Genomic DNA, 88,825 nt, shown 5'->3' with positions numbered 1-88,825 from the left:
GTTTGTTCGACGCATTCCCGCAGGGGCGTTGAGCGAATTTGCCGGCGGTGAGCTTCGCACGGACAACTATCCAGATGGCAACAAGAACTGGCTGTTGAAGCACCTGTACAGCAACGGTGATCTCGAAGGAGAACTCTCCAGATTGGTTGAGAGTTTATTCTCGACCCCGGTCTTCTTGGATCGCCAGAACTTCCCACCGCGCATCCGGGCTGGTGAAGTTGGTGTTGCTGCGCCTCCCGCGAACGCCATTACGGCTGAGTATTCGAAGGCATCAGCTATGGTGCCCGCGTTAGATGATCAGGGTGATGGAATCCGCAGCTTCACTGGCCTTGCCTTGGTGGTTCTAGCACTGTCCCCTGAGGTTCTCCTGCTCGATGAGCCGGAATCCTTCTTGCACCCCGGTCAAGCGCGGGCAGTCGGGCGCTGGCTGGCGGAGGTCGCGCACGAACGGAACATTCAAGTACTTGCTTCGACGCACGACAAGGACTTTCTGATCGGGCTGCTGAGTGCTGGGAGAAACGAGTCCCTGCAGGTCCTGCGAATCGACCGCCACTCCGGCGGTTCGAGCTTACGCGCGACGACCTCCGACCAGCTCAATGGGTACTGGAACGATCCCGTGCTGCGATTCTCGAACATCCTGCAGGGGCTCTTTCATGAGCGTGTGATTGTGTGCGAGGGTGATGTCGATTGCCGTTTCTATGCCGCGGTAGGCGAGGAACTAGCGATACAGGGAAATCGGCGGCAGATTACCGACAACACACTCTTCGTCCCTAGCAGTGGGAAGAATGGGATGCCAAAGCTTCTGGGTGTACTGGCCGACCTCGGTGTGGACGCATCCGTGATCGCCGACTTCGATGTCCTGAACTCTGTCGATACGCTGAAGGCAATAGTCTGCGGCCTCGGTTCGGAGTGGGACGCTGAGCTCGACGCCGCGTACGCCGCTGCTGTGAAGCACATTTCGGTGCGAGCTGCCGAGTTCTGGAAAGACGCCAAGAACGCCGGGTTAAACAGTGTCCCTCGAGGTGAGGCAACTCGCGCATTCAGTGATCTCGTTGAACAGTTGCGCGCTCGCCGACTCCACGTTGTACCGGTGGGGGAGCTCGAGGACTTCCATCGACCGGTTGGAAAGGGCCCCGAGTGGCTGCCCGCCGCCCTCACCGCCGGAGCCCATAAGGGAGACGATGTCCGGAAATTACTCGCTCAGGTCATCCCCGGACTTGAGGATTGACATGCCTACCTTTGCCTGAAGTGAAACCGGGACGGGGCGAGACCAGCCTGCGTTGCAGCGGTGAGCGCCTGAGTTGGCGGATCAGGCGCCCGCCAGATACACCTTCCGAAGGATCTCGGTGACGGTCCAGGTGGTGCGCATGCCTTCGGTCAGTCGCACGATCGATCCGGGCCCCAGCTCGATCGACGGCAGCGCGGGCACGGTGAAGTCGATACGGGCGCGGCCTGACAGCACGATGAACACCTCATCGGTCTCGATGTCGGTCGTCACCCCCCCCGGCGTCATCTCCCACACGCCCAGCTCGACGCCCGAGAACGTCCCCAGCTCGTGTGCGCCGGCGGTCGGGGTGCCCTCGAGCACCTCGGCGGCGGGGAGCGGCTCGTGCACAACGACCAGCTCACCGGCATCCGACTCCGCTCAAGCGGTCTCGAGCGGCAACCGGCTCATGAGTCGAAACCCATCCCGATCGCGTCGAGCGTCTTCAGCAGCAGGTCGCGTTTGCCCTCGTTGTGGTCAGCGCGGTCCATCGATCGACGCACGAGATTCACGCCGATGGCGGCCGCGGGCTCCGGCGGGAACGGGATCGGCTTCGTGCGCACCATCTCGAGCTGCGTGCGCTCGGTCTCGTCGCCCGCGAGTCTGTCGAGCATGACGTCGGCGGCGAAGCGGGTCGCCCCGACGCCGAGCCCCGTGAACCCGGTGGCGTAGGCGACGCGCCCACCGCGGGCGAGGCCGAAGAACGCGCAGAACCGGCTGCTGGAGTCGATCGCGCCGGCCCAGCGGTGCGTGAACTTCAGCCCCTCCAGCTGCGGGAAGGTGGTGAAGAAGTGCGAGGCGAGTCGGCGGTACGACTCCGGGCGGTTCTCGTACTCGGGGCGCACCTTGCCTCCGAAGTGATAGATCGCGTCGTATCCGCCGAACAGGATGCGGTCGTCGGCGCTCATCCGGTAGTAGTGGAACTGGTTCGCCGAGTCGCTGAGGCCCTGCCGGTTCTTCCAGCCGATCGCCGCGAGCTGCTCGGAGGTCAGTGGCTCGCTCATAAGCACGTAGTCGTACACCGGCACCGTCATCAGCCGGTTGCGTTTGAGCAGCGACGGGAACACGTTGGTCGCCAGTGCGACGTGGTCGGCGGTCACGACACCGCCGCCGCTCACGGTGATCGTCTGCGTGCCACTGCCGCTGACGTCGGTCACCCGGCTGCGCTCATGGATCTCGACGCCGAGCTCGGTGGCGACCCGGGCGAGTTCGATCGCCAGCTTCGCCGGGTGGATCATCGCGCACCCCCGGCGATCCCAGTTGCCGGCGAGGTAGGTGGGAGAGTGCACCTCGGCGCGCACGGCATCCTGGTCGAGGAATCCCTCGCCGTGCATCCACTCGATCTGGTGCGGTTCGGTGGCGATCGCGAGCTGGCCGGTGCGCTCCCAGTCGACGTGCATGCCGTAGCGGCGCACACTCTCTTCGATGCCGTCGAGGTTCTCGAGCCCCAGACGCTCGAGCTGCTCCATCTCGTCGGGCCAGCGGCTCATCCCGTTCTCATACCCGTGCGTCAGGCTCGCCTCGCAGAAGCCGCCGTTCCGGCCGGACGCCGCCCAGCCGACCCGGGCTGCCTCGAGCAGCATGACCCGGCGCTGCGGGTCGCGCTCCTTGGCGCGCACTGCCGTCCACAGGCCTGCGTAGCCGCCGCCGACGATGACGAGATCGGTGCGCACCCGGCCGCGCAGCGGTGGATAGGCGGGCCGATCGATGTCATCGAGCCAGAAGGTTGCGTGCTGTGTGTCGCGCAGTGCGTCGTCGATCAGACCTTCGGCGGGCCGGAATCGCTCGAAGACGGTGGTTCCCATGATGCTCCGTTGCAGATGAGGGGGAGGAGTGCTGTGGGTCGCGTCAGCGCGTGCCCCAGTTGTAGAAGTCCTTGTGCAGACCCGCGTAGAGGAAACTCTCGGTGTGCGTGACGCCGGGGATCGTGCGCACGCGGGTCGAGAGCAGCTCGAGCAGGTCTTCATCGGTCTCGCAGATCGCCTCGGCGAGCACGTCGAAAGACCCGAGCGTCACGACGACGTAGGCGAACTCGTCGATGGCCTTGATCGCCTCGGCGAGCTCTCGCGGGTCGCCGGTCGTGCGAATGCCGACCATCGCCATCCGCGAGAAGCCGAGCTGACGCGGGTCGGTCACCGCGACGATCTGCACGATTCCCGCGTCGGTCAGACGCTGCACGCGCTGGCGCACCGCGGCCTCGCTGAGCCCGACAGCGCGGCCGATCTCGGCGTACGGTCGCCTGCCGTCCTGCTGCAGAAGCTCGATGATCTGCTTGGAGACGTCATCAAGGACGGGGGCTTTCGACTTGTCGCTCACGTGTCGATTCTGTCAGCGTGAGTGCCCTCCTGCAACTGATTTCGTAGATTCGGCTGTCGATCGCTTCCGATTTCGTCGTGAGTCTGGCTAGAGTGGCGGGCATGGCAACGACGTTGCAGAACCACATCGCCGGCGAGTACCGAAGCACCAGCGCCGCCGGGCGGCTCGACCTGGTCGACCCCGCCACCGAAGAGGTGTACGGCAGCATCCCGCTCTCCGATCAGCACGACATCGACGCGGCCTACGCTGCCGCGAGCGCCGCGTTCCCGCGCTGGCGCGATGCGACGCCCGCCGAGCGGCAGCTCGCCCTCTTCCGGATCGCGGATGCCATGGCCGCACGCGTCGAGGAGTTCGCCGACCTCGAATCCCAGGACACCGGCAAGCCGCGCGCGACCCTCGTGGCAGACGAGATCGAGCAGTCGATCGATCAGCTGCGCTTCTTCGCCGGGGCCGCCCGCAGCCTCGAGGGGCGCGCGGCGGGGGAATATCTTGCCGGGCACACGTCGTACGTGCGCCGCGAGCCGATCGGCGTGATCGGCCAGGTCACCCCGTGGAACTACCCGCTGAACATGGCCGTCTGGAAGATCGCTCCCGCGCTCGCCGCCGGCAACACGGTCGTGCTCAAGCCCGCGGAATCCACGCCGCAGTCGACCCTGCTGCTCGCCGAGATCGTCGCCGAGCACACCCCCGCAGGCACGCTGAACGTCGTGCTCGGCGCCCGAGAAACCGGTGCCGCGCTGATCGCGCACCCGGCGGCGCAGATGGTCGCCATCACCGGATCGGTGCGGGCCGGCATGGCGGTCGCCGAGTCCGCAGCATCCGATCTCAAGCGCGTGCACCTCGAACTCGGCGGCAAGGCGCCCGCCGTCGTCTTCGACGACGCGCAGATCGAGAAGGCAGCGGATGCCATCGTGGCCGCCGCGTTCTTCAACGCCGGTCAGGACTGCACCGCCGCGACCCGGGTGATCGCGCACGCCTCGGTGCACGACGAGCTGGTGCGCGCGCTGGTGGCCAGGGCGAGCGAGACCCGCACCGGCGGGCCCCGCGAGGAGGGCGTGTTCTACGGGCCGCTGTCGAGCGTCGCGCAGCTCGCGCAGGTGCAGGGGTTCATCGACCGGCTGCCCGCGCACGCCAGAATCGAGACGGGCGGTGCGCGCGTCGGAGACAAGGGCTTCTTCTTCGCGCCGACCATCGTCTCGGGCATGCGGCAGGACGACGAGGCCGTGCAGAACGAGGTGTTCGGCCCGGTGCTGACCGTGCAGTCCTTCTCAGACGACGACGAGGCGCTGGGACTCGCGAACGGCGTGCGCTACGCACTCGCGGCATCGGTCTTCACCCGCGATCACGGCAGAGCGATGCGCTTCACGCGCGATCTCGACTTCGGCTGCGTGTGGGTCAACACGCACATCCCGTTCGTGTCCGACATGCCGCACGGCGGATTCAAGCACTCCGGCTACGGCAAAGACCTCTCGCAGTACGGCTTCGACGACTACACCCGCATCAAGCACGTCATGACAGCCTGGGACTGAGGCGCAGCCGACCTCCCGGGTCGTCGGGGTCGGATGCTGTCAGACCAGACGCTTCACGTGCCGGCGTTCATGCAGCGTGAGGCCGGGGCGTTCGTCGATCTTCGTGCCGCCGTCGGATGCCCATCCGTGCCGCTCGTAGAACGCGGCGGCCCGGTCGTTGCCCGCCAGCACCCACAGATACGCCACCTCGTGACCCTCGGCGCGCAGCGCCGCCTCGACCGCCGTCACCAGGGCATGACCTACTCCGGTCGACCAGGCAGCCGGGTGGGCGTAGATCCCCCACAGCTCGCCGGTACCGGGAGCATCGTCATCGCGGGCGGCGCCGTAACCCGCCCAGCCGACGATCTCGTTGTCGCGCTCGACCACGAGGGTGCGCGAACTCCGTTCGGAGTCGGCCATGAAGCGCGCCCAGTTCGCCTCGCGCTCGGCGATCGACAGAGCGTCGAGCACCTCCTGCGGCATCAGCCCGCGGTACGCCGCCTGCCAGCTGCGCACGTGCACCACGGCGAGACCGTGCGCGTCGGCGACGGTGGCGTTGCGGACGGGCATCCGATCAGCGGGCATCCGACTTCCTTCCGTCGCGCGGGTGCGCAGAGTTCATTGTGTCAGCCGGGATACCTGCCGGGCCGCCGCATCGCCGCCCCCTCTCAGCGACGCGGCCCCGGTTCATTTACGTGAATGAGTAGGGGCGGCGTCGCTCAGAGGGGGCGAGGATGCTGCGGAGCCAGACGCGCCTCAGACGTCGCGGCGCGGGCCCTCCGACGGGCGGACCGTGAAGATGTGCGGGGCGGCGAAGCCGGCATCCGAGAAGGCGCGGGTGACAGCATCCGACACGGCCTCGACGGCATCGTGCTCGATCAGGGCGATCGCCGCTCCGCCGAACCCGCCGCCGGTCATACGCGCGCCCACCGCGCCGTTGGCGAGGGCGGTCTCGACGGCGAGGTCGAGCTCGGGCACCGAGATCTCGAAATCATCGCGCATCGACGCGTGCGAGGCGACCAGCAGGTCGCCGATCGCGCGCGGTCCGCGCTCGGCGAGGGCGGCGACCGTGTCGAGCACGCGCTGGTTCTCGGTGACCACGTGACGCACCCGGCGGAACGTCACGTCATCCATCAGCTCGGCCGCGCGGGGCAGGTCGCTGACATCGGCATCGCGCAGCGATCGGATGCCGAGCAGCTCGGCGCCCTGCTCGCACGCCGCCCGGCGTTCGCGGTATCCGCCGGTGGAGTGTGAGTGCTTGACCTGCGTGTCGATGACGAGTACCTCGAGGCCCTCGGCGGTGAAGCCGGTCGGGACCGAACGGGTCTCGAGCGTGCGGCAGTCGAGGAAGGTCGCGGCATCGGGCCGGCCCAGCATCGATGCCATCTGGTCCATGATCCCCGTGGGTGCGCCCACAGCCTCGTTCTCGGCGCGTCGGCCGACCTGCGCGAGCGTGACGGAGTCGAGGTCGAGTCCCCAGAGCTGGTTGAGGGCGGATGCCACTGCTCCCTCGATCGCGGCGGAGGACGACAGCCCCGCGCCGACCGGCACGTCGGACGCGATCGCGATGTCGACGCCGCGGAACCGGGTCCCTGAGCCCGTCGAAGGGTCAGCGCGCAGCGCCCACGCGACACCGAGCACGTACGCCGACCACTCCGGAACACGCGAGTCGCCGTTGCTCGGGAACAGCCGGTCGAGCTCGCTCAGTGCGACCTCGACCGGCTCGTCGGCGAAGGTCGACGCGACGCGGATGCGGTCATCGTCGCGCAGGGCGGCAGAGGCGTAGGTGCGCTGCTGGATCGCGAACGGCAGCACGTACCCCTCGTTGTAGTCGGTGTGCTCGCCGATCAGGTTCACACGGCCGGGGGCCGACCAGGTGCCCTCGGACTCGTGTCCGGTCAGGTCGGTGAACAGGTCGCGAGCCGCAGAGAGAGCGGTCATGGGGGACTCCTGGGGATGATGTGTGCGGCAGATCTTCGGAATTCTGCACATCTTCGGAGCTGCTCGGGGGTTTGTCTCCGAGAATGTGCAGATCTCCAAAGCTGTGCGATGAGAGCGGGGCAGGGATGCGGGTCAGACCTCGGGAATCGAGGCGACGGCGGCGCGCAGACGCTCGGCGGCGACCTCGGGCAGGATCTCGGCGGTCCAGGCGCCCATCGCGGCCTCGGAACCGGCGAGGAACTTCAGCTTGTCCTCCGCGCGGCGCGGGCTGGTCAGTTCAAGGCGCATGCGCACGGTGTCGCGGCCTGCGTTCACAGGCGCCTGGTGCCAGGCGGCGATGTAGGCGGTGGGGGTCGAGTACAGGGCATCCACTCCCCGCAGCAGCCGCAGGTAGAGCGGCGCGAGCTCGTCGCGCTCGGCGTCGTTCAACGCGGCGAAGTCGGGCACATGACGGTGCGGCATCAGCTGCACCTCGAGGGGCCAGCGTGCGGCGAAGGGCACGAAGGCCGTCCAATGCTCGCCCTGCAGCACCACTCGGTCGGAGGTCTGCTCGAAGTCGAGTACGCGGGTCATCAGGTCGGGGACGGTGCGGTGGATGTTGTCGAGCAGCCGCTGCGTGCGCGGGGTGACGTACGGGTAGGAGTAGATCTGCCCGTGCGGGTGGGGCAGCGTGACGCCGATGGCCTCGCCGCGGTTCTCGAAGGGAAACACCTGCTCGATCCCGGGCAGCGCCGACAGCGCGGCCGTGCGGTCGGCCCAGGCCTCGATGATCGTTCGCGCGCGGGTGACGGACTGGCTGCCGAATGACCCCTCGTGATCGGGACTGAAGCAGACGACCTCGCAGCGACCGACGCTGGTGCGGGTGCGGCCGATGCCGAGCTCTGCCATGTCGTCGAGTCCGCGGGTCGGGTTCGCGGCCTGGGGAACGCCGCCGGTGGCCCGGTTGAGGGCGGGGCCGAACGCGGGGGAACGGTTCTCGAACACGGCGACGTCGTAGCGGGAGGGGACCTCGGACGGGTTGGTCGGGGTCTGCGGCGCCAGCGGGTCGGCATCGGCGCCGGGCATCATGACGCGGTTCTGGCGCTTGGTGGCGAAGGTGATCCAGTCGCCGGTCAGGATGTCCTGGCGCATGGTCGCCGTCTCGGGGCGCTCGTCGAGCGTGCGGGCATCGACGTTGCGCTCCGGCCCGAGCGCCGTGCCGGGGTCGTCGAAGTAGAACAGTTCGCGCCCGTCGGCCAGGCGCGTGCTGCGCTTGACCACGCCGGCGCCGAGCTCGTCTGCGCGAAACTCCGGAGAAATCTGCGTGTTCACGTGAACATCGTACGGGCAGGCGCATGGTAACGTCAACACGCCGGAGTTGTGAACGCAGGAGCGGTGCGCGAGAGGGGATCGGGATGCCGGAAGCAGGGCGGGCAGACAGGGCGGCCGGACGCGTCTCGATGGCGCAGGTCGCCGCTCGCGCCGGCGTCTCGAACCAGACCGTCTCCCGGGTCGCGAACGACAGTCCCCGGGTCGATCCCGCCACCCGTCTGCGCGTCGAGCAGGCGATGGCCGAGCTCGGCTACCGGCCCAATCGCGCGGCCCGGGCGCTGCGCACCGGACGCACCCAGACGCTCGGGCTGGTCGCCCAGACCCTGGCGACCGTCGGAAACTCCCGCATGCTGCAGGCTGTCGCCGAGTCGGCCTCGGCCCGCGGCTACGCGCTGACTGTGGTCACGCTGGGCGACGACGGCGACATCGTCCGGGCCTTCGATCGCCTGCACGATCAGGGTGTCGACGGCGCGATCGTGCTGAACGAGGCCACGGCGCTTGCGCGCGGCGCGGCCCCCGCCGGCATCGAGCTCGTCGTGATCGACTCGCCACCCGATGATCGCTTCACCGTGATCGGCATCGATCACGCCGCCGGTGCGCGCCTGGCCGTCGCTCACCTGAAGGCTCGGGGCCACGCCACGGTGCACCACCTGGCGGGTCCGGCCGGATCGTTCGCGGCCTCCGAGCGTGAACGGGGCTGGCGCGAGGTAGCGGGGTCTGAGGCGCCCGAGCCGCTGCGCGGCGATTGGACTGCCGCTTCGGGGTACACGCAGGGGCGGGTGCTGGCGGCATCCGATGCGGTCACGGCCGTGTTCGCGGCCAACGACCAGATGGCGCTCGGTCTGCTGCGTGCGCTGGCCGACGCCGGGCGCCGCGTGCCCGACGACGTCGCGGTGATCGGGTTCGACGACATCGCGGATGCCGCCGACTATCGCCCTCCGCTCACCACGGTCCGCCAGGATTTCGACGCTCTCGGCGAGCAGGCCGTGCAGGCGCTCGTCGCCCGGATCGAGGCGGTGGCAGCATCCGACTCCGTGCCGCCGGCGCTCACGCCGCCGACGCTGGTCCGGCGCGCCACCACCTGACACGTCGGCCACCTGACACGTCGGCCACCTGACACGCCGGCCGCCTGACGCGGCCCGATTCAGAACTCGAGCATCGCCTTGATCGCGCGGCGCTCGTCCATCGCGCGGTAGCCCTCGGCGGCGTCGTCAACCGGGAGCGTCAGGTCGAACACGGCGCCGGGGTCGATCTGATCGGTCATGATCAGGTCGATCAGCTCGGGCAGGAACCGCCGCACCGGGGCCGGCCCGCCGTGCAGGTGCACCGTCGAGTAGAACAGGTCGCTGCCGTCGATGGTCACCCCGTGCGAGACGCCGACGAACCCGACGTGTCCACCCGGCCGTGTCGAGCGGATCGCCTGCTGCATCGCCTCCTGCGTGCCGACCGCCTCGATCGTGGAGTGCGCGCCGTAGCCGCCGGTGAGCGCCTTGACGCGCTCGACGCCGGCATCCCCGCGCTCCTCGACGATGTCGGTGGCGCCGAAGCGGCGGGCGAGCGCCTGCCGGTCGGCGTGCCGCGACATCGCGACGATCCGCTCCGCGCCCAGCCGGGAAGCGGCGAGGATACCCAGCAGCCCGACGGCCCCGTCGCCGACGACGGCGACGGTCTTGCCAGGGGCGGCCTCCGCGGCGACGGCCGCGAACCATCCCGTGCCGAGCACGTCGGACGCCGCGAGCAGCCCACGCCGCCGCTGCGGCGTGATCTCGCCGGTCACCTTCACGAGGGTGCCGTCGGCCCAGGGGATGCGCGCGTACTCGGCCTGCGTGCCGACCGATCCCATCGGCACGACGTGCGCGCAGCGCGATTGATATCCCGCCGCGCAGATCTCGCAGGTGCCATCGGATGCCATGAACGAGCCGACCACGAAGTCGCCGACAGCGATCTCGCGCACCTCGGAGCCGATCTGCTCGACAGTGCCGATGTACTCGTGACCCATCCTGCGGGGCTTGGTCTGCGCCGCGATGCCGCGGTACGGCCACAGGTCTGAGCCGCACACGCAGGCCGCGTCGACGCGGATGATCGCATCGGTCGGTTCGAGGAGCTCGGGGGAGGGGACGTCTTCGACCCGGACATCGCCGGGTCCGTGCATGATGACTGCGCGCATGCTCCTACTTCACCACTGCGAGACCGCGCGCGCGACCCGTGGGCGGCACATCGATCATGCGGTCGAGGTCATGTCGGCGGCGGTGATCGGATGCCGGGGCGCGGCGCCCTGTGCCAACGCGGTGAGCTCGTCGAGGACGGAATCCGCGAGGCGGCGCAGCTCGGTTCCCAGCGAGCCGGCGATGTGCGGGGTGACGGCGACATTGGGCAGCCGCAGCAGCTCGGAGTCGGCCGGCAGTGGCTCGGGGTCGGTGACGTCGAGTACGGCATCGAGTCGACCGGTGCGGCATTCCGCGAGCAGCGCATCGTGATCGAGCAGCGCACCGCGCGCGGTGTTGATCACGGTCGCGCCATCGGGCAATTCGGCCAGTTCCGCGGCCCCGATCATGTGGTGCGTCGACGGCAGGTCGGGGGCGTGCAGCGAGAGCACCTGCACCTGCGGGAGCAGCGCCTCGAGCGGCAGCAGCTCGGCGCCGGCGGCAGCCACGGCCTCGGCGTCCGCGAACGGGTCGGCGACCAGGACGCGCACATCGAGCATCCGCAGCATCTCCACCACGCGTCTGCCGATCCGCGAGAATCCGACGACGCCGATCGTGCGGTCGACATTGCCGACCTCTGTGTAGTCGAGCAGACCGCGCTGTGCGCGCTGGTCGGCCGCGGTGCGCAGGTGCGTGAACGCGCGCTTGCCGGCGAAGACGATCGCCGCGAACGTGAACTCCGCGACCGGCACTGCATTGGCATCGGCGGCGGAGGTGACGCGGATGCCGCGCTGCCAGAGCGCATCCGAGACGATCTGGCGCACGCTGCCGGCGGCGTGGAGCACGGCGCGCAGTCTCGGCAACCGCGCCAGCCGTGCGGCGTCGAGGTGCGGGGCGCCCCACGAGGTGATGAGCACCTCGATGTCGGCGAGGACCTCGTCGGGCAGGGTGTCGATGTCGACGGGCGCGGTCGAATGCAGCCGGGTGAGGTCCTGCAGGCGGGCCAGCCGGGACTCGTCGAAGACCGCGTGGGCGGCGTCGGCCGACATGGCGAGGAGGGCGCGAGCGGGCGGGGTGGTCATGGATCCTCCGTCGGTCGGATGCTGCGGTGTCCACGATAGAGCCACCGCCATCGTTGACGTTCCGCAATAGTTGCGAAAGTGCAACTACAGGAGTATGGTTGACGTCGATCAACTTTCAACGCAGGAGCAACCCCTCTTTTGACTTCATCCGCCATCACCACACCGCCCGCGCAAGAGCAGCAGCGCTCGGCCCGTGAGGTCTTCACCGCGATCTCGGGTCTCATCGTCGGCATGTTCGTCGCGGTGCTCTCGGGCACCGTCGTGTCGACCTCGCTGCCGGTCATCATCGCCGACCTCGGCGGCACCCAGTCGCAGTACACCTGGGTCATCACCGCCAGCCTGCTGGCCACCGCCGTCTCGACCCCCATCTGGGGCAAGCTCGCCGACCTCGTCGACCGCAAGATCCTCGTCCAGCTGTCGCTGATCCTCTTCACCGCCGGCACCGTCATCGCCGGCTTCTCGACCGACACCAACATGCTCATCGCCGTGCGAGTGATCCAGGGCGTCGGCGTCGGCGGCCTGATGTCGCTGGTCATGGTCGCGGTCGCCCTCATCATCTCGCCGCGCGAGCGCGGCAAGTACATGGGTGTCGTCGGCGGCATCATGGCCCTCGGCACGATCGGTGGTCCGCTGCTCGGTGGCTTCCTCACCGACACCTGGGGCTGGCGGTCCAACTTCTTCGTCGGCGTGCCCTTCGCCGTCGTCGCTCTGATCCTGCTGCAGGTCACCCTGCACCTGCCCAAGCCCGCGAAGGCGAAGGTCTCGATCGACTACTTCGGCATCGTGCTGCTGGCCGTCGGCGTCTCGACGCTGCTGATCTGGGTGTCGATGGGCGGCAGCCAGTTCGACTGGGATTCGGTCACCAGCTGGACCCTGGCGATCATCGCCGCGGTCATGATCGTCGCGTTCGTCGTGGTGGAGTTCTTCGTGAAGGAGCCCATCGTGCCGATGTCGCTCTTCCGCAACCGCACCTTCACGCTGTCGGTGATCGCGTCGATCGCGATCGGCGTCTCGATGTTCGCGACCTCGGTCTTCCTCGCCCAGTACTTCCAGCTTGCCCGCGGCGCCACGCCGACCGAGTCGGGCCTGATGACCATTCCGATGATCGTCGGCCAGATGGGCGCGTCGATCATCATCGGCCAGCTCGTCAGCCGCTTCGGCAAGTGGAAGGGCTGGATGGTGACCGGCTCCATCCTCGCGCTGGTCGGCGTCACCCTCATGTCGACGCTGCGCTACGACACCCCGTTCGTGTTCGTCGCGATCTACATGTTCGTGCTCGGGGCCGGCCTCGGAATGGTCATGCAGAACCTCACGCTGATCGTGCAGAACGACACGCCGCCGCAGCAGCTGGGTGCGGCCTCGTCGAACGTCAACTTCTTCCGCACGATCGCCGGCACGATCGGCGTCACGATCATGGGATCGCTGATGGCGAGCAGCGTCGCGACGCACGTCACCGACGGGCTGAAGAGCTTCACACCCACCTCGCCCGAAGAGGTGGAGGCGCTGAAGCATCTCGCCAGCGGCAACGTGCCGAACGTGGGTGAGCTGCCCCACAGCATCCGGACTGTCGTGGAGTCGGCCTACGGACTCGGCATCGCCGACGCGTTCATCGTCGCGATCCCGCTGGCTGTGATCGGCATCATCGCCATCGCGTTCATCCGCAACAAGCCGCTGTCGACCAAGACCTCCGCAGAGCTGCTGCGCGAGAACGCCGAGGAGGCGACCATCGAGGTCGCCGAGGCGGAGGTCGGCGCCTCGATGAACGCCACCGGCAGCATCCGCGTCGTCGACGTCCCCTCCCCGGGGCGCTGAGATGACACTCCGCGCCGTGGCATCCGCCGACGCCGTCGCCGATGACGCCCTGGCCGAGTTCCAGGGGCATCTGCACCTGGCATTCGCGAGGATGACCGCGGCGTGGAGGGATGCTGCGGCGCGGATCCACCCCGATCTGTCGCCGGCCGCGTACAAGCTGCTGAGCTTCATCGCCCGCACCGGCAGTGCGAACGCGCACCAGCTCGTCGAGACGTTCGGGATGGACAAATCGTTCGTGAGCAGGCAGGTGCGGATGCTGGAGGATCTCGACCTGGTGCAGTCGCGTCCCGATGAGAGCGATGGCCGCCAGCGCGTGCTGACAGCCACCCCCGAGGCGTGCGCGGCGCTGGCCGAGGTGCGCACGCATCATGCGGTCTGGCTGCGGTCGGCGCTCGCCCGACTGAGCCCGGATGAGATGCGTGCGGCATCCAAGGCCTTCCAGGTGCTGTCGGAGGTCTGAGCACCGTGTCCGCTCGCCGTACACTGACGATCATGACTGCCGCTGCCGACGCCGCTCCTCCTGCGCACCTCGGTGCTGCCGGAGACGATGCCGAGCTCGATCGCGCCGTCGCAAGGGTGGAGCACGAGCTCGGCCGGCTCTTCGCCCGCATCCGGGTGGGGTGGCGCGAGGCTGCGGCGACCGTGCATCCCGATCTGCAGCCCCTCGGCTATCAGGTGCTCACCTCGATCGTGAGCGGCACGGCGACCACGGCCGGTGAGATCATCGAGCGCCTGCAGACCGACAAGTCGGCGGTGAGCCGGCATGTGCGCCAGCTCGAGCAGCTCGGCCTCGTCGAGAGTGTGCGCGACCCCGAGGATCGGCGAGCCCGGCGGCTGGTCGCCACCGACCTTGCGCAGGAGCGTGTGGCCGCGGCCCGCATGGCGTACAAGGGGCGCATCGGCGATCGGCTGCGCGCCTGGTCGGCCGACGACCTCGACCACTTCTCGGAGCTGCTCGACGCGCTGGGGCGCTGAGGCCGGGAATCCCGGCTACTGCGTGACATCCCCGCCCCTGCTCGGCTACCCCGCCCCTGCTCATTTACGTGAATGAGCAGGGGCGGGGTAGCTCAGCAGGGGCGGCGGCGTGTCGTCGCCGGCTCGCATGGCTCGCACGGCTCGCACGGGTCGCCGGCTCGCACGGCCGCCACCTCGCGCGGGTTGCGCTCGCGACCGTAACCTGATTGGATGCTGGAAAGCGCTTACCGAGAATCGAAGGCGCGCCAGAGACCCGAGACAGAACGGACCACCATGACCGACGTGCGCGAGATCGGCATCATCATGAACGGCGTCTCCGGACGCATGGGCTACCGACAGCACCTGGTGCGATCGATCCTCGCGATCCGCGACCAGGGCGGCATCGAGCTGCCCGACGGCTCGAAGGTGACCGTCAAGCCCCTCCTGGTCGGCCGCAGCGAGGCGAAGCTCGCTGAGATCGCCGCCGAGCACGGCATCGCCGACTACACCACCGATCTCGACGCCGCGCTGGCCGGCCCGCAGTGGGAGATCTATGCAGACTTCCTCGTCACCAAGGCGCGCGCCGTCGCGATCCGCAAGGCCATCGCCGCCGGCAAGGCGATCTACACCGAGAAGCCCACCGCCGAGTCGCTCGGCGAGGCCCTCGAGCTCGCCCGCCTCGCCAAGGACGCCGGTGTCAAGACTGGGGTCGTGCACGACAAGCTCTACCTGCCCGGTCTGCAGAAGCTCAAGCGCCTCATCGACTCGGGCTTCTTCGGTCGCATCCTCTCGGTGCGCGGCGAGTTCGGCTACTGGGTGTTCGAGGGCGACTGGCAGCCGGCGCAGCGGCCCAGCTGGAACTACCGCACCGAAGACGGCGGCGGCATCATCAGCGACATGTTCCCGCACTGGAACTACGTGCTCGAGAACCTCTTCGGCGAGGTGAAGAGCGTCTACGCCCAGGCCGCCGTGCACATCGCCGACCGCTGGGACGAGAAGGGCGAGCACTACGACGCCACCGCCGAGGACGCCGCCTACGGCATCTTCGAGCTCGACGGCGACATCACCGCGACCATCAACTCATCGTGGACCGTGCGCGTCAACCGCGACGAGCTGGTCGAGTTCCAGGTCGACGGCACGCATGGGTCGGCGGTCGTCGGCCTGTTCGGCTGCAAGATCCAGCCCCGCAACGCCACCCCGAAGCCGGTGTGGAACCCCGACCTCGAAGACACCCACGACTACGACGCCGACTGGCAGGATGTGCCGACCAACGACGTCTTCCTGAACGGCTTCCGCCAGCAGTGGGAGGAGTACCTGCGCTCGTACGTCGAAGGCACCGACTATGCCTTCGACCTGCTCGCCGGCGCCAAGGGCGTGCAGTTCGCCGAGGCCGGGCTGCGCTCCAGCGCCGAGGGTCGCAAGATCGTGCTCGAGGAGCTCTCGCTGTGACCACGCTTCGCCTGCTGGCGCCCGATGGCACGCTGTCGGATGCTGCGCTGAACGACTCCGGGGTGTACACGCGTCCGCCCACGCCGCTCACAAGCCGCGTCGCCTACGCGGCCGCGCACGTCGTGCCGAAGGTCTCCGCCGACAACACTCCCGGACAGCCGGCCGACATCGACTGGGACTCCACGCTCGCCTTCCGCCGCAACGTGTACTCGTGGGGGCTGGGAGTGGCGGATGCCATGGACACCGCGCAGCGCAACATGGGGCTCGATGCCGTCGCCACCCGCGAGCTGATCGCGCGAAGCGCCGAGGTCGCCCGCGAGGAGGGCGGCTCGGTCGTGGTCGGCGTCAACACCGACCACGTTCTTGAGGACGTCGTCTCGATCGACCAGATCATCGACGCCTACGTCTCGCAGCTCGAGTTCACCGAGGCGCAGGGCGCAGGGCCGGTGCTGATGGCATCCCGTCATCTTGCGCGGGTCGCGACCGGCGCCGACGACTACCGCCGCGTCTACCGTGCGGTGCTGTCGCGCGCCACGACTCCGGTGGTGCTGCACTGGCTGGGCACGGCGTTCGACCCCGAGCTCGAGGGGTATTTCGGTGCGGTTGATTGGCCCGCGGCATCCGATGTCCTTCTCGACATCATCGACGAGCACCCGGGCAAGGTGGCCGGCGTCAAGATGAGTCTGCTCAACGCCGAGAGCGAGATCTCGGTGCGCGAACGGCTTCCCGAGGGCATCCGCATGTTCACCGGAGACGACTTCAACTACGTCTCCCTGATCGCGGACTCCGACCGTGGGCACTCCGACGCGCTTCTCGGCGCGTTCGCGGCGATCACGCCCGTCGCCTCGGCGGCGATCCAGGCGCTGGATGCCGGCGATCAGGCGGCCTACGAGCGCATCCTCGGCCCCACCGAAGAGCTCAGCCGCCAGGTGTTCGCCGCGCCGACGTTCTACTACAAGACGGGCGTCGCCTTCCTGTCGTGGCTGAACGGGCACCAGCCCGCCTTCCAGATGGTCGGTGGCCTGCACTCCGCCCGCAGCCTGCCCCACCTGAGCCGCATCGTCGAGCTGGCGAACGCCTCGCTCGCACTCGAGAACCCCGATCTCGCTCGTGAGCGCTGGCACGGGATGCTGAGACTGAACGGAGTGGACGCATGATCCCCGCACCCGCCCCCACCCGCAGCTCCCCGGAACGGATGCAGGCCAAAAAGACGGATGCAGGGCGACACGCCGGTGATTCGACCTGCATCCGTTCAAACTCCCTGCATCCGTTCCCGGAATTTGAGGAGGGTACCGCCTGATGAGCACCGTCGACCCCCGCCTGTCGATCAACCAGGCCACCATCAAGTACGCCGACCTTGCGACCGCACTGCGGGTGACGGCGGATGCCGGTGTGCAGTCGATCGGACTCTGGCGCGAGCCGGTGAACGAGGTCGGCCTCGACACCGCGACGAAGATGCTCGCCGATTCGGGGCTCCGCTTCTCGAGCCACTGCCGCGGCGGCTTCTTCACACTGCCTGCGGGCCTCGAGCGCGATGCCGCACTCGGCGATAACCGCCGCGCGATCGACGAGACGGCGGCGCTCGCCGATGCCGGCGCTGACGGGTCGACCGCCGTTCTCGTGCTCGTCGCGGGTGGTCTGCCCGAGGGGTCGCGCGACCTGATCGGCGCCCGCGAGAGGGTGCGGGATGCCCTCGGCGAGCTCGTCCCGTATGCACAGGGCGCCGGCGTGACGTTGGCGATCGAACCCCTGCATCCGATGTTCGGGTCCGACCGGTGTGTGGTCTCCACGCTCGGGCAGGCGCTCGACCTGGCATCCGACTTCGATGCCGCTACGGTCGGCGCGGCGGTGGACACGTTCCACATCTGGTGGGATCCGCAGGTCTACGAGCAGATCGCTCGCGCCGGGCGCGAGGGACGCATCGCGACGTACCAGGTGTGCGACTGGGCGACGCCGCTGCCCGCCGACGTGCTGCTCAGCCGGCACTACATGGGCGACGGCGTGATCGACTTCGCCTCGCTGACCCGCGCCGTCATCGAGACGGGATACGACCGCGACATCGAGGTCGAGATCTTCAACCAGCAGATCTGGGACACCGACCCGGCCGACGTGGTCGCCCGCACGGCGGCGGCGTTCGCCGAGACCGTCGCGCCCCACCTGCCCTGACTACCGCTCCGGTCGCGCTTCTGGCTAGTGTGGGCGCGCTTGTACTCGCCAAGAGTGCGACCGGAACCATTGAGAGGTGCCCATGCGACCCGGACTCTGCTCGGTGACCTTCCGGCAGCTGACGCCCGAGCATCTCGCGCCGCTCGCGGCCGAGGCCGGACTCGAGGTGATCGAGTGGGGTGGCGACGTGCACGTGCCGCCCGGTGACCCCGAGCGGGCGGCGGAGGTCGCCCGGGCGACGTCGGATGCCGGGCTCGAGACCTGCTCGTACGGCTCGTACTTCCGCTCCGGCGCGGACGAGCAGCTCACCCCGATCCTCGACAGCGCGGAGGCGCTCGGCACCGACCGGGTGCGCATCTGGGCTGGTCGCGTCGACTCGGCCGACGCGTCGCCGGACGAGTACTCGCAGGTCATCGCGCGGCTGCGGGATGCCACGTCCGAGGCATCCGAACGCGGCATCGCCCTCGCGCTGGAGTTCCACCGCGGCACACTCGCAGACAACCCCGGCGCTGTGCTGCGACTGCTCGCCGACGTCGGCAGCCCCGCGCTGACGACGTACTGGCAGCCGTCGGTCGGCGCCGCCGACGACCTTGCCCTCGCCGAGTACGACGCGGTCGCCGCCCACACCAGCGCGGTGCACGTGTTCTCGTGGTGGCCGGCGGCCGAGCGGCTGCGACTTCACGAGCGCGCGGAGCTGTGGCGCGGCGTGATCGCCGCGGCCGCCGCGCAGCCGTCACCTCCGCGCGACGCCCTGCTCGAGTTCGTGCCCGACGATGATCCCGCGCTGCTGGCATCGGAGGCGGCGACTCTGCGCGAGTGGCTGGCCGCGGCGCGATGAGCGCGAACGGCCATGACCCGGGCGCCCAGGTCGCAATGGATGCCGGTATCCGGCCGTCGAAGCGGCATCCATTGCGACCTGGACATCGTCGTGTCGAGCGCCGAGCCCCGCGACGCCGCACGCCCGCGGGCGGGACGGCGCCCTCGATAGGCTCTGTTCATGACCGCTGACGCGCGACGCTCACCCACCCTGCACGATGTCGCTCGCGAGGCCGGGGTCTCGCTGGCGACAGCCTCGCGAGTGCTGAACGGCTCGGAGCGCAAGGTCGCCGACTCGTACCGCGTTCGCGTCGAGAAGGCGGCGGATGATCTCGGCTACACCGCCAACGCCTCGGCGCAGGCGACAGCTCGCGGCACATCTGCGGCGATCGCGCTGCTGGTCGCCGACATCGCCGACCCCTACTTCGGCCTGATCGCGTCGGGCGTCGCCCGGGGTGCCGACGGGGAGAACCTCATCGTCACGATCGCCATCACCGAACGCGACCCCGATCGCGAGGTGAAGATCCTGCGCGCGCTGCGCGGGCAGCGTCCGCGGGGCGCGATCCTCGCCGCCTCCCGAACTGACGACGGCGAGGGCCGCACCGTCGCCGAACTCGCCGCGTTCCGCGACCTCGGCGGGCGGACGGTCACGTTCGGGCCGGGTGGCGATCGCAGCATCCGCATCGACAACCACGACGGCGCCGAGCGTCTCGGACGCGAGATGGCGCGACTCGGATACCGCCGCGCCATTGCGATCGCGGCGGCCGAGGGCGTGCGCACCTCCGACGATCGCCTCGGCGGGTTCGCAGAGGGCTTCGAAGCGGGCGGCGGCGAGATCTCGCGGGTGTACCGGGGGACGTTCGAGCGCGAGTCGGGTGCCGCTTCGATGCGCAGAGCACTTGAAGACGGGGTGGATGCCGGAACGCTGGTGTTCACGCTGAGTGACGTTGTGGCGATCGGCGCCATGACGGCGATCCGCGAGTCCGGGCGCACCGTCGGCGCCGACATCGCTGTGACCGGGTTCGACGATGTGCCCGTGAGCCGGGATGTCACGCCGCAGCTGACGACGGTTCGCGTGCCGCTGAGCGACCTGGGCTATCAGGCGTTCCGCGCCACGGTGGATGACGAGTGGGCGCAGTCGCCGATGCAGCTCGAGGTCCTCGTGCGCGACAGCACACCGGGGGTGGGGGCGCTGTGACGCGGATCGTGTTCGCCCCGGACAGCTTCAAAGGCTCGATCACCGCCGCGGATGCCGCTGCCGCGCTCGCCGCGGGCTGGCGCGACGTCGACCCCGGAGCAGAGATCGTGCTGCGCCCGATGGCCGACGGGGGAGAGGGCACCGTCGCCGCCTTCGCGGTCGCCGTGCCCTCGGCAGAGCGGATGCCGGTGAGCGTCGACGGCCCGGCCGGCAGGCCCGTGCAGACGTCGTGGCTGCTGTTGCCGGCATCCGATGACGCGCCGCGCGGCACGGCCGTGATCGACCTGGCGTCAACGTCAGGAATCGAGATGCTCGACGAGCTGCGGCCGTGGGATGCCGACTCGCGCGGCTTCGGTCAGGCGATCGCCGCGGCGCTCGACCACGGAGTCTCGCGGTTGGTGCTCGGCATCGGCTCAAGCGCGTCGACAGACGGCGGCACGGGGATGATGCGGGCGCTCGGCGCCCGGTTCCTCGACGAATCGGGTGACGAGGTCGCGCCAGGGGCTCGCGGTCTGCCCGATATCGCGCACGCAGACTTCAGTGGCATGCGCAGGGCGTCTGATGTGCGAGTGCTCACAGACGTCACCAATCCGCTCACCGGGCCGCGTGGCGCAGCTGCCGTGTTCGGACCGCAGAAGGGCCTGACCGACCGCGGTGATCAGCAACGCACGGATTCTGCTCTCGCGCGGCTGGCGACGCTGCTCGATCTTGACGCACTGACTCCCGGCGCGGGGGCGGCCGGCGGTGTCGGCGGCGCGCTCGTCGCGTGGGGTGCGCGACTGCTTCCCGGTGCGGCGGAGGTCGCGGGCCTCATCGGCCTGGCTGCAGCTCTCGCAGGCGCCGACGCGGTCGTGACCGGCGAAGGCGCGTACGACGGCCAGTCGGGCGACGGCAAGGTGCCCTCGCACGTCGCGTCGTCGGCCTCGGATGCCGGTGTGCCGGCCCTCCTCGCCGCGGGCCGCATCGACGAGCATGCCGACACCGGCATATTCACCTCAATGGTGTCGCTCACCGAGCTGGCCGGGTCATCGGCATCCGCCCTGTCCGATCCGGAGCGCTGGCTGAACGCCGCCGGCGCGGAACTGGCATGGGGGTTCGCGGGGACACGATCCTGAGGCGCCGCGACCCCTCGACCGGGCGGTCGCACCTCGAGGTTTGACACGTCTGGTGCATCGACATACACTCGCATAGAGCACGTCGGAATACGCTTTCCCGAACAGCCAGCCACCCGGACATCGTCGTCAAGGAAACCCATGTCGTCAACGCAGAACGCCACCATGGCGCTGGCGGTCGCGCAGCGCAACCGCGAGCCGAGCCCCCTCATCCGCTTGTGGACGCGCTACTGGCACCCCGTCGTCTTCGTCCTCGTGCTGGTCGTCGTCTGGTGGCTCGTCACCGCGATGAAGTGGGTGCAGCCCTACATCATCCCGTCGCCCGGCGACACGTGGGCCGCGTTCACCGACAACGCCGCCTACCTCGCGCAGAACACGTGGGTGACGACCTACGAGACTCTCATCGGATTCGCGATCGCCGTGGTCGTCGGCGTGTTCGTCGCCGTCATCATGGTCTACTCACAGGGCCTGGAGAAGACCCTCTATCCGATCATCCTGTTCGCTCAGGTCATCCCGAAGATCGCAATCGCGCCGCTTTTCATCGTCTGGCTCGGTTTCGGGGCTGCGCCGAAGATCCTCGTGGCCGTCCTGATGGCGTTCTTCCCCGTCGTCATCTCCGGCCTCGCCGGCTTGCGGTCGGTAGACCCCGAGATCCTCCAGCTCACATCGACGATGGGCGCCAGCCGGCTGCGAACCTTCCTCAAGGTCCGCCTGCCCGCCGCGCTTCCCGAGCTCCTCTCCGGCCTGAAGGTCGCCGCGACCCTGGCGGTCACCGGTGCGGTGGTCGGTGAATTCGTCGGCGCGAACGAGGGCCTGGGGTACGTGATCCTGCAGGCGAACGGCAATCTCGACACGGCCATGCTCTTCGCAGCGCTCATCATCATGTCGCTGCTCGGGGTGCTGCTGTTCGCCGTGATCCAGGTCGCCGAGAAGTTCCTGATCCCCTGGCACGCGTCCAAGCGCGACGTCGGCGCCGCCACGGTTCGGCTCTGACCGGCGCCGATCCTCCAGCATCCACAAGCCACACCAAGACACACACACCATTCACTGCAAGGAGACCTGATGAAGAAGTCAGCATCCGTCCTCGGCGCCGTCGCCGTCGTCGCCGCATCCGCACTCGCGCTCGTGGGCTGTTCCGGAGCATCCCCTGACAGCGGTGAGAGCCCGGGAGCCGGCGGTGGCGGACTCACCGACGTCACTCTGATGCTCAACTGGTACCCGTACGGCGAGCACGCCCCGTTCTACTACGGCGTCGAGCAGGGCATCTTCGAAGAACACGGCATCAACCTCGAGATCCAGGCGGGTCAGGGCTCGACCAAGACCGCGCAGGCCGTGGGTCAGCAGCAGGTCGACTTCGGCTGGGCCGACACACCGGCAGTCCTCGCGAACATCGACAAGGGCGTTGCGATCAAGAGCGTCGGCGTCTTCCTGCAGACCACGCCGTCGGCGGTGCAGGTGTTCGCCGATTCCGGAATCGAAGAGCCCGAGGACCTCAAGGGCAAGACCATCGCCGTCTCGGCCGGAGATGCCCCGACCACGACGTTCCCGATGTACCTCGAGGCCGTCGGCCTGCAGGAGTCGGACGTGAAGCAGCAGAACCTTGACCCCGCCGGCAAGATCGCGGCCGTGCTGTCCGGTCAGGTGGACGGCCTCATCGGCTTCGCGCACGACCAGGGCCCGACGATCGCTGCGAAGAGCGGCAAGGAGATGCGCTACCTGCGCTATGCGGATGCCGGCCTGAACTTCTTCAGCAACGGCCTCATCGCCCACAACGACACCATCAAGAACGATCCCGACCTCGTCAAGGCGCTCGTCGCCGCGACGTCGGAGGCGTTCAGCGCAGCCGCCGACGACCCCGAGGCGGCCGTTGAGGCCATGGACGGCAAGGATCCGCAGATGCCTGAGGCAGAGGTGCTGCTGAACCAGTGGCAGGAGACCATCAAGCTGCTCAGCACGCCGGCGACCGAGGGCAGTGCCCCGGGTGCCAACGCGACTGAGGACTGGCAGGCCACCCTCGACGTCCTGGCCGAGGCCGGGCTGATCTCCGGCGAGGGCGAGGTCGACACGTACTTCGACGCCTCGTTCGCGCCGGGTGAGTGACATCGCTGCCACCGTGGCCGTGCAGCACGAACAGGAGACGACGCACATGACGCATGCGCAGCCGACGGCGCTCGAGATCGCCGACGTCGCCATCACCTTCGCTTCGAAGCGAGGCCGGGTGAACGCGCTGGAGGGTGTCGACCTCGATGTCCAGCAGGGCGAGTTCATCACCATCGCGGGGCCGTCGGGCTGCGGCAAGTCGACGCTGCTCAAGGCTGTCGCCGGTCTGACACTGCCGAGCGCAGGACGGATCCGCCTGAACGGTGAGGACGTCACCGCCCCGCGGCAGGACATCGGCTTCGTGTTCCAGCGCGCGGCGCTGCTCGAGTGGCGCAGCGTGCGCGGGAACATCCTGCTCCAGGCCGAGATGCGCGGGATGGACATGAAGAAGGCACAGGTCCGCGCTGACGAGCTGATCGAGATGACCGGACTCGGCGGCTTCGAGAAGGCGCTTCCGCACGAGCTCTCCGGTGGGATGCAGCAGCGGGTGTCGCTGTGTCGTGCTCTTCTTCACGAGCCGCGGGTGCTGCTGATGGACGAGCCCTTCGGCGCTCTCGACGCTCTGACTCGCGAGAAGATGAACGTCGAGCTCAACCGCATCTGGGCGCGCACCGGCACCACCGTGCTGCTGGTCACCCACTCCGTCGCAGAGGCGGTGTACCTGGCAAGCCGGGTCGTGGTGATGAGCCCGCGGCCCGGCCGGATCCTCGAAGAGCACCGCGTCGACCTTCCCGCCGAACGCGGCTACGCCGAGGTGCTCGAGACACCGGAGTTCCACCGGATCTCCAGCCGGGTGCGCGAACTGCTCGGATCCCCCGGGGGCGACTGAATCGAGTCGGGTCCCGTCGAGTTCGCGCACGAACCGAAGGGGATCGCGCAGAACGCAGGGTGTTGCCGCGTACCAGCCCCTGCGTTTCGCGCGATCTCCTGCAGATAGAGCGGGCGGGGGTCAGCCCCCCAGCGCCGCAGCCACGACCGCGCGGGCCTCTTCCTGCACCTCGGCGAGGTGCTCCGGGCCGCGCAGACTCTCGGCGTACAGCTTGTAGACGTCCTCGGTGCCGGAGGGGCGCGCGGCGAACCAGGCGTGCTCGGTCTGCACCTTCACTCCGCCGATGGCCGCGCCGTTGCCCGGTGCATGGGAGAGCTTCGCGGTGATCGGCTCGCCGGCCAGATCGGTCGCACTGACAGCATCCGGACTCAGCTTGCCGAGCGTCGCCTTCTGCTCGGGCGTCGCCGGGGCATCCACCCGCTGGTATGCCGAGGAGCCGAAGGCCTCCTCGAGCTCGCGGTAGCGCTCGGAGGGCGTCTTGCCGGTGACGGCGATGATCTCGGCCGCGAGCAGGCACAACAGGATGCCGTCCTTGTCGGTTGACCACACCGTGCCGTCCTTGCGCAGGAACGACGCGCCCGCCGACTCCTCGCCGCCGAACGCCACCGAGCCGTCGAGCAGACCGGGAACGAACCACTTGAAACCCACGGGCACCTCGAGCAGGCGGCGTCCGAGCGATTCGGCGACCCGGTCGATGATCATCGACGACACCAGCGTCTTGCCGATGGCGGCGTCGCGCGGCCAATCGGCGCGGTGCGAGAACAGGTAGTCGATCGCGACGGCGAGGTAGTGGTTGGGGTTCATCAGGCCGGCATCCGGGGTGACGATGCCGTGCCGGTCTGCGTCGGCGTCGTTGCCGGTGAGCACGTCGAAGTCGCCCCGCTTGGCGACGAGGGATGCCATGGCGCTGGGTGACGACGGATCCATGCGGATCTTCTCGTCCCAGTCCAGTGTCATGAAGCGCCAGGTCGGGTCGACCTCGGGGTTGACGACGGTCAGATCGATGCCGTGCATCTCGGCGATCAGCGCCCAGTACTCCACCGAGGCGCCGCCCATCGGGTCGGCGCCGACGCGCACACCCGCGCGCTTGATCGCGTCGATATCGATGATGGTCGGCAAGTCTCGCACGTACGCGTCGCGGAAGTCATAGGTGCCGATGGTCGATTCGTCGATGTCGGCGTGCCGGATGCGCTTGACGCCCTCGAGGCCCGCGGCCATCAGGTCGTTGGCGCGGTCGGCGATCCAGCTCGTGGCGTCGGTGTCGGCGGGGCCGCCGTGCGGCGGGTTGTACTTGAAGCCGCCGTCGCGAGGCGGGTTGTGCGACGGCGTGACGACGATGCCGTCGGCGCGTGCCTGGTCGTCGGAGGCGAGCGAGCGGTTGTGGGTCAGGATGGCGTGGCTGAGCGCGGGGGTCGGCACCCAGGACTCGCGGGAATCGATGCGCACGTCGACGCCGTTGCCGACGAGCACCTCGATGGCGGTGCGCTCGGCCGGCAGGGAGAGGGCGTGGGTGTCGCGCCCGAGGAAGAGCGGACCGCGGATGCCCTGACTGCTGCGGTAGTCGACGATGGCCTGGGTGGTGGCGAGGATGTGGTCCTCGTTGAAGCTCGAGGTCAGCGCGGAGCCGCGATGACCGCTGGTGCCGAAGACGACGCGCTGCGCCGTGATCGCGGGGTCCGGATGCCTGTCGTAGTACGCGGCGATCAGTTCGTCGACGTCGATCAGGTCTTGTTCCTCGGCGGGGAGGCCGGCACGGCTGGTCATGCTCCCATCTTGCAACGTCGGCGACCGGGGCGCGAGATGTCACTAGGCTGGCCGGGTGACCGAACGCCGCACGTACAGCTATCTGGGCCCTGCAGGAACGTTCACCGAGGCGGCGCTCGACCAGGTGCCCGAGGCCCGGGGCCAGGACTGGAAGCCCGTGCACAACGTGGGCGAGGCGCTCGCGGACGTACTCGAGGGACGCAGCCATGCTGCCATGATCGCGATCGAGAACTCGGTCGAGGGCGGTGTCTCCACCACGCTGGATGCCCTGGCGACGCTGCCGGGGCTGCGGATCATCGGCGAGTACCTGGTCAAGGTCAACTTCGTGCTCGTCGCGAAGCCGGGAACGACGCTCGACGACGTGGAGGTCGTCGCCGCTCATCCCGTCGCGTACGCGCAGTGCCACACCTGGCTCGGCGAGAACCTGCCGAAGCACGCTCACGTTCCGGCCGCCAGCAATGTGGCATCCGCCATCGGTATCCTCGACGGAACCCTTCCCGCGCAGGCCGCCATCGCGGCTCCCGGCATCGTCGCGCACCACGACGTCGAGGTCCTCGCCGAGCAGATCGGCAACAACGACAACGCGGTGACGCGGTTCGTGCTGGTGTCGAAGGCCGCCGTCCCCGCCGACCCGACCGGCGCTGACAAGACCTCGCTGATCATCGAGCTGCCCGTCGACCGTCCCGGTGCGCTGCTCGAGATGCTCGAGCAGTTCTCGACCCGCGGCATCAACCTGTCGCTGCTGCAGTCGCGGCCGATCGGCGATGCGCTCGGCCGGTACCGCTTCGTGGTGGATGCCGACGGGCACGCATACGACGAGCGGATGGCCGACGCGCTGCTCGGCATCCGGCGGTTCAGCCCCCGCGTCGTCTTCCTCGGCTCATACCCACGCGCAGACCGCAAGATCGTGCACTATCCCGAGCGCTACGCCGACGGCGTCTTCATCGAGGCTCGCGACTGGCTGCGGGGCCTGATCCACGGCGAGCCCGAGGCGTAGCCCGGCTTCCTCTGGCCTTGCGGGGTCAAAAGCGCATCGGAAATCGGGCGTGCGCGTGCGTTATTGACCCCGCACAGGGAATCAGCGTCGTTGGCGAGTGGCGATGGCATTGCGGATGCGGGCGATGACAGCATCCGCCTCCGTGAGATCCTGCTGCGTCAGCCGGATGACGATCCAGCCGCGGTCCTCCAGATCGCGTTGGCGCTGGATGTCACGTCGCCATTGCTTCTTGCTCGTGCGGTGCCCGTCGCCCTCGTACTCGATCGCGATTTTCAGATCCGGGTACGCGAGGTCCACACGTGCGATCTGTCGCCAGCCGTCGTAGACCTGGTACTGCACGACGGGCTCAGGCAGGCCGCGTTCGACGAGAAGCATGCGCGTCTCGGTCTCCTTCGGAGATTCGGCGCCATCGCGAGCGAGCGCGAGCGCCGCGCGGATCGTGCCGCAGCCGGGGAAGCGCCCCCAGACGACCAGCCGATCGGCGATGTCCTCGCGGGTGACGAAGGGGCGATCACATCGCAGGCGGGGGTAGTTGTCGGCGGTGGTGACGATCGCGTCGATGAGGATCACGGCCTGTGCGACGCTGAGTCGGGCGGCACACGTGAAGAGTGTGGCGACCGGATCCAGCACCATTGCTCCGTCCAGGTCGTGCGTCGTCAGACGTTCGCGGGCGAGTCGCAGACCCTTGACGCCCCGCGTGCGAGGACGCACGCTGCCTGTCGGCGCGTAGACCACGAGGTCTTCGTCGGCCAGCAGCTCTGCCGGCACGGGGAGCCGCCACAACTGCGCCGCCGTGCTGCCGCCGATGCGGTGATGCGCACTCAGTCGTGGAACAAGACTGGCCACTCGTGCCTCGATCGCCTCGGGTGCGGCCAGCGACCTGACGCCGTGGAACGGGCGGGCGAGATCCGCGGCATCCGATCTGCCTCGTCCAATGCCGGCATCGCGCGCCCGTCCGACGGTGAAGTGACTGCCGAGAGAAGCGGGAAGAGCAATCCTGTGACGCATCGCCCCATGGTTCCCGCCGGTGCGCATGCGAGATGCCCGCGGTCCCAGCGCCTGTGGAAAGCTCGCCGCGTCTTGCCACCTGTGGACAACAACGACATCGAGATGCGGGGTCAGAAATGCATGCGCCGACGCCCGGGAAGCTGCACTATTGACCCGCCACGGGGTGCGTCGCCAGTCAGCAGGCCAGCAGCTCGAGGGTCTGCACGCGGCCGCGGGTCTCGTCGAGGGGCTCGGCGTCGTATGCGCCGGCGACCGGTGAGAGCATGATCTCGTCGACGTCGTGGCGCGCGGCGAAGGACGTGAGGTCGGATGCCACGGACTCGGCATCCCCGACGAACCAGCGCTCGCGCATCGCGTCGACGAGCGCGACCTCATCGGCGGGCGCTGCGGCGAGTCCCGCGGTCGCCTCTTCGACGGTCTCGAGCGCGGTCAGCGGCTTGCCCTGACGCAGCCGCACCATCATTCGCAACTGTGGCAGCGCGCGCTCGGCCGCCTCGGATGCCGTCGGAGCCGCCACCACGTTCGCGGTCAGGAACGTCAGCGGAGCCGAAAGCGACTCGCTCGGCTGGAATCCGGTGCGATACAGGTCGAGAGCGCGCTCGAGACCGACGCCCGAGAAGTGGTTCGCGAACACGTACGGCAGACCAAGAGACGCGGCGAGCTGTGCCGAGTAGTCGCTCGAGCCGAGCAGCCAGATCTGCGGCGTGCCGACGGCGGCGGGAGTCGACGTCACCCGGTACTCGCCGCCGCTGGTGAACTGCAGCGTCGCGCCGTCCGGCTGCAGCATGAGCGCGATGTCCTGCACGTGCGAGGGGAAGCGCTCGACGTCGCCCGCCGTGCCGGACTGCCGCAGCAGCTGTGTGATGACGGGGTCGCTGCCGGGGGCGCGGCCGATGCCCAGATCGACGCGGCCGGGCGCCAGAGCCTCGAGTGCGGCGAACTGCTCGGCGACGATGAGCGGCGCATGGTTCGGCAGCATGACGCCACCCGAGCCGACTCGGATCCGCGACGTGCACGCGGCCGCGGCGGCGATCAGCACCGGGGGAGAGGTGGATGCCACAGCCGGCATGTTGTGGTGCTCGGCGAACCAGTAGCGGCGGAAGCCGAGTTCGTCGGCGCGCTGCGCGAGAGCCATCGACGAGGCCACGGCCTGGGCGCTGGTCTGGCCGGTGCCGTCGGAGAGCCGGCGGACGGGGACGAGATCGAGGACGGAGAGCGCGGGAGTAGTCATCATCCCCTCCAACCTCACACATCCCGTCGGCATTCCGCGCCACGGGGTTGACCCGGTGCGGCAGGGGGCGTAGTCCGATGGCATGCGCAGTTTCGAGAACAGAGTGGATGCCGGACGCCGTCTCGCCGAGCGGCTCGCCGGACGGGAGTGGTCGGATGCCGTCGTGCTGGGCCTCCCGCGCGGTGGTGTGCCCGTCGCGGCGGAGGTCGCCGCCGCGCTCGGCGCCCCGCTGGACGTGCTCATCGTGCGGAAGGTCGGGGTTCCCTGGCATCCCGAGCTCGCGATGGCCGCCGTCGGCGAGGAGGGGGCCGTCGTTCGCAATGATGAGGTGATCCGGGCATCCGGAGTCTCCCGCGCCGACCTCGCGATGCGGGAGGACGGACAGCGCGCCGAGGTGCAGCGCTGCGCCACGCTGTTCCGGGGCGACCGTGTGCCGGTCCCGCTCGCCGGGCGCACGGCGATCATCGTCGACGACGGCATCGCCACCGGCGCCACGGTGCGCGCGGCGTGCGCGATCGCCCGCGCGCGTGACGCGGCGCGGGTCGTCGTGGCGGTGCCGGTCGCGGCGCCGGAGGTGATCGCACAGCTGCCGGATGCTGACGAGGTGGTCTGCCTGAGCGCGCCGGACGAGTTCATGGCCGTCGGGATGCACTACGTCGACTTCCGGCAGACGAGCGATGACGAGGTGATCGCGCTGATGTCACAGGAGCGATGAGACGACGCAGCCGTTACGCTTTCGAGATGGATGCTGGCATCTTCTTCGTCCTGGTCGGAGCGGTCGCCGTCGCGGCCATCGCACGCTGGAGGGGATGGCCGGCGCCGCTGCTGGTCACGGTCGTCGCGCTCGCAGCATCCTTCCTTCCGTTCGTGCCGACCATCTCGATCGACGGACATGTGCTGCTGAACATCGTGCTGCCGCCGCTGCTGTACTCGGCGGCGCTCGACGTGTCGTTCGTGAGCTTCACGCGCAGCCTGCCGCAGATCCGTCGGCTGGGAATCGGACTGGTCGTCGTCACGGCCGTCGTTGTGGGGCTGATCGCGTGGTGGCTGATGCCCTCGCTCACCCTGCCGGGAGCACTGCTGCTGGGGGCGATAGTCGCACCGCCGGACGCCGTTTCGGCGGCGGCGATCGGTCGCAGGCTCGGGCTGCCGCGGCGCGTGATGACGGTGCTGTCGGGTGAGAGCCTGATCAACGACGCCACGTCACTGACGATGTTCCGCGTGTTCGCCGCGATCGTCGCCGGGGCGGCGGCGTTCAACCTGGGCGAGACGATCTGGCAGTTCGTGGTGGCGGTGGTCGTGGGTGTCCTCGTCGGAGTCGTGTTCGGGGTCGGGCTGCACCAGTTGCGCATGCGGGTCAGCGATCCCGTGGTGAACGGCACGTTCGGTCTGCTCGCGCCGTTCGGCGCGTACGGCATCGCCGAGCAGCTGCTGGGTTCGGGCGTGCTGGCTGTGGTGGCCATGGGGCTGTTCGTGGGGTTCAACGCTCCGCGCACCAGCTACACGACGCGTCAGCAGGAGGCTCCGCTGTGGCTATCGGCCGATTTCCTGCTCGAGTCGTTCGTATTCGCCTACATCGGGCTGCAGCTGCCGCGCGTGATCGGCGACCTGCAGGACGGCGATGTCGGGCCGGTAATCGGGCTCGCGCTCGTGGTGCTGCTCGTCGTGTTGGTGGTGCGTCCGCTGTTCGTGTATCCGGCGCATGCGTGGGGGCAATGGTGGCAGCGTCGCCGCGTGCACAAGTGGGAGCAGCTCGACGAACGGGTCAGTCATCTTTCGGACGATCGGCGCCGTCGACACGTGATGAGGGTCGAGCAGGTGCGCGCGCAGCTCGCCGACACGAAGCTGTCGTGGCGTGACAACGCCGTGGTGTCGTGGGCGGGGATGCGGGGTGTGGTGACGCTGGCGACCGCGCTCGCCGCCGCCGACCTGGCGGGATTGGATGAGTCGGCCGAGCATGCGATCGTCGTGGTGGCGTTCATCGTGACCGTGGGCACGCTGCTGCTGCAGGGTCTGACCCTGCCCTGGCTGATCCGTGCGCTCGGGGTGGTCGACGACGCCGAGGCGCAGCGGGATGCCCGCGAGCTCGCCGCGGTGCGGCAGCGCAGCCGCGAGGTGGGCAAGTCGTATCTGCGCGACATGCGTCGCGAGTGGGCGGACAGGCACGGTGAGGAGCGTCTTCCCGCGTTCGATGCGTTCGCGAAGCGGCTGGTTCGGGTGGAGTCGGACGCTGACAGCGCGCAGCTGGACGACCGGCCCACGCATGACGAGCTCGCGGAGATGTCGCGCGGGTGGTTGGCCGTGCGCCGGCAGGTGCTGCTGGACGAGCGGGATGCCGGCAACCTCAGCGAAGAGGTGATGCACGAGCTGATCACGGCGATGGACGCTGAGGAGCTGGCCCTCGACACGAGGATCGCGCACGGCTGAGAGGCTCGCCTCGCCTGCAGGCGGAGGCCCTTGGCATCCGACTCCGGGCCAGTCCTGCACTGGCTGGTTCGGGCGGCAGGCTCAGGCGGCGACGAGGTCTTCGGCGCGGCGGAGTGCCGCGAGCACTTCGCGGCGGGCGCTGTAGCTGCCGTCGCGCAGCGCGCGGAGGATCTCGACGTCGCGCGGATTCAGCCCGTCGCGCGTGGCTTCGCGCAGCAGGTCGTCCTTGGCGGCGGGGTACTCCATCTGTGCCAGGAAGCGCTCGATTGAAGGTGAGAGTGACATGTCTTCTCCCGTGATGATCGTGTGGATTGTTGTTATGCGGATCTTGAGCGCGGGGAGCGCCCTGGACCGGGCGCTCCCCGCGACAGTCAGGCCCCGATCGCCTCGCGTCGGTCGACCGATTCAACGGCGATCTTGCGCGGCTTGGCGCGTTCACTGACCGGAATGATCACCGAGAGCACGCCGCTGTCATACGACGCGCTGATGCCGTCGCGGTCGACGCCGTCTCCCAGCGTGAACTGACGGAAGTAGCTGCCCGTGCCGCGTTCGCGGGCGATCCAGCGGAGCCCGTCGCCCTGGCCGCCGGTGCGCTGAGCGCGGATCGACAGCTGTGTTCCGTCGATGTCGACATCGATCGAACCGGGGTCGGCCCCGGGGATGTCGGCGTGCAGAACGTAGCGGTCACCGTCTCGGTACAGATCGACCGGCATCACGCGCGGTGCCGGCGCGGAGTCCAGCACGCTCGCGACGAGGCGATCCAACTGGCTGATCGGGTCGAGGGTCATTGTCATGGTGTTCTCCTTTCGCTGTCAGCGTCGAGGCTCGACGCCTCGACGTCTATTGGCGGATGCAGGTTATCTGCATCCGGTGATGTATATTTATAGCTCCTGACGATTCAGATCTCAACCCCTGGAACGGAGATCAGATGGCAGAGCGCGACGGCTCCACTCCGCTGTACGGCATCGCGATCGCCGCCGAGCTGGCGGAGGTTCCCGAGCCGACACTGCGGCTGTATGAGCGGCGGGGACTGCTCGCCCCGTTCCGCAGCGACGGAGGCACTCGTCGGTACAGCGAGGATGACATTCAGCGGCTGCGCCGAGTCGCCGCGCTGCGTGATGCCGGGGTGAATCTGATGGGCATCGGCAAGGTGCTGGATCTTGAGGACGAGAACAGTGAGCTGAAGGACGAGAACAGGCAGCTGCGCCGCACGCTCGATGACGAGCGGTGACGCTCGCTCTGCGCGGAAGCCCAGCGCGGCGCATCCCCGCCCCGGTTCAACGACGCCGCCCCTGCTGATTCGCGTGAATCAGCAGGGGCGGCGTCGGCCAGCAGGGGCTGGGATGAGAGGGGACGGGCTCAGCCCGCCGTCACGGGCTCCTTCTTGGTGTCCGGCTCACCGGCATCCGATCCCGTCTCGTCGTCGTCGAGATCCTCGGCGAACGGGAGGCCGTTGCGGGGAGCGTTGTAGAGCTCCTCGTCGAGGATGCCCTCGCGCTTGGCGACGATGGTGGGCACCAGCGCCTGGCCGGCGACGTTGGTCGCGGTGCGGCCCATGTCGAGGATCGGGTCGATGGCCAGCAGCAGGCCGACGCCCTCGAGCGGCAGACCGAGCGTCGACAGGGTGAGTGTGAGCATCACGGTCGCGCCGGTGGTGCCGGCCGTGGCGGCCGAGCCGAACACCGAGACGACGGCGATCAGGATGTACTGCACCAGGGTCAGTTCGATGCCGAAGAACTGCGCGACGAAGATCGCGGCGATGGCGGGGTAGATGGCGGCGCAGCCGTCCATCTTGGTCGTCGCGCCGAGCGGCACGGCGAACGAGGCGTAGCTGCGGGGCACGCCCAGGTTGCGCTCGGTGACGCGCTCGGTCAGGGGCAGCGTGCCGATCGACGAACGGCTGACGAAGCCGAGCTGCACGGCGGGCCACACACCGGAGAAGTACTGCTTGATCGAGAGGCCGTTCGCGCGGACGATCACCGGGTAGACGACGAAGACGACCAGTGCGAGGCCGATGTAGACGGCGCCGGCGAACCACGCGAGTGAGGTGAGCTTGTCCCAGCCGTACTTGACGACGGCGGCGCCGATGAGGCCGAACGTGCCGATCGGTGCGATGCGGATGATCCACCACAGCACCCGCTGGATGACCTTCAGCAGCGACTCGGTGAACACCAGGAACGGCTCGGCCTTCTTGCCGGCCTTGAGCGCCGCGATGCCGACGACGGCGGCGACCACGATGACCTGCAGGATGTTGAAGCCGACGGTGGATGCCACGGCGCCGGTCTCTGCGTCGAGGCCGCTGCTGACGGTGAGGCCGAGGAAGTTCTGCGGAACCAGGCCGAGCAGGAAGTTCCACCAGGTGCCGACGGTGTACGGGTCGCCGGTCTCGAGGCCTTCGCCGGCGCGGGCGCCCGGCTGGATGACCAGGCCGAGCACGATGCCGATGACGACCGAGATGAAGGCGGTGATCGCGAACCAGAGCAGCGTCTGGCCAGCCAGGCGTGCGGCGTTCTGCACGCGGCGCAGGTTCGAGATGCTCGCGACGATCGCGGTGAAGATCAGCGGCACGACAGCGGCCTTCAGCAGGGTGACGTACGTGCTGCCGATGGTGTCGAGCGTCGCGAACAGCGGCGTCTCGTTGTCGGCACTCGCTCCGCCGGCGACGGCGAGGAGTCCGACGCCGATGCCGAGGATCAGCGCGGCGATGATCTGGAACCCGAACGATGTCAGAAGCTTGCGGGCCGGGCTTCGGGTATCGGGCGCTTTCTGGGCGCGTGTCGTGCTGCTCACTGGGATCTCCATGTCTTCGCGCGCACCGTGCGCGCCATGGGAGACAACGTTAGGACCGGATCAGTATTCCGTGGGCGGAAATGACGAAGGATGACGGCACCCGTCTGGAATGAACGGAACGATGTTGGCTTGGAAAGGCAAGTTGTGTAATGTCTGTTTCAGAATCCGCGCGAATCGAGACCTCCCGCGCGATCCGGTTCGCCACCCTGAGCGTCAGAGCTGACGTCGGATGAAAGGCCCGAAATGACTTCGACGACGAAGACCCCGGACGACGGCGCAACGCGTGCCGCATCCTCTCCGCGAAAGACCCTGCGCCTGTGGGAGGTGGTGGCGATATCGGTGGGCTTCATGGGCCCGGTGATGGCGATGTCGCTCAACGGCATCGGCGTAGCGGGCCTCGTCGGCTCCGGCGTGCCGTTCACCTTCCTGGTGTCGTTTGCGGGCACCATGCTCGTGGCGTACGCCTTCATCCGCCTCACCCGCTACATCACCCATGCCGGTTCGGTGTACGCGCTCGCCGGCTCCACGCTCGGCCCGCGTGCCGGGTTCTTCGGCGGGTTCGCTCTGCTGGGCACCTACCTCTTCTTCGCCGTGTGCATCGCCGGGGCCTGCGCGGTCTTCTTCGAGGCCATGATGGCCGAGCTCGGCATCACGCTGCCCGCTTGGGCGTGGGTGCTCGTTCCGATCGTCGTCTCGGTGTTCGTGCTCGTCCTGAACCTGCGTGAATCGACCGTCACGGCCCGCACGTTGCTCGGCATCGGCTTCGTCGGCATCGCCGCGATGGTCGTGCTGTCGGTCGTGATCATCGCCCGCGTCGCCTCGGGCACCGCGCCGGTGTCGACGGGCGTCGACTTCTCGGTGCTCCTGCCCGGCGAAGCGCCGATCAGTGCGGTGATGACCGCCGCGGTGTTCGGATTCCTCTCGTGGGCCGGCTTCGAGTCGGGTACCTCGCTCGGTGAGGAGACCCGCAACCCGAAGAGGGTGGTCCCGAAGGCGCTGCTGCTGGCCGTGGTCGTGGCCGGAGCGATCTACGTGCTCGTCATGTTCGCGCAGACCATCGGGTTCGGTACGGATGCCGAGGGCATCGCGGCGTTCGCCGGGGCGTCGTCGACGCTGACCACGCTCGCCTCGACCTACATCGGGCAATGGTTCGCCGTGCTCATCGCCATCTTCGCCTTCCTTGTCGCCTTCGCGTCGTTGCTCAGCTCGACCGCCGCCGCAGCACGACTGCTGTTCGCCCTCGCCCGCGACGGCTTCGGTCCGCGGCCGTTCGCCGCGACGAACCCGAAGACCGGTGTGCCCGTGCACGCGACGGTGTCCGTGATCGCGTTCACCGTGGTGCTCGCGGTCGGCTTCGGCCTGTTCGGTGCGAGCTCGGTGGACGTCTACTACTGGTTCGCGACCATCGCCACGCTCTGCATGGTCGTCGCCTACGGCATGACCTCGGTCGGCGTCATCAAGCACACCTTCTCGCGGGGGTCGAAGATCCCGAAGTGGGAGGTCGTCATCCCCGTGCTCGGAATCGGCTTCCTCGCCTACGTGTACTTCATCCAGATCTCGGGTCAGGTGGCGCCGTACTCGTACTTCCCGTGGATCGCGGGAGCATGGTGCGTGATCGGTCTCATCATCGTGCTGGTGCGCCCGTCGCTCGCGGCCCGCATCGGCTCGCGCATCAGCACCGAGGATCTGGACTGATGGCCGCACCCCCTCGCAGCCCTGCCGACGTCCCCAGCCGAACGGAAGACATGCACACCACACCCCAGAGCGATGAACTCATCTTCATCGCGACCACCGATATCGCCGCCCGTACCAAGGGCCGTTCCATGCGGCTCGCGGACTTCGACGAGCGCACGTCTCTGGGCTGGGTCCCCGCGAACCTGGGCATCGGATCGCTCGGGCACATCGTCGATGACATCCCGTACGGATCCAGCGGCGACTTGAGGCTGAAGCCCGATCAGTCATCGCACGCGCGCGTCGATGGCATCCCGGGGCGTCCGGCGCTGAACGTCGTCTTCGCCGATCTGGTGAACACCGACGGCTCGCCGTGGGAGAGCTGCCCTCGGACGTTCCTACGCGACACGGTCGACGAGCTGCGCGAGGTTTTCGGCATCACGACCCGGTGCTCGTTCGAGCACGAGTTCATGGACGTCAGTGCGTCCGGCGACCACCATCCGTTCTCGTTGCAGGCCTTCCGCCGTGCAGAGCCACTCGGATCCGAGCTCATGTCAGTGCTGCACCGCGCCGGACTGGAGCCCGAGACCTGGCTTCCCGAGTACGGTCGCCACCAGTACGAGATCACGGTCGCGCCGACCGACCCTGTGGGTGCGGCCGATCGCGCGATCCTCGTGCGCGACATCGTGTACGACCTGTTCGAGGCGCACGGGCGCGAAGCATCGTTCGCCCCGGTCGTCGCCCCCGGCGAGAGCGGCAACGGCGTACACGTGCACTTCGGCCTGGACGACGCCGACGGCAACACGCTCGTCTACGACCCGTCGCGCCCGGGCCGGCTCTCGGAGCTCGCCGGCAGCTTCGCCGCCGGGATCATCAAGTACGGCCCCGCGATGGCAGCGCTGTTCGCGCCGCTCGCGACCAGCTACTTGCGACTTGCACCGCACCACTGGTCGACGGCACGCGCGTTCCTGGGCCTGCAGAACCGCGAGGCGCTGCTGCGCATCTGCCCGACCAACGAGATCGACGGCAAGGACCCCAGCCGTCAGCTGCACTTCGAGTTCCGGGGCGGCGACATCGGGGCGAACCCGTGGATCCTGCTCGGCATGATCCTGCGCGCCGGCATGCAGGGACTGCGCGAAGGACTTGAAGCGCCCGAGGTCGTCGAGGGCGAGCTGGATCTCGACGGACGTCACGCGCACCTCGCGAAACTGCCCCGCGACCTTGAACAGGCGCTCGAGATGTTGCGGGCCGACGAGGTCGTGTCCGGATGGTTCTCGCCGGCGTTCCTCGCCACCTTCGATGCGATCAAACGCGATGAGTTCGCCTCGGTGCAGGCACGCTCGCTCGCCGAACAGTGCGAGGTGTACACCCGTGTCTACTGAGAACACGCCCGCCACCGTGCCGCTCCTGGACCACCACTGCCACGGCGTCACCCTGCACAATCTCGACGACTCCGCATTCGAGTCGTTGATCACCGAGTCGGATTGGGGCGCCCCGGAGGGGACGACCCACTTCGACACGCAGGTGGGCTTCGCCATCCGTCGCCACTGCGCACCCGTGCTCGGGCTGGACCCGTTCGTGTCGGCCGAGGCGTACCTGGCGCGGCGACGCGAGCTCGGCGGCGATGAGGTGAGCCGCCGGTTGCTGCGGGCCACCGGCATCAGCGACTACTTCATCGAGATCGGGCATCGTGCCGACGAGATCCTCGATCCGACGGAGATGGCGGATGCTGCGGGCGCACGCGCCTTCGAGGTTGTGCGTCTGGAGCGTCTCGCGGAGGAGCTGGTGATCGCCGGCTGTGACGCCGCCGGCTTCCGAGAGGCCTATGACGGCGTTCTCGATGAACGGCTGCGGTCGGCGATCGGTGTGAAGTCGATCGCCGCGTACCGCATTGGTCTCGACTTCGCCCCGGAGCGTCCGTCCTCCGAGGAGGTGGATGAGGCGCTGGCCCGCTGGATCGACACGACGGGTGACGTCGTCCGCCTGGATGACCCGGTGATCATCCGGCACCTGCTGTGGGCCGCGGTCGACAGGGCATGCGCGATTCAGTTCCACATCGGCTACGGCGATGCCGACGTCGACTTGCACCGCTGCGATCCGCTGCTGCTGACCGAGTTCCTCCGCCTCACCCGCCCGACCGGTGCGCGGGTGATGCTGCTGCACTGCTACCCGTTCCACCGTGAGGCCGGGTACCTGGCCCAGGTGTTCCCGCATGTCTACTTCGACGTCGGGTTGGCGATCAACTACACCGGATCCCGGTCCGACGAGATCATCGCCGAGACGCTCGAGCTCGCGCCGTTCCACAAGATCCTGTTCTCATCCGACGCCTTCGGTGTCGCCGAGCTGTACTACCTCGGGGCTCTGCTGTTCCGTCGGGGCCTGCAGCGCGCGCTCGACGTGTTCGTCGAGCGCGACCAGTGGCCGGCCGGTGAGTGCGCGCGGATCACCGAGCTCGTCGCCTGGCGAAACGCTCGGCGCGCTTACCGGCTCGATGATCGCCTGTTCGCGGTCGAGACCGGTCTGGTCGGGGCGGAGGGTCCGTGAGCCCGAACCGTACGCCCCTGAGCGAGTTGGCGACGCGCTGGGGCGACGCTCTCGATGAGGAACTCCCGGCCGCGCGGGAATTGCGCCGAGAACTGCATGCGGCACCGTGCGTCTCAGGACAGGAGCACCCCGCGCGGGCACGTCTGCTCGCGGCACTCGACACCAGCATCCCGTTCGAGGAGATCGCGGATGCCGGCGCGGTGGGCCGCGTCGGGCCTGTCGATGGCCCGAGCATCGCGGTGCGGGCGGAACTCGACGCGCTGCCGGTGACCGAGCAGACCGGGGCGCCGTTCGCAGCATCCGATGGTGCCATGCACGCCTGCGGTCACGACGTCCACCAGGCGGCGGTCGTGGCGCTGCTGCGCGCCGCCGCGCGGGTCGAGCTGCCCCTGGGGCTGGTCGGTCTGCTTCAGCCCCGTGAGGAGAGCTACCCCTCGGGTGCGTTGGAGATGGTCGAGGCGGGTGTCATCGACCGGTTCGGGATCGCGCACGTCATCGGTGCGCATGTGCACCCCGGGGTCCGTCGCGGCGCGGTCGCCTCGGGAGGCGGCTTCATCAACGCCGCAGCCGACGAGATCGAGATCCTCGTCAGCGGACGTGGCGGACACGGGGCATACCCGCACGACGCCAACGACGTGGTCGCCGCCGTCGCCCACATCGCGATTGGCATCCCCGAAGTGGTGCGGCGCAGCGTCAGCCCGCTGCGCCCGGCGCTGATCAGCATCGGAACACTCACCGCGGGAGAGGGAGCGGCGAACGTGCTGCCCGCAGAGGCGCGCATCTTCGCGACGATGCGCACGACCGACCCGGAGGACCGCGTCACGCTGTTCGAAGCCGTCCGCGAGATGGCGGAGCGTACGGCGCAGGCCTACGGGACCACCGCGCAGGTGACTCGGATCGATGGCGAGCCCGCCCTGATCAACGACGTCTCGCTCGCGTCGGGCACAGATGACTGGCTGGCGCTGCTTGGCGTCGACGGAGCCGAGCCGTTGCGTTCCCTCGGCGCGGACGACTTCTCGTACTTCTGTGACGCGGTGCCGTCGCTCATGCTGTTCGTCGGTGTCGAGACAGCCGGGCGCGACCCGCAGCCCGCGCTTCACCACCCCCGCTTCCTGCCCGACGACGACGCGGTCGACCTGGTCGCGCGCGCTCTGATGGCCGGCTATCTCGCCGCAGCCGAGCGCGTGCTCGGCATCGAGCACCACCGCGGCGACCAGGGGGTGCTGGGGTGAGCACAACGGATGCTGCGCGGCTGGCCGCCCGCGATGAATCGGTGATCGCAGGAGTCCAGCGCCTGCGGTTCTTCCCGCTGGTGGCTGAGGCGGGCCGTGGATCGGTGCTCGTCGAGCCGGGAGGGCGGGAGCTGATCGACCTCAGCGCGAGCTGGACGGCATCCGGTTTCGGTCATGGCGAGGCGAGCATCGCCGCCGCCATTGCCCACGCCGCGATCGCCCCACCCGGTTCCTCGGTTCTCTCCGGCTCACATCCCGACGCCGTCGCGCTCGCCGAGGAGCTGCTGGACCTCATACCGAGCAGGCTCGGTGCGGCCGACCGGCGGGTCTATCTCGGGCACGCGGGCACGGATGCGAACGACGTCGCCATCCGCGGATGCCGAGCAGCCACGGGGCGGCCGCGCATCCTCGCGTTCGAGAACGGGTATCACGGCGGGCTCGGGACCGCTCAGCGCGTCTCGGGGGTGCACGTATCGGCGGGGGTCGCCGCGGATGCGGCGGTGACGTTCCTGCCCTACCCGGATCCGCATCGACCGCACACGGGGGATCCGTCTACCGTTCTCGGCGACGTGCTCGACCGCTCGGATCGGGAGCTCGCGCGCGGGGAGACGGCCGCCGTCATCGTCGAGCCGCTGCAGTCCGACGGGGGTCTCATCGTGCCGCCGAAGGGATTTCTCGCCGGCCTCCGGGCGCTGTGCGATCGCCATGGCACGCTGCTGGTCGTCGACGAGGTGAAGGTGGGGCTCGGGCGCACCGGCCGTACGCACGCGTTCGAGCACGATGGGGTCGTTCCCGACGTGGTCACCCTCGGAAAGGCACTGGGCGGCGGCCTGCCCCTTTCGGCGACGATCGGCCCCGCTGACGTCCTCGATCATCCGGTCGCCTCGGCGTTGATGACGACGACCGGCAATCCGATCTCGTGCGCCGCCGGGCGAGCCGTGCTGCGGCTTGTGCGCGAAGGTGAGGCGACGGCGAATGCAGCCCAGCGCGGGGCTCAGCTGGCCGCTCTCCTCTCGGACTACGCGCGCAGTCGTCGCCCGGGTGCGGGGCTCATCGATAACGTGCGCGGATGGGGACTCTCGGTGGGGGTCGAGCTCGTGAGCGGCGACCGTGCCGACAGCGATGCTTTCACTGCCAAGACCGTCTACCGTGCCTGGCAACTGGGCGTGGTCGCCTACCCGGTGCGTGGCAACGTGATCGAACTGACACCGCCGCTCAGCATCTCTGCCGACTCGATCGAGAGGGCCGTCGCGATCCTCACGACGGCGATCGACGATGCAGCGCAGGGCGTCGTCTCCGACGACGAGATCGCGCCCTATCAGGGCTGGTGACCGTCGTCACACGGGGTGATCCGTGGTGCCACTCCGCAGGTCTTCCATCGTCTCCAGCCGTCGCCGGCCGTCTTCCCCGAGGCGGTCGGTGACACCCGCGATCACGGTCTCGACTACCGCCAATGCCGGCACGAGTGAGTCAAAAGGCGAGGGGGCCTCGACACCGGCTGGAAGCACAGCGCACGCGACGTCGGCGGCCGGAGAGAGCCAGCGGTCCGTGAACAGCACCACGTCGGCGCCGCGCTCGGCGCAACGACGGGCGAACCGCACGATCTCGGGATCGTAGCGCCGGTAGTCGAACACGACGAGCACATCATCGCGGCGCGTGTCGGTGACGGCGGTGAGACGGGTGAACCCGTCGGCTCCGATCGTCTGCGCTCCAGGACGCAACAGGGTCAGGTGCGCGCCCAGATAGTCGGCGAGCAGATGGCTGAAGCGCCCGCCGATGAGGCGCACCCGACGCCGCGGGTCGGAGAGCAGCGCGACGACGCGGTCGAACTCGCTCTCGGGCAGATCGGCGATCGTCGCGGCGATGCTCCCCGAGAACACCCGCGAGGCTCGGGCGAGCTCACCGTCGTCGGAGTTGAGGTCGGCGCGATCATATTGTTCTAGGGGTGAGCCGAGGCGCTCCTGCACTTCCCGGACCAGCCGCTTCTGGAAAGCTGGGAAGCCGCTGAACCCCAGCCGTGTGACGAAGCGCACCACTGTGGGCGGGCTCACGCTGGCGCGCTGAGCGAGCTCGGCCACCGTGCCAAGGCCAGCGATCGGATAGTTGGCGAGGATGGCCCTTCCGACCTTGCGCTCGCCGGAACTGAGCGCATCGAGAGAGTGTCTGATCAGTGTGCTGACCGGATCGACACCAGTGTCCTGTACAGCATCCGCCATGACTGGGCCCCCTTGTGAAACACACGTTACACAACGCGTGGGGCTCCTTCACCGAGTCGGCGGTACCGACGCGTCCCGAGTGCGCTGCGATCGGCGGGCGAAACCCGCTGGACCTCGACACCACGCTGTTTCACAAGATTCAGATGATGTCGCTCCTTAGCGCCGTCACTAGCGTGACGATCGTCGGCACAGTGGCTGGCATCAACTGAGAATGGGGACTCTCATGGGCTTCGTCGACTTCTTGCTTTGGATGCTGTGGATCTACTTCGTGATGATCTGCATCTGGATCTTCGTCTGGGTCTTCATCGACATCTTCCGCGACCACACCCTCAACGGGTGGGCCAAGGCGCTATGGGTCATCCTGCTCATCGTGCTGCCGTTCCTCGGGGCGATCATCTACCTCATCGCCCGCGGACGGTCGATGGCGGGGCGTCAAGCGCGCGACGTGGAGGAGACCGCGCAGGCGAACGCCGACTACATCCGCAGCGTCGCCGGCACATCGACCTCGTCACCCGCTGCCGAGATCGAGCGTGCGCACGGACTGCTGGCAGCCGGTGCGATCACGCAGGACGAGTTCGTGGCGCTCAAAGCCAAGGCCCTCGCCGCCTGAAAGCCAGAGCCCTCGCCACCTGAAAGCCACAGCCCTCGCCGCCTGACAGCGGACGCGAGCCGCACCGAAAGGGAACACGCATGAGCAACAACGACACCGCGGTAACCGGCTGGGTCGGTTGGGGCGTCTTCGCCGCGACCATCCTGCTGATCGCCGGATTCCTCGACGCGCTGCACGGACTTCAAGCCCTGATCGGGCCCGACACCGCGTACTTCCTCGCAGATTCCGGCCTGTTCGCGATCGACGTGCAGGGCTGGGGGTGGTGGCACCTGATCTCCGGGCTGTTACTGATCCTCGCCGGTTTCGCGCTGCTGGCCGGCGCCACGTGGGCGCGGGTGGTCGCGATCATCCTCGTGAGCCTCAACGCGATCGGGCAACTCACACTGATGGCCGCGCAACCGTGGCTGTCGATCACCGTGCTGATCCTCGACGTCTTCGTGATCTACGCACTCACCGTCCACGGTCGCGAACTGCGCGCACGAACCACGTGACGCCCGAGGCACCCGAGACACCCGATACCTGAACGGAGCAGACATGACAGACATCGACAACCGGCCCGACGACGAACTCGGTCCGATCGACTACCTCGTGGTGGAGTTCCCAGCCGGGCAGACCCGCCTGACCGGCGACGCCGCCGCCGAGCTGGTGGCCCTGGCCGAGAGCAACACCATCCGCGTGCTCGACCTGATGGTCGTCCACAAGGACGAAGACGGTTCCATCGACGTCGATGAGTTCGACGACATCGACGACGTCGGCGAGCTGGCGCAGATCGAGGCGACGCTCGCCGAGGTGCTCGCCGAGCAGGATCTGATCGACATCGCCGCGGCGATGGAGCCCGGCAGTGCCGCCGCCGTCCTGGTGTGGGAGAACACCTGGGCCGCGCCGTTCGCCCTCGCGGTGCGCCGCGCCGGCGCACAGCTGGTCGCGTCGGGACGCATCCCGACGCAGGCGCTCATTGCATCCATGACCAACGCATCCATGACCAACGAAGGAGCCTGACGATGCCTATCGGAATCGGACGAGTGGGCCGCATCGGAATGATCGGTCGGCCGGTGGCGCGCACCGCCGCGGTCGTCGGGACGGCGAAAGTCGTCTCGAACGGCGTGGATCGCCGTCAGGACCGTCGCCAGAACCGGCGCAATCGCCGCTGAACCACCGCCTATGCCTCGGCGGGCGGATCGAGAGAACAGGGATCGAGAGAACAGGGATCGAGAGAACAGGGATCGAGCGAGAACCATGAGCGACACCATCAGGACCGGGTACAACACACCCATTCCGGCTCAGATCGCCACGGCCGACCGCGTCTCGACCCGCATCGGCGACCTCGACTTCGCCGACGGGGTGCCGACACCCGAGACAACAGCAAGACTCTTCGACCACCTCGACTTCCTGCGGGGCGTGGAGGTGTTCCTGAACTGCATACCCGCGGCGTCCCTCGAAGCACTGCGTCGCGGTGTGACCTCAGTGGCGGGCGAAGGCTGCCACCGCGGCGCGATCACCGATCGGATGCTGGATTCCCACCCTCTGTTCCTCACCGGCAACACCGACACGGTGTACGCGCTGGTGATGCTTGACATCGAGCGTGACGGACCGACCGTGATCGAGGTGCCACCGGGGTGCGGTCCCGGCACGGTGGACGACGCCTGGTTCCGCTTCGTCGTCGACCTCGGCGCGCCCGGCCCCGACCGTGGGGCGGGAGGAACGTACCTGATCGTTCCCCCGGGCTATGACGGTGAACGACCCGAGGGGTGGTTCGTCGCCGAGTCTCCGAGCGCGGTCAATCTGGTGATCTTGCGCGGATTCCTCGTTGACGGCAAGCCGGATGCGGCTGTGCAGCTGTTCGAGGCCGGCGTGAAGGTGTATCCGTTCTCCACGCGTGCGGATCCGCCGCGGATGGAGTGGACGTCGATCTCGGGTGAGGTCGTGAACACGGTGCATGCCAATGACGTGACGTTCTTCGACGAGGTCGCTGACGTCATCGCGAAAGAGCCCGTCGAGCTCATCGATCCCGAGACGCGCGGGCTGTTGGCCGCGGTCGGCATCACCAAGGGGCGCTCCTTCGCGCCCGATGAGCGGATGCGGCGGATTCTGACCGATGCCGCCGCCGTCGGCAACGGCACGGCCAGGGCGATGGGGTTCCGCTCGCGGGAGTCGGACTTCTACATCTACGACGACCGCCGATGGGTCAATCCGTTCCCCGGCGGCGACTACCGGTTCCTCCGCAACGGTGGCGAGGACGGTCGATTCCTCGACGCGCGGACGACATTCTTCTACCTTGCCACCGTGAACACCCCCGCGATGGCGTTGAAGATGGTGGGGAAGGGGTCTCAGTACGCGCTCGCCACTGTCGACACGAACGACGATCCGTTCGACGGAGCCAAGACGTACCGGCTGCGCATTCCCGCCGACGCACCGGCCGCGGACTTCTGGTCGGTCGTTGTGTACGACCCGCAGACGCGCTCCGAGCTGCAGACGGGCCAGCGCCTGCCGAGCCGCAACAGCAAGCGTGACCGCCACGCCAGCAACGTGCGCTCAGGCTGAAGGCCAGCGTCGAAGGGGCTTTCCGAGAGTGTGGTCACAAGAAGACCCCAAGTACGATGAACCCGACCCCCAGCAGCACACCCAAGCTGATCCCGAGACCGGTGCTCAGCCCGGGGAGGGCCTCGTTCCGGCGCATCGCCTGCTCCGTCCGCCACCAACCTGCCCACGCCTGGATGGCTGCCACTACCCCCAGCGCCACAAAGACGAGGGCCGAGGTCAGCCTAAATTCCGGTGAGATCGGCACCTGAAGCGCCTCAAGAGCCACCCCTGCCGCAATCAACGCGAGGGACGTGCGCACCCACGCCAGGAAAGTGCGCTCGTTGGCGAGACTGAAGCGAGGGTCGGGCTCGGATCCCTCGGAGTACAGGGATCTCGGGAAGCGGCTCTTCATCGTCTCAAATCCGGAGATTGGCTGGTGTGGGCGCCCGAGATCACGCGCATGAAGTGGGGATGAACGAACTGCTGACGCGGTCCTCGCGACACCCTTGACCCCGCATGCATCTTCCTCAAGCTCTATTTCCGACGCGCTGGTCGCCCGAAGCGGAGAACGCGACAGTTGCGACAGCAGCTGCATCGGCGAAAAGGGTCACCGAGGGATGATTCAAGAGAGCCGACGCAGGAAGGTCGGGGGTCGCAGGGTCGGTCAGCAGGCGAGCCACAGCGTGACTCTTCGAGTGCCCAGTGGCGATGAGCACGATTCGACGCGCCTCGCCGATTGTCCCGAGTCCCTGAGTGACGCAGTGTGTGGGGACCGCAGCGATGTCGTCTCCGAAGAAGCGCGCGTTATCGGCTCGCGTCTGGTCTGTGAGACGCGAAACGCGTGTGCGCGAGGCAAAGTCCGATCCCGGCTCGTTGAACCCGATGTGTCCGTTTGACCCAATGCCGAGAATCTGAAGGTCGATCCCCCCCGCGGTCGCGATTTGCTCTTCGTATCGCTCGCAAGCGTCCGCGAGGTCAGGAGCCCAGACGTCTGGCCCGGCGATCGCGTTGACGCCGAAACCAACGCGATTCCCAAGCTCACGCTCTATTACCGCGCGATACGTTTCTCGGTGGCCTCGCGGAAGCCCGACGTACTCGTCGAGGAGAAAACCCCGAGCCCTCTCCAGTGACACCGTGCCGTCCGTGAACCGCCGCCGCAACTCGCGATAGGTGGCAAGGGGGCTTGAGCCAGTAGCAAGGCCCAGCACCACATTGTCCCGCACTTGAATCAGTTCTTGAATCTCGTCCGCGACAGCGCTTCCAACCCCGTCGATCGTCGGAAAGATTCGCAGGTCGATGCTGTGACGCAACCCCACCCCATCGCGGGGGCCAACGCTCAACCTTTCACCGCCCCGGCCGTAAGTCCGGCAACGATCCTTCTTTGGAGCAGCAAGGCAAAGATGACCATGGGGATCGTGACGATCACTGACGCGGCCGTGATCGTCCCAATTGGACGTTGGAACTCAATAGCACCGGTGAAAGCGGCGATTGCGACCGGCACGGTCTGCGCGACTTCGGGGTTTCGTGGAGCGAACGTGCTCGCAAGAAGGAACTCGTTCCAAGACGTGACGAATGTGATGATCGCGGCGGAGACAATCCCCGGCGTCGCCAACGGAAGCACGACGTGCCAGAACGCCTGAAGGGGTGTCGCACCGTCAGTCTTCGCGGCTTCTTCGAGCTCAGTCGGTATCGCCGCGAAGAAGGTCAAAAGGAGAAAGATGGTGAGCGGGAGGGAGAACGAGATGTACGAAATGTACAAGCCTTCCCACGTATTAAGGAGGCCGATCGCTCGCCACACTTCGTACAGCGGCGGCACCAACGCAACGGGCGGAAACAAGGAAGCCGCGAGAACCGCAGACATCAGTCCCACCTTGTGCTTTACAGGCAGGCGGGCCAACGCATAGGCCGCCAAGACCCCTATCACGGTCGAAATCAGGGTCGTCATGGAGGCGACGACGAATGAGTTCCGCAGGTTATAGGTGAACCCCTGCGAGAACACGGCGATGTAGTTGTCGAACCCGAACGGTCCTTGGAACAAGTTTGGGTCGTTGAGCGCGGGATCACCCTCCTTGAGACTAGTCATCGCCAACCAGAAGAACGGGGCAAGGCACCAGATCAGCACCAATAGAAGCAATGCCGAACGAAGGGCTTCCCTCGCGCCGTTCGAGCGACCCGATCGCGAAAGACTCACTGTCGTCATTTCGATTTCTCCCCCCCGGGGACCAGTGATCGCCCGATCTGCGTAACGAATACCACGCCGATCGCGAGAACCAACATGAAGGTGAGCGTGGATAGCGCCGAGCCGACACCTGGGTCCGGCGTTTGGACGATGTACTGTCGCACGAGCATCGACAGAGACTCTGTTCCGAAGGCACCACCAGTCATGACCTGCGGCAGGTCGTACACGCGTACTGCGTCAACGGTGCGGAAGAGCAGAGCGACAAGAATCGCAGGCTTCAGAAGAGGAAGCGTGACGTACCGGAAGCGAAGTGCAGCTCCGGCGCCGTCCATCTTGGCGCTTTCGTATAGCTCCTCCGGGATCGTCTGCAGGCCTGCGAGTAGGAGTAGAGCGACGAACGGTGCGGTCTTCCATACGTCGGCGGCCACGATGGTGGCCGCGGCCCACCCACTCGTCCCCAGCCAGTTGAAGTCACCGAGACCGAAGAGGCTGTTGATGAATCCGGGGGTGATGTTGAACATGAAGGTCCACATCTGGCCGGCAATGACCGTGGGGATGACCCACGGGACCAGGATGATCGCCCGGGTAAGGCCTCGTCCCCGTCGAGCGTGGTTCATCAGCAGGGCGAATCCGAGTCCGATCAGCAACTCGAGGCTCACGGAAGTCAGGGTGAAGACCGCCGTGAATCCCAAGGCCGCCCATGTCGCGTTGTCAGACAGGACCTCCAGGTAATTGTCAAAGCCGGCGAAGCCCTCGAACTGACGTCTCGTGAACGCGCCGAAGCTCGTGAGGAGGGCAAACAAGATTGGGAAGGCGACCACGCCCGCCATGACAACGACGGATGGGGCAATGAACATCCGTGCCAGCCAGGTCTCGGAGATTCCCGTGCGCCTGATGGGGGTCTCTTCCGAGGCGGACGACTTGATTCGTCGACGCGTTGGCGTATGTATCGCGGGCATGATCGCCTTCTCTCGAGGCCGTCTACTCGGCGACAGTGGTGTCGAGGTAGGCGCTGAGCTGTTCGGCAGCTTCGCGGGATTCCATCTCGCCATTCACAGCCCGGAAGATCGTGTCTTGAATTTCGAGGCTGATCGCGCTCCAGGCCGGAACTGCTGGACGCGCGCGGGCGGTGGTAAGCACCTCACCGAGCTGACCCAGGATCGTGTCGGACGTTTCCTCCTCGTAGATGCTGGCCAGCACGGGGAGTGTTGCCGCCTCAACGAGGATGTTTTGCGCTTCCGGACTCGTTGCTGCCCACACCACGAAGTCTTTGGCAGCCTCTGCGTTCTCTGAGAACGCGCTCACTGCGTTGTTGAAGCCGCCAATGGCCGAGACCCCCGCGTTTCCGTCGAATCCAGGCAGACCGGAGATCGCCGTCACGCCGTTTGCAGGACTTTCCGGGTCGTTCTCGATAAGTGAGTACGGCCCAGGCCAGTTACGCATGAAGGAGGCGTCGCCGGACTGGAAAGCAATCCTGGACTCCTCTTCCATCGACGTGTTGTATCCGGCGGTGAAGCACCCGTCCGCGACTGAACCGCGCATGAAATCGGTGACCTCGGTGGCAACATCCACGTCGAAGACAGATTCGGTCTGGTCCTCGTTGTAAAGGTCGCCGCCTGCGCTCCAGTACATCTCGAGCCAGTTGACAACAAAGCCCTCGTAACGGGCACCCTGCCCCGCGAATCCGCCGATGCCCTGTGCGGATAGTCCGGCGGCGGCACTGCACAGCTCCTCCCAGGTCTCGGGCGCGGCGTCCACGAGGTCCGTCCGGTAGTACAGGACGCCAGTGTTGGTGTTCAGCGGCACTGCCCAAAGGTCACCTGCCCAAGATGATGATTCCATCGGGCCCGGAAGGATTGCCCCATCCAAGTCCGTTCGCAGATCGCTTAGGTCTTGGATCCATCCGTTCTCCACGTACTCGCCTGTCCAGACGACGTCGAGTCCGAGGACATCGAATTCCGCCCCCTCAGCTTGCAGAACGAGCGCCTGCTGCTCACGTGCAGCATCCGCGGCCTCGGGCAGCACTTCGATCCGCACGGGAGAGTCGGGGTTGTTCTCGTTCCAGAGCTCTGCGATGAGTTGGTTAGCACCCCCGGGCTGCGATCGCGCACCCCCAATCGCCCACACGATTTCCCCGCCGCCCGAGGATTCCTCGGCCGAGGGAGTACAACCTGCAACCGCGATCGCCGTCATAGCGACAACTCCTGATACCGCGATACGACCTAGCTTTCGCATAGTCCTCTTCTCCTCTTGATGGGTATTCATTTCCAGGTCAGGGACGACGGTTGTCGACCCAAATCGGCGAACTCCAGGCGTGCTGGTCGTTTGCCTGCTTAACCCGCACGTAGTACGAGTCCGACGCGGCGTCGGTGCCCTCGTCGATCAGTTCCCAGGTCAGTGTCGATGCCGACCTCGGCGTGGCGCGGTCGATGACGAGCGCACCGCTCAGGAACCCGCCGATGTATTCGACAGCTGGTCCCCCGAGCTGGTCAGCGATCGTGCGCCGAAGCTCGTGACCGTTCGCACGCACGACAAGGACCGCACCCAACGACGCCCTGACATGCAGCGCCATGCCCTGGGTCGCGTCCGTGGCTACCGTCGGGTTGCCGTAGGTGCGGGTCCGCAAAGATACCGAGCTGGGGCCGGTTTGCTCCCACGCCGAAAACGCGTAGCTCTCCGTCTCCCCGGCCTGGTCCGCGAGCGTGTCGTAGCCGCGCAAACGTGGCTCGACATTGTCAATACGACCGCCGATCAGTTCGATCTCGATATCCCAGTCGACGAAGACGCCGACCTCTCCCCACCCGAATCCCACGGACAGAATCCCGTCGAAATCCTCGCCCAAAGACGGGGGTGGCGTTGCTCTTCGAGCAATGACTTCACCATTGCGGATCACCTCTACGGCATCGAGGACACCTCCGCCCCGCACGTCGACCGCGATCTCCCTCGGTCGATCGGTTGCAGCGATGACCTGCCCCATAGGAGCGCCATTGATGGATGTTGCCAGCATGATGCGGTTTCCCGTGATCGCGTACGTGCGGCGCGCCTGGATGGCTTCCCAAATCGACTCGCGAGTGAGATCCTCCGCCCACACCATCGCCAGCCCATGGCCGTGACTTCCGGGATGCGCGCTATGGTGATCGGTCGAACCGATGAACCCAAACCGCTGGCCCTGGGAGAGCCCGGCGAGGGCGGTACTGCCGGCATCCCGGGGCCCCATCGTGTGCAGATATGGCCGGGGAGAGTTGTCAGTCTCTCCACTGCCGTGCATCGAAACGAGTTCGATCACGGGCGAGAGTTCATCGGAGTAGGTCTCCCAGTTGATCCCTCTCCGTCCCGCGCTGTAACCGATGTGGTGAGGCAACACCATCGCCGGCAGACCTCGCGCCTTCATTTCGCGAAGACTGCGACGGAGCTCGTCCAGCGACGAAGCCCGAGCCGGGCCGAGCGGTCCGCGAGGGGCACGGTAATACACGCAGTGGTCGCCGTATGCCAGAGAGTGCCATTCGTACGAGAGAAACGACACGAACTCACCGTCTGAATGGACGGCTTCAGTCACGTCTTGCACATGATCCCAAGAGGCTTGCAGCCGCTCGAAGCCTTTTCGGTGGTACTCCGCGATGTGGCGCGGCTCGGCTGGCATGTCATGCCAGTTCGCGTGACCGGTCACGGACGCGAAATCGAGTTGCAGACGCGCATTCTGGTAGGCGTCCTCAATTGTTCCGTGACCATAGCTGATCCCGCAGTGGTTGTGGATATCGCCGGCGAAAGCGGTGAGTCCGTTGTATGTCGGAAGTCCGGACACGGGGCGTAACGCGCTCACCTTAGGCACTCCGATTCTGTTCATCTGCTCGGTGGTGATCGCGCCTCGCGGTCCTGGACTGGAGTTCGGGCAGGTAGTCGTCCAGGAACGCGTATCTGTCGAGGACCGCGATATCCGGCTGGTGCGTACTGGAATCTGAGGACAGGCTGGCCCACCATTCGCCGATCTCAGGAATGTCCGGTGCGCCAAAAGATCCGGAAGGTCGAGTGGTCGATAGTCCTGAACAGAGCGCGGCGAACGCGAGCCGGTGGTCGAGAGGCAGCCCGTCCAGGTCAGCCACCGCGAAAGCAGCCAAGAACACGTCGCCCGCGCCTGTCGTGTCAACCGCGGACACGTCAAGCGCCGGAGCCCAAGCCCTTTCGCCCGTGACGGAGTCGATTGCGTGCGCGCCGTCGGCGCCGCAGGTGACGACGGCGATCGGAACCTTCGGGGCAAGACGATCCAGCGCCTCCCCCACTGAACCGGACTTGGTCAACGCCAGAGCCTCCGCGGCGTTCGGCAGAAAAGCGTGGCACCAGTGCAGATCTATCAGGCCGCGCTCAGGCCAGTCCTCCCCGTCGTCCCACCGAGTGTCGGCATAGACCCTCGATCCACTTGCCGCCGCCTCACGCCACCACGGCCCGGAAGCCTCTGGGCTACCTAGATCAATCACTATGGCGTCCGGCCGCCTCTTCGGGGGCCGCCTTTCTAGGGAAGGCTTCGAAGGACTGTATGTCACCATCGATCGTTCCCCGCCATAGGCGAGCGATGCCGTTACAGAGGTCGCAGTCTCGTCACGGACGCTCGACAGGTCGACGTCCTCACGTCGCAAGGCGAGCATCAGCCACTGACCAAACCAATCCTCGCCGACGCCACTCATGAGGGACGTCTGGGCTCCGAGCCGCGCCATCGCGACCGCACTGTTCGCGATTCCGCCCGGCGCAACGGTCATCGATCCCGCGAAAGACTCCCTGCCGGGGGCAGGAGTGGAACCCAGGTCCGCGAAGACAATGTCGACGAACAGTTCGCCTACAAGAGCAATATTTGGCTTTGCCACAGACATCTGCGGGCCGGTCTCCATGGCACCTCCGTGTGATCAGGGACATCGCCATCCGATACGGGATGACTGATCGTGCACGCTATCAGAGCTCAAAACTGCTCGCAACTGCTCACAGTTGCTCATTCATGAACGAGGGTCCTACTATGAGTGCATGCTCACACGCAGCCGACGCGCCTCGATCGAAGCAGAGATCAAGAGTTCCGGAGAAGTGACGGTTCAGAAGCTCGCTGAGGAGTTCGGCGTGAGCGCCTCAACAATCAGGCGCGACCTGAACGAGCTCAGTCGCCAGGGCCGCCTTCAACGGGTGCGCGGAGGCGGCTCCATCGATCCGGACCCTGCCCCGTACCACCAGATCGAGTCGTCTCACGCTGAGTCCAAGTGTCAGATCGGTCGAGCAACGGCTGCGATGGTCCAAGACGGCGAGGTGATCATTCTGGACATCGGGACAACGGTTGCGCAGGTGGCGATTCACCTCCGAAACCGCAGGGTGACGGTTATCACCGCCTCTCTAGCCGTGGTGGATGCGCTTCGAGACTCTCAGGAGACGGAGTTGATCGTTCTTGGCGGCGTCCTGCGAAGCTCCTACCTCTCGCTTGTCGGAGCGCTGACAGAAAGCGCGCTGAGTCAGATTGCTGCCGACGTGGCAATTCTCGGTGCCAGTGGCATCGCAGACAACGGCAATGTCCTCGACTCCACCGGTATCGAGGTGCCGGTGAAGCGGGCGATCATGCGCGCAGCTGACCGAAACATACTCGTGCTCGCTGAGGACAAGTTCCCTGGTACGGGCCTTCTCGCGGTATGCGGTGCTGACTCTATCGACACGGTTGTCACATCCCGCCGCGATCCGGCGCCGGGACTGGACGCGCTCCAGAGGAGTGCAGGAAGGATCATCACCACGTGAAGCTAACGATCATTGGTGGAGGCGGCTTCCGCGTCCCACAGATCTATCAGGCGCTGTCTAGCGCAGACGCGCCGATCAGAGTCGATGAAGTATGCCTCTATGACATCGACGCGACTCGAATCGACAAAGTCCGCTCGGTGATCGCGCATCTCGAACAGCACGCTTCCCAACCCGTCCGTGTGACGGCGACGACTAGCCTCGACGAGGCGCTGCGAGGTGCTGATTTTGTGTTCTCCGCAATGCGGGTCGGCGGCGCGGAAAGCCGAGTTCTTGACGAGCGAGTAGCTCTCGGCCTCGGAGTCCTGGGGCAGGAAACGGTCGGACCCGGTGGGCTCGCATATGCTCTGCGCACGCTGCCCCATGCCCGCAATCTCGCCCGAGAGATCCAGAGAATCGCGCCAGACGCCTGGGTCATCAATTTCACGAACCCGGCCGGCGTCATCACCGAGGCCATGCGCGCAGTGCTGGGATCGCGAGTCGTTGGGATCTGCGACACACCGATCGGTCTGATGCGTCGCGTCGCACGCACGGTGGGATCGGATCCCTCGAAGGTCGAGTTCGACTACGTCGGCTTGAACCATCTGGGATGGCTCCGGTCTCTCAATCTGAACGGTCGGGACATCATGCAGGAGATCCTCGCCGACGACGCTCAGCTCGGTAGCATCGAAGAGGCACGCGTGATTGGCATGGATTGGGTCCGTGCTCTCGGTGCCATCCCGAATGAGTATCTTTTCTACTACTACTACCCTCGTGAAGCGCTCGAACGCATTACGACGAGCCCCCGCACCCGAGGCCAGTACCTCGTGCAGCGCCAAGGCGAGTTCTACAGCTCAGCCGCGGGGTCTGCCTACGAACAGTGGTCGGCGGTCCTGCACGAGCGCGAATCGAGCTACATGCAGGAGTCGCGCACGAACGTGGGTCAACGCAGTCGGCTGGAAGAGGACGTCGAAGGCGGCGGCTATCAGAAGGTCGCGTTGGACCTCATGACGGGCCTGTCCGGCGGGCCGGCGGCGGTGATGATCCTCAACGTGTCGAACGACGCCGCGGGCGGTGACCGCCTTGTCCCGGAGCTCGGAGACCAAGCAGTGATCGAGGTTCCATGCCGCGTCGACGTGACGGGGATTCACCCGCAGCGAGTCAAACCCGTCCGCGGCGACATGCTGGGGTTGATGACTCAGGTTAAGGCGTCGGAGCAGCTGATCCTCAGCGCCTCAGAGGAGCGTTCACCCGAGCTTGCCTGGCGCGCCTTCGCGAACCACCCCCTCGTGGACTCAGTGGCGGTCGCCAAGCGGCTCCTCGACGAATACAGCTCACAGATCCCCGGCGTCGCCAGCTCACTCGGTCGCTGACAACCGTCTGAAGACCGGTCTGAAGTCGGCGTCGATATCATCCTTCATCACCGAACTCGACTGCGCAGCGGCCGATAAGGCCAGCTTGACCGGGGTCCGTTTGGCCCGCCCCTGAAGCGCGAGGATGTCCGCCCCCGGTCATCGATGTTGGCTTGTGGCGCGAGGCCATTGGTTTTCAATCGTCGAGGGGGCGCGCGTATTCGGCGCCAGCCGGGTGATCGACAGCCGGATCGCAGCCGAACGTCGCGGACGGTGGACACTGGCGATGCGCCATGTGCGGGGGACACGGGGCAGTCGTACCTGGCGAAGTCCAGAGACAGCACGAGATCGTCGCCTTGATCCTCGCAGTGGTCCGCAACCTGCCCGCTACAGGCTGATCCCGCCCGCGGAGGGCTGGTGGGCGGGATCAGCTGGACGGAGCTACACGCTCCCCTCGCACCTGGTCCTCGGCCAAACGGAATCGATCAGCCAGACCAGCCCGCATGCTCCGCTTCGCTTCGAAAGCCTCTGTCGCACGTGCCAGGACCCCATACTCCTTGACGAATTGCGCGTACTCTTCCACTCGGGCGGCGTGCCGCTGCGCGTCCTCCGAGTGCGCTGGCGTGAGTGTCGCCGGGCTTCGGTCGTGGCCGACTGCGACCAGGGTAGCGATGCGGGGCGAGAACCCCCGGAATCGGGGAACTTGGCGGGCAGGTCCGTCGAGAGCCGCAGGATGATCTTCGCGCCCCAATGGACATCCGCGGTGCGCTCTGCGAGGACTTGCCCGATGTGCCAGTTCAGCGCGACCAACTCGGTATTCACGTGGCGCTGGGCGCGGTAGCGCGACTCGCGAACGCGCTCCTTTAGCCCGACGAGCACACCCGAGAGCGCCAGCTCATGCAAGGAAGAAGCCGGCGGACTGAGGTCCGTCCGCCGTGCCTTGTGGGCTGATGACACGCTTTAATTGGAGGCTGACCCGAGTTTTGTCGCCCTCGAAGCCGCATCTGCACCCTTGCCTATGGAATCCACGATCTGATTCAGCTGCTCGTTGGTGGGGCTGGCATGTTTCGCGGCATCGCGATTGCTGAAGCGAGACAGCGTGTTCTTGATAAACACTGTGTCTCCGAGAGCGCGGCGGACTCCGCTGCGTTCAGCATCGTCTGCGCCGGCATAGAACGGCTCGAGCGCCGCCAGTGCCAGCTTCACGTCCTCAGCGCTGTCGGCCTCCCGGAAGTGTCGGCGTGCCTCGAGCGTGAGGAACGATCCGACGCCGGCGAGGGCGAGGACTAGTGCGCCGCGGAGGACGCCGTCTCCCACAGTCAGCGTCAGATCTTTATCGATGGCGATCCAGAGAATCCAGCCGCCGGCTAGGACGGCGAGAGTGAAGAAGGCGAATGACGCCCAGCGCAGGCTGTGTGCGTTCCATCGCTCTCGCTTTGCGCGCCCTGCCCAGTCGGCGGCGGTGAGGTTACCGGCTGCCTGCTCTACTAAACGTCACCTACAACGACGACGGCTCGGTCGACATCGTGTTCGCACCGGTCGAACCTGCCGGTGCCGGTGACAACTGGGTGCAGACGGTCGCTGGCAAGGGGTGGTTCGTGCTGCTGCGCCTGTACGGTCCGCTCGAGCCGTGGTTCGACGGCAGCTGGAAGCCGGGCGACATCGAGCTAGTCAGCTGACGTACGCTGGGCCGTGCGGATCGGATGCCCGAGTCACGGCGATCTCGGAGTGCTTCAACCATCCGTCGAAGCCATAGAGGAGGCCCTCGTCGTCGGGGTCGCGCCCGGCAGAGCCGTGCGGCCACCGAGAGTAGAACAGGTAGTACCCGTCATCGCCGGCGATGGGGGAGCCGCACCACACGTAGTGTCCGTCGACGATGCTCCTATGTCAAGCCGCGGCCGTGAGAATGCTCTTCAGGGTCGTGTTCAGAGTGATCGGGATGCGGTGCACGGTCTCGGCTCGCGCGGCTTCGTCCTGACGGAGAGCAGCGAACACGCGGTCCGAGATCCGCCGTCGCAGCAGCCGGAGTGCCTCGACTCGTGTCTTGCCGGCGCTGACCTGCTTTGCGAAGTAGACAGCGCCTTCGCCGCCGAGGCGTTGCTGGGTCACCGCAGCCATATGGAGGGATGTGTTGATGCGTCGGTTGCCTCCTCGCGAGAGTCGGACCTTCACGTTGTTGCCGGACCAGACGGGGATGGGTGCGGTGCCGTTGAACCGCGCGAAGGCGTCCTTACTGGTGAAGCGGTTGACACCGGCGGTCTCGCCGATGATCGCTGCCGCGCCGAGAGCGCCCATTCCCGGGACGGCGAGGAGCATCGGATACTCGACTTTCACGATCGCTGTCAGCTGTCGTTCGATGGCGGTGATCCGCTGAGTGAGAGCGACGATATCGGCGAGCAGGTCACGAGCGATCTCGGCGACTGCCCCGTCGACTCCGGCGATCGCACGGGTGATCTGCTCGAACACGGCGGGACGTCGAATCCCGCGGGACGGAACCTCGAGGTCGGGCACCAGCTCGTGCAAGAACCAGCGCAGTTTCGCCTGCAATCCAGTGCGGTGCTCGACGAGCCTCTTGCGGTGATCGGAGAAGAGCTTCAAGTCGCGATCCGGTCCGGCGAGATGAGCCGTGGGGAGGTGGTCTTCCCGCAGGGCGACACGAGCGACGGCCTCAGCATCGATCGGGTCGGACTTGCCCGGTTCACGGGATGACCTCCGCATCCCGGCCATCAACCGGGTATGCACCCGCAGGACCTGATGACCGGCGAGCAGAAGGCTCGCCTCCAGGGCGCGGGTGAGGTGACGGCAGTCCTCGACCGCAACCTTCACCATCCCGAACCCGTCGAGCCACTCGAGCATGCGGGTGTGACCCGCCTTCCGGGCGGGGACCGTGAGCGCGGCGACCCGCTTACCTACTTCGTCGATCGCGACGAGCGTGTAGCTGTCCTTGTGCGCGTCGATACCAACCGTGATCATGCCGACTCCTTCGTCGTTCCACCAATGACGGCCCGACACCCAGCGGCCGACGGGCACGCCTCAATCGAGCACGACGACAGTCGCGCAGGCTCCCTATCAGGCCACATCGGTCACCGAGCGTCGGCGTCGACGGGGCGGCACATCGCGGAGTAGCCACCATCCAAGATGGAGCAGCGAAGAAAAGAGCCAACCCCGCCGACCGCTCTATCGTGACATTGAGGCGAAGAAACCGTGGTCGCGGTTCACGGGGGAGAGGGCTGTGGACAGGTCGAGGGCGTCGTTGCTCACAGGCTGAGCGTAGCCGTCACGCCAGCACCAACAGGTCGCCCACCTCGCACTCCAGCGCATCGCAGATCGCCCGCAGTGTCGAGTACCGGATCGCCCGCGCGCGGTCGTTCTTCAGCACCGACAGATTCACGATGCTGACACCCACCCGCGCGCTCAACTCGGTCAGCGTCATGTTCCGCTCGGCGAGCAGCTCGTCGAGGCGACAGTGGATGCCCGTGAACTCGTCGTCGGCATCGGCGGGAGTCATATCAGACCGTCCGTGTCACGCTGCAGGCGCACGCCGTCCGCGACGAGCAGTCCGAGGATCGCGATGATGACGCCGAGAAGCAGCAGGGTCACATCCACGCGATCGAGGATCCACAGCACATCCCACTGTGGCAGCACGATCAGCTCGGGGCCGTCGGCCGTCAGCGTGCCGTCGGTGCCTTCCGACACCGCATATCCGAGCTCGCGCACGGCGGCATCCACTGCCCAGGCGCGCAGCTGCGGGGCGACCGCGCCGGCGAGCACGGTCAGTACGCCGACCACGCCGAGGCCCCACGCCAGCATCCGCACGAACGGTCTGCCGCGCAGCATCCGCACCGCGAGCATCACTGCCAGCGCACCGCCGGCGACGATCACCAGGATCCCGAGCCCCTCTGCGATCGCCTGCAGCACGCGCGGCAGCATCAGCGATTGGTCGCTGACGATCACGATCCCGCTGTAGTCGATCCGGTCGGCCTCGGTCGTCGGGCCAGCGACGCCGATCGACGGCTCGCGCCCGGTCAGCAGATCGCCGTGACCGTTCCAGTATCCCGTGAAGTAGCCGGCGACCCTCGGGATGGCGCTGATCGCTGAGCCGATCAGCAGCAGCCCTCCGAGCACCAGCGCCGCGATCAGCGCGCCGCTGCGCTCCGGCCCAGACGAATTCGCGTCCATCAGATCAGTCCTTCCGTGTCGCGCTGCATCCGAGTCCCGGCTGCGAACGCCATGGCGATCAGCGCGAGCGCGAAGCCCCAGCCGATCGGCGCCAGGTCGAGATCGAGCCGGAACGCCGCGAACGTGTCATAGATAGCGGGATCGTCGGATGCCAGCGAATCGGTGATCATCGCGCGACCCACCGCGCCGGCCAACTGCCCGAAGAGGCCGCCGGCTGCGACGAGGCACGCCGCGACGCCGATCGTCGTCGACATCGTCTTGCGGAACGGCCGTCCGCGGATCAGGGAAAAACCCAGCCACCACGCCACCGCGCAGACCCCGACGGTCGCGAGTGCCGGCAGGGCACCCTCCAGCAGCAGCATCCACCGCGCACCCGCCGAGAGAGACGAGAAGGTGACGTCGGCGTGCGAGTAGTCGGCCGAGCGGATGCCGTCGACGCCGGCCAACGCCGACACCGGCGCCCCGGCGACGGGCATCCGCACCACCACGTCGCTGCCGAACACCTCGAACGCACCCTTGATCACCGCCACGAGGGCGGCCATGGCGATGCTCACCGCTCCGGTCGCGATGAGCCCGAGACCGAAGCCGTCGGCCCGCGACACCGGCCGCCCTGTGTTGCTCTGCATCATCCTCACCTTCCATATCGATATTCGTTGTTATCGATCTTCGTTAAGGTAACGACAATCGATAAGGGTGTCAAGCAGTTTTGAGGATCTGGTGCTTCGACTCGCGCTGCTCGCTCAGCCCGTTTCGTCACTTCGTCTCGCTGTGCTCGCTCAGTACACCGCTCGCTTCGCTCGCTCAACGACCGGGGAGGGGGCGAGCTCACCAGAACGCGAGGGCGCAGGGATGCCGCGGAGCGAGCATCGGGAGGGGCCCGCGCAGCGGGAGGGAACCCGCTCTGCGAGCGAAGCGGCGTCCCGGAGCCCGTCACCCAGAGTCCTCCGATATGCCGACGGCGAACACGGCCGAACGGGCACCCCGCGCTCGTTACTCTCGATGTACAAGGCATCACAGCCGCTTCGCCGACGTGCGAAAAGGAGTCACAGCATGTTCGAGAGATTCACCGACCGAGCCCGTCGGGTCGTCGTCCTCGCCCAAGAAGAGGCGAAGATGCTCAACCACAACTACATCGGCACCGAGCACATCCTGCTCGGCCTCATCCACGAGGGTGAGGGCGTCGCAGCGAAGGCGCTCGAAAGCCTCGGCATCTCTCTCGACGCCGTGCGCGAGCAGGTGCAGGACATCATCGGCCAGGGGCAGCAGCAGCCGTCCGGCCACATCCCCTTCACGCCGCGCGCCAAGAAGGTGCTCGAGCTGAGCCTGCGCGAGGCACTGCAGCTCGGCCACAACTACATCGGCACCGAGCACATCCTGCTCGGCCTCATCCGCGAGGGCGAGGGTGTCGCAGCGCAGGTGCTCGTCAAGCTCGGCGCCGACCTGAACAAGGTCCGCCAGCAGGTCATCCAGCTGCTCTCCGGTGCCCCAGGACGCGAGACCGCCGCTGTCGGCGCGCAGGCGAACGACGGCCCGGCATCCGCTCAGGGCGGCTCGCAGGTGCTCGACCAGTTCGGCCGCAACCTCACGCAGGCGGCGCGCGACGGCAAGCTCGACCCCGTCATCGGCCGTGAGAAGGAGGCGGAGCGGGTCATGCAGATCCTCTCCCGCCGCTCCAAGAACAACCCCGTCCTGATCGGCGAGCCCGGCGTCGGCAAGACCGCCGTCGTCGAGGGCCTTGCGCAGGCGATCGTCAAGGGCAACGTCCCCGAGACTCTCAAGGACAAGCAGCTCTACTCCCTCGACCTCGGCTCGCTCATCGCCGGCTCCCGCTACCGCGGAGACTTCGAGGAGCGCCTGAAGAAGGTCACCAAGGAGATCCGCACCCGCGGCGACATCATCGTCTTCATCGACGAGATCCACACCCTCGTCGGCGCGGGCGCCGCCGAGGGCGCGATCGACGCCGCCAGCATCCTCAAGCCGCTGCTCGCACGCGGCGAGCTGCAGACCATCGGCGCGACCACGCTCGACGAGTACCGCAAGTACTTCGAGAAGGATGCTGCGCTCGAGCGCCGATTCCAGCCGGTTCAGGTGAACGAGCCGACGCTGCCGCACGCGATCAACATCCTCAAGGGACTGCGCGACCGCTACGAGGCGCACCACAAGGTGCAGATCACCGACGGCGCCATCGTCGCCGCGGCGAACCTCGCCGACCGTTACGTCTCGGACAGGTTCCTGCCCGACAAGGCCATCGACCTGATCGATGAGGCGGGTGCGCGTCTGCGCCTCAGCATCCTCTCCTCTCCGCCCGAGCTGCGCGAGTTCGACGAGCGCATCGCGAAGGTGCGGCAGGACAAGGAGGCAGCTTCCGAGGAGCAGGACTTCGAGAAGGCCGCCGCTCTGCGCGACCAGGAGAAGGAGCTGCTCGGCGAGCGTCTGCGTCTCGAGAAGCAGTGGCGCGCCGGCGACGTCGCCACCCAGGCGGTCGTCGACGAGGGCCTGATCGCCGAAGTGCTGGCCCAGGCCACCGGCATCCCGGTCTTCAAGCTCACCGAGGAGGAGTCCAGCCGACTCGTCTTCATGGAGAAGGCCCTGCACCAGCGCGTCATCGGCCAGGAAGAGGCGATCGCCGCGCTCAGCCGCACGATCCGCCGCCAGCGTGCGGGCCTCAAGGACCCCAAGCGCCCCTCGGGCTCGTTCATCTTCGCCGGCCCCACCGGTGTCGGAAAGACCGAGCTCGCCAAGGCTCTCGCCGAGTTCCTGTTCGACGACGAGGCTGCGCTCATCTCGCTCGACATGTCGGAATTCGGTGAGAAGCACACCGTCTCGCGACTGTTCGGTGCCCCTCCCGGGTTCGTCGGCTTCGAAGAGGGCGGCCAGCTGACGGAGAAGGTGCGCCGCAAGCCGTTCTCGGTGGTGCTGTTCGATGAGATCGAGAAGGCACACCCGGACATCTTCAACTCGCTGCTGCAGATCCTCGAAGAGGGTCGCCTGACCGACGGTCAGGGACGCATCGTCGACTTCAAGAACACCGTGATCATCATGACGACCAACCTCGGCTCGTCGGCGATCGCCGGTGGCCCGGTCGGCTTCCAGATCGAGGGCAACTCGCAGACGACGTACGAGCGGATGAAGGGCAAGGTCGACGAAGAGCTCAAGCGCCACTTCAAGCCCGAGTTCCTCAACCGTCTCGACGACATCATCGTCTTCCCGCAGCTGAACAAGGACGAGCTGCGCCAGATCGTCGGCCTGTTCACCAAGCAGCTGGGCGAGCGCCTGCTCGACCGCGACATGACCGTCGAGCTGTCGGATGCTGCGAAGGACAAGCTCATCGAGATCGGCTTCGACCCGGCGCTGGGCGCCCGGCCGCTGCGCCGCGCCATGCAGCGCGAGATCGAGGATCAGCTGTCGGAGCGCATCCTGCACGGCCAGCTGAACACCGGCGACCACGTGAAGGTCGACGTCGTCGACGGCAAGTTCGACTTCGAGCACGCGCCGCGCGGTGAGAAGGTCTCCGTGGGAGTGAACACCGGGGGCGGCGGCATCTCGGCCACCCCGGATCTGGCTGCCACCGGCAACGACTGACCCGTGACACGAACAGCCCCGTCCCTTCGGCGGGGCTGTTCGGCATTTCAGCGGGGTTCGCGTTCTAGGCTTGATCCCGTGACCGAGTACACCGTCCGCGCAGCGCGCAGCACCGATATCACCGGCATCCATGCACTGCTGGAGCCGCTGGTCGAGCGACGCATCCTCCTGGGCAAAGATCTCGCGGTGCTGTACGGCGCGGTGCAGGAGTTCGTCGTCGCCGAGAGCGAGGGCCAGCTGATCGCCTGCGGTGCGCTGCACGTCATGTGGGAGGACCTCGGTGAGGTGCGCACGCTGCTCGTGCGCAACGACTATCTGCGCCACGGTGTGGGGCGGGCGATCGTCGACGACCTCGAGCGGCGTGCCCGCGACCTTGGACTGTCGCGGCTGTTCTGCCTGACCTTCGAGACCGAGTTCTTCACCCGCCGCGGCTATGCTCCCATCGGCGAGCAGATCGTCGATGCCGACGTGTACTCGCAGCTGCTGCGCAGCGGCGACGCGGGTGTCGAGGAGTTCCTCGATCTGGCTCATGTGAAGCCCAACACGCTCGGCAACACCAGGATGATCAAGCACCTGAATTAGCCTGGAGGCATGCCCCGTCAGTCCGCCGCCGTCTACCGCCGACGGCGACTCCTGGTGATCCTCCTCGCACTGGTCATCGTCGCCGCGGCCGGCGCCGGCGTCTGGCTGGCGATCGCCCAGCCGTGGGCGACAGCATCCGACTCCGCCCCGAAAGCGACGTCATCCACTTCTCCGGCCCCCGAAGACACCACGTCGCCGAGCACCACGCCGAGCCCTGACACATCGGAGACACCCAGCCCCGCCGCCTCGGAGACGCCAGCGATCGTCGCCTGCACCGCCGCCGACGTCACGGTCGCCGCACACACGGATGCTGACACGTACGCGGCCGGCGATGACCCGCAGCTGTCGATCACGCTCACCAACACCGGCGAGCAGGACTGCACGATGAACGTGGGCTCAAGCACCCAGAAGTTCACCGTGACCAGCGGATCCGACGTATGGTGGCGGTCCACCGACTGCCAGACCGAACCGAGCGACATGATCGTCACGCTGCAGGCGGGCAAGAGCGTCACGAGTGCGACGCCGGTCGTCTGGGACCGCACCCGATCGTCAGTGGACACCTGTGATGATGAGAGCCGCCCGCGTGCTCCGGGTGGCGGGGCGTCGTACCACGTGAAAGTCGCGATCGGCGGTTTCGAGAGCGCGACCTCGAAGCAGATCATCCTGCGCTGAAGCGAAGAATCCGTTCGCATTTTGGTCGCACCCTCCAAGGATTCACGGCTGACACGACCGATATTTTGGGATACCATGGATAACGGTTCCTCGACCTGATGCGACGCAAACCATCCCCAGTGGTGTCGAGCTCAGCGTCCCCAGCGCTTCGACAGTGTCGCGTCGAGAACCAGGAGGGCCCTCTCGAATACGCCAGTCCCCAATGGAGGATTCGAGAGGGCCCCGCTCTCTTAAGCTGGACTCATGGCGAAGAAGAGGTCAGGGGAGAAGAAGCGCCCCGCACCGGAGGAGTTCCGTTCCGAGGCGCTGGCGCAGGCGCTCGAGAAGCAGGACATGGCCGCTGTCGCCCTCGCCCTGCGCAATGGCAACACCGTCGTGCCGCTGATCAAGCCCGGTGCCCGCGACAATCCCCTCGACGGGGGAGAGGTGTGGACCTACCGCGACCAGAACACCGGCGAGGTCGCGCTGCTGCTGTTCAGTGACGCCACGCACAAGCCCGCCAATCTGCCGCCGGGCGTCGGGATCTACTCGCCGGCCTGGCTCAAGGCGTTCCTCACCACGCATCGTGACACCATCACGACCGTGTTCCTCGACATCGCAGGTCCCCACCCGATGCAGGCTCCTCCGGCCGAGCTGCTGAAGGCCCTCGAGGCCTGACAGTCAGAACGGGGGCACTTCGTCTGATCGCTGCGCTCGCCGCTCGATGGCCGGGCCGGAGGTCGGCGCGCTCTTCGCCCGCGCCCGGATGTCGCCCAGCGCCATCTTCAGGCTCGCCGAGCGATCGTCGATCACCTGCGCATAGCCGAGCCGTGCCGCCTCGCTGCGTCGCTGCGCGGCCTGCGTCACCGGCCGGATCTCGCCCGCAAGGGACAGCTCGCCCACTACCGCGAGCGTGCGCGGCACCGAGGTGTGCCGGATCGAGCCCGCGACGGCGACGGCGATCGCCAGATCGGCCGCGGGTTCGGTGAAGCGCACCCCGCCGACCGTTGACACATACACGTCGAGCTTCGAGGTCTCGATCCCCGCTCGCCGTTCGAGGATCGCCAGCACCATCGCCACCCGCGACGAGTCCAGTCCGTGCACCACACGACGCGGGTTCGGGGCGTTCGAGGTGATCGTCAGCGCCTGCACCTCGACCGGCAGCGCCCGCCGGCCCTCCATCGCGATGGCCACGCAGGTGCCGGGCTCAGCCGCCCCCTGCGAGAGGAACAGCCCGCTCGGATCGGGCACCTCGGCGATGCCGACGCCGGTCATCTCGAAGCAGCCGACCTCGTCGGTGGGGCCGAACCGGTTCTTCAGCGCGCGGATGAAGCGCAGCGCGGTCTGTCGATCGCCCTCGAAGTGGCACACGACGTCGACGAGATGCTCGAGCACCCGGGGACCTGCCACCTGGCCGTCTTTGGTGACGTGCCCGACGATGATCACCGGCAGGCCGCGATCCTTGGCCACGCGGATCAGCGTCGCGGCCACCTCGCGCACCTGACTCGGCTGTCCCGGTGCACCGTCGATCAGACCGGACGACACCGTCTGCACCGAGTCGACGATCACCAGATCCGGCTTCACCTCGTCGATGTGGCCGAGGATCGTGGCGAGATCGGTCTCGCTCGCCAGGTACAGCTGATCGTGCAGCGCGCCGGTGCGCTCGGCGCGCAGGCGCACCTGCGCGGGAGACTCCTCGGCGCTGGCATAGAGCACGCGGCGTCCGGCGCGGGCGGTGGATGCTGCCACCTCGAGCAGCAGCGTGGACTTGCCGACTCCCGGCTCGCCGCTGAGCAGAATCGCCGCGCCGGGCACGATGCCGCCGCCGAGCACCCGGTCGAACTCGCCGACTCCGCTGGTGCGCCGGGGCGAGTCGGTCGTCGTGATCTGCGTAATTGGGCGCGCGGCGCGCTCGGCGGCCGGCGCGACGGCATCCGTCTGCCGGGTGAGGCCCGAACTCACGTGCTCCTGCACCGTTCCCCACTGCTGGCACTCACCGCAGCGCCCCACCCATTTCGCCGTCGTCCACCCGCATTCGGTGCAGGCGAAAGCGGGCGGTGCGGGTCTGCGGGTGGCCATGAGCCAAGGCTACCGGCGGCCACCGACGGCACCATCGCAGCGAACCGACGACGCCCCCGCGACGGTCGCCGACCACGCCGTCGCGCCGGTTATTCACGGGACCGCCCGAGCCGCGCCGCGGATACGCTGGGTGCGACCAGACCCCGGGAGGTGCGATGTCCGACACTGTCCGACTGACCAGGCATGCCGACGTGGTCGCCGCGGCGAAGGATGCCGAGGCCTTCTCGAGCCGCACCTCACGCCACCTGCACGTGCCCAACGGCATGGACGGCGACGAGCACCGCGCCTACCGGGCCGTGGTCGACCGGCAGATGACCCCGCAGATCGTCGCCGAGCTCGAGCCGATGCTCGACAAGGCCGCCCGCGAGGTCGTCGCGGCGCTGCCGGTCGGTGAGGTCTTCGACGCCGTCACCGATCTCGGCGAGGCGTTCGCCGTGCGCGCGCAGTGCCGCTGGCTGGGATGGCCGGTCGAGATCGAGCGCGAACTGCGGCAGTGGATGGCGCGCAACTACGCTGCCGCCCAGCGCCCGGACCCCGCCGTGAACGCTCAGATCGCGGCGGACTTCGATGCCCTCGTCACCCGGCAGGTCGACGCGCACCGCGCCGCGCGCGAGAACGGCACCAGCACCGCCGATGCGACCGACCGGCTGCTCGACGAGCGCGTGCACGGCCGTCCGCTCACCGATGAGGAGATCGTGTCGATCCTGCGCAACTGGACGGCCGGCGACCTCGGATCATTGGCGCGGTGCGTCGGCGTGGTGGTGCACCGGCTCGCGGAGAATCCGCGATGGCAGCAGCGGGTGCGGCGGCTCGCGCACGGCATCCGAGGGGGAGGGGCGGATGCTGACGCGCAGCGGCACGAGTTCGACGCGATCCTCGGGGAGTGCCTGCGCGAGGACGACCCGTTCGTGGCCAACAAGCGGATCACGACGTGCCCGGTGACCACGCCCTCGGGTGAGCGGATCGCCGAGGAGACGCCCGTGCTGCTGGATTGGACGGCGGCGAATCGCGACCCCGCCGTGTTCTCGGACGCCTTCGACCCGCAGGCGCACGCCGCCGAGAACCTCGTGTTCGGAATCGGACCGCACGTATGCCCCGGCCGTGACCTGTCCTACGCGGAGCTGCGGGCCGTGACCATGGCGCTGCTGGAGGGGGCGGCGCTCATCGAGTCGGCCGGCGACCGGCATCCGATTCGTCACGAGCCGCCGCTCGGCGGCTGGGCGAGCGTCCCCGTCATCCGGCACTGACCTGACGCGGCACTGACCCGGCGCGATCACCCGCGTTCATCGGCTCAGCTCTTCCTGCCGACGTCCTTCAGCATGCCGGCGACGACCAGCGCGAACGCCCCCACCAGCACCAGCAGCCAGAGGCCCAGCCAGTACGAGTTGGTCTCCGGGTGGTACGTCGCGCCCATCACCAGCGGCGGGAAGTACCCGCCGAGGCCGCCGGCCGCGGCGACCACGCCGCTCACCGCACCGACCTTGTCCTTCGGGGTCGACGGGCCGATCCAGGCGAACACGGCGCCCATGCCCAGGCCCATCGCGCCCGCCATCAGGATGAACACCGCACCCGTGACCACGCCCTCGGGCGGCTGCTGTCCGACGATGTACGCGAGTGTGACGATGCCGCCCAGCGAGATCAGCGAGATCACCTTGGGGCCGAACCGGTCGGCGAGCACACCGCCGATCGGGCGGGCGACCACGGCCGCCGCGGCGAACAGCGCCGTGCGCGCACCGGCGCCGAGCACGTCGACCTCGGGGTAGATGGTGGTCAGGTACTTCGGCAGGAAGGTCGAGAACGCCACGAACCCGCCGAACACGATGCCGTACAGGAACGACATCTCCCACGTGACGCGCAGCTTCAGCGCGCCGGTCACCTTCGGGATGAGCTTGTCTCTGCTGGGCTCCCAGACCGGAGACTCCTTCATGAAGAACCACACCAGGGCGGCCATCACGACCAGTGCCCCGGCGATGACCAGGTGCGTGGGCAGGTAGCCGATGCTGTCGGCCATCCGCGGGGTCAGCATCGCCGACACAGCCGTGCCGATCATGCCCATGCCGAACACACCGTTCGCGAAGCCGCGTCGCTCGGGTGGGAACCAGGCGCTCGAGAACGGCACGCCAACGGCGAAGATCGTGCCCGCTACACCCAGGTAGAACCCCGCCACGAGCAGCAGCGGGAAGCTGCCGATGCTGCCGGCCAGCGCCACGAGCAGCACGGCGGGTGCCGACAGCAGCAGCACGGCGGCGAACATCCTGCGGCCGCCGAACCTGTCGGTGAGTGCGCCGACGACGATGCGGCCGAGGGCGCCGACGAGCACGGGTGTGGCGAGCATGAGCGAGATCTGCCCCTCGTCCAGACCCATCTCGGTGGCGTAGGTCTGCTGCAGCGGCGAGATCGACATCCACGCCCAGAAGCCGAAGGTCGAGGCGATCATCGCCAGCACAACCTGGGCGAAGCCGCCCTTGAGCTCGGTGGTGGCCTGTGCAGGGGTCGGTGCAGTCATCGGTCATCCCTTCGATAACGGCGACAGTAGCGTGCGACGTGCGGGCCCGCCAGGTCTTCCGCCGGGAAAAACGCAGGTGAAGCGATCACCCGAACACGATGATTAAAACCGGCCGTCCCTTGTTTACACGCCGGGGTGGGGGCAGGATGCTGGGGTACACCCCGTGTACTCCGGGAAGGAGCAGAGATGACCCCTGGCCCCCGCACCGAAAGCGCACCTGCGACGGATGGCGCCCTCGCCGATGCCCTGCTGAACATGGGCCGCTTCGTGCGGCCGGGGCAGACCTCTGAGGATCTCCGATCCGTCTTCCTGCAGGGCGGGCGCTCGGGCGATTCGTTCTACCGCGACCGCTGGTCGCACGACAAGGTCGTCCGCTCCACGCACGGCGTCAACTGCACAGGATCGTGCTCCTGGAAGGTGTACGTCAAAGACGGCATCATCACGTGGGAGGCGCAGCAGACCGACTATCCGTCGGTCGGCCCCGACTCCCCGGAGTACGAGCCCCGCGGATGCCCGCGCGGCGCGGCGTTCAGCTGGTACACGTACTCGCCCACCCGCGTGCGCTTCCCGTACATCCGCGAGACGCTCGCGCGGCTCTACCGCGAGGCCAAGGCGCAGCATCCCGACCCGGTCGACGCCTGGGAATCGATCGTCGAGAACCCCGAGAAGGCCCGGGCGTACAAGAAGGTGCGCGGCAAGGGCGGACTGGTGCGCACGAGCTGGGACGAGGTCATGGAGATCGCCGCGGCCGCCCACGTGCACACGGTGAAGAACTACGGTCCCGACCGGATCGCGGGCTTCTCGCCCATCCCGGCCATGTCGATGGTCTCGCACGGTGCGGGCGCCCGCTTCATGAACCTGATCGGCGGCACCATGCTGTCGTTCTACGACTGGTACGCCGACCTGCCGGTCGCGAGCCCACAGGTGTTCGGCGACCAGACCGACGTGCCGGAGTCGGCCGACTGGTGGAACGCCGGCTACCTGATCATGTGGGGCTCGAACGTGCCGGTCACCCGCACCCCCGACGCGCACTTCATGACCGAGGCCCGCTACCGCGGACAGAAGGTCATCACCGTCTCACCCGACTACACCGACAACACCAAGTTCGCCGACGAGTGGGTCGCGCCGCACCCCGGCACCGACGCCGCCCTGGCGATCTCGATGGGGCATGTGATCCTGCGCGAGCACTTCGTAGACAAGCGCACCCCGCGCTTCGAGGATTACATGCGGCGCTACACCGACGCGCCCTTCCTCGTCGAGGTCGAGGAGCGCGACGGTGGATTCGTGCCGGGCAAGTTCGTGACGGCATCCGATCTCGACGGTGCGGACGCACAGCAGGCGCGCGCCGACTTCAAGCCGGTGCTGATGGATCAGGGCGGCAACGCCGTCGTGCCCAACGGCTCGCTCGGACACCGCTTCAGCCCCGAGGACGAGGGCAAGTGGAACCTCGACCTGGGCGACGTCGTGCCGCCGCTGTCGGTCGCCGACCTCGCCGACTGGGACGGTGCGGCCACCGAGATCCGCCTGCCGCGGTTCGACCTCGACCCGGAGCCGGGGCAGGAGCACGCCGGCGGATCGGGCGTCGTGGCCCGCGGCGTGCCGGTGCGCACGGTCGCCGGCAAGCGGGTCACCACGGTGTTCGACCTGATGCTCGCCCGCTACGGCGTCGGTCGCGACGGTCTGCCCGGCGAGTGGCCGGCCGGCTACGACGACGCGTCGACCCCCGGCACGCCCGCCTGGCAGCAGGAGCACACCTCGGTGCCGGCCGAGCAGGCCACGCGCATCGCGCGGGAGTTCGCCGACAACGCCGAGCGCTCCGGCGGTCGCTCGATGATCCTGATGGGGGCGGGCACCAACCACTGGTTCCACTCCGACACGATCTACCGTGCGTTCCTCGCGCTGACGACGATGACCGGTTGCCAGGGCGTGAACGGCGGCGGCTGGGCGCACTACGTCGGTCAGGAGAAGGTGCGACCGATCACCGGCTACCAGCAGTACGCCGGCGCCTCCGACTGGAACCGGCCGCCGCGGTATACGATCGGCACGGCGTTCTTCTACCTCGCCACCGACCAGTGGCGCTACGACGGGCTGCCCGCCGATCAGCTGGCCTCACCGCTCGGCGTCGGCAGGTTCGAGGGTCGCACCACCGCCGACTGTCTGGTGGAGTCGGTGCAGCGCGGCTGGATGCCCAGCTATCCGACGTTCGACCGCAACCCGCTCGAGCTCGCCGATGAGGCCGAGGCCCTGGGCAAGGAGCCCGCGCAGCACATCGTCGACAGCCTCGACGAGGGATCGCTGCGGTTCTCGGTCGAAGACCCGGATGCCCCCGAGAACTTCCCGCGCATCATGACCATCTGGCGTGCGAACGTGCTCGGGTCGTCCGGCAAGGGCAACGAGTACTTCCTGAAGCACCTGCTGGGAACGGATGCCGCGGTGCGCGCGCACGAGGCGAGGCCGGATTCGCGGCCGACTTCGATGACCTGGCACGACAAGGCTCCCGAGGGCAAGCTCGACCTGCTGATGACGGCCGACTTCCGCATGACCAGCACCACGCTGTTCAGCGACATCGTGCTGCCGGCGGCGACCTGGTACGAGAAGTACGACCTGTCATCGACCGACATGCATCCCTTCATCCACGCCTTCAACCCGGCGATCGCCCCGCCGTGGCAGACGAAGACCGACTTCGACACCTTCCGCATCCTCGCCGAGCGGTTCAGCGAGATGGCGCGCACGCACCTCGGCGTGCGGCGCGACGTCGTCGCCACGCCGCTGCAGCACGACACCCCCGATGTGATGGCCACCCCGCACGGACGCGTGCAGGACCTGCCGCGGGTGCCGGGCGTGACCATGCCGAAGCTCGCCGTGGTCGAGCGCGACTACCCGAACCTCGCCGAGAAGTGGAAGACGCTCGGGCCCCTCACCGAGAAGCTCGGCATGACCACCAAAGGCATCGTCTACCGCCCCGAACCCGAGATCGAGCGGCTGGCGAGCGTGAACGGCACGGTCGGCGCCGGTCCCTACGCGGGCTCGGTGCGACTCGACAGCGATCGCCGCGCCTGCGAGATGATCCTCGCGTTCTCGGGCACCAGCAACGGCCGCCTGGCCGTGCAGGGCTTCCAGCAGCTCGAGAAGCACACCGGGCAGAAGATGGTGTTCCTCGCCGAGGAGCACGAGGGCACGCACCTGTCGTTCCAGGACGTCTCGGTGCAGCCGCGCAGCGTGATCACCTCGCCGGAATGGTCGGGATCAGAGCACGGCGGACGCCGTTACACCGCGTTCGCGATCAACGTCGAGCACCTCAAACCGTGGCATACCCTCACCGGTCGTCAGCACTTCTACCTCGACCACGACTGGATGGACGAGCTCGGCGAGGCGCTTCCCGTGTACCGCCCGCCGCTGGACATGCACCGGCTGTTCGGTGACGTCGTGCCGGGCAAGAGCACCCACACCGAGGTGCACGTGCGCTACCTCACCCCGCACTCCAAGTGGTCGATCCACTCGGAGTACCAGGACAACCTCTTCATGCTGTCGCTCTCGCGCGGCGGCCCCACGATCTGGATGAGTCCGAAGGACGCCGAGAAGATCGGCGTGCGCGACAACGACTGGATCGAGTCGTACAACCGCAACGGAGTCGTCGTGGCGAGGGCGAACGTGTCGCATCGGATGCCCGAGGGCACGGTGTACATGTACCACGCCAAGGACCGCACGGTCGATGTGCCGCTCAGTGAGATGAGCGGCCAGCGCGGCGGCATCCATAACTCCCTCACCCGCATCCTGCTCAAGCCGAGCCATCTCATCGGCGGCTACGCGCAGCTGGCGTGGGCGTTCAACTATCTCGGACCTACCGGCAACCAGCGCGACGAGGTCACGACCATCCGTCGCCGCAATCAGGAGGTGCAGTACCGATGAAGGTCATGGCCCAGATGTCGATGGTGATGAACCTCGACAAGTGCATCGGATGCCACACCTGCTCGGTCACCTGCAAGCAGGCTTGGACCAACCGCACCGGTGTCGAGTACGTCTGGTTCAACAACGTCGAGACCCGGCCCGGCGTCGGCTACCCCCGGGGCTACGAGGATCAGCAGAAGTGGGGCGGCGGCTGGGTGCGCGACAAGCGCGGCCGACTGCGGCTGCGCAGCGGCGGACGTCTCGCCAAGCTCGCGCGCATCTTCTCGAACCCCAAGCTGCCAGGCATCGACGACTACTACGAGCCGTGGACCTACGACTACGACATGCTCGTGAACGCGCCCAGCGGCGATCACACTCCCGTCGCACGTCCGAAGAGCCTGATCACCGGCAAGGACATGAAGGTCGAGTGGTCGGCGAACTGGGACGACGACCTCGGCGGCTCGATCGAGACCATGCACGAGGACCCGATCCTGCAGAAGATGAGCGAAGAGGTGCAGGCCGAGTTCGAGAAGGCCTTCATGTTCTACCTGCCGCGCATCTGCGAGCACTGCCTGAACCCGTCCTGCGTGGCCTCGTGCCCGTCGGGGGCGATGTACAAGCGGGCAGAGGACGGCATCGTGCTCGTCGACCAGGATGCCTGCCGCGGCTGGCGGATGTGCATCTCGGGCTGCCCGTACAAGAAGGTCTACTTCAATCACAAGACCGGCAAGGCCGAGAAGTGCACGATGTGCTACCCGCGCATCGAGGTGGGCCTGCCCACCGTCTGCTCGGAGACCTGCGTCGGCCGCCTGCGCTACCTGGGCCTGGTGCTCTACGACGCCGACCGCGTGGCCGAGGCGGCAGCCGTCGAGGATGAGCACGAGCTGCTCGACGCGCAGCGCTCGGTACTGCTCGACCCCCACGACCCCGAGGTGATCGAGGCCGCGCGGCGAGACGGCATCCCCGAGGACTGGATCGAGGCGGCCCAGCGCAGCCCGGTGTGGCGTCTGATCCATGACTACAAGGTGGCGCTGCCCCTGCACCCCGAGTACCGCACGATGCCGATGGTCTGGTACATTCCGCCGCTGTCGCCGGTCGTCGACGTGGTGACCGGGTCGGGCAACGACGGTGAGGACGCGCGCACGCTGTTCGCCGCGATCGACAAGCTGCGCATCCCGATCGGATACCTGGCCGAGCTGTTCACCGCCGGCGACATCGCGCCGGTCGACGAATCGCTGCGCAAGCTCGCCGCGATGCGCTCGTACATGCGCGGCATCAGCATCGACGGCATCCGCGAAGAGGAGATCGCGCACGCGGTCGGCATGAGCGGTCGCGAGATCGAGGAGATGTACCGGCTGCTGGCCATCGCGAAGTACGAGGAGCGGTACGTGATCCCCGCCGCCCACCAGGAGCAGGCGCACGACCTCGAGGAGATGGGCTGCTCGCTGGACTTCGACGGAGGCCCGGGTATGGGCGGCGCCGGCGGTCCGTTCGGCGCGGCCAGCGGAACCTCGGTGCCCGTGGCGGTGGAGAACTTCCACGCGCTCGCCGACCGGCAGACCGCCGACCGTCCGTCGACACCCGGCCGGGTGAACCTGCTCAACTGGGACGGCAACGGCTCTCCGCAGGGGCTGTTCCCGCCCGAGGGTGAGCGCGCCCAGCCGCGCAGCTATGAGGAGGAGGGATGAGCACCGTCCTGCCTCCGCGGGTCACCCCGCGACGCAAGCTGCCCGACGCCCTCACTCCGGCGTCGCTGAACGCCGCGCAGCGGCGCACCGTGCACATGCTCGCCTCACTGCTGTTGGACTACCCAGATGCGCAGTGGCAGGAGCGCCTCGAGGTGTTCGAGGCGAGCGCGGTCTCGCTGCCGCCCGCCGTCGCCGAGCCGCTGCAGCGTTTCCTCGACCGGGCACGCGAGATCGGGGCATCCGATCTGCAGAAGCTGTACGTGACCACCTTCGACCTCAAGCGCAAATGCTCGCTGTATCTCAGCTACTTCGCCACCGGCGACACCCGTCGCCGCGGCACCGCACTGGTCACCTTCCTCGATGCCTACCGGGCGGCGGGCTGGGAGTTCGACGCCGACGAGCTGCCCGACTACCTGCCCGCCGTGCTCGAGTTCTCGGCGCGCTCGCAGTCGGAGGTGGCGGATGCCCTGCTCTCGGCGCACCGCGAGGGCATCGAAGTGCTGCGCGCCGCGCTGGAAGGCATGGACAGCCCGTGGGTCGACGTCGTGCGCGCGGTCACGCTGTCGCTGCCGAAGGTCGACCAGCGCACCCGCGAGCGCGTGCTGGCGCTCGTGAGCGAGGGCCCGCCGACCGAGACGGTCGGACTGAGCCTGCCCATGCCGGCCTTTCGAAAGACAGGGGAGTGATCGTGAACACGATGCAGATTCTGCTGTGGGTGGTGCTGCCGTACGTCTGCGCGGCGGTGTTCATCCTCGGGCACATCTGGCGCTACCGGTACGACAAGTTCGGCTGGACGACCCGGTCGTCGCAGTCGTACGAGAACCGGCTGCTGCGGTGGGGCTCGCCGATGTTCCACCTCGGCATCCTGATGGTCATCGCCGGACACGTCGTCGGCCTGCTGATCCCGCGCGAGTGGCTGTACGCGATCGGCATCAGCGAGGAGATCTACCACATCGGCGCGACCGTGCTGGGCACCTTCGCCGCCGTGCTGACACTGGCCGGCCTGGCGATCCTCGTCTTCCGCCGCCGCACGGTGCCGGCGGTGTTCCTCGCGACCACGGTGATGGACAAGATCATGTACGTCTTCCTCGGAGCGACGTTGCTGTTCGGCACCCTGGCGACAGTGGTGCACCAGGTGTTCGGCCCCGGCTTCCGCTATCGCGAGACGATCTCGCCGTGGATGCGCGAGATGATCATCTTCCGCCCCAGGCCCGAACTGATGCTCGAGGTGCCGCTGCTGTTCCAGCTGCACGTGATCACCGCCTGCCTGCTGTTCGCGCTGTGGCCGTTCACGCGTCTGGTGCACGTGTTCTCGGCGCCGGTCGGCTACCTGTTCCGCCCGTACATCGTGTACCGCTCGCGCGACGAGCACCGCGGCGCCCAGGTGCCCAAGCGCGGGTGGGATCCGGTCGAGGCCCCGGACCCGCAGCGGCTGCGGCGGCCTTAACCGGTCGTTGAGCGAGCGAAGCGAGCGGTGTGCTGAGCGAGCGGAGAGAGTCGAAGTGACGAAACGTCCGAGCGACTGGGGTGTCGGGCTCCGGGACGTTCCCGCCGCTCGGTCTGGTGTTGGCGGGCTCCGGAACGCTCCCTTCGCTCGCAGAGCGGATCCTTCCCGCTTCGCGGGCCCCTTCCGATGCTCGCTCCGGGAACGTCCCTGCGCCCTCTCCGGTGTGTGGCGTGACTCGACCCCCCGATCGTTGAGCGAGCGCAGCGAGACGAAGTGATGTAACGCGGCGACTCAGCGTACGTAGAACCGCGCCCAGGATCAGCACGCGGGTGCGTATGCGACTCACAATTGGCAGTGCAGAAGCTCATCTTCGTGAAGCCTCGTGAAATAGTTCGTCTCATTTCGGCGGCGAGTTCCCGGAGGACAGATATGGTCGGAGGCATTGTCATCAATCAGTAGGGGCGGGACCCATGAGGAAGAAGCTCATCGCGCTCGTTGCACTAAGTGCGAGCATGTTGCTCGCAGCGACCGCATCTGCGGCGCAAGCCACAGAGGGCGAGACCGACAGCGGACAGGAACGACCGTATGTCAGTTCTCACGTGACGCTGACGGATCTCTCAACCGGCCAGGTGCTGTATTCGAGTACCGAGAGGGTGGAGATCTCAGAAACCGGGCCCACGACGGTCACCAGCCCCACGGTGCCTGATCACGCCACGGTGCGGCCGTTGTCTTCGATCGGTGGCACCAAGAACCCGGGCAGCGTGAAGTCCTCACTTACCCTGACTTACACCAGGAAAGCAGATCTCATCCGCCTTGAGAAGGCCAGCGGCTCTTGGACCCCCGCACACTCGATCGAGCTGAGGAACCGATACGTGAAGATTATCGGCGGCGGTGCATTGCCACACACGATAACCAAGTACCCGACCTCTAACTCGTACAGTTACACCACGGGTTGGGATTACGGGATTTTCAACTCGTCCGCGAACTACGTGCCGCGCACGGTTGCTGAGGTGGATTACAGGATAGCAGGTACAAACGGCCAGTTGGTCCGGATGACGCACTGGGTTGACCTGAGTGGCGCATGAACCCGAAAGGACACCGTTGATATGCCCCACAAATCGAATGTCATCGTGGCCACAAGCATTCTTACCGCCAGTCTGGCGGTACCCATCGTGCTGTTGCTCCTGCACCGGAACGTAGACGGGCGTACCGGAGGAGGTCTCCTCATCGCTCTTACTGAGGGCGTGTTGGTGCTGATAGCGGCCGTCTTCCTGGTCTTGCCTGTGGCGTGGCTGGCCACAGGCGCCGCATCAAGGCAGCTTGCGATCGTGTCATTCGTGGTCGGCCTCGTCGGATCGCTCATCGTGGCAATCATCTCCGCACCGGCCGGGGCAGTGTTCAGCATCTTCCTTGTCGTACCAGCGGTCACCCTCGCGGCGCTGCTCGTCGGCACGTTCGCGACACGTAGACCTGACTAGCAGAACCGGACAGCAGAATCGCCCTCGCTTCTTTCGAAGAGACGAGGGCGATTTCGTTGCTTGGATTCGTCTCGATCTGGTGGTCGCGTTCCGGTCAGCGGGAGGCGGCCACGGCGGCGGTGAAGTCGGATGCTGGGGACTCGAGCACCTCGGGCAGGGTGCCGTGCTGCGTGATGCGGCCGTGCTCGAGGATCAGCAGCCGGTCGGCGAGGGCCTCGGCGTCGGCGAGGGTGTGCGAGACGACGATCGTGGTCGTGCCCTGCAGGTGGTCGCGCACCACCTCGCGCAGCTGGGCGGCCGCCAACACGTCGAGCGACGAGAACGGCTCGTCGAGCAGCAGCAGCCGGGGACGGGCCGCGAGAGCGCGCGCCAGCGCGACCCGCTGACGCTGACCGCCGGAGAGGCGGTCCGGTCGGCGGTCGCCGAGGCCGGGCAGGCCGATGCGGGGCATCCACTCCTCGGCGATCGCGCGCGCCTCGTCGCGCGACGATCCCGCCGACTGCGCGGCGAAGGCGATGTTGCCCGCCGCTGACATGTGCGGGAACAGCAGGGCATCCTGGCCGAGCAGCCCGATCGCGCGTCGCGACGGGGGCATGTGCTGCCGGGCGTCCGCCAACCGCACACCGTCGATCGATACATGCCCGCCGTCCAGGCGGGTGAGGCCGGCGATGGCATCCAGCAGCGTCGTCTTGCCGGCGCCGCTCGGGCCCATGACGGCCAGCACCTCGCCGGGCGCCAGCTCAATCCGTGCGTCGACGCCGGCGTGCGCGACGACGACGCGTGCATCCAGAGCCCCGCTCACTTCAGTGCCCCCGGCCGCCAGGCCCGCACGACCAGCAGCACCACGACCGCCGTCGCCAGCAGCAGGATCGACAGGGCCACCGCCGTCTCGCGGCCGGTGCCCGCGCCGTTGAACGCCGTGTAGATCGCGAGCGGCATCGTCTGGGTGACGCCCGGGGCGTTGCCGGCGAACAGTGCGGTCGCGCCGAACTCGCCGATCGCCCGGGCGAAGCACAGGATCACCCCGACGACGATCCCCGGCGCAGCCAGCGGCAGCGTCACCCGCCACAGCACCCGCCACGGACGGGCACCGAGCGTCGCGGCAGTGCGCTCGTAGCGCCCGCCGACGCCACGGATCGTCCCCTCCACCGCCAGCACCAGGAACGGCAGCGCGACGAACGCCTGCGCGAGCACGACCGCCGGGAACGTGAACGGGAGAGTCAGGTCGAACCAACCCGACAGCAACTGCCCGAGAGGACTCGTGCGCCCGAACAGGAACAGCAGCGCCACACCACCCACCATCGGCGGCAGCACGAGCGGCACCGCCACCAGGGCGCGCAGCAGCGCCGAGACGCGCGGCCCTGAGCGTGCCATCAGCAGCGCGAGGGGCAGCCCCAGCACCAGGCACAGCGCGGTGGCGGCCAGTCCGCTCAGCAGCGACAGGCGCAGCGCGTTGAGCGCTGCAGGCGACGTGATGTCGTGCCACAGCGTCGCCCACGACGCCCGTCCGATCAGGGCGATCAGCGGCAGGATCAGCAGCGCGATGCCCAACACGGCGGGCGCGTAGAGCAGAAACGGCGTGCCCGTGCCCGTATCGCGCAGGCGCGGACGCGATCGGATGCCCGAGCGCGCTGGCATCCGATCAGCATCCGCCGATATGCTCACGGCGTTCCGAAGCCCAGTCCGCCGAGGATCTGCTGCGCCTCGTCGCCGCGCACGAACTCCGCGAACGCGACACCCGCCTCGCTCGCGCCGTCCAGCGCGACGATCGGATACCGGTTGACGACCTCGTCGGCACCCTCGGGGGCGAAGCTCTCCACCGCGTCATCGCCGGCGACGTCCGTGGCGTAGACGAGGCCGGCATCCGCCTCGCCGGCGGCGACCTTCTGCAGCACGGCGGTGACGTTCTGCTCGAGGCTCGCCGCCTGCACCGTCACGCCGGCGGTGTCGAGCAGCGTCATCGAGGCCGTGCCGCACGGCACCTCGGGCGCACACAGCACGGTGACGACGTCGGCGAGGTCGTCGAGCGCGTCGACGCCGGCGGGGTTGCCGGCGGGTACGGCCACCACGAGCGTGTTCGTCGCGAACAGCTGGGGGTCGGATGCCAGGTCTGCATCGACCAGCGTCTGCATGTTCCGCTCGTCAGCGGTGGCCAGCACGTCGGCGGAGGCGCCCTCCTGCAGCTGAGTGACCAGCGTGCTCGACCCGTCGTAGACGATCGGATTCACGTCGACGTTCGGATGCTGCTGCTCGAACGCCTCGGCGATCTCGTCGAACGCGGTGCGCAGCGAGGCCGCGGCGAACACGGTCACCTCGCCGCTGAGCCCCGGCTGCGCGGTGCCCGGCTCCGAATCCTCGCCGCTGACGCTGTCGGATGCTGTCGTACTGCAGCCGGCCAGCAGCAGCACCGCCAGCAGGGGGAGGGTGAGGGCGGCCCGGATTCTCATCGGTGCGTTCCTCATGCGTGTTCCTTCGGCGTCTCGACGATCACGTTGGTGGCTTTGATCACGGCGGTCGCGAGTGACCCCGGGCTCAAGGACAGCTGACGTACCGCCTCGGCCGACAGCAGCGAGACGACCCGATGCGGGCCGGCCTGGATGTCGACCTGCGCCATGACACCGTCGATCTGCACGCGGGTGACGAGCCCGGTGAACCGGTTGCGGGCGCTGGAGAGCAGGTCGGATTCCCCGGCCGGGCCCTCGGCGAGCGTGACGGCGTGCGCGGCCAGCGCATCGCCGGGAACGCGGGCGGGGGAGTCGCCGGTGACCGGCAGGGCGCCGTGGTCGATCCAGCGACGGACGGTGTCGTCGCTGACGCCCAGCAGGCGGGCCGCCTCGGCGATGCGATAGGAGGTCACGATCCTGAGCATAGAGACAGCGATGCCGCATACTCAACTATTTGATCGTCATTTTTCCGCAGATGCGGAGAAACCTGGGCTCCGGCGGGTGACTGCGTTATCGCCGGTAGTCGCGGCTGGCATCCGGCGCACAGTATCCGTAGCCTCTGAGATATGGCGCTTCCCCCACTTGTCGATCCCGTCGACGCTCTGAGTGACGCCGAGCGCGCCCGTACCGCCCGCCATCACGTGCTCGCCGGTCTCGGAGAACTCGGTCAGCGCCGGCTGCGCGCGGCGCACGTCGCCGTCGTCGGCGCGGGAGGACTCGGTGCCCCGGTCGTGCTCGCGCTCGCCGCGGCCGGCATCGGCACGTTGACGATCATCGACGACGACGACGTCGAACTGTCGAACCTGCAGCGTCAGGTGATGCACCGCCACGCCGACATCGGGCGGCCCAAGGTCGACAGTGCGGTGCGGGTGGCATCCGAGCTCTCACCCGAAACGGTCGTGCGCACGCGGCGTGAGCGGATCACCCACGACAACGCCACGGCGCTGCTCGCCGGCGCCGACCTGGTGATCGACGGAACCGACACCTTCGACACGCGTCTCGTGGTCGCCGCCGCGACCGAGCAGCTCGGCGTGCCGCTGGTGTGGGGTGTGATCCAGGAGTTCGCGGCGCAGGTCACCGTGTTCTGGTCGGCGCCTCCGGTGGGGTCGGATGCCGTCGTGCTCGGCGACCTGTACCCGCCCGGAAGCGTCGGCGAGCTGCCCACGTGCGCGGCCGTCGGGGTGTTCGGCGCGCTGTGCCTGCAGGCCGGCTCGATCATGTCGATGGAGGCGATCAAGCTCATCACCGGCATCGGCGAGCCGCTGCTCGGCCGGGTGCTGGTCATCGACGCGCTGCGCGCACGCTCCAGCGAGGTGCCCCTGCGCCCCGCACACACCGAGTCGCTGTCGCTGTCATCGGATGCCCGTGCCCAGGCCTCTGCCCAGATCCAGTCACCCGCCGAGTCCCAGGCACCCGCAGAGATTACGGTCGCCGATCTGCGGGCCGAGACGGATGCCGGCGCCCTGCTGCTGGATGTGCGCGAGGCCGTCGAGGTCGCCGGCGGGATGATTCCCGGCGCCGAGCACAAACCACTGGCAGAGGTGCTGGCCGACCCCGCGCTCGTCGGAACCGGCCGCATCGTCGTGATCTGCCAGGTCGGTGTCCGTGCCCGTCGGGCTGCCGCGGCCCTGTGCGCTGCGGGTGCCGACGCCGTGGTGCTGACCGGCGGCATGGCGGCCTGGAGCACGGAGCACGCCTCATGAGCCGCCGACCGTCGCACGAAATGCAGGAGAACGCACGAAACGCAGGGGCCTTCGGGCGCACGGACCCTGCAGTTCGTGCTTTCTCCTCCGAATCGCGCGAGCCGTGGTGCTGTTCCGCGCCGAGAGGAACGAGCACATGAGCTTCCGCAGCGTCGAACAGCAGCTCGAGCAAGTGCTGGCCGCCGTACGACAGCATCCGCCCGTCACCGCCACGCTCGAACAGGCCCGCGGGCGCACTCTGGCATCCGACGCGATCGCCGCCAGCGCGGTGCCGGTCTTCGACAACTCGGCTATGGACGGATTCGCCGTGCGCTTCGCCGACGTCGCTGCAGCCGCACCCGACGATCCCGTCGCGCTGCGCGTGGTCGCCGACATCCCGGCCGGCAGCGCGCTCGACCCCACCATCGGCGCGGGTGAGGCCGCGCGCATCATGACCGGCTCGCCGGTGCCGTCGGATGCTGACGCGATCGTCCCCTTCGAGGACACCGCCGGCGGGCTCGCCGACTCCCTGCAGCATGCGGTCGTGCAGCACGCGCCGCGCGCCGTCGGTGCACACATCCGCCTCGCCGCCGAAGACACCGCGGTCGGCGACATCGTCCTCGCGGCGGGAGTGCTGATCGGCGCTCGGCAGCTGGGTGCACTGGCATCGGCCGGTATCGCGACCGTCGAGGTCTCACCGGCGCCGAAGGTCGCCGTCGTCTCGACCGGCTCCGAGCTCGTCGCTCCCGGCACGCCACTGCAGCGTGGGCAGATCCCCGAGTCGAACAGCATCCTGCTCGCCGCGCTCGCCGCCGACGCCGGCGCCGACATCGTGCTGCGCCGTGTCGTCGACGACGAGGGCGACGGTCCGGCCGAATCCGTCGCCGAGGCGCAGCGGCTGGGCGCGGATGCGATCATCTTCTCGGGCGGGGTCAGTGCCGGCGCCTACGAGGTCGTCAAGCAGAGCCTGGGCGACGCGATGGAGTTCACCAAGGTCGCGATGCAGCCCGGCAAGCCGCAGGGCTTCGGGGTGACGGGCGAGGGGATGCTGCTGTTCGGCCTGCCGGGCAACCCGGTCAGCGCGGCCGTCTCGTTCGAGGTGTTCGTGCGGCCCGCGCTGCTGCGGATGCAGGGGCGCGACAGCATCCACCGCCCCCGTGTGCTGCTGCCCGCCGGCGCCGACTGGCGCACCCCGCCCGGTCGGCGTCAGTACCTGCCCGCCGTCATCGACCGCACCGACCCTGCCCACCCCGTCGTGCGGCCGGCGACCCGCGGCGGCTCCGGCTCGCACCTCAGCGTCGGGCTCGGCCTCGCCGACGCGTACGCGATCGTCCCCGCCGAGACGGAGCAGATCTCCGCCGGCGACCTCATCGAAGTCATGGAGCTGTGATGACCTTCACCCACCTGGATTCCGCGGGCCACGCCCGCATGGTCGACGTCACCGAGAAGACGCCCACGGTGCGGGCCGCGACCGCGCGCGGTTTCGTGCGCTGCGCCGCATCGACCGTCGAACTGCTGCGCGACGGCTCGGTGCCGAAGGGCGATGTGCTGGCCGTGGCGCGCATTGCGGGCATCCAGGCCGCCAAGCGCACCCCCGAGCTGCTGCCGCTCGCGCATGTGATCGGCGTGCACGGCGCGGTCGTCGACCTCGAGATCGAAGACGGGGGCGTCGCGATCGAGGCGACCGTGCGCACCGCCGACCGCACCGGCGTCGAGATGGAGGCGCTCACCGCCGTCTCGGTCGCCGCGCTGTCGGTGGTCGACATGATCAAGGGCGTCGACCGCTCGGCGTCGATCGAGCACCTGCGCATCACCGAGAAGCAGGGCGGACGCAGCGGTTCCTGGCGGCGGCCGGAAGAGTCGTGACCGGTGCGATCCTGCTCGTCGGCGGCCGCTCGCGCCGCATGGGCGGCGGGTTCAAGCCGCTGATCGAGGTCGGCGGACGATCGCTGTTCGCGCGCACGCTCGCGGCGGTGTCGGATGCCCGATGCTCGCCGATCATCGCCGCCGGGCCCGTGCTCGACGCACAGGCTCCCGTGCAGTGGGCGCGTGAGCATCCGCCCTTCACCGGCCCGGTGGCCGGCATCGCCGCGGCCCTGCAGGCGCTGACGCGAGGCGAGGAGCCGGAGTGGGTGCTGCTGCTCGCCGGCGACCTGCCGCGCGTGGCGCAGGTGGTCGAGCGGCTGGACGCCGCGATCCGGGCATCCGATTCCGGCGACGGATCGAGCGATGCCGTGGGCGATTCCGGCGACGCTGCGACCGATGCCGCCGACGCCGTGGTCTTCCGCGCCGACGGGCATCCGCAGTGGCTGGCCGGCGCGTACCGGACGGCGGCGCTGCGCTCATCGCTCGACGCGCTCGGCGACGCAGTGACCGACGCGTCGTGCCGTTCGCTGCTGGGCGGCCTGGAGATCTCGTGGCTGTCGGACGATGATGGGATCACCGCCGACATCGACACCCCGGCGGACCTGGCGCGCACCCGCGCGGAGTTGGAGGAGGAATCGTGAGCGGATCATCTCGCACCCTGCCCCCGGAGGCACTCGATGAGTGGGCCGCCGCGCTGCGCGAGCGGTTCGGACTCGCCGCCGACGATGTGCCGATCTCGCTGATCCTCGACCTCGCCCGTGACGTGGCCAATGACGTGGCCCGACCGGCAGCCCCGTTCAGCGCCTTCGTGGCCGGTCTCGTCGCCGGGCGCGCGGGCGGCACCCCCGAGCAGGTGCGCGAGACGGTCGACGCCGTCGTCGAGCTGGCGGGCACCTGGCCCGGACGGGAGGCATGAGATGACCACCGAGACCACGACCCGGACGGCGACGGTGCGGTTCTTCGCCGCTGCTCAGGAAGCCGTCGGACACGATGCGCTGACCACGGATGCCCGCACGCTGGGCGAGCTGAAGGAGACCCTGCTGGCTGAGCATCCCGCACTGCATGGACTGCTCGCGCGCTGCGCGGTGCTGGTCGACGGCGCTCGGGTCGACGACGACTTCGCGCTCGCCGGCGCATCGACCATCGACGTGCTGCCGCCCTTCGCCGGCGGCTGAGTCCGCTACCCGCCGATGCCCTTCCACGCGGTCGTGCCATCGGCCTCGACCTGACGCTTCCACACCGGCAGCTCGCGCTTGATCGCCTCGATCACCTCACGACACACGGTGAACGCGTCGTCGCGGTGCGATGACGCCACGGCGATCACGACCGCGGCCTCGCCGACCTCGAGCCGCCCGATGCGGTGACTCACGGCGACCACGGCATCCGTCCCCTCGGATGCCGCAGCGGCGATCCTGCCGAGCGTGGTCTCGGCATCCGGGTGCGCGGTGTACTCCAGGGCGATGACCGCATCCACAGCGTCCGGGTCGTGATCGCGCACCCGCCCCACGAAGGTCGTGACGGCACCGGCGGTAGTGCTGTCGACAGCCGCGACGTGCTCATCGAGCGAGAGCGCGGTGTCGGAGATGCGGGCGAGCTGGACGGTCATCGGTGGTCCTCTCCGTCGAGTTGGTCGAGCACGTGCGCGGCGACCGACAGCACGATGGGCATGCCTTCGACGACGGCCTTCGGCGACCCGGGCAGGTTGACGATCAGGCAGCGACCGGCGACGCCGGCGAGGCCGCGCGTCAGCAGGGCGGCCGGCTTCACCGTCGCCCCCGCGCGCCGCAGCTCCTCGGCGATACCGGGCAGCATCCGCTCGATCACGCGGGCCGTGCCCTCGGGGGTCTCGTCGCGGGGCGCGACGCCAGTGCCGCCGCTGGTCACGATCAGCCGGATGCCCGAATCCAGCATCCCGCGCAGCGCGCGCTCCACGGCATCCGCGCCGTCTGGCGTCACGACGGCGTCGTCGCAGGCGAAGCCGGCTTCGCGCAGTGCGGCCACCGCGATCGGTCCGGCGGTGTCTTCTCGGATGCCCGAGGCCGACCGGTCGGACACGGTGAGCACGGCCGCAGAGAGCATGCGACCAGCCTAGCCATGCGCAGCCCGTGCCCACTCCGGGAATATCCACGGGTTCGCGGACACGGGCCGTGATTATTCACGGCCCGCGCCCGGCGCGGCGTATCGGCCATCTGGCATGATGGTCACATGGCGAACGGAGGGCTCGTGTACGGGCCGATTTCGAGCTACTCACGGGTGCGGATCCTGCACCTGCTGTTCGTCGCCGGTGACCAGACCGAGCGACCCGAGCGCACGATCAGCGAGCTGTGCGAGGCGACCGGCCTGCACGCCAACACGGTGCGCGAGCACCTGCAGCGTCTCATCGAGGGCGGCTACGTGATCCAGAGCACCGAGCACCGCACCACCCGCGGGCGCCCCCGCACGCTCTACAGTGCTGCGACCGGAACGCCCGACGCGTCGAGTCCGGTCGCCCGCGAAAAGGTCGCCGAGGCCGCGCGTCGCGGTGACCTGCTGCGTCGGATGCTGGCTGACGAGGGCTCCGAACTCGGCCAGGAGGCCACCTACCAGCTGGACGCCCTGATCGAGCACCTCGAGGAGAGCGGCTTCGAGCCGATCATCGACGAGGACCGCCTGACCGTCGAGCTCACACCCTGCCCGCACGCCGCCAGCGCGCCCGAGCACCGGCCGATGCTGTGCCAGGTGCACCTCGGTCTGATGCAGGGTGTGCTCACGCAGGCGGGCGGACCGCTGGCCGCCGAGTGCGTGCGCGAAGCGATGCGGCCGGAGGAATGCACGGTTCAGCTGCGTCTCGCCGCCACGGCGGCGGTCGCCTGAGCCGCGACATAGCATTGCGTCATGACCCGCACAGACGAGGAGAGCCGCGACATCTCCGCGGCGACGCACGATGTGTTCGCCGCGCTGCTCGATCCGCGCCTGCTCGAGCGCTGGCTGCCGCCGCACGGCATGACCGGGAGGGTCGAGTGGCTGGACGCCCGTGCCGGCGGCACCTACCGGATGGTGCTCGCCTACGCGGATGCCGACGCGAACCCGGGCAAGACCGGTGACGGCAGCGATCTGGTCGAAGGCCGGTTCGTCGAGATCGTCGACGGTGTGCGCGTCGTGCAGCAGATCGAGTTCCCGTCGGACGACCCGTCGTTCTCGGGTCTGATGACGATGAGCTGGCTGGTCGAGCCGACGGCGTCCGGCACCAGGGCGACGTTCCGGGCCGAGAACGTGCCGGCAGGCATCTCAGCCGCCGACCACCGCGACGGGCTGCGCTCGTCGCTGCACAATCTCGCGATGCTGGTCGAACCTCACTCGTAGAGCGACTCGACCGGCTCCATCACGATGCCCTGCGCCTCGAGTGCGCGGCGACGCTCTTCGATGCGCCGGTGCAGTTCGGTCTGCGCCTCGGCCACGAGATGGGCGGGCAGGTCGACGGAGGTCGGATGCTGATCGCCGTTCCCCTCGGCGATGTACGCGTCCAGCTGCGGGCCGGATGTCCATGACGTGATGAGCGCGTAGCGCGGTGCGGGACCCCGGTGCCAGACGGCGTGCCAGAAGCGCTGCGTGTCGACGATGATGCGCGATCCGGCGCGCAGCGGCAGGCGGATCTCAGTGGCGGGGTCGAAGCGATCCGAGCGCAGGATCAGCAGCGAGTCGGCGTCATCGGTGAGGTTGAGCCAGCTGCGCACGACCCATCCCGTGCCGTCGGCGTTCAGGCGGTTGTTGTCGTCCTGGTGCAGGTTGTACACCGCGTCGGCGTACGTGTTCGGCTGCAGTTCGATCACGCGGCAGCGACCGAGGTTCGCGCCCGGTTCGAGGGCGAGGCGCTGCAGTGTGGGGGCCTTGGCGACCTGGGCGGCGACCCACACGCCGTCCTTGTCGGTGCGCGGAGGGGTGTGGTTCCAGAACCCGTTGCACTCGATCTCGCCGGCGTAGCTGGCCAGCGGAGCGAAGCGCGTGATGCCCGATGAGCGCCACCCGACGTACTCGAGACCCCGCCACTCGGCGGGGTCGATCGACAGATCGAGGCGGTCGAGCACCACCAGTCCCGTGTCGTCGAGGGCGGGCGAGGTGAGGAATCCCATCGCGGTCTCCGTTCCGGCATCCGTTCCGCCTCCATGCTAATCGGCGCCCCGTCGGCCGGCGCCACGCCCCGACCGTGTCAAACGGTCGGCGGCCCGTCGTACTGTGGAGGTATGACCCAGCCCCAAGGCGCGCTGCTCGTCGGCAGCGTGAACTACGACGACGCCGAGAAGACCATGCGCACCGCGGCCGCGGTGATCGGCACCCGGCTCAAGCGCATCCCTGATGGCGAGGTCGGCAGCCGGTTCCACTGGATCATGTTCCAGGCCGACGTGCTCGGGCAGACCGAGGGCATCGAGCGCATCGGCGACGAGCCCGTGTGGCTGCGCGATCTCGACGCGCGACCGCTGCGCATCGCGAGCGGGGCGGACGCCGACGCCCTCCGCCTGCCTCCGCTGGGGTACGCTGCGGCGGCCCTCGAGTCGTATGCGACCTTCCGGCGACTGCGCGACGAGGGCGTGATCGCCCCTGGTGTGCGCTTCCAGGTGTCGCTGCCGACGGTCGTCGCCGTGGTCGGGTCGTTCTTCTTCGGAGACGACCGCGCCCGTATCGAGCCGCTGTACACGGCGGCGCTGCTGCACGAGCTCGATGAGATCCTCGACGCGATCCCGCACGCCGATCTCGCGATCCAGTGGGACGTGGCCAGTGAGATGGGCATCATCGAGCAGGCCGCGGTCCACGGCAAGACGATGACGGCATGGTGGACGGGCGACCCGTTCGACGGACTGGCGCTGCGCCTGGCCGGGCTGATCGACTCGGTGCCGGGCAGCGTGGAGGTCGGCGTGCACCTCTGCTACGGCGACGTCGCCGAGTCGCACTTCATCGAGCCGAAGGACACCGCCACGCTGGTGCAGTTCGCCAACGCGGTCATCGCCGCCACCGACCGCGACCTCAGCTGGCTGCACCTGCCGGTGCCGATCGAGCGCGACGACGAGGCGTACTTCACACCGCTGACGGATCTCGCTCCGGTCGATGAGCTCTACCTCGGGCTCGTGCACCGCGAGGACGGCGCCGCGGGCGCACAGCGTCGCATCGCCATGGCATCCCGCTTCGCGCCGTCCTTCGGCGTCGCGACCGAGTGCGGAATCGGCCGAGCGCCGGACGGCACCACCGAGGGCATCTTCGCGACGCACGCCGAGGTCGCCTCCGACTGGTGATGCCGGGTCGGATGCTGGTCAGCATCCGGCCGTGCGGATAGTGTGTGCCACATGACACTTCCGGATGCGCGATGACGCGCGATCCCGCCGCGGGCTTCGCCCCGTCGCAGAGCATGCGCGAGCGGATCGAGGGCCAGCTGTCGGCACTGATCGTCGCGGGTGAGTTCCCCCCGGGGACGGTGCTCACCGTCCCGACGCTGGCCGGCGATTTCGGAGTCAGTGCGACACCCGTGCGCGAGGCGATGCTCACGCTCGCGCGGCGCGGATTCCTGCAGCCCATCCGCAACCGCGGCTTCGTCGTCACCGAGGTCTCGAGGGACGAGCTCGATGAGCTGTGCGAGGTGCGGGTCCTGCTCGAAGCCCCGCTGATGCGGCGCATCGCCGGCACGCTGAGTGACGATGACCTCGCCGCACTGCGTGACCTCGCCGACGAGATCGTGGATGCCGGGCGCGCCGGACGCTTCGTGGAGTTCCTGGCGGCCGACACGGCCTTCCACCTGCGCGTGCTGCAGGCCACCGGCAACCGGCGACTCATCGAGGTGGTGAGCGAGCTGCGCCAGCAGACCCGGCTGGTCGGGCTGGCGCACCTGGTCGAGACCGACCAGCTCATGTCGACCGCCCTGGAGCATGCCGAGCTGGTTGACCTGCTGCAGGCCGGCGATGGAGAGGGCGCCGAGGCACTCATGCGGCGGCATATCGGACACGTCGGCGGAGTGTGGAGCGGGCGGGCCGAGACGACGAGCATCACGGATTGATCTCGAGGGTTCCGTTCATCGCCTCCCGTCAGTAATGTGTCACGTACTATCCGACGAAATGCAATGTGGCATTCAGGAGGCCATCACATGCTCACTCGTACACAGCGCTACCGCCGCGCACTGTCCGTCGCAGCGGCAGCGGGCGCGATCATCCTCATGGCCGGCTGCTCGGGCGGCCTCGGCTCCGACAACGGCGAGGCCGGTGGAGGCGGCGACGAAGGCCCCATCAAGATCGGCATGCTCGCCCCCTTCTCAGGCAGTGAATCCGCCTTCGGCGACTACATGAAGAACGGCGCGCAGCTCGCCGTCGACGAGATCAACGCCGATGGCGGCGTCAACGGCCGCGAGCTCGAACTGCTCGTGGAAGACGGTGCGTGCGATGCGACCACCGCCGTCGCCGCGGCGAACAAGCTCGTCACCGCCGGCATCGTGGCATCCGTCGGCGGCTACTGCTC

Annotated in this window: 92 protein-coding genes (1 of these 92 only partly in view); 54 read left to right on the top strand and 38 right to left on the bottom strand. The window is 68.0% G+C overall.

Features of this window, described 5'->3' with window-relative positions:
- A partial coding sequence (locus tag WDU99_RS10690) for an ATP-dependent nuclease (protein WP_337332439.1) occupies window positions 1-1,228 on the top strand: 1,228 nt, incomplete at its 5' end.
- Between the two features lie 81 nt (window positions 1,229-1,309).
- Here the strand turns inward: WDU99_RS10690 and WDU99_RS10685 are convergent.
- From WDU99_RS10685 to WDU99_RS10675, 3 genes are read right to left on the bottom strand one after another with little or no spacing between them, the layout of a single operon-like run.
- Complete coding sequence (locus tag WDU99_RS10685; protein WP_337332438.1) at window positions 1,310-1,615, bottom strand: cupin domain-containing protein; 306 nt, start codon at window positions 1,613-1,615, stop codon at window positions 1,310-1,312.
- Between the two features lie 56 nt (window positions 1,616-1,671).
- The gene (locus WDU99_RS10680) at window positions 1,672-3,069 is read right to left on the bottom strand and encodes an NAD(P)/FAD-dependent oxidoreductase (RefSeq protein WP_337332437.1); all 1,398 of its coding nucleotides are present in this window, start codon (window positions 3,067-3,069) and stop codon (window positions 1,672-1,674) included.
- A 43-nt stretch (window positions 3,070-3,112) separates the two neighbouring features.
- Window positions 3,113-3,580, bottom strand: coding sequence for an Lrp/AsnC family transcriptional regulator (locus tag WDU99_RS10675; protein WP_337332436.1), 468 nt, complete (start codon window positions 3,578-3,580; stop codon window positions 3,113-3,115).
- 101 nt (window positions 3,581-3,681) lie between these two features.
- Here WDU99_RS10675 and WDU99_RS10670 point away from each other — a divergent pair, with 101 nt between their 5' ends.
- Window positions 3,682-5,109 (top strand): gamma-aminobutyraldehyde dehydrogenase, encoded by a 1,428-nt coding sequence (locus WDU99_RS10670; RefSeq protein ID WP_337332435.1) that lies wholly within the window; start codon window positions 3,682-3,684, stop codon window positions 5,107-5,109.
- A gap of 39 nt (window positions 5,110-5,148) precedes the next feature.
- Here the strand turns inward: WDU99_RS10670 and WDU99_RS10665 are convergent, their stop codons facing one another.
- The 3 genes from WDU99_RS10665 to galT all read right to left on the bottom strand — a co-directional run bounded on the left by WDU99_RS10665 (window position 5,149) and on the right by galT (window position 8,340).
- Window positions 5,149-5,673 (bottom strand): GNAT family N-acetyltransferase, encoded by a 525-nt coding sequence (locus WDU99_RS10665; protein ID WP_337332434.1) that lies wholly within the window; start codon window positions 5,671-5,673, stop codon window positions 5,149-5,151.
- Window positions 5,674-5,844: 171 nt separating this feature from the next.
- Window positions 5,845-7,029: a galactokinase gene (galK, locus tag WDU99_RS10660; protein WP_337332433.1), complete on the bottom strand. Its 1,185-nt coding sequence runs from the start codon at window positions 7,027-7,029 to the stop codon at window positions 5,845-5,847.
- 132 nt (window positions 7,030-7,161) lie between these two features.
- Window positions 7,162-8,340, bottom strand: a complete 1,179-nt coding sequence (galT, locus tag WDU99_RS10655) for a galactose-1-phosphate uridylyltransferase (RefSeq protein ID WP_337332432.1) — start codon at window positions 8,338-8,340, stop codon at window positions 7,162-7,164.
- A gap of 83 nt (window positions 8,341-8,423) precedes the next feature.
- Here galT and WDU99_RS10650 point away from each other — a divergent pair, with 83 nt between their 5' ends.
- Window positions 8,424-9,425, top strand: a complete 1,002-nt coding sequence (locus WDU99_RS10650; protein WP_337332431.1) for a LacI family DNA-binding transcriptional regulator — start codon at window positions 8,424-8,426, stop codon at window positions 9,423-9,425.
- A 59-nt stretch (window positions 9,426-9,484) separates the two neighbouring features.
- Here WDU99_RS10650 and WDU99_RS10645 read toward each other — a convergent pair whose 3' ends face one another.
- Both WDU99_RS10645 and WDU99_RS10640 read right to left on the bottom strand, forming a co-directional pair.
- Window positions 9,485-10,507, bottom strand: coding sequence for a zinc-dependent alcohol dehydrogenase family protein (locus WDU99_RS10645; RefSeq protein ID WP_337332430.1), 1,023 nt, complete (start codon window positions 10,505-10,507; stop codon window positions 9,485-9,487).
- A gap of 54 nt (window positions 10,508-10,561) precedes the next feature.
- The gene (locus WDU99_RS10640) at window positions 10,562-11,566 is read right to left on the bottom strand and encodes a hydroxyacid dehydrogenase (RefSeq protein WP_337332429.1); all 1,005 of its coding nucleotides are present in this window, start codon (window positions 11,564-11,566) and stop codon (window positions 10,562-10,564) included.
- A 138-nt stretch (window positions 11,567-11,704) separates the two neighbouring features.
- On the opposite strand from WDU99_RS10640, the gene WDU99_RS10635 reads away from it, so the two are divergent.
- The 12 genes from WDU99_RS10635 (at window position 11,705) to WDU99_RS10580 (ending at window position 24,002) form a co-directional block, all read left to right on the top strand.
- Complete coding sequence (locus WDU99_RS10635; protein ID WP_337332428.1) at window positions 11,705-13,378, top strand: MDR family MFS transporter; 1,674 nt, start codon at window positions 11,705-11,707, stop codon at window positions 13,376-13,378.
- Between the two features lies 1 nt (window position 13,379).
- Complete coding sequence (locus tag WDU99_RS10630) at window positions 13,380-13,838, top strand: MarR family winged helix-turn-helix transcriptional regulator (RefSeq protein ID WP_337332427.1); 459 nt, start codon at window positions 13,380-13,382, stop codon at window positions 13,836-13,838.
- Between the two features lie 32 nt (window positions 13,839-13,870).
- The gene (locus WDU99_RS10625) at window positions 13,871-14,353 is read left to right on the top strand and encodes a MarR family winged helix-turn-helix transcriptional regulator (protein ID WP_337332426.1); all 483 of its coding nucleotides are present in this window, start codon (window positions 13,871-13,873) and stop codon (window positions 14,351-14,353) included.
- 273 nt (window positions 14,354-14,626) lie between these two features.
- Window positions 14,627-15,781 carry a Gfo/Idh/MocA family protein gene (locus WDU99_RS10620; RefSeq protein ID WP_337332425.1) on the top strand — a complete coding sequence of 385 codons (1,155 nt, stop codon included), beginning with the start codon at window positions 14,627-14,629 and terminating at the stop codon, window positions 15,779-15,781.
- Entirely contained in the window at window positions 15,778-16,938 is a 1,161-nt protein-coding gene (locus WDU99_RS10615; RefSeq protein WP_337332424.1) for a dihydrodipicolinate synthase family protein, read from the top strand. Before WDU99_RS10620 ends, WDU99_RS10615 begins: the two co-directional genes overlap by 4 nt.
- Window positions 16,939-17,080: 142 nt before the next feature.
- Entirely contained in the window at window positions 17,081-17,947 is an 867-nt protein-coding gene (locus tag WDU99_RS10610) for a sugar phosphate isomerase/epimerase family protein (protein WP_337332423.1), read from the top strand.
- 82 nt (window positions 17,948-18,029) lie between these two features.
- Complete coding sequence (locus WDU99_RS10605) at window positions 18,030-18,785, top strand: sugar phosphate isomerase/epimerase family protein (RefSeq protein WP_337332446.1); 756 nt, start codon at window positions 18,030-18,032, stop codon at window positions 18,783-18,785.
- 159 nt (window positions 18,786-18,944) lie between these two features.
- The gene (locus WDU99_RS10600; protein WP_337332422.1) at window positions 18,945-19,961 is read left to right on the top strand and encodes a LacI family DNA-binding transcriptional regulator; all 1,017 of its coding nucleotides are present in this window, start codon (window positions 18,945-18,947) and stop codon (window positions 19,959-19,961) included.
- Window positions 19,958-21,076, top strand: coding sequence for a glycerate kinase (locus tag WDU99_RS10595; protein WP_337332421.1), 1,119 nt, complete (start codon window positions 19,958-19,960; stop codon window positions 21,074-21,076). The genes WDU99_RS10600 and WDU99_RS10595 overlap by 4 nt, the downstream gene beginning before the upstream one ends.
- Window positions 21,077-21,214: 138 nt before the next feature.
- The gene (locus tag WDU99_RS10590) at window positions 21,215-22,066 is read left to right on the top strand and encodes an ABC transporter permease (protein WP_337332420.1); all 852 of its coding nucleotides are present in this window, start codon (window positions 21,215-21,217) and stop codon (window positions 22,064-22,066) included.
- A 69-nt stretch (window positions 22,067-22,135) separates the two neighbouring features.
- Entirely contained in the window at window positions 22,136-23,173 is a 1,038-nt protein-coding gene (locus tag WDU99_RS10585) for an ABC transporter substrate-binding protein (protein ID WP_337332419.1), read from the top strand.
- Window positions 23,166-24,002 carry an ABC transporter ATP-binding protein gene (locus WDU99_RS10580; RefSeq protein WP_337332418.1) on the top strand — a complete coding sequence of 279 codons (837 nt, stop codon included), beginning with the start codon at window positions 23,166-23,168 and terminating at the stop codon, window positions 24,000-24,002. The genes WDU99_RS10585 and WDU99_RS10580 overlap by 8 nt, the downstream gene beginning before the upstream one ends.
- 120 nt (window positions 24,003-24,122) lie before the next feature.
- Here WDU99_RS10580 and pgm read toward each other — a convergent pair whose 3' ends face one another.
- The gene (pgm, locus tag WDU99_RS10575; protein ID WP_337332417.1) at window positions 24,123-25,766 is read right to left on the bottom strand and encodes a phosphoglucomutase (alpha-D-glucose-1,6-bisphosphate-dependent); all 1,644 of its coding nucleotides are present in this window, start codon (window positions 25,764-25,766) and stop codon (window positions 24,123-24,125) included.
- 55 nt (window positions 25,767-25,821) lie between these two features.
- On the opposite strand from pgm, the gene pheA reads away from it, so the two are divergent.
- Window positions 25,822-26,763, top strand: a complete 942-nt coding sequence (gene pheA, locus WDU99_RS10570) for a prephenate dehydratase (protein WP_337332416.1) — start codon at window positions 25,822-25,824, stop codon at window positions 26,761-26,763.
- Window positions 26,764-26,844: 81 nt separating this feature from the next.
- Here the strand turns inward: pheA and WDU99_RS10565 are convergent, their stop codons facing one another.
- Together WDU99_RS10565 and WDU99_RS10560 are read right to left on the bottom strand one after the other, a co-directional pair.
- Window positions 26,845-27,771, bottom strand: a complete 927-nt coding sequence (locus tag WDU99_RS10565) for an endonuclease domain-containing protein (protein ID WP_337332415.1) — start codon at window positions 27,769-27,771, stop codon at window positions 26,845-26,847.
- Window positions 27,772-27,946: 175 nt separating this feature from the next.
- Complete coding sequence (locus WDU99_RS10560; protein WP_420064003.1) at window positions 27,947-29,002, bottom strand: LLM class flavin-dependent oxidoreductase; 1,056 nt, start codon at window positions 29,000-29,002, stop codon at window positions 27,947-27,949.
- 82 nt (window positions 29,003-29,084) lie between these two features.
- Here WDU99_RS10560 and WDU99_RS10555 point away from each other — a divergent pair, with 82 nt between their 5' ends.
- Both WDU99_RS10555 and WDU99_RS10550 read left to right on the top strand, forming a co-directional pair.
- Entirely contained in the window at window positions 29,085-29,717 is a 633-nt protein-coding gene (locus WDU99_RS10555; protein ID WP_337332413.1) for a phosphoribosyltransferase, read from the top strand.
- A 26-nt stretch (window positions 29,718-29,743) separates the two neighbouring features.
- Window positions 29,744-31,429 (top strand): cation:proton antiporter, encoded by a 1,686-nt coding sequence (locus tag WDU99_RS10550; protein ID WP_337332412.1) that lies wholly within the window; start codon window positions 29,744-29,746, stop codon window positions 31,427-31,429.
- Window positions 31,430-31,510: 81 nt separating this feature from the next.
- Here WDU99_RS10550 and WDU99_RS10545 read toward each other — a convergent pair whose 3' ends face one another.
- Both WDU99_RS10545 and WDU99_RS10540 read right to left on the bottom strand, forming a co-directional pair.
- A complete protein-coding gene (locus WDU99_RS10545; RefSeq protein WP_337332411.1) occupies window positions 31,511-31,714 on the bottom strand; it encodes a DUF2795 domain-containing protein in 204 nt (67 codons plus the stop codon).
- Window positions 31,715-31,800: 86 nt separating this feature from the next.
- Window positions 31,801-32,223 (bottom strand): Hsp20/alpha crystallin family protein, encoded by a 423-nt coding sequence (locus tag WDU99_RS10540; protein WP_337332410.1) that lies wholly within the window; start codon window positions 32,221-32,223, stop codon window positions 31,801-31,803.
- 134 nt (window positions 32,224-32,357) lie between these two features.
- Here WDU99_RS10540 and WDU99_RS10535 point away from each other — a divergent pair, with 134 nt between their 5' ends.
- Window positions 32,358-32,660 (top strand): MerR family transcriptional regulator, encoded by a 303-nt coding sequence (locus WDU99_RS10535; protein WP_337332409.1) that lies wholly within the window; start codon window positions 32,358-32,360, stop codon window positions 32,658-32,660.
- A 128-nt stretch (window positions 32,661-32,788) separates the two neighbouring features.
- On the opposite strand, the gene WDU99_RS10530 is transcribed toward WDU99_RS10535, so the two are convergent.
- Window positions 32,789-34,219, bottom strand: coding sequence for a dicarboxylate/amino acid:cation symporter (locus tag WDU99_RS10530; protein WP_420064002.1), 1,431 nt, complete (start codon window positions 34,217-34,219; stop codon window positions 32,789-32,791).
- Window positions 34,220-34,462: 243 nt separating this feature from the next.
- On the opposite strand from WDU99_RS10530, the gene WDU99_RS10525 reads away from it, so the two are divergent.
- The 5 genes from WDU99_RS10525 to WDU99_RS10505 are packed head-to-tail and all read left to right on the top strand — an operon-like array spanning window position 34,463 to window position 40,997.
- A complete protein-coding gene (locus tag WDU99_RS10525; protein ID WP_337332408.1) occupies window positions 34,463-35,914 on the top strand; it encodes an APC family permease in 1,452 nt (483 codons plus the stop codon).
- Complete coding sequence (locus WDU99_RS10520) at window positions 35,914-37,272, top strand: glutamine synthetase family protein (protein ID WP_337332407.1); 1,359 nt, start codon at window positions 35,914-35,916, stop codon at window positions 37,270-37,272. Before WDU99_RS10525 ends, WDU99_RS10520 begins: the two co-directional genes overlap by 1 nt.
- Window positions 37,262-38,434: an amidohydrolase family protein gene (locus tag WDU99_RS10515; protein WP_337332406.1), complete on the top strand. Its 1,173-nt coding sequence runs from the start codon at window positions 37,262-37,264 to the stop codon at window positions 38,432-38,434. Before WDU99_RS10520 ends, WDU99_RS10515 begins: the two co-directional genes overlap by 11 nt.
- A complete protein-coding gene (locus WDU99_RS10510; protein WP_337332405.1) occupies window positions 38,431-39,666 on the top strand; it encodes a M20 metallopeptidase family protein in 1,236 nt (411 codons plus the stop codon). The genes WDU99_RS10515 and WDU99_RS10510 overlap by 4 nt, the downstream gene beginning before the upstream one ends.
- Window positions 39,663-40,997 (top strand): aspartate aminotransferase family protein, encoded by a 1,335-nt coding sequence (locus tag WDU99_RS10505; RefSeq protein ID WP_337332404.1) that lies wholly within the window; start codon window positions 39,663-39,665, stop codon window positions 40,995-40,997. The genes WDU99_RS10510 and WDU99_RS10505 overlap by 4 nt, the downstream gene beginning before the upstream one ends.
- Before the next feature lie 6 nt (window positions 40,998-41,003).
- Here WDU99_RS10505 and WDU99_RS10500 read toward each other — a convergent pair whose 3' ends face one another.
- On the bottom strand, window positions 41,004-41,882 hold the full coding sequence (locus WDU99_RS10500; RefSeq protein WP_337332403.1) for a MurR/RpiR family transcriptional regulator: 879 nt from the start codon (window positions 41,880-41,882) through the stop codon (window positions 41,004-41,006).
- Window positions 41,883-42,093: 211 nt separating this feature from the next.
- On the opposite strand from WDU99_RS10500, the gene WDU99_RS10495 reads away from it, so the two are divergent.
- The 5 genes from WDU99_RS10495 (at window position 42,094) to WDU99_RS10475 (ending at window position 45,033) form a co-directional block, all read left to right on the top strand.
- Window positions 42,094-42,492, top strand: a complete 399-nt coding sequence (locus tag WDU99_RS10495) for a PLD nuclease N-terminal domain-containing protein (RefSeq protein ID WP_337332402.1) — start codon at window positions 42,094-42,096, stop codon at window positions 42,490-42,492.
- 80 nt (window positions 42,493-42,572) lie between these two features.
- Window positions 42,573-42,983, top strand: coding sequence for a DUF7144 family membrane protein (locus WDU99_RS10490; RefSeq protein ID WP_337332401.1), 411 nt, complete (start codon window positions 42,573-42,575; stop codon window positions 42,981-42,983).
- Between the two features lie 43 nt (window positions 42,984-43,026).
- Window positions 43,027-43,491: a DUF6325 family protein gene (locus WDU99_RS10485; RefSeq protein WP_337332400.1), complete on the top strand. Its 465-nt coding sequence runs from the start codon at window positions 43,027-43,029 to the stop codon at window positions 43,489-43,491.
- Between the two features lie 2 nt (window positions 43,492-43,493).
- Window positions 43,494-43,643: a hypothetical protein gene (locus tag WDU99_RS10480; RefSeq protein ID WP_337332399.1), complete on the top strand. Its 150-nt coding sequence runs from the start codon at window positions 43,494-43,496 to the stop codon at window positions 43,641-43,643.
- 85 nt (window positions 43,644-43,728) lie between these two features.
- Window positions 43,729-45,033, top strand: coding sequence for a DUF1254 domain-containing protein (locus WDU99_RS10475; protein WP_337332398.1), 1,305 nt, complete (start codon window positions 43,729-43,731; stop codon window positions 45,031-45,033).
- Between the two features lie 34 nt (window positions 45,034-45,067).
- On the opposite strand, the gene WDU99_RS10470 is transcribed toward WDU99_RS10475, so the two are convergent.
- From WDU99_RS10470 to WDU99_RS10440, 7 genes are all read right to left on the bottom strand, one after another.
- The gene (locus WDU99_RS10470; RefSeq protein ID WP_337332397.1) at window positions 45,068-45,424 is read right to left on the bottom strand and encodes a YidH family protein; all 357 of its coding nucleotides are present in this window, start codon (window positions 45,422-45,424) and stop codon (window positions 45,068-45,070) included.
- A gap of 115 nt (window positions 45,425-45,539) precedes the next feature.
- Window positions 45,540-46,322 (bottom strand): glucosamine-6-phosphate deaminase, encoded by a 783-nt coding sequence (locus WDU99_RS10465; RefSeq protein WP_337332396.1) that lies wholly within the window; start codon window positions 46,320-46,322, stop codon window positions 45,540-45,542.
- A 26-nt stretch (window positions 46,323-46,348) separates the two neighbouring features.
- A complete protein-coding gene (locus tag WDU99_RS10460) occupies window positions 46,349-47,212 on the bottom strand; it encodes a carbohydrate ABC transporter permease (RefSeq protein WP_337332395.1) in 864 nt (287 codons plus the stop codon).
- On the bottom strand, window positions 47,209-48,150 hold the full coding sequence (locus WDU99_RS10455) for a carbohydrate ABC transporter permease (RefSeq protein ID WP_337332394.1): 942 nt from the start codon (window positions 48,148-48,150) through the stop codon (window positions 47,209-47,211). Before WDU99_RS10455 ends, WDU99_RS10460 begins: the two co-directional genes overlap by 4 nt.
- A gap of 22 nt (window positions 48,151-48,172) precedes the next feature.
- On the bottom strand, window positions 48,173-49,384 hold the full coding sequence (locus WDU99_RS10450; protein WP_337332393.1) for an ABC transporter substrate-binding protein: 1,212 nt from the start codon (window positions 49,382-49,384) through the stop codon (window positions 48,173-48,175).
- Window positions 49,385-49,463: 79 nt separating this feature from the next.
- On the bottom strand, window positions 49,464-51,011 hold the full coding sequence (locus WDU99_RS10445) for a DUF3604 domain-containing protein (protein WP_337332392.1): 1,548 nt from the start codon (window positions 51,009-51,011) through the stop codon (window positions 49,464-49,466).
- 1 nt (window position 51,012) lies between these two features.
- Complete coding sequence (locus WDU99_RS10440; protein WP_337332391.1) at window positions 51,013-52,071, bottom strand: carbohydrate kinase family protein; 1,059 nt, start codon at window positions 52,069-52,071, stop codon at window positions 51,013-51,015.
- Between the two features lie 130 nt (window positions 52,072-52,201).
- On the opposite strand from WDU99_RS10440, the gene WDU99_RS10435 reads away from it, so the two are divergent.
- The gene (locus tag WDU99_RS10435; RefSeq protein ID WP_337332390.1) at window positions 52,202-52,951 is read left to right on the top strand and encodes a DeoR/GlpR family DNA-binding transcription regulator; all 750 of its coding nucleotides are present in this window, start codon (window positions 52,202-52,204) and stop codon (window positions 52,949-52,951) included.
- Window positions 52,948-54,300 carry a 6-phospho-beta-glucosidase gene (locus WDU99_RS10430; RefSeq protein ID WP_337332389.1) on the top strand — a complete coding sequence of 451 codons (1,353 nt, stop codon included), beginning with the start codon at window positions 52,948-52,950 and terminating at the stop codon, window positions 54,298-54,300. Before WDU99_RS10435 ends, WDU99_RS10430 begins: the two co-directional genes overlap by 4 nt.
- Before the next feature lie 420 nt (window positions 54,301-54,720).
- Here the strand turns inward: WDU99_RS10430 and WDU99_RS17275 are convergent, their stop codons facing one another.
- The gene (locus WDU99_RS17275; RefSeq protein ID WP_420064005.1) at window positions 54,721-55,158 is read right to left on the bottom strand and encodes a DUF1016 N-terminal domain-containing protein; all 438 of its coding nucleotides are present in this window, start codon (window positions 55,156-55,158) and stop codon (window positions 54,721-54,723) included.
- An 81-nt stretch (window positions 55,159-55,239) separates the two neighbouring features.
- Window positions 55,240-55,485 (bottom strand): hypothetical protein, encoded by a 246-nt coding sequence (locus tag WDU99_RS10425; RefSeq protein WP_337332388.1) that lies wholly within the window; start codon window positions 55,483-55,485, stop codon window positions 55,240-55,242.
- Window positions 55,486-55,754: 269 nt separating this feature from the next.
- On the opposite strand from WDU99_RS10425, the gene WDU99_RS10420 reads away from it, so the two are divergent.
- On the top strand, window positions 55,755-55,958 hold the full coding sequence (locus WDU99_RS10420; protein ID WP_337332444.1) for a DUF1214 domain-containing protein: 204 nt from the start codon (window positions 55,755-55,757) through the stop codon (window positions 55,956-55,958).
- On the opposite strand, the gene WDU99_RS10415 is transcribed toward WDU99_RS10420, so the two are convergent.
- The 5 genes from WDU99_RS10415 to WDU99_RS10395 form a co-directional block, all read right to left on the bottom strand.
- Window positions 55,951-56,139 carry a hypothetical protein gene (locus WDU99_RS10415; protein ID WP_337332387.1) on the bottom strand — a complete coding sequence of 63 codons (189 nt, stop codon included), beginning with the start codon at window positions 56,137-56,139 and terminating at the stop codon, window positions 55,951-55,953. The two genes, WDU99_RS10420 and WDU99_RS10415, sit on opposite strands and share 8 nt — an antisense overlap.
- Window positions 56,140-56,166: 27 nt before the next feature.
- Window positions 56,167-57,252 carry an IS110 family RNA-guided transposase gene (locus WDU99_RS10410; RefSeq protein ID WP_337332386.1) on the bottom strand — a complete coding sequence of 362 codons (1,086 nt, stop codon included), beginning with the start codon at window positions 57,250-57,252 and terminating at the stop codon, window positions 56,167-56,169.
- A gap of 304 nt (window positions 57,253-57,556) precedes the next feature.
- Window positions 57,557-57,787: a helix-turn-helix domain-containing protein gene (locus tag WDU99_RS10405; RefSeq protein ID WP_337332385.1), complete on the bottom strand. Its 231-nt coding sequence runs from the start codon at window positions 57,785-57,787 to the stop codon at window positions 57,557-57,559.
- Complete coding sequence (locus tag WDU99_RS10400; RefSeq protein ID WP_337332384.1) at window positions 57,784-58,458, bottom strand: hypothetical protein; 675 nt, start codon at window positions 58,456-58,458, stop codon at window positions 57,784-57,786. Before WDU99_RS10400 ends, WDU99_RS10405 begins: the two co-directional genes overlap by 4 nt.
- Complete coding sequence (locus WDU99_RS10395; protein WP_337332383.1) at window positions 58,458-59,084, bottom strand: hypothetical protein; 627 nt, start codon at window positions 59,082-59,084, stop codon at window positions 58,458-58,460. Before WDU99_RS10395 ends, WDU99_RS10400 begins: the two co-directional genes overlap by 1 nt.
- A gap of 424 nt (window positions 59,085-59,508) precedes the next feature.
- Here WDU99_RS10395 and WDU99_RS10390 point away from each other — a divergent pair, with 424 nt between their 5' ends.
- The 4 genes from WDU99_RS10390 (at window position 59,509) to WDU99_RS10375 (ending at window position 63,951) form a co-directional block, all read left to right on the top strand.
- Complete coding sequence (locus tag WDU99_RS10390; RefSeq protein WP_337332382.1) at window positions 59,509-62,040, top strand: ATP-dependent Clp protease ATP-binding subunit; 2,532 nt, start codon at window positions 59,509-59,511, stop codon at window positions 62,038-62,040.
- 78 nt (window positions 62,041-62,118) lie between these two features.
- Entirely contained in the window at window positions 62,119-62,622 is a 504-nt protein-coding gene (locus tag WDU99_RS10385; RefSeq protein ID WP_337332381.1) for an amino-acid N-acetyltransferase, read from the top strand.
- Window positions 62,623-62,631: 9 nt separating this feature from the next.
- Window positions 62,632-63,294 (top strand): hypothetical protein, encoded by a 663-nt coding sequence (locus WDU99_RS10380; RefSeq protein ID WP_337332380.1) that lies wholly within the window; start codon window positions 62,632-62,634, stop codon window positions 63,292-63,294.
- A gap of 243 nt (window positions 63,295-63,537) precedes the next feature.
- Window positions 63,538-63,951 (top strand): dehydrogenase, encoded by a 414-nt coding sequence (locus WDU99_RS10375; RefSeq protein WP_337332379.1) that lies wholly within the window; start codon window positions 63,538-63,540, stop codon window positions 63,949-63,951.
- Window positions 63,952-63,954: 3 nt separating this feature from the next.
- Here WDU99_RS10375 and radA read toward each other — a convergent pair whose 3' ends face one another.
- Window positions 63,955-65,352 carry a DNA repair protein RadA gene (gene radA / locus WDU99_RS10370; RefSeq protein ID WP_337332378.1) on the bottom strand — a complete coding sequence of 466 codons (1,398 nt, stop codon included), beginning with the start codon at window positions 65,350-65,352 and terminating at the stop codon, window positions 63,955-63,957.
- 155 nt (window positions 65,353-65,507) lie between these two features.
- Here radA and WDU99_RS10365 point away from each other — a divergent pair, with 155 nt between their 5' ends.
- Window positions 65,508-66,599 carry a cytochrome P450 gene (locus WDU99_RS10365; RefSeq protein WP_337332377.1) on the top strand — a complete coding sequence of 364 codons (1,092 nt, stop codon included), beginning with the start codon at window positions 65,508-65,510 and terminating at the stop codon, window positions 66,597-66,599.
- A 44-nt stretch (window positions 66,600-66,643) separates the two neighbouring features.
- Here WDU99_RS10365 and WDU99_RS10360 read toward each other — a convergent pair whose 3' ends face one another.
- On the bottom strand, window positions 66,644-67,858 hold the full coding sequence (locus tag WDU99_RS10360; RefSeq protein WP_337332376.1) for an MFS transporter: 1,215 nt from the start codon (window positions 67,856-67,858) through the stop codon (window positions 66,644-66,646).
- 186 nt (window positions 67,859-68,044) lie between these two features.
- Between WDU99_RS10360 and WDU99_RS10355 the strand changes: the two genes are divergently transcribed.
- The 6 genes from WDU99_RS10355 (at window position 68,045) to WDU99_RS10330 (ending at window position 76,359) form a co-directional block, all read left to right on the top strand.
- Window positions 68,045-71,767 (top strand): nitrate reductase subunit alpha, encoded by a 3,723-nt coding sequence (locus tag WDU99_RS10355; protein WP_337332375.1) that lies wholly within the window; start codon window positions 68,045-68,047, stop codon window positions 71,765-71,767.
- The gene (narH, locus tag WDU99_RS10350; protein ID WP_337332374.1) at window positions 71,764-73,434 is read left to right on the top strand and encodes a nitrate reductase subunit beta; all 1,671 of its coding nucleotides are present in this window, start codon (window positions 71,764-71,766) and stop codon (window positions 73,432-73,434) included. The genes WDU99_RS10355 and narH overlap by 4 nt, the downstream gene beginning before the upstream one ends.
- Complete coding sequence (narJ, locus tag WDU99_RS10345) at window positions 73,431-74,120, top strand: nitrate reductase molybdenum cofactor assembly chaperone (RefSeq protein ID WP_337332373.1); 690 nt, start codon at window positions 73,431-73,433, stop codon at window positions 74,118-74,120. The genes narH and narJ overlap by 4 nt, the downstream gene beginning before the upstream one ends.
- Before the next feature lie 11 nt (window positions 74,121-74,131).
- Entirely contained in the window at window positions 74,132-74,881 is a 750-nt protein-coding gene (gene narI, locus WDU99_RS10340) for a respiratory nitrate reductase subunit gamma (RefSeq protein ID WP_337332443.1), read from the top strand.
- A gap of 470 nt (window positions 74,882-75,351) precedes the next feature.
- Window positions 75,352-75,966, top strand: a complete 615-nt coding sequence (locus WDU99_RS10335; RefSeq protein ID WP_337332372.1) for a hypothetical protein — start codon at window positions 75,352-75,354, stop codon at window positions 75,964-75,966.
- A 45-nt stretch (window positions 75,967-76,011) separates the two neighbouring features.
- Window positions 76,012-76,359, top strand: coding sequence for a hypothetical protein (locus tag WDU99_RS10330; protein ID WP_337332371.1), 348 nt, complete (start codon window positions 76,012-76,014; stop codon window positions 76,357-76,359).
- A gap of 94 nt (window positions 76,360-76,453) precedes the next feature.
- On the opposite strand, the gene WDU99_RS10325 is transcribed toward WDU99_RS10330, so the two are convergent.
- The 4 genes from WDU99_RS10325 to WDU99_RS10310 are packed head-to-tail and all read right to left on the bottom strand — an operon-like array spanning window position 76,454 to window position 79,216.
- Entirely contained in the window at window positions 76,454-77,161 is a 708-nt protein-coding gene (locus WDU99_RS10325; protein WP_337332370.1) for an ATP-binding cassette domain-containing protein, read from the bottom strand.
- Window positions 77,158-77,997 (bottom strand): ABC transporter permease, encoded by an 840-nt coding sequence (locus WDU99_RS10320; protein WP_337332369.1) that lies wholly within the window; start codon window positions 77,995-77,997, stop codon window positions 77,158-77,160. The genes WDU99_RS10325 and WDU99_RS10320 overlap by 4 nt, the downstream gene beginning before the upstream one ends.
- Window positions 77,998-78,020: 23 nt before the next feature.
- Entirely contained in the window at window positions 78,021-78,806 is a 786-nt protein-coding gene (modA, locus tag WDU99_RS10315) for a molybdate ABC transporter substrate-binding protein (protein WP_337332368.1), read from the bottom strand.
- 11 nt (window positions 78,807-78,817) lie between these two features.
- On the bottom strand, window positions 78,818-79,216 hold the full coding sequence (locus tag WDU99_RS10310; RefSeq protein WP_337332367.1) for a TOBE domain-containing protein: 399 nt from the start codon (window positions 79,214-79,216) through the stop codon (window positions 78,818-78,820).
- A gap of 153 nt (window positions 79,217-79,369) precedes the next feature.
- Between WDU99_RS10310 and WDU99_RS10305 the strand changes: the two genes are divergently transcribed.
- The 6 genes from WDU99_RS10305 to WDU99_RS10280 all read left to right on the top strand — a co-directional run bounded on the left by WDU99_RS10305 (window position 79,370) and on the right by WDU99_RS10280 (window position 83,526).
- A complete protein-coding gene (locus WDU99_RS10305; protein ID WP_337332366.1) occupies window positions 79,370-80,506 on the top strand; it encodes a ThiF family adenylyltransferase in 1,137 nt (378 codons plus the stop codon).
- A 136-nt stretch (window positions 80,507-80,642) separates the two neighbouring features.
- Window positions 80,643-81,875: a molybdopterin molybdotransferase MoeA gene (locus WDU99_RS10300; RefSeq protein ID WP_337332365.1), complete on the top strand. Its 1,233-nt coding sequence runs from the start codon at window positions 80,643-80,645 to the stop codon at window positions 81,873-81,875.
- Window positions 81,875-82,351, top strand: coding sequence for a cyclic pyranopterin monophosphate synthase MoaC (moaC, locus tag WDU99_RS10295; protein WP_337332364.1), 477 nt, complete (start codon window positions 81,875-81,877; stop codon window positions 82,349-82,351). Before WDU99_RS10300 ends, moaC begins: the two co-directional genes overlap by 1 nt.
- Window positions 82,348-82,992 (top strand): molybdenum cofactor guanylyltransferase, encoded by a 645-nt coding sequence (gene mobA / locus WDU99_RS10290; protein ID WP_337332363.1) that lies wholly within the window; start codon window positions 82,348-82,350, stop codon window positions 82,990-82,992. Before moaC ends, mobA begins: the two co-directional genes overlap by 4 nt.
- On the top strand, window positions 82,989-83,267 hold the full coding sequence (locus tag WDU99_RS10285) for a DUF6457 domain-containing protein (RefSeq protein ID WP_337332362.1): 279 nt from the start codon (window positions 82,989-82,991) through the stop codon (window positions 83,265-83,267). Before mobA ends, WDU99_RS10285 begins: the two co-directional genes overlap by 4 nt.
- Before the next feature lies 1 nt (window position 83,268).
- Window positions 83,269-83,526 carry a MoaD/ThiS family protein gene (locus tag WDU99_RS10280; protein ID WP_337332361.1) on the top strand — a complete coding sequence of 86 codons (258 nt, stop codon included), beginning with the start codon at window positions 83,269-83,271 and terminating at the stop codon, window positions 83,524-83,526.
- Between the two features lie 5 nt (window positions 83,527-83,531).
- On the opposite strand, the gene WDU99_RS10275 is transcribed toward WDU99_RS10280, so the two are convergent.
- Both WDU99_RS10275 and WDU99_RS10270 read right to left on the bottom strand, forming a co-directional pair.
- Entirely contained in the window at window positions 83,532-83,957 is a 426-nt protein-coding gene (locus tag WDU99_RS10275) for a molybdenum cofactor biosynthesis protein MoaE (RefSeq protein WP_337332360.1), read from the bottom strand.
- Window positions 83,954-84,430, bottom strand: coding sequence for a MogA/MoaB family molybdenum cofactor biosynthesis protein (locus WDU99_RS10270; RefSeq protein WP_337332359.1), 477 nt, complete (start codon window positions 84,428-84,430; stop codon window positions 83,954-83,956). The genes WDU99_RS10275 and WDU99_RS10270 overlap by 4 nt, the downstream gene beginning before the upstream one ends.
- A gap of 126 nt (window positions 84,431-84,556) precedes the next feature.
- Here WDU99_RS10270 and WDU99_RS10265 point away from each other — a divergent pair, with 126 nt between their 5' ends.
- Window positions 84,557-85,204, top strand: coding sequence for a helix-turn-helix transcriptional regulator (locus WDU99_RS10265; protein WP_337332358.1), 648 nt, complete (start codon window positions 84,557-84,559; stop codon window positions 85,202-85,204).
- Window positions 85,205-85,225: 21 nt separating this feature from the next.
- Window positions 85,226-85,693: an SRPBCC domain-containing protein gene (locus tag WDU99_RS10260; protein WP_337332357.1), complete on the top strand. Its 468-nt coding sequence runs from the start codon at window positions 85,226-85,228 to the stop codon at window positions 85,691-85,693.
- On the opposite strand, the gene WDU99_RS10255 is transcribed toward WDU99_RS10260, so the two are convergent.
- Entirely contained in the window at window positions 85,684-86,460 is a 777-nt protein-coding gene (locus WDU99_RS10255) for a hypothetical protein (protein WP_337332356.1), read from the bottom strand. The two genes, WDU99_RS10260 and WDU99_RS10255, sit on opposite strands and share 10 nt — an antisense overlap.
- Before the next feature lie 111 nt (window positions 86,461-86,571).
- Between WDU99_RS10255 and WDU99_RS10250 the strand changes: the two genes are divergently transcribed.
- The 3 genes from WDU99_RS10250 to WDU99_RS10240 form a co-directional block, all read left to right on the top strand.
- Complete coding sequence (locus WDU99_RS10250) at window positions 86,572-87,615, top strand: hypothetical protein (protein WP_337332355.1); 1,044 nt, start codon at window positions 86,572-86,574, stop codon at window positions 87,613-87,615.
- A gap of 71 nt (window positions 87,616-87,686) precedes the next feature.
- Window positions 87,687-88,370 carry a GntR family transcriptional regulator gene (locus WDU99_RS10245; protein WP_337332354.1) on the top strand — a complete coding sequence of 228 codons (684 nt, stop codon included), beginning with the start codon at window positions 87,687-87,689 and terminating at the stop codon, window positions 88,368-88,370.
- Window positions 88,371-88,457: 87 nt separating this feature from the next.
- A protein-coding gene (locus WDU99_RS10240; protein WP_337332353.1) for a branched-chain amino acid ABC transporter substrate-binding protein crosses the window boundary here: on the top strand, window positions 88,458-88,825 show its 5' end (the start). 823 nt of this gene lie beyond the right edge of the window; 368 of the gene's 1,191 nt are visible here — the first part of the coding sequence; it begins with the start codon at window positions 88,458-88,460; its stop codon lies beyond the right edge, outside the window.

Origin of the sequence: Microbacterium bandirmense (genome assembly GCF_037204185.1) — a bacterium.
Taxonomy (GTDB): Bacteria; Actinomycetota; Actinomycetes; order Actinomycetales; family Microbacteriaceae; genus Microbacterium; species Microbacterium bandirmense.
The sequence above is the reverse complement of the archived record's forward strand: the minus strand, read 5'-3'. Positions and strand labels throughout refer to the sequence as shown.

Coding starts and splice junctions, on each gene's coding strand:
- WDU99_RS10500 (WP_337332403.1), bottom strand. CDS start 41,882: ATGGCGGATGCTGTACAGGACACTGGTGTCGATCCGGTCAGCACACTG.
- WDU99_RS10550 (WP_337332412.1), top strand. CDS start 29,744: ATGGATGCTGGCATCTTCTTCGTCCTGGTCGGAGCGGTCGCCGTCGCG.
- WDU99_RS10450 (WP_337332393.1), bottom strand. CDS start 49,384: ATGACGGCGATCGCGGTTGCAGGTTGTACTCCCTCGGCCGAGGAATCC.
- WDU99_RS10400 (WP_337332384.1), bottom strand. CDS start 58,458: ATGGACGCGAATTCGTCTGGGCCGGAGCGCAGCGGCGCGCTGATCGCG.
- moaC (WP_337332364.1), top strand. CDS start 81,875: ATGACCTTCACCCACCTGGATTCCGCGGGCCACGCCCGCATGGTCGAC.
- WDU99_RS10460 (WP_337332395.1), bottom strand. CDS start 47,212: ATGACGACAGTGAGTCTTTCGCGATCGGGTCGCTCGAACGGCGCGAGG.
- WDU99_RS10365 (WP_337332377.1), top strand. CDS start 65,508: ATGTCCGACACTGTCCGACTGACCAGGCATGCCGACGTGGTCGCCGCG.
- WDU99_RS10435 (WP_337332390.1), top strand. CDS start 52,202: ATGCTCACACGCAGCCGACGCGCCTCGATCGAAGCAGAGATCAAGAGT.
- WDU99_RS10245 (WP_337332354.1), top strand. CDS start 87,687: ATGACGCGCGATCCCGCCGCGGGCTTCGCCCCGTCGCAGAGCATGCGC.
- WDU99_RS10545 (WP_337332411.1), bottom strand. CDS start 31,714: ATGTCACTCTCACCTTCAATCGAGCGCTTCCTGGCACAGATGGAGTAC.
- WDU99_RS10360 (WP_337332376.1), bottom strand. CDS start 67,858: ATGACTGCACCGACCCCTGCACAGGCCACCACCGAGCTCAAGGGCGGC.
- WDU99_RS10270 (WP_337332359.1), bottom strand. CDS start 84,430: ATGCTCTCTGCGGCCGTGCTCACCGTGTCCGACCGGTCGGCCTCGGGC.
- galK (WP_337332433.1), bottom strand. CDS start 7,029: ATGACCGCTCTCTCTGCGGCTCGCGACCTGTTCACCGACCTGACCGGA.
- WDU99_RS10280 (WP_337332361.1), top strand. CDS start 83,269: ATGACCACCGAGACCACGACCCGGACGGCGACGGTGCGGTTCTTCGCC.
- radA (WP_337332378.1), bottom strand. CDS start 65,352: ATGGCCACCCGCAGACCCGCACCGCCCGCTTTCGCCTGCACCGAATGC.
- WDU99_RS10560 (WP_420064003.1), bottom strand. CDS start 29,002: ATGACTACTCCCGCGCTCTCCGTCCTCGATCTCGTCCCCGTCCGCCGG.
- WDU99_RS10305 (WP_337332366.1), top strand. CDS start 79,370: ATGGCGCTTCCCCCACTTGTCGATCCCGTCGACGCTCTGAGTGACGCC.
- WDU99_RS10255 (WP_337332356.1), bottom strand. CDS start 86,460: ATGGGATTCCTCACCTCGCCCGCCCTCGACGACACGGGACTGGTGGTG.
- WDU99_RS10680 (WP_337332437.1), bottom strand. CDS start 3,069: ATGGGAACCACCGTCTTCGAGCGATTCCGGCCCGCCGAAGGTCTGATC.
- WDU99_RS10395 (WP_337332383.1), bottom strand. CDS start 59,084: ATGCAGAGCAACACAGGGCGGCCGGTGTCGCGGGCCGACGGCTTCGGT.
- WDU99_RS10440 (WP_337332391.1), bottom strand. CDS start 52,071: ATGGAGACCGGCCCGCAGATGTCTGTGGCAAAGCCAAATATTGCTCTT.
- WDU99_RS10590 (WP_337332420.1), top strand. CDS start 21,215: ATGTCGTCAACGCAGAACGCCACCATGGCGCTGGCGGTCGCGCAGCGC.
- WDU99_RS10335 (WP_337332372.1), top strand. CDS start 75,352: ATGAGGAAGAAGCTCATCGCGCTCGTTGCACTAAGTGCGAGCATGTTG.
- WDU99_RS10390 (WP_337332382.1), top strand. CDS start 59,509: ATGTTCGAGAGATTCACCGACCGAGCCCGTCGGGTCGTCGTCCTCGCC.
- WDU99_RS10260 (WP_337332357.1), top strand. CDS start 85,226: ATGACCCGCACAGACGAGGAGAGCCGCGACATCTCCGCGGCGACGCAC.
- WDU99_RS10470 (WP_337332397.1), bottom strand. CDS start 45,424: ATGAAGAGCCGCTTCCCGAGATCCCTGTACTCCGAGGGATCCGAGCCC.
- WDU99_RS10405 (WP_337332385.1), bottom strand. CDS start 57,787: ATGACTCCCGCCGATGCCGACGACGAGTTCACGGGCATCCACTGTCGC.
- WDU99_RS10565 (WP_337332415.1), bottom strand. CDS start 27,771: ATGCGTCACAGGATTGCTCTTCCCGCTTCTCTCGGCAGTCACTTCACC.
- WDU99_RS10600 (WP_337332422.1), top strand. CDS start 18,945: ATGACCGCTGACGCGCGACGCTCACCCACCCTGCACGATGTCGCTCGC.
- WDU99_RS10630 (WP_337332427.1), top strand. CDS start 13,380: ATGACACTCCGCGCCGTGGCATCCGCCGACGCCGTCGCCGATGACGCC.
- narH (WP_337332374.1), top strand. CDS start 71,764: ATGAAGGTCATGGCCCAGATGTCGATGGTGATGAACCTCGACAAGTGC.
- narI (WP_337332443.1), top strand. CDS start 74,132: ATGCAGATTCTGCTGTGGGTGGTGCTGCCGTACGTCTGCGCGGCGGTG.
- WDU99_RS10620 (WP_337332425.1), top strand. CDS start 14,627: ATGACCGACGTGCGCGAGATCGGCATCATCATGAACGGCGTCTCCGGA.
- WDU99_RS10275 (WP_337332360.1), bottom strand. CDS start 83,957: ATGACCGTCCAGCTCGCCCGCATCTCCGACACCGCGCTCTCGCTCGAT.
- WDU99_RS10665 (WP_337332434.1), bottom strand. CDS start 5,673: ATGCCCGCTGATCGGATGCCCGTCCGCAACGCCACCGTCGCCGACGCG.
- WDU99_RS10495 (WP_337332402.1), top strand. CDS start 42,094: ATGGGGACTCTCATGGGCTTCGTCGACTTCTTGCTTTGGATGCTGTGG.
- WDU99_RS10650 (WP_337332431.1), top strand. CDS start 8,424: ATGCCGGAAGCAGGGCGGGCAGACAGGGCGGCCGGACGCGTCTCGATG.
- WDU99_RS10480 (WP_337332399.1), top strand. CDS start 43,494: ATGCCTATCGGAATCGGACGAGTGGGCCGCATCGGAATGATCGGTCGG.
- WDU99_RS10375 (WP_337332379.1), top strand. CDS start 63,538: ATGGCGAAGAAGAGGTCAGGGGAGAAGAAGCGCCCCGCACCGGAGGAG.
- WDU99_RS10475 (WP_337332398.1), top strand. CDS start 43,729: ATGAGCGACACCATCAGGACCGGGTACAACACACCCATTCCGGCTCAG.
- WDU99_RS10410 (WP_337332386.1), bottom strand. CDS start 57,252: ATGATCACGGTTGGTATCGACGCGCACAAGGACAGCTACACGCTCGTC.
- WDU99_RS10355 (WP_337332375.1), top strand. CDS start 68,045: ATGACCCCTGGCCCCCGCACCGAAAGCGCACCTGCGACGGATGGCGCC.
- modA (WP_337332368.1), bottom strand. CDS start 78,806: ATGAGAATCCGGGCCGCCCTCACCCTCCCCCTGCTGGCGGTGCTGCTG.
- WDU99_RS10585 (WP_337332419.1), top strand. CDS start 22,136: ATGAAGAAGTCAGCATCCGTCCTCGGCGCCGTCGCCGTCGTCGCCGCA.
- WDU99_RS10485 (WP_337332400.1), top strand. CDS start 43,027: ATGACAGACATCGACAACCGGCCCGACGACGAACTCGGTCCGATCGAC.
- WDU99_RS10265 (WP_337332358.1), top strand. CDS start 84,557: ATGGCGAACGGAGGGCTCGTGTACGGGCCGATTTCGAGCTACTCACGG.
- WDU99_RS10250 (WP_337332355.1), top strand. CDS start 86,572: ATGACCCAGCCCCAAGGCGCGCTGCTCGTCGGCAGCGTGAACTACGAC.
- WDU99_RS10645 (WP_337332430.1), bottom strand. CDS start 10,507: ATGCGCGCAGTCATCATGCACGGACCCGGCGATGTCCGGGTCGAAGAC.
- WDU99_RS10610 (WP_337332423.1), top strand. CDS start 17,081: ATGAGCACCGTCGACCCCCGCCTGTCGATCAACCAGGCCACCATCAAG.
- WDU99_RS10640 (WP_337332429.1), bottom strand. CDS start 11,566: ATGACCACCCCGCCCGCTCGCGCCCTCCTCGCCATGTCGGCCGACGCC.
- pgm (WP_337332417.1), bottom strand. CDS start 25,766: ATGACCAGCCGTGCCGGCCTCCCCGCCGAGGAACAAGACCTGATCGAC.
- WDU99_RS10490 (WP_337332401.1), top strand. CDS start 42,573: ATGAGCAACAACGACACCGCGGTAACCGGCTGGGTCGGTTGGGGCGTC.
- WDU99_RS10300 (WP_337332365.1), top strand. CDS start 80,643: ATGAGCTTCCGCAGCGTCGAACAGCAGCTCGAGCAAGTGCTGGCCGCC.
- WDU99_RS10555 (WP_337332413.1), top strand. CDS start 29,085: ATGCGCAGTTTCGAGAACAGAGTGGATGCCGGACGCCGTCTCGCCGAG.
- WDU99_RS10525 (WP_337332408.1), top strand. CDS start 34,463: ATGACTTCGACGACGAAGACCCCGGACGACGGCGCAACGCGTGCCGCA.
- WDU99_RS10320 (WP_337332369.1), bottom strand. CDS start 77,997: ATGCCAGCGCGCTCGGGCATCCGATCGCGTCCGCGCCTGCGCGATACG.
- WDU99_RS10380 (WP_337332380.1), top strand. CDS start 62,632: ATGCCCCGTCAGTCCGCCGCCGTCTACCGCCGACGGCGACTCCTGGTG.
- WDU99_RS10540 (WP_337332410.1), bottom strand. CDS start 32,223: ATGACAATGACCCTCGACCCGATCAGCCAGTTGGATCGCCTCGTCGCG.
- WDU99_RS10670 (WP_337332435.1), top strand. CDS start 3,682: ATGGCAACGACGTTGCAGAACCACATCGCCGGCGAGTACCGAAGCACC.
- WDU99_RS10625 (WP_337332426.1), top strand. CDS start 13,871: ATGACTGCCGCTGCCGACGCCGCTCCTCCTGCGCACCTCGGTGCTGCC.
- WDU99_RS10535 (WP_337332409.1), top strand. CDS start 32,358: ATGGCAGAGCGCGACGGCTCCACTCCGCTGTACGGCATCGCGATCGCC.
- WDU99_RS10455 (WP_337332394.1), bottom strand. CDS start 48,150: ATGCCCGCGATACATACGCCAACGCGTCGACGAATCAAGTCGTCCGCC.
- WDU99_RS10520 (WP_337332407.1), top strand. CDS start 35,914: ATGGCCGCACCCCCTCGCAGCCCTGCCGACGTCCCCAGCCGAACGGAA.
- narJ (WP_337332373.1), top strand. CDS start 73,431: ATGAGCACCGTCCTGCCTCCGCGGGTCACCCCGCGACGCAAGCTGCCC.
- WDU99_RS10605 (WP_337332446.1), top strand. CDS start 18,030: ATGCGACCCGGACTCTGCTCGGTGACCTTCCGGCAGCTGACGCCCGAG.